Origin of the sequence: Pseudomonas sp. PWP3-1b2 (assembly GCF_049896045.1) — a bacterium.
GTDB lineage: Bacteria > Pseudomonadota > Gammaproteobacteria > Pseudomonadales > Pseudomonadaceae > Aquipseudomonas > Aquipseudomonas antarctica_B.
Window position 1 is genome coordinate 1 of sequence record NZ_JAFCTN010000026.1, and the last position, 92,325, is coordinate 92,325.

The window sequence follows — 92,325 nt, forward strand, 5'->3', positions numbered from 1 at the left end:
GGCCCATCGCGGCGGCCCACGGATTCAAGCCGGAGTGAGGGCACACCGAGCCTAAGCGAGGTGCCGAGTGGTGGGGCACAGACCTTTTGGTTACTTTTGGGGCGTTTGCCAAAAGTGACCCGCTGTAAGAGCGGAACCCATCTCAGCCATCACCCAAATAACGGATATACCCCCAAAAAAAACTGAACAAAGCCCCCCGCGACGTGTCCCCGCTTCCCATGTCACTCCCCACCCCGCAAATCCCTTAATTTCTCCCCACTACCGGAAGCCTCTCCAGGCCCACGGCTGCGTCGGCGTTTATCACCGGGCACCCAGCACATACCGATCCAAGCGGCAGCTGAAAACGGACTTTCTCCTAAACCGTGACTACCAGGCAGGTTACCCCCATGCAGTTCAGCGAATTATTGGCAGCGATTTCCACCCATGCGATCCGTCTGCAACTGGAAGAAGGCGACCTGATCATCCTCGGCGATGACGATGCACTGGACGACACCGTGTGGGACCAACTCATCGCCCACAAACCAAGGCTCCTCGAGCTGGTCGCCGACCATGGCGGTGACTGGCTCAGCCCGGCCTATCGCATCACCCCAAGCATGCTGCCGCTGGTCAACCTCGACCAACCCGCCATTGATCGCATCGTTGCGGCCATCCCCGGCGGGGCGGCGAATGTGCAGGACATCTACCCGCTGGCGCCGCTTCAGGAAGGCATGCTCTACCACCATCTGTCGGCAGAGCAGGGCGACCCCTACGTGCTGCACGCGCAGTTCGTGTTCGACAGCCGCGCGCGGCTTGAGTCGTTTGCCGAGGCGCTGCAATGGGTGATCGACCGCCACGACATCCTGCGCACCTCAATGGTGTGGGAGCGCCTCGACGAACCGCTGCAAGTGGTATGGCGCAAGGCAGCCCTGGCTTGTGAAGAGGCGCATTTTGACGGCGGCGATGTACTCGCTCAGTTGCTTGCCCGCTATGACGCCCGCGCCTACCGCATGGACCTGGGCCAGGCGCCGCTGCTGCGCCTGGTGTTCGCCAACGACCCGGCCCAGGAGCGGGTGGTGGCGATGCTGCTGTTCCATCACACCATTCTCGACCACACCGCCCTTGATGTTGTGCGCCATGAAATCCAGCTGTACCTGGCCGGGCAGCAAGCTCAGGCCGGTGAGCCGGTCGCGTTTCGCCGTTACATCGCCCAGGTGCGCCACGGCGTCAGCGAGCAGGCGCATGAAACATTCTTTCGCAGCATGCTCGCAGACATTGATGAGCCGACACTGCCATTCGGCCTGCAGGACGTGCAGGGCGATGGCCAGGGCATTGACGAAGCGCGCATCCCCGTCGACGCCGCGCTGAGCCGTCGCCTGCGTAGCCTGGCGCGTCCGTTGGGGGTGAGCGTGGCGAGCATGATGCACCTGGGCCTGGCCCGTGTGTTGGGCGTGGTCTCTGGCCGCGACGCCGTGGTCTTCGGCACCGTGATGCTCGGCCGCATGGGCGCGGGCGAGGGCGGTGAGCGCGCGTTGGGCATGTTCATCAACACCTTGCCGCTGCGCGTGGACGTGGGCGAGCAGGGCGTGCGCGCCGGGGTCAAGGCCACCCATGAGCGCTTGACGGCCTTGCTCAATCACGAACATGCGTCCCTGGCGCTGGCCCAGCGTTGCAGCGGTGTGGCCGCGCCAACGCCGTTGTTCAGCGCGATGCTCAACTACCGCCACAGCGCCGCCACCGACATGGCCGCGGTGATCGACGTGGCCGAAGGCATCAGGGTGCTCGGCGCCGAGGAACGCACCAATTACCCGCTGACGGTCAATGTCGATGACCTCGGTGAAGACTTCGCGCTGACCGTGATGGTCGACGCCGCCATCGGCGCGCACCGGGTGGCGGGCTACCTGCACACCGCGCTGGAAAGCCTGGCCGATGCGCTGGAGCAGCGACCGGATATGCCGCTCAGCGGCCTGAATATACTGCCCGACGCCGAACGCCACACACTGCTGCACGGCCTGAACCAAACCCCCACGCACTACGCCGATACCGCGCTGATCCATCAGCAGGTCGAAACCCACGCCGCCGCCCACCCCGATGCCATCGCCCTGCGCTTTAACGATCAGCGCCTGACCTACCGCCAACTCAACGAACGCGCCAACCAGGTCGCTCACCGCCTGCTTGCTCAAGGCGTGCGTCCCGATGACCGCGTGGCGATCTGCGTCGAGCGTGGCCCGGAAATGATCATTGGCCTGCTGGGCATTCTCAAAGCCGGCGCGGGTTACGTGCCCATCGACCCGGCGTATCCGCAGGAACGCATCGCTTACACCCTGGCCGACAGCGAGCCGCTCGCCGTGCTGGTGCAAGGCAACACCCGCCGCCTGGTGGGTGATCTGCCGCACATCGACCTGAACAGCCTGCGCCAGGAATCCATCGTCAACCCACGGCTGCAGTTGAGTCCGGCGAATCTCGCCTACGTGATTTACACCTCCGGCTCCACCGGCCTGCCCAAAGGCGTGATGATCGAACACCGCCAGGTGGCGCGGCTGTTCACCGCTACCGAGCCCTGGTTCGGCTTTAACAGCAACGATGTGTGGGCGCTGTTTCACTCCTTCGCCTTCGATTTCTCGGTGTGGGAAATCTGGGGCGCGCTGATGCACGGCGGCCAGTTGCTGATTGTGCCGCAACCCGTCAGCCGCTCGCCCGAGGCGTGTTACACGCTGCTGTGCGACGCCGGTGTGAGCATCCTCAACCAGACGCCAAGCGCATTCCGTCAGTTGATCGCCGCCCAGGCCCAGAGCCCGCAGGCGCACTCGTTGCGCCAGGTGATTTTCGGCGGCGAGGCGCTGGAGCCGGGCATGCTCAAGCCGTGGTACGCCCGCGCCATAAATGCCGGTACGCAGTTGGTGAACATGTACGGCATCACCGAAACCACCGTGCACGTGACCTATCGCGCGCTCGAAGCGGCGGATGCGCAGTTGGTGGGCGTGAGCCCGATTGGGGTGCGCATTCCCGACCTGCAACTGTATGTGCTGGATGCGCGCCGCGAGCCATTGCCCTTTGGCGTGGTGGGCGAGTTGTATGTGGGCGGCGCCGGTGTGGCGCGCGGTTACCTGAACCGGGACGCGCTGAACGCCGAACGCTTCCTGGCAGACCCGGCCACCGGTTTGCGCATGTACAAGACCGGCGACCTCGGCCGCCTGCTGGCCGATGGCAGCGTTGAATACCTGGGCCGTAACGACGACCAGGTGAAGATCCGTGGTTTCCGTATCGAACTCGGTGAAATCGAAGCGCGCCTGGCCACCGCCGATGGCGTGCGTGACGCGGTGGTGATTGCCCGTGAAGACCAGCCGGGCGACAAACGCCTGGTGGCCTATGTGATTGCCGAGCGCGAACTCAGCGCCGCCGAACTGCGCGATCACCTGCTGCTCAGCCTGGCCGATTACATGGTGCCCGCCGCCTTTGTAATGCTGGATAGATTGCCGCTGACCACCAACGGCAAACTCGACCGCAAGGCGTTGCCCGCGCCGGATGCAAATGCCTTGGTGCGCCGTGGCTACGAAGCCCCGCAAGGCGCAGTGGAAACCGCCATCGCCGGCCTCTGGCAAGACCTGCTCAAGCTCGACCGGGTGGGGCGCGATGACAACTTCTTCGAATTGGGCGGGCACTCGCTGCTGGCGGTGAAGTTGATCGAACGCATGCGCCAAGTGGACCTCAGCGCCGATGTGCGCGTGCTGTTCGGCCAGCCAACCCTGGCTGCACTGGCGGCGGCGGTGGGTGGGCAGCAAGAAGTGCAGGTGCCGGAAAACCTGATCAAACCAGACAGCCAGACCATCACCCCGGCCATGCTGCCGCTGATCGACCTGGACCAGGCGGCAATCGACCACATCCTGCACGCCGTGCCCGGCGGTATCGCCAATGTGCAAGACATTTACGGCCTCGCACCGTTGCAGGCCGGCATTCTTTATCACCACCTGGCCACAACCGAGGGCGACCCCTACGTGTTGCAGGTGCAGTTCAGCTTCGCCGATCAAGCGGCAGTGGACGCGTTTGTCCATGCGCTGCACAGCGTGATCGAGCGCAACGATATCCTGCGCACCGCCATCCTCTGGGAAGGCCTGGACGAGCCGGTGCAAGTGGTCCTGCGCCAGGCGCCGCTGGCCATTGAGCGTATTGAAGCCGCAGGCGTCGATGCCCTGGCACACCTGCAACAGCGCTTCGACCCGCGTCACTATCGCCTCGACCTGTCCCGTGCTTCGCTGATGCGGTTGGCGTATGCCGAACAGCAGGGCCGCTACGTCGGCATCCTGCTGCTGCACCATATCCTGCTCGACCACACCGCCCTGCAAGTGCTGGTGGAAGAAATGAGCGCCAGCCTGTCCGGCACCAGCGCGCAGTTGCCTGACGCCGTGCAGTACCGCAATTACGTGGCCCAGGCGCGCCTCGGCGTCACCCAGGCGCAACACGAAGCGTTCTTCAGCGAGATGCTCGGCGATATCGACGAGCCGACCCTGGCTTTCGGCTTGCAGGACGTAAACGGTGACGGCAGCGGCATCGTTGAGGCTCACGTGCCACTGGAACCGGCACTCAGCCACGGCCTGCGCGAACAGGCGCGCCAGCTCGGCGTGAGCACCGCCAGCCTGGTGCACCTGGCCTGGGCGCAGGTGTTGGGGCAGGTTTCAGGTCAGCAAGACGTGGTATTCGGCACCGTGTTGCTCGGCCGCATGCAGGGCGGTGAAGGCGCCGACCGCGCGCTGGGGATGTTCATCAACACCTTGCCGCTGCGGGTCAACGTGGGCGCCACCGGTGTGCAGGCCGGGGTGCGCGCCACCCATGCGCGCCTCGCGCAATTGCTCGGGCATGAACATGCCTCGCTGTCCCTGGCCCAGCGTTGCAGCGGCGTGTCGGGTTCGCTGCCGCTGTTCAGCACGCTGCTCAACTACCGTCACAGCGCGCCGGGTGAAGCGCCGGGAGACAGCCCGTTTGCCGCATCCGGCATCGAGATTCTCAGCTCCGAAGAGCGCAGCAACTACCCGCTGGTGCTCAACGTCGATGACCTCGGCACCGGCTTTTCGCTCACCGTACAAGGCGTGGCCGAGTTGAATGTGCAGCGCGTGGGCGACTACATGCTCACCGCGCTGCGCCACTTGGTCAGCGCGCTGCAACAGGCGCCGACCACGCCGTTGCAGGCTGTGTCGATCCTGCCGCCTGCCGAGCGTCACCTACTGCTGGTGGCGTTTAACGCCACCGGCCGCGAATACCCGTCGCAACTGGGCGTGCACCAGCTGTTCGAAGCCCAGGCGCTGGCGCGTCCCGAAGCTGTGGCGGCGGTGCATGGCCAGCTGTCGCTGAGCTACCGCGACCTCAACCGCCGCGCCAACCGCCTGGCCCATCACCTGATCAATCAGGGCGTGCAACCGGGCGAAAGCGTGGCCATCGCGCTGCCGCGCTCCCTGGATTTGCTGGTGTGCCAACTGGCAATCCTCAAGTGCGCGGCGGTGTATGTGCCGCTGGACGTCAACGCCCCGGTCGAGCGCCAGGCCTTTATGGTGCAGGACAGCGGCGCGCATCGCGTGCTCAGCAGCCTCGCCGACCTGAACCTGGACGCGCTGTCGCCACGCAACCCGGAGCTGGCGCAGTCTTCGGATGACGTCGCGTACATCATGTACACCTCAGGCTCCACCGGCGCCCCGAAAGGCGTGCAAGTGCCGCACCGCGCAATCTCGCGGCTGGTGCTGAACAACGGTTACGCCGACTTCAACGAGCGCGACCGCGTAGCCTTCGCCTCCAACCCGGCCTTCGACGCCAGCACCCTCGACGTGTGGGCGCCGCTGCTCAATGGCGGTTGCGTGGTGGTGGTCGAGCACGCAGCGCTGCTGTCCCAGGCGGCGTTTGCCTCGCTGTTGCAGGAGCAGGCCGTCAGCGTGTTGTGGTTGACCGCAGGCTTGTTTCATCAATACGCCGATGCCTTGCTGCCGGTGTTCCGCCAGCTGCGCTATTTGATTGTCGGCGGCGATGTCCTCGACCCGCTGGTGATCGGCCGCGTGCTCAAGCACGGCAAACCCCAACACCTGTTGAACGGCTATGGCCCGACCGAAGCCACGACGTTCTCGACCACGTTTGAGATCACCACGGCAGGCGAGGGCGCTATCCCGATTGGCCGGCCCATCTCCAATGCCCAGGCCTACGTGCTCGACGCGCGCCAGCAGCCCGTGCCGCTGGGCGTGGTCGGCGAGCTGTACATCGGCGGCGCGGGCGTCGCCAAAGGCTATTTGAACCAGCCGCAGCTGAGCGCCGAAAAATTCATCCCCAACCCCTTCGGCGACGGGCAGTTGTACCGCAGTGGCGACCTTGCCAGTTGGCAAGCCGACGGCACGCTGCTCTACCAGGGACGCAACGACCTGCAGGTGAAAATTCGCGGGTTCCGCATCGAACCCGGCGAAATCGAAACCTGCCTGGCGGCCTTCCCCGGCGTGAAAGACGCCGTGGTGCTGGCCCGCGAAGACGAGCCCGGCGACAAACGCCTGGTGGCCTACTACACCTCGCCCGCGCCGCTGGACATTGAAACCCTGCGCGCCCATCTGCAAGGCCAGTTGCCGGACTACATGGTGCCGTCGGCCTATGTGTGGCTGGAACTGTTGCCGCTTACCGCCAATGGCAAGCTCGACCGCAAAGGCCTGCCGGTGCCGGACCAGAGCGCGCTGCTCAGCCGTGGCTACGAGGCCCCGGAAGGCGAGGTGGAAACCCTGCTGGCGCAGATCTGGCAGGACGTGCTCAAGCTCGAACGTGTTGGCCGGCATGATCATTTCTTCGAACTGGGCGGGCATTCGCTGTTGGCGGTCAGCCTGATTGAACGCATGCGCCAGGTCGGCCTGAGCGCCGACGTGCGCGTGCTGTTCAGCCAGCCAAGCCTGGCGGCGCTGGCGGCAGCGGTGGGCAGTGGCCGCGAAATCGTGGTGCCGGCCAATGGCATTCCGTCAGGGTGCACGCAGATTACTCCGTCGATGCTGACCCTCGTTCAGCTCGACCAAACGGCGATTGATCGCATCGTCGCCACTGTTCCCGGTGGCGCGGCCAATGTGCAGGATATTTACCCGCTGGCGCCGTTGCAGGAAGGCATTCTTTACCACCATATCAGTGCCGAACACGGCGACCCGTACCTGCTGCAATCGCGCATGGCGTTCGACAGCCTCGAACGCTTGCAGGCGTTCATGGGCGCGCTGCAACAAGTGGTCGCGCGCCATGACATCCTGCGTACCGGCGTGGTCTGGGAAGGCCTGGACAGCCCGGTGCAAGTGGTCTGGCGTGATGCGCAACTGGCGGTGCAGGAGGTCAACCTGGCCCCGGCCGACGGCGGCATCATCGAGCAACTGCATGCGCGTTTCGACGCTCGTCACTATCGCCTGGACATCACCCAGGCGCCGCTGCTGCGCATGGTGTACGCCCACGACCCGGCGAATAACCGAGTGGCGGCCATCCTGCTGTTCCATCACCTGGCGCTGGACCATACCGCCATGGAAGTGGTCGGCCAGGAAATGCGCGCGTTTATGTTCAACCGGGCCGACGCGCTGCCCGAGGCGGCGCCGTTTCGCACCTACGTGGCCCAGGCGCGCCTGGGTGTGAGCGTGGCGGAGCATGAGCAGTTCTTCCGCGAGATGCTGGCCGAGGTCGATGAACCCACGTTGCCGTTCGGCATTCAGGATGTGCAGGGCGATGGCCGCGATATCGAAGAGGCCGAGCTGCACCTCGACGCGGCATTGGCGATGCGCGTGCGTGAACAGGCGCGTGCCTTGGGCGTCAGCGCGGCCAGCCTGATGCATGTGGCGTGGGCGCAGGTTCTGGGGCTGGTGTCGGGGCGCGACGATGTGGTGTTCGGCACCGTATTGATGGGCCGCATGCAGGCCGGCGACGGCGCTGACCGCGCATTGGGCATGTTCATCAATACCTTGCCCTTGCGCGTGAATGTGGCGGCGAGCGCCGGGGTGGCCGTCAAGGCAACCCATGCGCGCTTGAGCGGCTTGCTCGGCCACGAACACGCGTCCCTGGCGCTGGCCCAGCGCTGCAGCGGCGTGGCCACCTCGGTGCCGCTGTTCAGCGCCTTGCTCAATTACCGCCACAGCAGCCCCGGCGAAATGGCCCGCGATGGCCATGGCATCTGGGAAGGTGTGCAACTGCTTGGCGGTGAAGAACGCAGCAACTACCCGCTGACCCTCAGCGTCGACGACCTGGGTACCGCGTTTGGCCTGACCGTGCTGGCGCTGCCGCAGATCGGCGCCCGGCGTCTGTGCGGGTACATGCACTGCGCCATCGAACAGCTGGTCGGCACGTTGGACAGTGCAGCGAAAACCGCGCTGAACACCCTGCACATTCTGCCCGCCGCCGAACGCGACATGCTGCTGCGTGACTTCAACGCGACCGCCGCCGATTTCCCTAAGGGCCACACCGTGCACGGTGCCTTTGAGGCTCAGGCCGAGCGCCAGCCGCAGGCGATTGCCGTGACGCAGGACGGCGAGTCGCTGACCTATCAGCAACTCAATCAACGCGCCAATCAGTTGGCCCATCACCTGCTGGAACACGGCGTGCAGCCAGACGACCGTGTCGCCCTGTGCTGCCGCCGCGGCCCGCACATGCTGGTGGGCTTGCTGGGTATTCTCAAGGCCGGCGCCGGTTATGTACCGATCGACCCGGCGTACCCCGCCGAGCGTATCGCCTACCTGTTGCAGGACAGCGCACCGGTAGCCGTGGTGGCCGAGGCCAGCACCCGCGACCTGTTGGGCGACGTGGCGAGCATCGACCTGTTCGACCCGAACTTGCAGCACCACGCCAGCAGCAACCCGCACCTCGCCAACCTGACCCCGGCGCACCTGGCCTACGTGATCTACACCTCCGGTTCCACCGGCCAGCCCAAAGGCGTGATGGTGGAACACCGCACCGTGGAAAACCTGATGCACTGGCACTGCGACGCCTTCGGGCTGGACGCGCGCAGCCACACCAGCAGCGTCGCGGGCTTTGGTTTTGACGCCATGGCCTGGGAGGTCTGGCCGGCGCTGTGTGTGGGCGCAACCCTGCACCTGCCGCCTGCCAGGGTGGGCAATGAAAACATTGATGAACTGCTCGCCTGGTGGCTGGCGCAACCGCTGGACGTCAGCTTCCTGCCGACCCCGGTGGCCGAGTACGCCTTCAGCCAGAACCTGGCCCACCCCGGCTTGCGCATCCTGCTGATCGGCGGCGATCGCCTGCGCCAGTTCAGCCAGGAACGGCGCTTTGCAGTCATCAACAACTACGGCCCCACCGAAGCCACCGTGGTCGCCACGTCCGGCCGCGTGCGCGCCGGGCAGGCGTTGCATATCGGTCGCCCGGTGGCGAACGCCAGCGTCTACGTGCTCGATGAGCAATTGCGCCCGGTGCCGGTCGGCGTAGCGGGCGAGATGTTTGTGGGCGGCAGCGGCGTGGCGAGGGGTTACCTGAACCGGCCTGAAATGACCGCCGAGCGCTTCCTGCAAGACCCGTTCAACCCAGGCCGCATGTACCGCACCGGTGACCTGGTGCGCTGGTTGCCCGACGGCACAATCGACTACCTGGGCCGCAACGATGATCAGGTCAAGGTGCGCGGTGTGCGCGTTGAACTGGGCGAAATCGAAAGCCGCCTGGCCGCTCTCGAAGGCGTCCGGGAAGCCGTGGTGTTGGTGCGCGAGGGCCGCTTGATCGCCTGGTTCACCGAGTTTTACCCGCTGGCGATTGAAACCCTGCGCGCCCAATTGCAGGCGCAACTGCCCGACGCATTGGTGCCGGCGGCCTATGTAAAACTTGCCGCGTTGCCCCTGACTGCCAACGGCAAGCTGGACCGCAAGGCCTTGCCCGACCCCGATCAAAGCGCCTTGCTGACCCGCGACTATGAGGTACCGCAAGGCGAGGTCGAAACCACGTTGGCCGGCATCTGGGCCGAGGTGTTGCAGGTGGAGAAGGTCGGTCGCCACGACCACTTCTTCGAACTCGGCGGCCATTCGCTGCTGGCGGTCAGCCTGATCGAACGCATGCGCCAGGTCGGCCTCAGCGCCGATGTGCGCGTGTTGTTCAGCCAGCCAACCCTCGTCGCACTCGCGGCGGCCGTGGGCAGCGGCCGGGAAGTAAAGGTGCCGGCCAACCGTATCCCACGGGACTGTGCGCGGATCACGCCCGACCTGTTGCCGCTGGTTGACCTCGACCAATCGACGATTGATCACGTGGTTGCCGGCGTCCCCGGTGGCGCCGCCAATGTGCAGGATATCTACCCGCTGGCGCCGTTGCAGGAAGGCATTCTTTACCACTACATCACCGCCGAGCAGGGCGACCCGTACTTGCTGCAATCGCACCTGGCGTTTGACAGCATCGAGCGCGTGAACGCCTTCGCCGGGGCGCTGCAACAAGTGATCAACCGCCACGACATTCTGCGCACCGGCATCGTCTGGGAAGGCTTGGTACAACCCCTGCAAGTGGTGTGGCGCAAGGCTGAACTGAGCGTGCAGGCCTTGCAGTTGCAAGGCGATGTACTCGCGGCGCTGCACGAACGGTTTGATGCGCGGCGCTATCGCCTGGATATCGGCACGGCTCCGCTGATTCGCCTGATGTACGCCAATGACCCGGCCAATTCGCGGGTGGTGGTGGTGTTGCTCTATCACCATATCGTGCTCGACCACACCGCCTTCGACGTGGTGCTGCGCGAAATGCAGGGCCATTTGCTCGGCCACGCGGCCCCCACCGCAGCCCCCATGCCGTACCGCAATTACGTGGCCCAGGCCCGCCTGGGTGTGAGTGAAACAGAGCATGAGGCGTTCTTCCGCGACATGCTCGGCGATGTGGATGAGCCGACCTTGCCGTTCGGCCTGCAGGATGTGCGCGGTGACGGCAGCGCCATCGGCGAACACACCGTGCATCTTGGCGGCGACCTCAACCGCCGTCTGCGGGCCCAGGCCCGACTGCTGGGCGTGAGCACTGCGAGCCTGTTTCACCTGGCCTGGGGCCAGGTGCTGGCGGCGACGTCGGGTCGGCACAGCGTGGTGTTTGGCACGGTGTTGGTAGGTCGGCTGCAAGGCGGCGAGGGCGCTGATCGCGCGCTCGGGGTGTTTATCAATACCTTGCCGCTGCGTCTGGATATCGATGCACAGGGTGTGCGTGCGGCTGTACGTGCCACGCACGCCAGGCTCACCGCGTTGCTCGGGCATGAACACGCCTCCCTGGCGTTGGCGCAGCGCTGCAGCGGGGTCACGGCGCCGGCGCCACTGTTCAGTTCGATGCTCAACTATCGCCATCGCGGCGCAGCCACCCGTTCCGCCGACGCTGAGCAGGCATGGGAAGGCATGCAGACGCTGGTCAATGACGGGCGCACCAACTACCCGCTGACCTTGAACGTTGACGATCTGGGTGACGGTTATGACCTCACCGCACTGGCGCAAGTCGATGCGCAACGCGTGTGTGGCTACATGCAAACTGCGTTGTCCGGTTTGGTCGAAGCGCTGGAACAGGCGCCGGATCAGGCACTGAATCGGCTGGCGATTCTGGGTGCTGAGGAACGACACAAGCTGTTGGTTGAGTTCAACGCCACCGAAGTGAATTACAACCTCGACCAAACCCTGCACGGCATGTTCGAGGCCCAGGTTGAACGCACACCGCAGGCGGTGGCGGTCAAAGCCGGCGAACAACAGCTGACCTATAGCGAACTCAACGCACGCGCCAATCGTCTCGCTCACCATCTGCGTGAGCGTGGCGTACAACCGGATGCCCGCGTGGGGATCTGCGTCGAGCGCGGCCTGGACATGGTGATTGGCCTGTTCGCCATCCTCAAGGCCGGTGGCGGCTATGTACCGCTGGACCCGGCCTACCCGCAGGACCGCATCGCCTACATGCTGCAAGACAGTGCGCCGGTGGTGGTGCTGGCCCAGGGCGCGACCCGTGCATTGCTCGGCGATGTGCCGGTGATCGACCTCGACCACTGCACCTGGCAGCACCAGCCCGCGGGCAACCTGCAGGTCGCGGGGCTCACGCCTCAGCATCAGGCCTACGTGATCTACACCTCCGGCTCCACCGGCCAGCCCAAAGGCGTCATCAACGAACACGCCGGTGTGGTCAACCGCCTGCTGTGGATGCAGGACGCCTACGGCCTCAAGGCCGATGACGCGGTGCTGCAGAAAACCCCGTTCAGCTTCGACGTGTCGGTGTGGGAGTTCTTCTGGCCGCTGTTCACTGGCGCACGCCTGGTGATGGCGCGCCCGGGCGGTCACAAAGACCCGGCGTACCTGTGCCGGATCATCGAAGCCGAACAGATCACCACTCTGCACTTCGTGCCGTCGATGCTCGACGTATTTCTTGCCCATGGTGATGTGAGCCAGGCTGCCGGCCTGGTGCGCGTGATGTGCAGCGGTGAAGCCTTGCCGGGCAGCCTGGTGCGGCGCTTCAAACAGCAATTGCCACAGATCGGCCTGTACAACCTGTACGGCCCCACCGAAGCGGCGGTGGACGTGACCGCATGGAATTGCGCACGCCCCGAGGTGCCGGACAACACGCCAATCGGCAAGCCCATCGCCAACACCCGCCTGTACCTGCTCGACGCACAGTTGCAGCCGGTGCCGCTGGGGGTGGTCGGCGAGCTGTTTATCGGCGGTGTGCAAGTGGCGCGGGGTTACCTCAACCGGCCTGATTTGACCGCCGAGCGTTTCCTCCAGGACCCATTCACCCGCGGCCGGATGTATCGCACCGGTGACGTGGGGCGTTACTTGCCCGACGGCAATATCGAGTACCTGGGCCGCAACGATGACCAGGTAAAAATCCGTGGCCTGCGCATCGAACTGGGAGAGATCCAGGCGCGTTTGCTCGAGCATCCGCACGTCAACGAAGCGGCAGTTGTCGCCCGTGAAGAGCGGCTGGTCGCCTACTACACCGGTGTGCAAACCGAGGTTGAACGCCTGCGCACCCAGTTGTTGCAGCACTTGCCGGATTTCATGGTGCCCGCGCTGTTCGTGCACCTTGATGCACTGCCGCTGAGCCCCAACGGCAAGCTCGACCGCAAGGCCTTGCCGACACCGGGTGCTGAAGCGCTGATCGTGCGTGAGTACGCGGCGCCCGAGGGCGACACCGAAATCCTCCTCGCCCAGCTGTGGGCCGAGTTGCTCAAGGTGGAGCGGGTAGGGCGACATGACAATTTCTTTGAACTGGGTGGGCATTCGCTGCTCGCCGTGAGCTTGATCGGGCGCTTGCGCCAGGAAGGCATGGAAGCCGACGTGCGGGCGCTGTTCGAACAGCCGACCCTGGCCGGCTACGCCGCCATAACCGAACGAATGGAGATCGTCCTGTGAGCATCCTCGAACTGCTGGCGACGCTGAAAACCAGGGATGTGCAGCTTGCGCTCAAGGGCGAACAGCTGTCGGTGCAAGGCAACAAACACGCGTTGAGCGACCCCGCGATTCTCGCGGCGTTGCGTGAGCACAAACCGGCGTTGATCGAGCTGATCAAGGCCGGCGAATATTCGGCCACCAAGGCGGGCGAAGTCGAGGTGCCCGCCAATGGCATCCCGCTCGGCGCAGAGCGCATCACCCCGGCGATGTTGACACTGTCGAACCTGAGCCAGGACGAGGTCGACCGGATCGTCGCCACCGTCGACGGCGGCGTGGCAAACATCCAGGACATCTACCCGCTGGCGCCGTTGCAGGAAGGCATTCTGTTTCACCACGTCAGTGCCGAGCAGGGTGATCCGTATGTGATGCAGTCGCAGTTTGCCTTCGACAGCCTGGAGCGCTTCGACGCGTTTGCCCAGGCGTTGCAAACCGTGATGGACCGCCACGACATCCTGCGCACCGGGGTGGTTTGGGACGGTTTGCAGGAACCGTCGCAAGTGGTGTGGCGCCAGGCGCGGTTGCCCGTGCAAGCCCTCGAACTGGACCCGGCAGACGGCGATATCGCCGCGCAACTGCACGCGCTGTTTGACGCCCGTCACTATCGGCTCGACGTGACCCAGGCGCCGCTGCTGCGCCTGGTGCATGCGCAGGACTCGGCTCATCAACGCATCGTTGCCACCTTGCTGTTCCACCACATGGCGCTGGACCACAGCGCCCTGGAAGTGGTGTGCCATGAAATGCAGGCCTGCCTGTTGGGCCAGGGCACGGCGTTGGGCCAGGCGGTACCGTTTCGCAACTATGTGGCGCAGGCGCGGCTGGGCATCAGCGAGAAAGAGCATGAAAGTTTCTTCCGCCAGATGCTCGGCGATATCAGCGAGCCAACTTTGCCGTTTGGTTTGCAGGATGTTCAGGGCGATGCCCGCGGCATTGCCGAAGTCAGCCTGCCGCTGGCAGCGCAACTGGGCCAGCGCCTGCGCGCCCAGGCGCGGCAATTGGGCGTGAGCACCGCGAGCCTGTTCCATCTGGGCTGGGCGCAGGTATTGGGCGTGTTGGCCGGCAAACAACAGGTGGTATTCGGCACGGTATTGATGGGCCGTATGCAAGGCCGTCATGACACGGACCGCGCGCTGGGTATCTTCATTAACACGTTGCCGTTTCGGGTGGATGTGGACGGCCAGGACGTGCGCGCCGGGGTTAAAGCCACGCATGCGCGGCTGACCACCTTGCTGCGCCATGAACATGCGTCGCTGGCCCTGGCTCAGCGTTGCAGCGGCGTCGTGGCGCCGACGCCGCTGTTCAGCGCCTTGCTCAATTACCGCCACAGCGCGCCCGCCGCGAGTGCCGAGACCGTATCGGCCTGGCACGGCATCACGGCGCTCAGCGCCGAAGAACGCACCAATTACCCGTTGACCTTGAGTGTCGATGACCTGGGTGAAGGCTTTGGTTTGAGCCTGCTGGCAAGCACCCAGGTAGACCCGCAACGGGTTTGCGCCTACCTGCAAACTGCACTGGAAAACCTGGTGAGTGCCCTGGAACAGGCGCCCAACACCCCGCTCAAACAGGTGCCGGTTCTGCCTGCCGCCGAGCGCGAGCTGCTGTTGGAACAGTTCAATGCGACCCAGGCGGATTTCCCCCAGGGCACCACGCTGCACGGTCGCGTCGAAGCCCAGGCCGCGCTGACCCCCAGCGCCATCGCCGCCGTCTACCATGGCCGTCAACTGACCTACGCCGAACTGAACGGGCAAGCGAACCTGTTGGCCCATCACCTGTTGGCGCTGGGGGTCAAACCCGACGACCGCGTGGCCATCGTTGCCCGCCGTGGCCTGGATACCCTCGCCGGGTTGCTGGCGATCCTCAAGGCCGGCGCCTGTTATGTGCCCGTCGACCCTTCGCACCCGGCCGAGCGTTTGAACTACTTGCTGACCGACAGCGCGCCGGTGGCCGTGCTGACGCAACAGGTGTTGCATGACCGCTTGCCGGCGCTTGAGGTGCCGGTAATTCACCTCGATCGTTACACCTGGCAGCACCATTCTGCGAGCAACCCCAAGGTGGCGGTCACGCCGTCAAACCTCGCCTATGTGATCTACACCTCTGGCTCCACGGGCTTGCCCAAAGGCGTGATGGTGGAACACCACACCGTGGCTAACCTGGTGGATTGGCACTGCAACGCCTTTGACCTGCGCGCCGGGCGCCACACTGCCAGCGTCGCCGGTTTTGGGTTTGATGCGATGGCCTGGGAAGTGTGGCCGGCGCTGTGCGTCGGCGCGACCTTGCACCTGCCGCCCGCCAGTGACGGCGCCGAAGACATCGACGCGCTGCTCGCCTGGTGGTGCGCGCAGCCGCTGGACGTGTGCTTCCTGCCCACGCCGGTGGCCGAGTACGCGTTCAGCCAACAGATCGAACACCCGACGCTGCGCACCTTGCTGATCGGCGGCGATCGCCTGCGGCAGTTCTCGCGGGCCCAGCGTTTTGAGCTGATCAACAACTACGGCCCCACCGAAGCCACGGTGGTCGCCACCTCCGGCAAGGTCGAGGTGGGCCAGCCGTTGCATATCGGCAAACCCGTCGCCAACGCCACGGTGTACCTGCTGGATGAAGCGCAGCAGCCGGTGCCGCTGGGCGTGGCGGGCGAGTTGTATGTGGGCGGCAAAGGCGTGGCGCGTGGCTACCTGAACCGCCCGGAGCTGACGGCCGAACGCTTCCTGCAAGACCCGTTCAACGGCGGGCGCATGTACCGCACTGGCGACCTGGCGCGCTGGCTGCCGAACGGCACCCTTGAATATCTGGGGCGTAACGATGACCAGGTGAAGGTCCGTGGCGTGCGCATTGAGCTGGGCGAGATCGAAACTCAACTCAACGCAGTGCCCGGGATTCAGGAAACCGTGGTACTGGTGCGCGAAGACCGGCTGGTGGCGTATTTCACTGAAAACCCCCAGCTGGACCCGCTGGCCGTGGGCGATATTCGCGCCCATCTGGTGGCGCATTTGCCGGATTACATGGTGCCGGTGGCCTACGTAAAACTCGCCGCCTTGCCGCTGACGGCCAACGGCAAACTCGACCGCAAGGCATTGCCGGCGCCGGACAGGGCTGCCGTGTTTACCCGCGAGTACCAAGCGCCACAGGGTGAAATCGAAAGCGCGTTGGCGCAGATCTGGGGTGACGTGCTGCAGGTTGAACGCGTGGGGCGTCAGGATCATTTCTTTGAACTGGGCGGCCATTCATTGCTGGCAATGCGCATGGTTTCGCAGGTTCGTCAGCGCCTGGGCGTGGAGCTGTCGCTCGGCGATTTGTTCGCCAATGCCGAACTGGCGGCGGTTGCCGACGTGCTCGCCCAGGCCGGGCGCAGCACCTTGCCGAATATCCTCCCGGCCAATCGCGATGAGCCCATCCCGCTGTCTTTCGCCCAGCAGCGTCTGTGGTTTTTGGCGCTGATGGAAGGCGCCAACACGGCCTATAACATTCCGATTGGCTTGCGCTTGCGTGGGCAGTTGCACGTGGACGCCCTGCAGCGCGCGCTGGCGCGAATCGTCGCGCGGCATGAAACCCTGCGCAGCCGTTTCGCCCAGCAAGGCGACGAAGCCCAGGTGCTGATCATGCCCGCCGAAGACATGTTGCCCCTGCAAGTGCAGGACCTGCGTCGCCACCCGCAACCCCAGCAGGCGCTGGACGCGTTGATCCACGGCGAGGCGTCGGCGCCTTTCGACCTGGAGCGCGGCCCGTTGCTGCGTGGCCGCTTGGTGGTGATGGCCGACGATCACCATGTGCTGCTGCTGACTCTGCACCACATCGTCTCTGACGGTTGGTCGATGGGCGTGCTGACCCGCGAGCTGATGGCGCTGTATCGGGCGTTCAGCCATGGCCAGCCTGACCCGTTGCCAGCGTTGCCGATCCAGTACGGCGACTTTGCCGTGTGGCAGCGCCTGTGGTTGAGCGGTGAGGTCTTGCAGCGCCAAAGCAGCTTTTGGCAGCAGGCCCTGGCCGGTGCGCCGGCCTTGCTCACCTTGCCCACCGACCGCCCGCGCCCGGCGCAGCAGGACTACGCCGGCAGCAGCGTCGAGGTACGCCTGGACGAACGCCTCACCGCCGGGCTCAAGGCGTTGAGCCAACGCCATGGCACCACGCTGTACATGACCCTGATGACCGCCTGGGCCTCACTGCTGGCGCGGCTTTCCGGGCAGCAGGACCTGGTGATCGGCTCGCCGGTGGCTAACCGCACGCGGGGCGAGGTAGAAGGGCTGATCGGCCTGTTCGTCAACACCCTGGCGGTGCGCATCGACACCTCGGGCGAGCTGAGCACCGAGGCGTTGCTGGCTCGGGTCAAGGCTCTGACGCTGGCGGCCCAGGCCCATCAGGACCTGCCGTTCGAACAGGTGGTGGAAATCACCCGGCCGGTGCGCAGCCTGGCCCACAGCCCGGTGTTCCAGACCCTCTTGACCTGGCAGGACAGCAGCGCACCGACGTTGGCGTTGGGCGACCTGGCGCTGGAAGGCATTGTGGAGAACAGCCATTTTGCCAAGTTCGACCTGTCGCTGGATCTGGGCGAAGTGCAGGGCAGCATTCTCGGCGCGCTGGAGTATGCCGTGGCGCTGTTCGATGAGTCGACGGTGCAGCGTTATGTCGGCTACTTCATCCGCGTGTTGCAGGCTATGGTCGAAAACGATCAGGCAATCCTGGAGTTCGCGCCGCTGATGGATGAGCGCGAGCGTCAGCACTTGCTGGTCGACTTCAACGCCACGCAGGTGGTGTACAACCTCGACCAGACCCTGCACGGGATGTTCGAAGACCAGGTGCTGCGCACGCCCCATGCCGTTGCGGTGAAGGCGGGCGAGCGGCAACTGACCTACGCCGAGCTGAATGCGCGCGCCAACAGGCTCGCCCATCACCTGCTGGAACTGGGCGTGCAGCCCGATTCCCGCGTGGCCATTTGTGTGGAACGTGGCCTGGAAATGGTCATCGGCCTGTACGCGATCCTCAAGGCGGGCGCCGCCTATGTACCGCTGGACCCGGCGTACCCGCTGGAACGCATCGCCTACATGCTCGAAGACAGCGCGCCGCGTGTGGTGCTGACCCAGGGTGCCACCAGCGGGTTGCTCGGCGCGGTGCCGGTGGTCGATCTGGACCTGCCGACCTGGCAGCACCTGCCCGCCGAAAACCCTGATGTAGCGGGCGTCAGTGCTTACGTGATCTACACCTCCGGATCCACCGGCCAGCCCAAAGGTGTGATCAACGACCATGCCGGCGTGGTCAACCGCCTGCTGTGGATGCAAGACGAATATGGCCTCACGGCCAAAGACACCGTGCTGCAGAAAACCCCGTTCAGTTTCGACGTGTCGGTGTGGGAGTTCTTCTGGCCGCTGTTTACCGGTGCGCGCCTGGTGATGGCGCAGCCTGGCGGGCATAAAGACCCGGCGTACCTGTGCGATGTGATCGAGGCAGAAGCGGTGACCACCTTGCACTTTGTGCCCTCGATGCTGGACGTATTCCTCGCCCACGGCGATGTGAGCCAGGCGGCCGGGCTGGTGCGTGTGATGTGCAGCGGTGAAGCCCTGCCGGGCAGCCTGGTGCGGCGCTTCAAGCGGCAATTGCCGGGCAGCGAGTTGCATAACCTGTATGGGCCGACCGAAGCCGCCGTGGATGTGACGGCGTGGAACTGCGCAGGCGCGGTGACGCCGGACAACACGCCAATCGGCAAACCCATCGCGAACACGCGCATGTACCTGCTGGATGCGAGGTTGCAACCCGTGCCGCTGGGCGTGGTCGGCGAGCTGTTTATCGGTGGCGTGCAAGTGGCGCGGGGGTACCTGAACCGCCCAGAACTGAATGCCGAGCGCTTCCTCAACGACCCTTTTACTGACGGTCGCCTGTACCGCACGGGTGATGTGGGCCGGTATTTGCCCGACGGGAATATTGAATACCTGGGGCGCAATGACGATCAGGTGAAAATCCGTGGCTTGCGCATCGAACTGGGTGAGATTCAGGCGCGACTGACCGAGTACCCGCAGGTTAATGAGTCGGCGGTGATTGCCCGCGATAACCGGTTGTTGGCCTACTACACCGGCGCTGTGATCGAGATCGACTCACTGCGCGCGCACCTGTTGCAGCATCTGCCTGAGTTCATGGTGCCCGCGATTTTCGTCCACCTCGACGCGCTGCCTCTGAGCCCCAACGGCAAGCTTGACCGCAAGGCGCTGCCCGAACCGGACCTGGGTTCAGTGGTGGTACGCGAATACGAAGCGCCGCAGGGCGACACGGAAATCGCCCTGGCCAGCCTCTGGGCCGAGCTGCTCACTGTGGAACGCGTGGGGCGTCACGACAATTTCTTCGAACTCGGCGGCCACTCGTTGCTGGCGGTGAGCCTGATGGGGCGCATGCGTCGGCTCGGTTTGTCGGCGGACGTGAAGGCGCTGTTTGGCCAGCCGACCCTGGCCGGCCTGGCGGCGGCGCTGGGCGGTGGTCGAGAAGTGGCCGTGCCGGCCAATGGCATTGCCGCCGATTGCACGCACATCACCCCGGACATGTTGCCGCTGATCCAGCTGGACCCGTCGGCCATCGCGCGTATCGTCGCCAGCATCCCCGGCGGCGCGGCGAATGTGCAGGACATTTACCCACTGGCGCCGTTGCAGGCCGGCATGCTGTATCAGCATCGAGCGGTGCAGGGTGCCGATGCGTATGTGCTGCAGGCGCAGTTCGCCTTCGACAGCCAACTGCGTCTGGACGCCTTTGCACACGCATTACAGGCGGTGATTCAGCGGCACGATATTTTGCGGTCGTCGTTTCATTGGGACGGCCTCGAAGAGCCGGTACAAGTGGTGTGGCGTGAAGCCTCGTTGAGCGTCGAAACCGGGCCGGTGCCGCAACGCCTGGACGTCGCCCAGGCCCCGCTGATGCGCTTGATTCATACCCAGGAACCGCAGCGCGTGGTGGCCACCTTGCTGTTCCACCATTTGGTGATGGACCACATCGCTTTGGACATCCTGCAGCACGAGTTGCAGGCCTACCTGTTGGGCAGCGAGGACACCCTGGGCGCGGCGGTGCCGTATCGCAACTATGTGGCCCAGACTGTGGCCCAGACCCGCGTGGGCGTTGACGATCACGAGGCGTTTTTCCGCGAGATGCTCGGTGAAATCGATGAACCGACCGAGGTTGAAAATCTGGGCGCGGATGAAACCGCGCAACTGACGATTGACCTGTCGTTAAGCCAGCGCCTGCGCACCCAGGCGCGCCAGTCGGGCGTGAGTGCGGCCAGCCTGATGCATTTGGCCTGGGCCCATGTGCTGGGCAAGGTCAGCGGCCGTGAGCGCGTGGTGTTCGGCACCGTGATGCTCGGTCGCCTGCAAGGCGGCGAGGGCGCTGAGCGGGCGATGGGGGTGTTTATCAACACCTTGCCGCTGCGCGTTGACCTCGGTGAGCACTCGGTGCGCACGGCGCTGCGTGCCACCCATGCGCGCCTGACCCGGTTGCTCAGCCATGAACATGCACCGTTGGCGCTAGCTCAGCGATGCAGCGCTGTTCCGCCAGCAACGCCGTTGTTCAGCGTGCTGTTCAACTATCGCCACAGTGCGCCGCAGGCCGGCGGCGTGGCCGAGGCGTGGCACGGCATTCAGTTGCTCAAGGCCGAGGAACAGACCAATTACGCACTGTCGTTAAGTGTGGATGACCTGGGTGAAGGGTTCAGCCTCAAGGCCTTGGGGCCGGGCGCCCGGCGTGTGTGCGATTACGTGAACCGTACGCTGGAACAGCTGGTGGAGGCGCTGGAATACAACGCCGATATCGCCATCAGCCGCTTGCCGATTTTGCCCGACGCCGAGCTTCAGCAACTGGCGGCGTTCAATGCCACCACCCGCGTGTTCCCGCGCGAACACACGGTGCAACGGCTGTTCGAAGCCCAGGCCCAGGCGCGTCCTGAGGCGCTGGCTGCGCTGCATGGCGAGGCTGCTTTGAGCTACGGCGAATTGAACACCCGCGCCAACCGCCTGGCCCATCATTTGTTGGGTGCTGGCGTGCAGCCGGGTAACAACGTGGCGATCCTGCTGCCGCGCTCTCTCGATTTGCTGATCAGCCAACTGGCCGTGCTCAAATGCGCCGCCGCTTATGTGCCGCTGGACATCAACGCACCCGCCGAACGCCAAGGCTTTATGCTGCAAGACAGCGGCGCGGCGTGGCTGTTGACCCGCAGTGATGCGGCTGTCGACTACCCGGTTTCGCGCCTGGACCTGGACACGTTGGCCCTCGACCCGCAACCGAGCCACAACCCGGACCTGTCGCAGTCCTCGGAGGGCGTGGCGTACATCATGTACACCTCCGGCTCCACCGGCACGCCGAAAGGTGTGTTGGTGCCTCATCGCGGCATCACGCGGTTGGTGCTCAACAACGGCTATGCCGACTTCACTGCCAGCGACCGCGTGGCGTTCGCCTCCAACCCGGCGTTCGACGCCAGCACCATGGACGTCTGGGGCGCGTTGCTCAATGGCGGGCAAGTGCAGGTCATCGACCACGCCACCTTGCTCGACCCGGCTGCCTTTGGCGTCGCCTTGCAGGGCGCGACTGTGCTGTTCGTGACCACGGCGTTGTTCAACCAGTACGTGCAGATGATTCCTGAAGCGCTGGCCGGCTTGCGCATCCTGCTGTGTGGCGGTGAGCGTGCCGACCCGGCGGCCTTCCGCAGCCTGTTGGCGCGGGCGCCGGGCTTGCGCCTGGTGCATTGCTATGGGCCGACGGAAACCACCACCTACGCCACCACGTATGAAGTGCACACGATTGGCGATGGCGCCGAGAGCGTACCCATCGGTCGGCCGATTTCCAACACGCAGGTCCATGTGCTGGATGCGCAGCTGCTGCCGGTGCCGCTGGGTGTGAACGGTGAAATCTGCATCGGCGGGGACGGCGTGGCCAAAGGGTATTTGAACCGGCCTGAGCTGAGCGCCGAGAAGTTTGTGGCAGACCCGTTCAACGAGGGGCATTTGCTGTACCGCACCGGTGATCTGGGGCGCTGGACGGCCGACGGCCTGCTGGAATGCATCGGGCGTAACGACGATCAGGTGAAGATTCGCGGGTTCCGCATTGAGCTGGGTGAGATCGAAGCGCGCCTCGGGACGTTCGCCGAGATCCAGGACGTGGTGGTGCTGGCGCGTGAGGATGCACCGGGCGACAAGCGCTTGGTGGCTTATTTCACCTGGGCGAGCGAGCCCGTCGACATCGACAGCGTGCGTGCCCATCTGCAAGGCCAACTGCCGGACTACATGGTGCCGTCGGCCTATGTGCCGCTGGCGCAGCTGCCATTGACGGCCAATGGCAAGGTCGACCGCAAAGCCTTGCCGGCGCCTGCGCTGGAGGCCTTGCACAGCCGTGGCTTTGAAGCGCCGACGGATGCCCTGGAACACACCCTGGCGCAGCTGTGGGCTGAGGTACTGAAGCTTGAGCAAGTGGGGCGCCATGACAGTTTCTTCGAACTGGGCGGGCATTCGTTGCTGGCGATTCGGCTGGTTAACCTCATGGAGGAGGCCGGGTTGCAGGTGTCTTTGGCCGAGCTGTTCCAGCATGCCAGCGTGGCCTCTGTGGCGACGATGGTGCGTCAGCGCACCGCTGCGCCGGAACGCGACAGCACGGTAATCACCGTGCGCAGCCATGGCTCGCAGCCGCCGTTGTTTCTGGTTCACGAGTTCAGCGGCATGGACGTGTACTTCCCGGCGCTGGGCCAACACCTGCCGGGTGACTATCCCATTTATGGCCTGCCGGGCATGGCGCTCGGTGAGGCGCACCTGAACACCATGGAAGGCCTGGCGGCGCGATTGGTCGGCCTGATTCGCGGCATTCAGCCCCACGGGCCTTACCGTATCGCGGGCTGGTCGTTTGGCGGCGTGCTGGCCTATGAAGTTGCGCTGCAACTGTTGGGGCTGGATGAACCCGTGGAATTTCTGGGCTTGATCGACAGCTACGTGCCGCGCATGACCGACCAGGGGAAGGCGCGCTGGAGCGGGCCGGATGCACTTAAACGACACCTGCTGTTGCAGTGTTCGGCGTATTGGAAAGCACAGGGAGGTGTGGATGAGCTGGCAAACCTTGCAAGGCTGGAGGCGCGCGTTGGACAGCTGGACATTGCGGGCCTGCTGCAACGCTGTCGCGATGAAGGTTTGCTATACGCGCAAATGGCGGCGGCGACGGACGCGGATCTCTTGAGTTTTATCGCGCGTGAAGTGGGGCATGGGCATGCGCTGGCGCATTACAGCCTGTTCCCGCTGCCGATTCCGCTGCAGTTGTTCAGTGCCCAGGAGCGCCCCACCGAGTTGTCGCGGCGCAGTGAATCCCTGGGCTGGGGCGATGTTGTGGCGGCCGGGCAATTGCACCAGGTGCCGGTGCCGGGGGATCACCAGAGCATGATGCAGGCGCCGCATATTCAGGCGCTGGGCCGTGCGATGACTGAGGCCCTGGCGGGCGCTGTGCCCGTGACGCAGGCCGCGCATCAACCCTTGCTGCGCATTCAAAGTGGCCGGGCCGGGTATGCGCCGGTGTTCTGTGTGCCGGGGGCGGGCGACAGCGTGACCGGGTTTGTGGGCTTGAGCGAGGCGCTTGGGCGCGACTGGCCGCTGTTTGGTTTGCAGCCGCGTGGGTTGGACGGTGAGGCGGTGCCCCATAGCCAGGTTGAGGCGGCGGCGCGGTGTTATCTGGCGGCGCTGACGCAAGAGTGCCCGCAGGGGCCGGTGCATTTGGTTGGGCATTCGTTTGGCGGCTGGGTGGCGCTGGAGATGGCGCTGCGGTTGCAGGCGGCTGGGCGGCAGGTGGTGTCGTTGACGGTAATCGACAGTGAAGCGCCTGGGGGTGTGCGGCCGCCTTATACGACGACGGCGGCGCTGGTGCGGTTGATCGAGTCGATGCAGTTGTCGGCTGGCAAGTCGTTGGGGATTGATTTGGTGGCGTTTGCTGAGTGGGATGAGACGGCGCAGCGCCAGGCCTTGCATGCCGGGATGGTGGGGGTGGGGTTGTTGCCGGTGCGGGCTTCGGCGGACGCGATGGCGGGGCCGGCGCGCACGTATGCGGCGGCGTTGCGCACCGAGTATCGACCGGCCCGGCGGTTTGAGGGGGTGGTGCGGTTGGTGTTGGCGCAGGACCCTGCGCTGGATGCGGCGGGGAATCAGCGGGAGCAGGGGTTGATGGTTGAAGGGTGGGGGCGGCAGGGGCGTTCGTTGGAGGTTTGGTATGGGGGCGGGAATCATTTTACGTTGCTGAAGACGCCGAATGTGTTTGGGCTGGCTCGGTGGTGGTTGGAGGGGGTTGGGGTTAAGGAGGTGGTTTCGTGAGGTTGCTGATTGGGGGCATATCCGTTTTTTTTGTGACGGCTACTTGTGGTTCCGCTCTTACAGCGGGTCACTTTTGGAAGGACCCAAAAGTAACCAAAAGGTCCTCGCCCCACCACTCGGCACCTCGCTTAGGCTCGGTGTGCCAGAACGAAGGCTTGAATCCGTGGGCCGCCGCGATGGGCCATCCCTGGCCCAGCGCGGCTAACCCGGCGTCCTGCCGGGTTACCCACGGATTCAAGCCTGCGTTCGGCCAGCGTGGTTTTACGGGGCGATTGAGATCAAAGGCCAGTTCAAGAGCCAGATCAAAAGCGGTACTTGTGCCTGTCTCGCTTTTCTGTGGGAGCTGGCTTGCCTGCGATGCAGACACTTCGGTACATCAGGCACACCCGATTGAGGCCATCGCAGGCAAGCCAGCTCCCACAGTTGACCGAGTTTGGTTTCAGCTATCAGGTCGGCTGGCATGCCGAGCCTAAGCGAGGCACCGAGTGGTGGGGCGATAGCCTTTTGGTTACTTTTGGGCTCTTCCAAAAGTGACCCGCTGTAAGAGCGGAACCATAAGCCGCCGTTACCGAAAAAACGGATATGTACACGATTAAAAATTCCACCCAATCACCCGTCATGGTCATTTATGGAAAAGTCAAAGTTTCGCAAACTCGGAATGCTCGCCATCCTGGCAGTCGCCATCGGCCTAGTGGTCTACGCCGTCCAGGCCCCCGCCGACGCCCCCCAATACCTCACCGCCACCGCCGAACGCGGTGACATCGAAAACGCCGTCCTGGCCACCGGCCTGCTCGAAGGCATCAAACAGGTCGACGTCGGCGCCCAAGTCTCCGGCCAACTCAAATCCCTCAAGGTCAAAGTCGGCGACAAGGTGAAGAAGGGCCAGTGGCTCGCCGAAATCGACCCGCTGATCCTGCAAAACACCCTGCGCAAAGCCCAGGTCGACGAAGAAAACCTCCAGGCCCAACGTCGCGCCACGGCGGCGCAGCTCAGGCAAGCCAAGTCGGTGTATGAGCGCTACAAAGGTCTGCAAGTCGACGAGTCGGTCTCGCGTCAGGATTTTGAAGACGCTGAATCCACCTATCAGGTGCAGCAAGCCAACCTGTTGTCCCTGGACGCGCAAATCAAAAGTGCGCACATCCAGATCGACACCGCCAAGGTCAACCTGGACTACACCCGCATCAACGCGCCCATCGACGGCGACGTGGTGGGCATCGTCACCCAGGAAGGCCAGACCGTAATCGCCAGCCAGCTGGCGCCGGTACTGCTCAAGCTGGCCGACCTGGACACCATGACCGTCAAGGCCCAGGTCTCGGAAGCAGATGTGATCCACATCAGCCCCGGCCAGCAGGTGTATTTCACCATCCTCGGCGAGGCCGACAAACGCTATTACGCCAAGCTGCGCGGCACGGAGCCGGCGCCGCAGAACTTCCTTGAAACCCAGACCGCAGGCACCCCGAAACAGAACACCGCAGTGTTTTATAACGCGCTGTTCGACGTGCCCAACCCCGACCATCGCCTGCGTATCGCCATGACCGCCCAGGTGCGCATCGTGCTCGACACGGCTCAGGCGGCGTTGATGATCCCGGTGGCGGCACTGGGGGCGCGTAACAACGATGGCAGCTACCCGTTGCGCGTGCTGGATGCCAAAGGCAAAGCAGTGTCGCGGGATGTGAAAACCGGCATCAACAACAACGTCAAGGTGCAGGTCCTCGAAGGCCTGGCCGAGGGCGATAAAGTGGTGATCGGCGATGCAACCCCAGCCGTGGCAGGGAGCTGACGGATGACCCAGCCACTGTTGGAACTCAAGGGCATCACCCGCAGTTTCATGGCCGGCGAGCGCGAATTCATTGCGCTCAAAGGTATCGACTTGACGATTCATGCCGGGGAAATGGTCGCGATCATCGGCGCTTCGGGCTCGGGCAAGTCCACGCTGATGAACATCCTCGGCGGCCTGGATTACGCCACCGCCGGCAGCTACAAGATCAATGGCATCGAAACCCGCTCGTTGGGCGATGAACAGCTGGCGGAACTGCGCCGCGATTACTTCGGGTTTATCTTCCAGCGCTACCATTTATTGGCGCACCTGAGTGCCTTGCACAACGTGGAAATGCCGGCGATCTATGCCGGCACCCCGGAGACTCAGCGCCACAGCCGCGCGCGGGAATTGCTTGAGCGGCTGGGGTTGGCGGGGCACACGACGCACCGGCCGAGCCAGTTGTCTGGCGGGCAGCAGCAGCGGGTGAGTATTGCGCGGGCGTTGATGAACGGCGGCGAAGTGATCCTCGCCGACGAGCCCACTGGCGCCCTCGACACTCACAGCGGCAAGGAGGTGATGCGCATCCTCGCCGAGCTGCACGCGGCCGGGCACACGGTCATTATTGTCACCCACGACCCCAAGGTGGCAGCGAATGCCCAGCGCATTGTCGAGGTCAGCGATGGCGAGATTGTCAGCGACAAGGCCAACGCCAGTGTCGGCCTGGAACTGCCGAGCGATGCGCCCATCGAGCCCAAACGCAGCGGCGCACGGCGCTTGGTGGCGAGCCTCGGGCTGTTCAAGGAAGCGTTCAACATGGCCTGGGTGGCGCTGGTGTCGCACCGCATGCGCACCTTGCTGACCATGCTCGGCATTGTGATTGGCATCACCTCTGTGGTGTCGATCTCGGCCATCGGCGAAGGCGCCAAGCGGTATGTACTGAAGGACATTCAGGCGATAGGCAGCAACACCATCGACATCTTTTCCGGCACCAGTTTTGGCGACAGTCGCGCCTCGGCCATCGAGACCTTGATGCCTTCGGATGTGGAGGCGTTGAACCAGCTGTATTACGTCGACAGTGCCACGCCAGTGGTGGGGCGAAATCTGTTGCTGCGCTTTGGCAATATCGACCTGGATGCCCAGGTGAACGGTGTGAGTGATCGCTACTTCAAGGTCAAGGGCTTGAAACTCGAAGCCGGCATCGCCTTCAGTGAAAGCGACGCGCGGCGTCAGGCGCAGGTGGTGGTGATCGACCACAACACTCGGCATCGACTGTTCGGGCCAAATGTTGACCCGTTGGGCCAGGTGATCCTGATCGGCAACCTGCCGTGCACGGTGATCGGGGTGACGGCTGACAATAAAAACATGTTCGCCGCGAGCAAGGCACTCAACGTGTGGGTGCCGTATGAAACCGCGGCGGGGAGGCTTTTGGGCCAGCGCCACTTGGACAGCATCACCGTGCGCATCAAGGATGGCCAGCCTAGCAAAGTGGTGGAAGACAACGTCAACAAGCTGATGCTGCAACGCCATGGCACCAAGGATTTCTTCACTAATAACCTCGACAGCATCATGCAAACCGTGCAGAAAACCAGCCGCTCGCTGGCGCTGCTGTTGTCGCTGATCGCAGTGATTTCGTTGTTGGTGGGGGGCATCGGGGTGATGAATATCATGCTGGTGTCGGTCACCGAACGCACCCGCGAGATTGGTATTCGCATGGCGGTGGGCGCGCGGCAGTCGGATATTCGTCAGCAGTTCCTGGTGGAGGCGGTGATGGTGTGTTTGATCGGCGGGATCATCGGGATCTCGCTGTCCTATGCCATCGGCTACCTGTTTTCGTTGTTTGTGAAGGAGTGGGAAATGGTGTTTTCAGTCGGCTCGATTGTCACGGCCTTTGCGTGCTCGACGCTGATCGGAATTGTGTTCGGTTTTGTGCCCGCCCGGAACGCGGCGCGGCTGGACCCGATTGAAGCATTGGCAAGAGACTGAGCGGAGCAACTCTCACTGACAAAATGCAGATCAAATGTGGGAGCGGGCTTGCTCGCGAATACGGTGTGTCAGGACCAGATTTACTGGCTGACACTCCGCATTCGTGAGCAAGCCCGCTCCCACATTTTAGATCGGTGTTGGCTTAAAAACTGGCGCCTTCCTCAGTCGAATACATCCACCGCAACAACGAATGCCGCCCGCTGATCCCCAGCTTGATCGCCGCGCGCTTCAAGTAGCTTTCAATGGTGTTGACCTTCAGCGTCAGTTGTTCCGCCAGCTCCGGCGCAGTCCGCCCGGCCAGCAGCCCGACACACACTTCCAGTTCGCGGTTGGACAAGGTCAGCCCTGACTGCACCAGGCGTTCTTCAATACGCCTGCGCAGGCTTTCGATGCCCTGGTTTTCCGGCACTGCCGGCGCGCTGTTCGGGGGGCACGGCTGAATCGCGGCGATGTGCTTTTCTACCATCGGCAGCAGCAGGGTGGAGAACTCCTGCAGCATGCTGCGTTCCTGCGGCGAAAAGCTTTCGGACTGGTGCGAGCGGTACACCGACAGCACATAGCGCACATCGTCCTTGCGGCGCGTGAGGTGCAATTGTGCGGCGGGTTGCTCTTCGCCCAGGGCCACCACCGAATCGGTGTAGACCGGGCTGATCTTGCGACGGGTATTGCCTTCGGGGTTCACCCGCAGTTGGGTGATATGCGTGGCGTCCACTGCCAATTGAGTGAGGATCAGGTCATGCAGCATGCGTGGGAAATGGCGACTGCCGGTGCTTGCGATGACCTTGCCTATATGTGGGAACAGGTGTGAATTCATCAATTCATCCATGAGTTTCGAGTGTAGGAATTCAGCCTTATAGCGACGGGATTTAAGAAGGTAACGTATGTGAATAACCTACAGTGATAATGCTCCCGCGACTCGTATGCTAGTACAGCCTGGCAAAAGCAGGGGGATCCAATCTGCAAAAAATCAGATTAATGACGGATAACGGCGGTCGGACCGGTCCGACCAACGCGTGTAGGAGGGCATTACCACAAGCGTGGGCGTTATCTGACAGCGTGCGCCGCCATCATGGCCTTGAGCAACAGTGCTTCAAACACCCGCTGCGCCCGTGGCTCATCCGTGTGGGCCACGTTGAACCGCATCGAGTCGCGGTGCGCCGGGTCGTAGCCGAACAGCGCACCGGGGGCCAATACCATGCTGCGTTTCAGCGCTTCCTGAGCCAGCAGCTCGCCGTTCACGCCGGGCGGCAGGCGCGCCCAGATAAACATTCCGCCCTCATAGGCCATCGGCAGCTCGCAGCCGCAGCGTTTGAGCCATTGCTCGACGCGCCCGCCGGACTCCATCAGACGCTGCACCATGCGCTTGCGGTGCTTGGCGTAACTGCCCTCGCTGAGCATGCGGTAGACAATCTGCTCGAACAGCTCCGAGGTCACGCCGCCGCTCATCAGCTTCATATTGGTCAGGTTGGCCGCCAGCTGTGGCGCGGCCACCACGTAGCTGACGCGAGTATTGGCGCTGAGGATCTTCGAAAACCCCGACAGGTAAGTGACCTGGTCCAGCCCGGCGAGGGCGGCGAGGCGTGGCGGTGGGTTGGGGTGCAGGTCGCCGTAGAGGTCATCCTCGACGATATGGCAGTGGTATTGCTGAGTCAGTTGCAGCAGGCGAAACGCCTGGCTGGGGCTGAATGAGTGGCCGGTGGGGTTATGCAACACGCTGGTGGTCAGGTAGAGGCTGGGGCGATGCTCGGCCAGCAGGTGTTCGAGGGCGGTGAAGTCGAAGCCGTCGGGGCGGCGCTGGATGGTCACCACCTTGACCCCGTGCAACGCCAGGTTGGCGTGAAAGTTGAAATAGCACGGCGCGTCCAGCAGCACCGTGTCGCCGGGGCGGGCGAGCAGGCGCATCAGCATGTCCAGCCCCTGCACGGTATTGGGCGTGGTGATGATTTGCTCCAACGGCACCGACAGGCCTTCGGCGTGCAGCTTCTGTTGCAGGGCCTGGCGCAGCGGCAGCAGTCCGGCCGGCGTGCCCAGCCCGGCAATCCGCAACGACGGTGCGCGCACCACGCTTCGCATGGCTTGGCGGATGGCCTCAGCGTTCAGCCATTCTTCCGGCAAGTGGCCGCCGCCGGGGCGCAGCTCGCCGCCGGCGGCCACCAGCGGGCGGCGCAGGACGCTGAGCAGGTCCTGGGGCAGCAAATCTACCCAGGCCACCGAGGCGGGGCGTGCGGTGTCCATGGCCACAAAGTAGCCGCGGCCCTGGCTGGACGTCAGCAGGTTGCGCCCGCGCAGGCGGTCCAGCGCCTCATTAAGGGTGAACTTGCTGACGCTCAGGGTTTGGGTCAATTCACGCACCGACGGCAACTTGCTGCCGGGTGCCCATTCGCCATTTTCGATGGCCTGGCTGAACGCCTCGACAATCTGCTGGACCTTGGGCGTGCCTTCCACGAACGCGATGGCGGATACAAACATAAACCTTCCCTTTCTTTGCCGGTGTTTTTACCGGTGAAGTTAGGCGGGATTAGGCCTCACTTTACCTGCCTTGTGCAATGCAGCTCCCCTAGACTGCGCGCCATCTCGCCAGGAATTGGCGAAATTTCCTACAAGCGAGCAATGGATTTCGCATTCTCATGAAGACTTATATGTGCGCACCCTGCGGCTTTATGTACGTAGAAGAATTGGGCATTCCCGAAGACGGAATCCCGGCCGGCACCCCTTGGGAAGAGGTGCCGGAAGACTGGACATGCCCGGACTGCGGCGTGACCAAGGCCGATTTCATGGCCATCGAACTTTAAGCTCCATCAACGAAAGGAATCGCACCATGGAAAGCAAACTGATCAACCCTACCGTGCCGTTTTGTACCGGCGTGGCCCACCAGAAATACCTCGGCGCCGAAAAAGGCCTGCAAACCGCCATTGAAGGTGACTGCACCCACTGGTACATCGACGGCAGCCTGTTTGGCGAAATGGTCGACGACTGGACCGATGAGCGCATCGCCGATGTGCAGGCGCAGATCGCGGCGACCGGCGTGAAGCCGATTTTCCACGGTAACTTCAAGGCGCCGCTGGGCAGCGACGTCGAGGCGTTCCGGGCGGCAGCGGTGGACTACGTGAAGAAAGAGATCGACATCGCCAGCCGTCTGGGCGCGCCGTTGATCATCCACGGCGGCTGCATCGTCGAGCCGAAAATGGTGTTGATGGCCAAGAAGGTCGCCCTGGAGCACTACCTCAAGTCGGTACAGGAACTGGCGCGCTATGCCGAAGCCCGGGGCACCGATATCTACCTGGAAAACCTGTCCAACTACGTCAACTACCGGCCGTTCCACTACATCTTCACCCATGAAACTGAATACGCCTTTGTGTTTGAGCGGCTGCAGGAACACAGCAATGTGTACTTCTTCCTGGATGCGGGCCACGCCAATATCGAGAACGGCCTGCCCGCCGAAGTGGTGCGCAAGTATCACCACCTGATCAAGGGTATTTCCTTCAGCAACAACAACGGCGTGCAAGACCAGCACTTCGGTATTCACGATGGCAATTGTGACTACGCCGATGTGGTGCAGGCCATTGTCGAAACCAACTGGAAAGGCTTGGTGGCGTTCGAAACCCGCAACCAGACCGCCAAGGCCGCCCTGGCAGACCTGGCGCTGATGTACCGCGAATCCCTGACGACCGAAATCGCGGTTGCCTGATGGGCCATGGGGTGGGCGCTGCGGTGTCCACCCCGTTGCTGTTGTTTCTATAGACCCAAGGTCCCGGACCATGACAACTGCGTTAACGCTGTCTTCGTTTCTCTATTTTCTGTTGTTTTGCGCCACCATGACCTTCAGTCCCGGCCCCATGACATTGCTGCTGTTGAGCCTGGGTTTGAAGGACGGCCTGCGCAGTTCGATCCCGGCGCAAATTGGCGCCAGTGTGTCGTACCTGATTTCGATCCTGATTTTTGCCGTGGGTTTTTCGGAGCTGATCAAAGGCAACATCGCGATTACCCAGACCATCCAGTTTGTCGGCGTTGCCTACATTCTTTACCTGGCCTACAAGCAGTGGACCAGCAGCGGCGTGTCGCTCGGCAAGGCCGCTGCCGTTGAAGGCTCGCGCAGCCTGTTCGGCAAGGGCTTGCTGACCGGGTTTTCCAACCCCAAGACCATCATTATGTTCAGCGCCGTGTTCCCGCAGTTCGCAGGCTCAGGGGAGCACAGTTCAGCGGCGGATATCGCCATCCTCGGGCTGACATTTCTGACGCTGCAATTTGCCAGTGGTTGCCTGTACTGCTATTTCGGCCAGCGCATCAAGCACGTGCTGGAAGACCCAAAGCGCCGGGTGTTGTTGCAGCGAATCACGGCCGTGTTGTTGCTCGGCGTAGCCGTGATGCTGGCGCGGGGTTTTTCGCACTGAGCGGGGTCATGAGGGATAGTGGCTATTTGCCGTTCCCCTGATAGACTCCAGGCATTCATCCAGGATCACACGCCACCATGTCAGCCGCCGGAGGAAATGGACTTCCGCTCGCTTCACGGTTGTATAAATCGCGCACCCTGGGGCTCACGCTCGGCTTTGTGTGTGTGGTGTTTGGCATGTACCCGCTGCATCCGCCGGTTTGGGTGTGGGCCTGGATGCTGATCAACGCATTCGTCTGGCCGCATCTGGCTTATCAATCTTCCCTGCGTGCCACCAGTACCCTGCGCAGTGAGCGGCGCAACCTTTTGTTTGATTCGTTTTGCGGCGGCTTCTGGGTCGGCGCCATGCACTTCAACCCGCTGCCCAGCGTGACCACGCTGTCGATGATGACCATGAACAACGTCGCCATCGGCGGGCCGCGCTTCATGTTTGCCGGTTGGGTAGCGCAGGCCTTGGGTATCGGCGCGTCGTTGTTGATATTCGCGCCCGCGTTTATTGCGGTCACTACCCAGACCCAGCTGTATGCCTGCCTGCCCATTCTGATGCTCTATCCCCTGGCGCTGGGCTGGATTTGCTATCGCCAAGCCGTGACCCTGGCCCGACACAAGCGCGAATTGCTGGCCCTGAGCCGCACTGACAGCTTGTCCGGCCTGCTTAACCACGGCGCCTGGAAAGACCACCTCGAGATCGAGTTTCAACGTTGCCGCCGAAGCGGGGCTGGCGCCGCCATCGCACTGATCGACATCGACCACTTCAAGATCATCAACGACACCTACGGCCACGTCACCGGCGACATCGTCCTGCGCCAATTGAGCAAAGTGCTGCGCCAAAACCTGCGCGTCACCGACCTCGCCGGACGTTACGGCGGCGATGAATTCTGCGTGATCCTGCCGGACATGCCCCTCAACCGCGCCACCGAAGTGATGGATGCCCTGCGCGACCGCTTCAACGCGCTGGCCTACGCCCAGGACCCGACCTTGCGCGCCAGCTTGAGTATCGGCCTGGCGCCGTATCAACCGTCGCATCCCGATTCCACCCGTTGGCTCAACGACGCCGACCAAGCCTTGTATGAAGCCAAGAGCAGCGGGCGCAACCGCGTGAGTTCAGTGCAGGGCAGTTGGTTGCGGTCGGTTTAGTGGGGTAGGGTGTCGCAGCACCTCTCAACAATAAACAAGGATCGGTTCATGCTCTTCACCTTCTCCCGTACCCTCCTGGCTGCGACCCTGGCCTTGTCCTTCGCCGTGCCTGCCTACAGCGCCGAACCCCACACACAAATCCAGGCAGATGCCGAACAGTACAAGGCCGAGGCCCTGAAACTGCTGGAACGCCTGGTGAATATCGACTCCGGCTCCGGCTACGAGCCGGGCCTGACCCAAGTGCGCGACATCGCCGTGGACGAGCTGAAACAACTCGGCTTCTCGATTGAGCTGGTGCCGGACAAAGCCGCCAACAACAGCCACGTGATCGCTACCCTCAAGGGCACCGGCAAAGCCAAAATCCTGCTGATGGCCCACATGGACACCGTGTTCAAGGAAGGCTCGGCCGCCGAACGCCCGTTCCACATCAAGGACGGCCGCGCCTACGGCCCCGGCGTTATGGATGACAAGGGCGGCATCGTTGCCGGCATCTACGCGCTCAAAGTCCTGAAAAACCAGGGCTTCAAGGACTATGCGCAAATCACCTTCCTGCTCGACGCCAGCGAAGAAACCGGTTCCGAGACGGCTTCCGAGCTGATTCGCAAAACGGCCAAGGGCCACGACGTCACCCTCAACCTTGAGCCCGGCCGCCCCGCCGATGGGTTAGTGGTCTGGCGCAAAGGCAGCGCCACAGCGGTGGTTGAAGTCAAAGGCAAAGCCGCCCATGCAGGCGTTGCGCCAGAACTGGGGCGCAATGCGGCCATGGAAGCGGCCCACCAGATTTTGCAACTGGGCAAGTTGGGTGATGAAGAGAAGAAAACCACCATCAACTTCACAGTGATCAAGGCCGGTGACCGAACCAACGTCATCCCCGATCAGGCCACGGCCAAGGCCGATGTACGCGCGGCGTTGCCGGAAGAGTTTGATCGGATCGAGAAGGACTTGGCCCGTGTTTCGGCGAACAAGCTAATTCCGGATACCGAGGTGAAGACTACGTTGCTGCGCGGCCTGCCGCCGATGCCGCAGACGCCGGAGTCGGACAAGTTGGTGGCGATTGCCCAGGGGATTTATGGGGAGTTGGGGCGCACGTTGACGATTGAAGGCAGTGGCGGGGCAGCGGACGCGAGTTTGTCAGCCGGGGTAGGGACGCCTACGCTGGATGGGTTTGGGATTGTCGGTGGGAATATTCACACGCCGGAGGAGTATGCGGAGGTGGAGAGCGTGGTGCCGCGGGTTTATTTGTTGAGTCGGATGATTGTGGAGCTTTCGAAGCGGTGATTTGAGTGGGCGGCTCATTTGCTTTGGGTGAGCACGCCTTTCAGGTCGACGAGTTACTTGTGGCGAGCGAGCTTGCTCGCGTTGGGCTGCGTAGCAGCCCCATACCCGGCGATGCGAATCTGTCTGAATAGGTTCGTTGTCATTATTGGGGCCGCTGCGCAGCCCGGCGCGAGCAAGCCACAGGGGGACGTCTTATTCTTGCCAAGTGGATTGGTCCTCGAGGCTTGCTTTTTCAAGGTCGTCTCGCCAGCCCTCATTAGCGAGTCTGAAAATGTCTTCGAAGAAGCTTCTGGGGTTGTCCATACGGTCCCACCCGCAAGGTAGTGAGCAATGGGAGTTAAGGTCTTGGTGCAAAATTTTTGAAAAGTTGTATTCGTTATTATCAAGAGCTGCACTTAGAACGTCGATTAGGCTCTTTTTGTGCCTGTAGCTTAAGTCTGAGCTTCTGTCGATAATCAGATGTTTGATTAGATAGGCTCTATCTTCGGGTAGGTTTATGTCATAAGTTGCAATGGCGGCCCCCAGAGTATCCTCGCGGTCGTAAATATCGAACCCTCCCAGGAAATATTGCAATTTTGGCACGTACGGTATGTTAAGGAACGGGTGTTTCAACATTAGCGTTTACTCACGGGAAAGGCGGTGTAGAGTCGTTTTGTCTCACGATCGAATTTTGCAACGGCTCTGTTCATGTTTTCATTGAGTTCGGGGGACTCGAAACATTGTTCATTGGGTATGTAGCCCCGCCCGCACCCTTGCATTTCCATTTCAACAATAGGGTTTCCATATTCATCCTCTCCTGTAAAAATCTCTAGTTTGCGTACACTTCTTGAAGTGGATTCTTCAAGTACTGCAAGTTGTACTCTATAGTTTTTGAATTGAGCGCTTGGTTTTATTGCGCCTTTTTCTCCGGTGATAGGGTTAGTGCCGTCGATAGATCGCTGTTTTAGGGCTGTATCGGGTATTTCGGCGCTATGGTTTTTAACGATGCTCATGGGTTTTCCTTTTTTTGAGGGCGGAGATAACGCTTATGCCGTGGGTGACGCCTATGTTGATTCGTTTGCAGTAGCTTCAGCATCGTAACTTAATAAACAGCTAAGTAAGGTGTTCATGAATTTTCTTTTGTCCAGGATTTCATCTTCAAAGTACGTGTCAAAGAGGTAAAACACAGAGTCAAAGCTGTCTCCTACTGCTAGAAAATGCTGCAGCGTATCAATGTGCCACTGTCTTTCGTCATGCTTATATTTCATGAATTCTGGCTTTGTTAACTTTTCAAATAATTCTTTAAGGTCTTTTTCGAGATTTACATTCTTTGAGGAAATTAATTCCTCCCTTTCCGGATTGTACGAGTTTTCTATGCAGTAAGTGAATAGAAGGCCTTGGGTGATTGATAAGCATGGTTTAAATTTCATTAGAAATCTCCATAGGCTGTGATAGGTTGCCCAGCTTCATTCAGGATAACTTTGGCTTTTTTTGTTTTTCCGTATTTGTAGCCATCTTTTTTGTAGCCCTCGCCAATTATTTTCCCCATGTTCATAGGTTGTCTCGACGCGGACAAATTGACGTGCTTGAGTATGAACTGTGCACGGTAGATTGCATTTAGTTGATCTCTGTGGCTCAGGAAGTGGGTCGCAGCACTAGGCGTTCTGGGGGCTCCTGCGTGTGGGCCACTTGTGTACCTTTCTATCTCTCCAGTAGTGGGGTTTTTTGCTGTTTGTACCCGTTCCAATTGAGATTCCAGTGTCGTTTGTGCTCCGTGCTTTTCAAGAAAGTGCGCCCCAGGGTTTGATGCCTCCAGTTCTGTTAAGCGCCGATGAGCATTTGCTTCGCCAAGCTCATTGATACGTGCCTGTCTCTGCGCACGACTCAGTTGCGGTAAAACCGGCTCCCCTTGATTAACCCCTGCTGTAGGTTCTCGGAGTGTACTGTCTGACTTGCATCCGTTCCCGCCGGGGCAGGCATTCAACCCCAACGGATCTACCCATCCCGTAGGATTGGGCACGTATTGGTACGCATTGATCCCGCCAGCCAATTTCACCGGGTCCGGCGTCAGGTAACGACCAATATCCGGATTGTAGTAGCGATGGCGGTTGTAGTGCAGGCCGCTTTCCGGGTCGAAGTATTGGCCCTGAAAGCGCAGCGGGTTGTCGATTTTTCCGACATCCAACCGACTGATTTTGCCGTAGGCCTTGTAATGCGCGGACCAGACGATTTCGCCACTGGGACTGGTGAGTTCCTGCGGTGTACCTAGGTGGTCGAGTTGGTAGTGGAAGGGCTTGGTTTCTTTTGGGCCAAAGCCTTCCAGTAGCGCCAGCGGTCGGAAGCTATCAGGTTCGTAAATGTAGCTGCGGTGGCGATCGGCGTGGTGTTCGGCGATCAGCTTGTCGCCTTGCCAGAAGAACTCGGTCGTTATGTCGTCAACGGTTTTGCTGATGCGCCGACCGAACGGGTCGTAGCGGTAGCTGGCGGTTTGTCCGTCTGGTTGGGTAATGCCAATCAGCCGATGCTGGCAGTCGTAGCGGTATTCGGTGACTAACCGGTGTTCGCGCCCACGCCGTTCGCGGATCAGATTACCGAAGGCATCGTAGTCGTACTGATGATCGCCCTGAATCATCAACCGATTGCCAGCCACGATGTCCGGTCCGGGGCGATCCTGCATCAGCAGGTTGCCCGCCGGGTCGTGGCCGAAGCGTTCCTGCTCGTCTTGCGAGTGAGCGACGCGGGTCAGGCGGGCGAGGGGGTCGTACTGGTAATGGTGTTCGCCTTTGCGGGTGTCGAGGATGCGGCTGAGGTTCCCGGTTTTGTCGTAGTCGTAGTGGCGTTGGTAGAGATCGTGTTTCTGCTGAGTGACTACGTGGGCGTGCAGGCGGTTTTGCTCGTCGTACCCGTAGTGGCTGATCAGTTGGCCTTGCTGGCGTTGGCGTTCGCGGCCTGCCTTGAATAGGTGGGAGGTGAGGGGGGCGCCGTTCAACTCGACGGTGGCAAGATGGCCGCCTTTTTCATGATTGAAGGTGAGGCGGTTGTTGTCCGGCAGGCGCAGGTTTTTCAGATGACCGCAGGCGTCGTAGCCATAGCGCAATGTGCCCCAGCCTTGGTGTTCGGCGGTGAGGCGGTTTTGCTGGTCGTATTCGTAGGCCAGCGCCCAGTGGCCGTCGTTGACGCCGAGGAGATTGCCTTGACGGTCGTAGGTGTAATCGACGGTTTTGCCGTCGGGGAGGGTTTTTCTTACAAGGCGCCCGGCGTGGTCTCGCTCGTAGCATGTGATTAGCTGGCTGCCGTCGTCGCCGTACTCGGTCTTTTCCTGCAGGTTGCCGTTGAGGTCGTAGAGGTAGGCGGTGCGCTGGCCGTCAAAGCCAGTCTCTTGCTGGATCAGGCCGTTGGGATGGTATTGCAGCGCATAGGTCTCGCCGACCTCGTTCTCGATTTCGGTCAGCAATAACCGCGTGTTGTCGTAGCGGTATTTGACTTGGGTGCCGTCAGCATTGAGGCGGCGGCTGATGAGGTGCAGGCCGTCGCCGTATTCGTAACGGGTGACGTTCCCCAGCTCATCACGTTCAGCGGTGATTTTTCCGTAGGGGTTGTAGCTATATTCCCGCGTAGTGCCGCCCGGCAGAACCACGCGAGTCAGCCGACCAACATTGTCCAGCTGGTACTGAGTCAGGGCGCCAAATTCATCCTCGCGCGCAACCTGTCGGCCCAAGTCGTCATAGCGATAGCGCTTAACCCCGCCATTGGGTAGTTGTTCCTCAGTGAGCTGCCCTCGCTCATTCCACACCAGCCGATGACAGCTGTTGTCGGGATACCAAACCCCCGTCAGTTGCCCGTGTTTGTTGTAGCTGTAGTCGGTAACGCTGCCGGAAGGATCGGTCTTACGCGTGACATCGCCCTGATCATTGCGCTCATACTTCCAAATCGCGTCACCACGACGTACAACGCGTACGAAACCGTTGTCATGCTCGTAGGAAGTCGGTTCATCGTCCCCGGGAAATAGCGCCACCAACCGTCCGGCGTCGTCGTATTCATACGCCGTCACCGCACCCAGCGGGTCCTGCTCAACTGTCAGCCGGCCTTTGTCGTCGTAGGACTTGAGGTGCTGCGCGCCATCAGGGTCAACACGCTGCACCAGCCGCGCACGCTGATCGTGCACGTACACTTCCTGGCTACCATCGGCGTTGTGAACCGTGACATTGCCGTCATCACCCCACACATACCGCGTGTCCATCTGCGAAAAACTGGCCCAGTGCCGAACACACCGTGCCGCCTTGCCAGAGCGTTCCCACTCCCAAAAGAAACTCGCCCCACCGGCCAACTGGCGTTCAAGAATGACGTGCTGCTCGTCGTACCGATAAACCTCACTTTCGCCTACGGCATTGGTCGCCGAAGCCAGTCGTCCTGATTCGTCGTATGCGTAGGAAACGACGTTCTGCTCAGTAACCCAAACAAACGGCCCAGGCCCGTCAGCCCGATGAACCTGGTAATCCACCGCAACAATGTGGCCATGCTCATAGCGCAAAAGCAGCGAACGACCCACACCGTTATCGAGCCGCTCAACCCGTCCCAGCAGGTCCCGAAAAATCCGCAGCCTGTTGTCGTATGTGTCGCTGATCGCTGTTAGCGAACCATCGCGAAAGTGGTAGAACCGCGAGCCCTGAGCCAGCACTAACTCGTCAGGCAATGAACCCAAATAAATCGCAGCTTCAGCGAGGCTATTGGTGATCGCAGGCCGGGAAACAGTAGGCAACGGAAACTCGGTAATCCGATTCTCGTGGTCCGTCCAAACCACCAAATCACCCACCACCGCCAGCCGCTGAGCCAGCGAATGACTCCAGCCAAACCCCAACCCGCAGTCCACCTCCACCGCACTGGTGCGATATAACCGCGTCCACTCAAACGGCAAAATCCCGTCCAGCGTCCCGTCGGTCAGTGTCAGCAGTTCCTCCCCGGTCACCATCGACACCGGGCAACCGTTGGTAGCGGTCTTATCCGCAGAAGCCGCCGCATCTCCGTTCTGATTCTTCCCAGAGGAGGGCACATCGTCGACATGCTCTTTCTGCTTAAGCACCGCGTTCTGCCGCGCCCGCCAGCGCATCTGCATCGTGCCTTGCTTCAACCCGCCCACCACGCCGCGAACCGCCACTGCCTTGTAGCGATCCACCGCCTGCATGAACTTCGTCAGAATCCCGAGCAGGCTCCTGACAAAGCCCACTGCAGCATTCAGAATCTGCTTACCGTACTTGACCAGCCGCAACCCCAGATAAGCCACACCTGCCGCCGGCAACGCGATGGTCAGCACCGCGCCAATCACCAGATCAATCAGCAACGACACCACAAACCCAGCGGCCATTTCGGCCGTCTGGCTCGGTGGAAGCGCGGCCAGCCAGAGCATTGCCGTGCGCACCATCAGGTACAGCGCCGCCTCATCACTGGCGAGCAGCATGGCCTGTTCCATGACCTTCGGCGTGTCCGTAGCCAATTGCGCCAACTTGGCCGCCTGATCACCCAGTTGCTCGCCGAACTTCAACGGGTCTTCGAGAATCGCCTGCACCAGCTTGAGGCTGTCCCACACTTCCTTGATCGCCGCCCAACTGCCCGCCAGTACGCCGCTGCCGATTGCGCTGGCGGTCGACTGTTGCCAATACGGTTTGAATTCTTTCCATTGCTCGCGCAGCCACTGCTCCAGGTCCGCCGTCAGCCCGGCGTAGGAGGCAAACAGCGCATCCACTTGCTCCTCTGAAACGCCGCCTTGCACTCGCACCTGGTAGCGCCCGCCGGCCGCACAGTGGTGCGAGCCTTTGCCATGCTCATCGAGCATCACCACCGTGGAGCTGCCGTCATCCAGCCCGATCACTTCAACCGGGATATCGCCGATCGGCACGTCATACACCGACTCGAACTTACTTTCGATCTTCAGCTCGCCGCCCAGCTGGCACATCACGACAGTGCCTAAAACGTCCGGATCAGTCGTGCTCACCACGGTCTGTGAATTGCCCATCCGCAACACCCGCTCCATCCCCAGCAGCGAGGGCAAATCTGCGGCATGGCTGACCGAATCCAGTGCGCGCGAATACCAGGCGCCCATTTGCTGGCGATACTCCGCCAGGCTCTGATGAAAGCCATTGAGCTCGTGTTCGATTAAGGCAATGTGGGAGGTGTTGCTCATGCGTGACGTCTCCATGGGGGAGACGCGGCGGAGACAGCCCCAACAATCAGGGCACTAACGAAAAAAACCATCTGCAATCCCTCGCACTGTGTGATCAGGCGAAGGACTTTGCAGAGGTTTTCAGAGAAGGGATGTAGAGCTTATCTGGCCGTCACGTGGGACGTTTCAGCAGCTTTCGTGCTCTTCCGGTCGAGCACCAGGCTGCACAGCGCCGGCAGGAACAACAGTGTCAACAGCGTGCCCACCAACACCCCGCCAATCAGCACATAGGCCAGGGATGACCAGAACACCGACAGCGTCAGCGGGATAAAGGCCAATGCCGCCGCCAACGCGGTCAAAATCACCGGCCTTGCGCGTCGCACTGTGGCTTCGATGATGGCTTCGCGAATTGCCATGCCGTGTTCCGTGTTCTGGCGAATCTGGTCGGTAAAGATCAGCGTGTTGCGCATCAGGATGCCGCCAATGCCGATCAAGCCCAGAATCGCGTTGAACCCGAATGGCTGGTTGAACAGCAGCAAGGTCGGCACCGCGCCAATCAAGCCCAGCGGCGCGGTGGCGAAGACCATGAACATCACGGCGAAGGAGCGCACCTGGAACATGATTACGGTGAGGGTCAACAGGATCATGATCGGGAAGAGGGCGGCCAGCGCGACGTTGGCCTTGGCGCTTTCCTCCACCGGGCCGCCGATGTCGACTTGATAACCGGCGGGCAGCTTGGCGATCAGCGGTTGCAGGTCTTTGTAAACGGCCATTTCCACGTCAGGCGGTTGCACGCCGTCGATGATGTCGGCGCGCACTTCCACGGTGGTCGCGCGGTTGCGTCGCTTGAGGATAGGCTCTTCCATCACCGCCTGGAAATGCCCGACCTGGGCCAGTGGCACCGAGGTGCCGGCGCTGTTGGTCAGGGTCATGTTGTTGAGGTTGCCGAGGTTCTCGCGCTGGTTGCCCTGGGCGCGGGCGACCACGGACACCGTACGATTGCCTTCGCGCACTTCAGTGATCGGGTTGCCGCTGAGCAGGGCATTGAGCTGGGACTTGACCTCGTTGGGGGTAAAGCCCAGCAGGCGCAGGCGATCCTGATCGAGGACCAGGCGATAGCCGCTGGTGCGCTCGCCCCAATCGAGGAAGGCATCTTTGGTCAGCGTGTTCGCGGCGACGACTTTGCGCACGTCTTCGGACACACCACGCAGCACCTCCAGATTGGGGCCCGACACGCGAAACACTACGGGGAAGGGCACCGGCGGGCCAAACAGCAGTTGCGTCACGCGCACCCGCGCCGCTGGAAACTCACCGGCGGCAATGCGCTCACGCATGCGCAGCTTCAGGGCATCGCGGGCATGGGAATCAGGGGTTTGCACGATCAGCTTGGCGAACGCCGGGTCGGGCAGTTCGGGGTTCAGCGAGAGGAAAAAGCGTGGCGCACCGCCGCCTACATAAGTGTCGACGACACTGGTTTGTGGTTCTTGCATCAGCGCTTTTTCCACCTGCGCCGCCACCGCTTCAGTGGCTTTGAAGGCAGTGCCGGGCGGCATGTACACCTCAAGAATCAGCTCGGAACGGTCGGAGTTGGGGAAGAACTGCTTCTTCACCACGCCCATGCCCAGCCCGCACAATACAAACGCGCTGACCACCAGGCCGGTGACCAGCCAGCGCCTGCGCATGCAGGCCTCTACCAGGCTGCGCAGTTTCTGGTAGTAGCGCCCGGCATAAATCGCGTCATGGCCGCCGGGCACCGGTTTGATGTGCGGCAGCAGTTTAACGCCCAGATACGGAGTGAAGACCACCGCCACCAGCCAGGACGAGATCAGCGCAAAGCCGACGATCCAGAAGATATTGCCGGCGTATTCCCCGGCGGCCGAACGCGCAAACCCCACCGGCAGAAAACCGATGATCGTGACCAGCGTGCCAGTGAGCATCGGCGCGGCAGTGGAACTCCAGGCAAACGTGGCGGCGTGAATCCGATCGAAGCCTTCCTCCAGTTTCACCACCATCATTTCAATGGCGATGATGGCGTCGTCCACCAGCAAGCCGAGGGAGATGATCAGCGCGCCAAGGGTGATACGGTCGAACTCGCGCCCGGTCAGCAACATGATTACGAACACCACCGAAAGGGTCAGTGGCACCGCTGCGGCGACCACCAAACCGACGCGAAAACCCAGCGCCAGCAGGCTGATGACCATCACCACGGCCAGGGCGACGAAGAATTTCAGCATGAACTCGTTCACCGCCAGGCTGATGTTTTTTGCCTGGTCAGAAACCTTGGCGAAATTCACCCCCAGCGGCAGGTCGGCCTGGATTTTGGCTTCCTGGGCCTTAAGGCTCTTGTCGAGTTCCAGGCCGTTCCAGTGTTTTTCCATGATCACGCCAAGCATCAGCGCCGGGTCGCCCTGGTGGCGGATGCGGTAGCTGGGCGGGTCTTCATAACCTCGGCTGACCGTGGCTACATCGGCGATGCGCAACACTCGACCGTTGGCTTCCACGGGCACGTTTTCAATCAGCGCCAGGCTGTCGAAGGCGCCGTCGACACGGATATACGCGCGGGCCCCGGCAGTCTCGACGAACCCCGACGGTGCCACGGCGTTTTGTGCGGCCAACGCGGAAAAAATCTGCTCGGGCTTGATGCCCAGCGTCGCCAAACGCTCATAGGAAAACTCGACGAAGATTCGCTGCGCCTGCTCGCCCAGAATATTGACCTTCTTCACGCCCGGCAGGTTAAGGAAACCCTGGCGTAAATCCTCGGCCATCTGTACCTGCTGGCGATGGGGCAGGTGTTCGGCTTCCAGGGCGTACAGGGCGAAATACACGTCGGAATATTCATCGTTGAAGAACGGCCCGATCACACCTTTGGGCAGTTTTGCGGCTTCATCGCTGAGTTTTTTGCGCGTCTGGTAGAACAGGTCCTGGATCTCGCTGGCGCGCGTGGACTCCTTGTAGGTCATGCGCATCGAGACAAAGCCCGGCTGGGCGATGGTTTCGACGCGGTCGTAATAGTCCAGTTCCTGCAGGCGTTTTTCCAGGCGGTCAGCCACCTGTTCCTGCATTTCCTGAGCCGTTGCGCCGGGCCAGGCGGCGGTGATGGTCATCACCTTGACGGTAAACGACGGGTCTTCAGCGCGGCCCAGTTGGCCGAACGAGAAGACCCCGGCGGCGAGGATCGCAATGATCAGGAACAGCGTGACCGCACGGTGTTTTACCGCGAGTTCGGAGAGGTTGATGCCGCGCATGCTCAGTGGTCCTGTTTACGGTTGAGGGCCAGTTCCTGCGCGGGCAGCAGGCGTACCGCGTCGCCGCTGTGCAGCAGGTGCGCGCCGAGTGCGACGACGGTTTGGCCGGGGGCCACGCCGCTGTTGAGCAGGGCGTCTTCCTGGCCAAGGCTGGCGACGTTGACCGGCGCGAACGTGACCTTGTTGTCAGCGCCAATCAGCCACACACCGGTGCCTTGCCCCGCATCCTGCAGTGCGCCGATGGGCACGCGGGTTTGCTGGGGTTGGCCGTTCCCTTGCAGGCGCACGGTGATGGTCGAACCGAGGGCGAAACGGTCTACGGCGCCGTGCAATACATACCGCGCGCGGTAGGTGCGCGTGGTCGGGTCAGCGCTGGCGGACAGTTCGCGCAGGGTGGCGGTGACGGCTTGATCCGGCGCGCCGAAGGGGAAGGCCAGAGCCTTTTGCGAGGCTTGGTCGCGCTGGTTTTCCGGCAGGTTGACGATGGCTTCACGGGCGCCGTCGTGGGCCAGGCGCGCAACGATCTGGCCTTCTGCGACGACTTGGCCGCGGTCCACGCGCACGTCCGTGATGATGCCGTCGCCATCGGCATTGAGGATGGAGTAGGTGCGGCGGTTTTCGACCTGGCTGGCGTCGGATTGTGCCGAGGCCAGTTCAGCTTCGGCGACGCGCAGGTTGGTGGCCGACTGGTCGAAGATCTGCCGCGACACGGCGCCGGTACTGGCCAGGCGCTGGTAGCGATTTTCGTCATCGCGGCGTTGGCGCAGCTGTGCCTGGGCGGCGTTGACACGGTTTTTCGCCGAGCGCAGGGCCAGTTCGAAGTCGCCGATGTCCAGCACCAGCAAGGTGTCGCCTCGGGAGACGTGCTGGCCAGGGTCGACCTTGCGTTCGATGACCTTGCCACTGACGCGAAAGCCCAGGTCGCTTTCCGTGCGGGCCGCGACCACGCCGGTATAGGCGCTCTGCTGGGTGCCGGCAGCTTCCACTTTCGCGGCCAGGACGGGGCGGGGCACGGGCACTTCGGCGGTGGTGTTGGCCTCTCTGTTACAGCCGCTGAGGACGATCAACAGGGCCAGGGGCGTGAGAAGACGCAGGGGTAAAGGGTTCATGGCGGGCTCCGGGGGTAACGCTCGAGCGGAAAATTATGGACATAATTTTTTGCTCATATTATGGTCGAAATATAAATTAATCCAGCCCCGGATAATCCTCATGGCAAACGCCCCGGCACCTTCACGCAGCTTGTTGTTTTTATTGGTCGCCCTCACGGCGCTGGGTGAGGTGTCGACCCAATTGCTCATCCCCGGCCTGGGCATCATCGAGCAGGTGCTGGGGGCGCAACCGGGGTCGGCGTTGATGGCGCTGTCGGCATTTGTCGCCGCATTTGGCCTCGGCCAACTGCTGTTCGGGCCGCTGTCGGACCGCGTTGGACGTCGCCCGGTATTGATCGGCGGCCTGGTGCTGTACGTGCTGGCGACCCTGGCGATGCTGCTGGTCAGCGATATCCACCAATTCATCGCCGCCCGCGTGGTGCAAGGCCTGGGCGCCTGCGCCGCGTTGGTGCTGGCGCGCACCGTGGTGCGCGACGTATGGAAAGCCGAAGCGGGGCCGGCCCTGGCGCTGACCATGATCGGCATGCTTTACGCGATAGTTGTTGCGCCGATGGTCGGCGGTTTGCTGATCAAGTTGTTCGGCTGGCACGCGCCGATCATTCTGGCGCTGTTGATTGGCAGCGCAGTGCTGGTCATCGCGCTGCTGTTCTTTCGTGAAAGCAATCACCACCTCGACCCCAAGGCCGGCCACTGGCGCACCCTTGGCGGCCAGTACCTGGATGTGCTCAAAGGCCGCCAGTACCGCGCGTATGCCGTGGCGTTGGCCTGCACTTACGGCGCAATGTTCGCGGTAATCGCCGGTTCATCGGCGGTATTTATCAACCTGTTGGGGTTCAGCAGCCTGGAGTACGGCATCAATTTTGGCCTGATCGTGTCGATGCTCATCGTCGGTTCCACCTATGCCCGGCGCAACATCATGCGCCTGGGGCCCCAGCGTATTGTGGCGATTGGCGTGACGATGGTGGCCGTTGGCGGGGTTTCAGCCTTGGTGATTTATGAGCTGTTTGGGCTGTCTGTATGGGGCCTGGATATCCCGGTGGCGCTGGTCACCCTGGGCGGCGGCCTGGTGTTGCCCGGTTCGGTCACCGGCGGTGTGATGCCCAATGCTCACCGCGCGGGTTTGGCAGCGGGTCTGATGGGGTTTTCGCAGATGTTGGGTGCAACGTGCAGCGGCCTTTTATTGAGCCATCTGCGGGATGGCAGTGCCGCGCCGATGATCATCATCCAGGCGTGTTTTGCACTCACGGCCTTTGTCGCGTTCCATCTGCTTCGCGAGCGACGGGTGAAAGCACTGTCCTACACGTAGAACAATCCGGGCTGGTTTTGCCGGCTAGTGCACAGCGGCAGCTGGGCTTATGGTGTAGGCACTTTGGAGGTACACCATGAAAAAGCTTATCGGCATCTACACCAGCCCCCGCGCCCATTGGGTCGGCGACGGCTTTCCGGTGCGCACGCTGTTTTCCTACGACGCAATGGGAAAGCACATCAGCCCATTCCTGTTGCTGGACCACGCCGGCCCGGCGCACTTCACGCCGACCGACCAACGTCGTGGCGTCGGCCAACACCCGCATCGCGGCTTTGAAACAGTGACCATCGTCTACGACGGCGAGGTCGAGCACCGCGATTCCACGGGCGCTGGCGGCACAATCGGTCCTGGCGACGTGCAATGGATGACGGCGGCCAAGGGCATCCTCCACGAAGAGTTCCACTCCGAAGCCTTTGCCCGCAGCGGCGGTGCGCTGGAGATGGTGCAACTGTGGGTCAACCTGCCGGCCAGGGACAAAATGGCCGACGCGGGTTACCAGACCATCGTTGATGGCGATATTCCGGTGCTGCCACTGGCAAATGACGCCGGGCAATTGCGCCTGATTGCCGGTGAATTCGCCGGAGTGTCCGGGCCTGCGCGCACCTTCACTCCCATCGACGTATGGGACCTGCGCTTGAATGCCGCAAAAGCGCTGACGCTCGACCTGCACGCCGGGCGCAATACCGCTTTGGTGATCCTGCGCGGCACGCTGCTGATCAATGGCGAAGAAGTGGCGCGCCAGGGGCAGCTTGCGTTGTTTGAGCGTGATGGCAGCAGGCTCACCCTGCAAGCCAGCGAGGACGCCAAGGTGTTGCTGCTCAGCGGCGAACCGATCGACGAACCCATCGTCGGCCACGGCCCGTTCGTGATGAACACCGAGCAGGAAATCCACCAGGCGTTTGCCGACTTCCAGTCGGGTCGGTTCGGCCAGATGCAGGCTTGACAGCCCAGCGCAAACCCTTGTGGGAGCTGGCTTGCCTGCGATAGCACCGCCTCGGTGCGGCTGATACACCGAGGCGTCTGCATCGCAGGCAAGCCAGCTCCCACATTTTGTTTTCCAGCGTTATCAATTCATGCGATCTTCTGGGCATTCGCCCTGGAGTCGCCTGGATGCCCTCATTTATCACCGATCACCCGATGTTTTGCGCCATGGTGCTGATCTTGATCGACATCGCCGTGTGGCGCCTTATCTCCGCCGACCTCGCGAACTGGAAGCTTGCGGCGCGGCTGGTGATCTTCGCGGTCTTCAGCGCCGTGTTGTTCAACGACGGCATGAACCCCATGCAGGCCGCGCCCTATGTCGGCAACACAGCCTTGCACCTGGCGGCCACTGCGTTGCAGATCGGCTGGTGGCTGTTTGCTGCACGCACGCTCACGGTGTTGCTCGGCACGCTGATGATGCAGCGGGTCGGCCACACCGGGCGGCTGCTGCAGGATATCGTGGGCGCGATGATTTTCCTGGTTGCGATCATCGCCGCCATGGCTTACGTGCTCGACCTGCCGGTCAAGGGCGTACTGGCTACCTCGGGCGCCGTGGCGATCATCGTCGGCCTGGCGTTGCAGAGCACACTCAGCGACGTGTTTTCCGGGATCGTGCTCAACACCACCAAGCCGTACCAGATTGATGACTGGATCTCGATTGATGGAACCGAAGGCCGGGTGACTGATATCGACTGGCGCGCCACACGGTTGCAGACCTCCCAGGGCAGCATGGCGGTCATTCCCAATTCCCTGGCGGCCAAGGCCAAGATCATCAACTTTTCGCGCCCGGCAGATATGTTCGGGCTAGCGGTGAGCGTGCAAGTCAGCCCCCATGCGCGCCCGCAGGTGGTGATCGAGGCGCTGGAGCGGGCGATGCAAGGCTGCCGGCCACTGTTGGCCAACCCTGCGCCGAGTGTGGCGTTCAAGACGTCCGTCAGTGGTGGCGTGGACTATGAGATCAGTGGGTTTGTGCCCGCCATGGCGCTGAAACGCGAAGTGCGCAATCAGCTTTATGATTTGGCTTTTCGGCACTTGCAGGCGGCGGGTGTGGGGTTGTTGTCTGCGACCGAAAGCAGTACGCCGCCGGTGATGTCCGGCGCTCGGGCGCTTTTGGAGCGCTCGTCGATTTTCTCGACGTTGCGTCAGGAGGAGAAGGAGACGTTCAGCCAGAACATGACGCTGCACACTTACCGTACCGGGGAGATGATCTTGCCGGCGGGGGAGGTCAGTGATCATTTGTTCATTGTGGAATCCGGTGTGGTGTCTGTGATGTTGATCAAGGGCGGTCACAAGTTCGAGGCCGGGCGGATGGGGCCGGGAGAGGTGATTGGCGAGGCGGGGGTTTTGTCTGATCAGGCGACATTGGCCGACTTTACGGCGAAGACGTTCTGTACGTTGTATCGCATTGAGAAGGAGTATTTGAAGCCTTGTCTGGATGCGCGGCATGACATCAGTGAGGCCATGAAGGCATTGCTGGATTTCAGGGTGCATGCGGCGCAGGCGTTGACGCAGGATGCGCCGGTGGTGCCGGTCAAGAAGGGCTTTATTCAGTGGTTGAGGGACAGAGGGTTGTAAAACGATCTGTCGCTGCGTTCTGCCCCGTGGCCGGACGGGGCGCCTGAGATGCCGATGTAAGCCTTAGAAATTCACCGTCGCACTCAAGCGCGCCGTCAACGGCGCGCCCTGGAACAGGTAGTCATCGCCCATGTATTCGCCTGCGTCGCGCCAGTAGCGCTTGTCGAACAGGTTGTCGACGCTCAGGCGAAATACCGTCTCATAACCGTCGACTTTAGTGGTGTAACGGCTGCCGACATTGACCACTGCGTAGTCTCCCACCTCCACATTGCCGGTGCGATTGGCGTACTTTTTGGCGCTGTATTGCACACCGCCCAGCACGGCCAAACCGTTCACCCATGGCAGCGCGTAATCGGCGTACACACTGGCGCGAAGTGTTGGCACATTGATCGCCTGATGGCCTTCGTAATCCGGCGTGCCACTGCCCGCCACGCGCGCGCGAATTGCTGCGACGCTGGTTGCAATTTGCAGGCGCTCGGTCGCCCAGCCGTTGGCGGAGAGTTCCAGCCCGGTATTTTTCTGTTCGCCCTGTTGCACATAGGTGAACGCGCCAGTGCCGTCCGGCTTGGCGTATTGATAAGCCTGACGCGTCTGGAACACGGCCGCGGCGAAGCTGATGCGGCGCCAGTCGTATTTCACGCCGGCTTCAATTTGCCGAGACACGGTCGGCGCCAGTGTTTCGCTTGAGTTGGCGGCGAACCACGGCGCGGTGCCGCCCAGGGACAAACCCTTGCTGTAACTGGTGTACAGCGACACGTTTTCCACGGGTTTGTAGATCAATGAAGCTTGGGGCAGGAACACGTATTGCTGGGTGTGGCGCGTCTCAGTGCCGTTTTTGTCAAAAGCCTGCTCATCCAGGCGCACTTCGCGGCCGCCGATGAGGGTCTGCCACTGCTCATTGAAGCTGATACGGTCAGTGACAAACACCCCGTACTGGCGGCTGTCGAGGTTTCGATGGCTGTCGTTCAGCGGTTTGTCGGTTGGGGCAAATGTTGGCGCGTCTTCGTTGATAGTGCCGCTGCCGATGTACTCGTTCACGGCATCGCGCTTGTCGATCACCCGGCGAAACGCGCTGGTGCCGAAGGTCAGTTCATGGCCCAGTCCTGGGGTGTCGAACAGCCCGGTCATGGCCGCCTGCACTTCGTCGTCACGGCGCGTGTCATCGGGGCTGCGGTAGTCGTAGATGTCGTAGTCACCTTCCGGGCTGAAGGTGTTGGCGTTGCAGGTGCCCACGTAGTAACAGCCCCAAGCGAACGAGCTGTAATCGTCAATCACCACTTTGCTGCGCGCCGCGCTGACACTGCCTTTCCACTGATCGCTGAAACGGTACTCAAACTTGCCGTTCAAGTTCAACGAGTCAATGCCAACCTGATGCGAGCCGCTTTGATGCCCCAACAGTTTTTTCGGCGATGGGTCATGCGGCACTTCGGTGCCGCCCAGCAACTGATACCCCGGCACCGAGCGCTGCTGCTTGTTCTGGTATTCCGCATCCAGCTGCAACACCGCATCCGGGCTGATGTTCCAGTCGAATGCCAGGGACAGGAAGTCGCGCTGGCCATCGGCGTGTTCCACATAGGAATTGAGGTCTTCATGGGCGACGTTGGCGCGCACGCCGAACTGCTGCTCGCTGCCGAACCAGCCGCCGACATCCGTGGCGATATAGCCGCTGCCGCGATCATCGGTGGACACCGTGACCGAGCGCACATCCTCCGGGCGCTTGGTCACGTAGTTGATCACGCCGCTGGGCTCGGAGATCCCGCTTTGCAAACCGGCCAGGCCCTTGAGCACTTCGACCTGCTGTTTGTTTTCCAGGGCAACGTTCTGCTCGCCGGTGATGGTGCGCCCGTTGATTTTGTAGCTGCTCGCCGCGTTCAGTGAGAAGCCGCGCACCACGAAGTTTTCGTAGTAGCCGATGGGTGCGTAGCTGTCGCCGACCGAGGCGTCGTTGCGCAGCACGTCGCTGAGCAGGCGCGCTTGCTGGTCCTTGATCATGGCCGCGTTGATCACGGTGATTGAGGCCGGCGTGTCGAGCAGCGGGGCTTCATTGAAACCGCCGACCGAGGCGGTGTCAGTGCGATAGCCGGACTCGTCCTGGCCCTGAACCTTCACCGCAGGCAGTTCTATTTCAGCCGCGAAGCTATTGCCGATGCCACCGCTGAGCAGCAGGCCGAGGGCGAAACGTGAAGGTGGGAACGAGCGAAAACGCAAAACCATGGGGGCAAGGCCTTAGAGCGCAGGGCGGGAAGGGCGCATAAGCTAGGCATATCGGCAGGGTTTTACAAGCCATGGAGAAGGGATCTATCACGGCGCAGCATCAAATGTGGGAGCAGGCAAGCCAGCTCCCACAGTGAATCGCATTTCAGCAGGAGTGTTTGAGGGTTTCGCTGGGCAACTCTTTGAACAGCGCCCGATAGCTATTGGAAAACCGCCCCAAATGCCAAAACGACCAATTCATCGCCACCTCAGCCACGGTGGTGTCGGCGCCACTCAACAACTCCCGCCGCGCGCCGTTCAACCGGCGCAACCGCAGCCACTGCGCCGGGCTCATCCCGGTGTAGGTCTTGAAGCCTTGCTGCAACTGGCGCAACGGCACGCCGGCGATCTGCGCCAATTCCAGCAGGTTGACGGTCTCATCCGGCGCATCCGCCGCCCATTCGCCGATGCGCGCCATCAGTAGGCGCTCAGCACCACGGCGCTGCAAGGAACTGCGGTCCAGGCACACGCAGGCGTTGTCGAGGATAAACAGGCAGTCATCCAGCAGTTGCTGGGTGAGGGCGTCGCGGCTGATGGGGTCGATCACCGTGGACAAGCGCGTCAACGTCCCACTGAGCCAGCGGGTGAACAGTGCGTTCTGCTGGCACGTCAGCGGCGCGAGGAACAGCCCTTCAAGTTTCGCCACCTCCAGGCCGTGGCGCTGCACAAATTGCGGGCCGAAGACCACCGCCACTTCGCGGTAGTTTTCCGGGGTGATCCAGGTGTTGCGGCTTTCGCCATTGAGCACGTACAGCGCGTTGTCGCTGCCGTCAAAACAGAACGCCAATGACCCGGTGGGCGCATTGAAATGCTGTTCCACACGGGTGTTCATGCACTCTTCGTAAACCTCGACACCTTGCAGGTCGAGGTAACGGATCTGCCCGGCGAAACGCCCCGCAGACATCTGTTGGTATTGCTGCACCCAACCGGGTGTCGCACTGCATTGAGCGGCCACATCACCGGTGGTGAAGGCCTGTACGCGCAAAGCGTTTGCCTGTGTCATGAGAAGCCTGGGCGCACTCTTTTGGTGCGTTGTAGTGGGTGCAAAGTGGATAGATGCCGGCTGACGGCTGGCCCAAGATAGACCTCAATGCGCAGGGAGTACAAGCCGGCGCATGCACCCAACCCATGACGAGGTCCTTATGAACGTCCCCTTCGATCAGCTGCACGCCTGGCTGAAAGAACACAAGATTACCGAAGTCGAATGCGTGATCAGTGATTTGACTGGCATCGCACGCGGCAAGATTGCACCCACCAACAAGTTCCTGCATGAGCGAGGCATGCGCCTGCCGGAAAGTGTGTTGCTGCAAACGGTGACCGGGGACTTTGTCGACGACGATATCTACTATGACCTGCTCGACCCTGCCGACATCGACATGATCTGCCGCCCGGTGTCCAACGCCACCTACGTGGTGCCATGGGCCATCGAGCCGACTGCGATTGTGATCCACGACACCTTCGACAAACAGGGCAACCCCATCGAGTTGTCGCCCCGCAACATCTTGAAGAAAGTTCTGCAGCTCTACACCGACAAGGGCTGGCAGCCGATTGTCGCGCCGGAAATGGAGTTCTACCTGACCCAGCGTTGCGAAGACCCGGACCTGCCGTTGAAAACCCCGGTGGGCCGCTCCGGTCGCGCCGAAACCGGCCGCCAATCGTTTTCCATCGACGCCGCCAACGAATTCGACCCGCTATTTGAAGACGTCTATGACTGGTGCGAACTCCAGGGCCTGGACCTCGATACGCTGATCCACGAAGACGGCCCGGCGCAGATGGAAATCAACTTCCGCCACGGCGACGCGCTGGACCTGGCCGACCAGATCACCGTATTCAAACGCACCCTGCGCGAAGCCGCGCTCAAGCACAACGTGGCCGCGACCTTCATGGCCAAGCCGGTGGCCGACGAGCCGGGCAGCGCCATGCACCTGCACCAGAGCGTGGTCGACATTGCCACCGGCAAACCGGTGTTTGTCGACGCGGACGGCAAGATGAGCCAGCTGTTTTTGCACCACATCGGCGGCTTGCAAAAGTACATCCCCAAGCTGCTGCCGATGTTTGCGCCGAACGTGAACTCGTTCCGCCGCTTTCTGCCGGACACCTCGGCGCCGGTCAACGTCGAGTGGGGCGAAGAAAACCGCACCGTCGGCCTGCGCGTGCCCACTTCCAGCCCTGATGCGATGCGCGTGGAAAACCGCCTGCCGGGCGCCGACGCCAATCCGTACCTGGCAATTGCGGCTAGTCTGCTGTGTGGTTACCTGGGGATGATCGAACAGATCGACCCTGGCGCCCCGGTGGAAGGCCGCGCCTACGAACGCCGCAACCTGCGCCTGCCGTTCACCCTCGAAGATGCGCTGGCGCGCATGGAGGATTGCGACACGGTCAAGCATTACCTGGGCGACAAGTTTGTGCGCGGCTACGTCGCGGTCAAACGCGCCGAGCACGAGAATTTCAAGCGAGTGATCAGTTCCTGGGAGCGTGAGTTCCTGCTGTTGAGCGTCTAAAAAAACCAATAAAGGGGTGTCGATATGCGTCTTGTGAAAAAGCTTCTCCCGCTGGCGCTCGTTGCAGCGTTCAGCAGCACCAGCCACGCCGCGCAGACCGTCAGCGTCTACAACTGGACTGACTATATCGGCGAGACCACCCTGGCCGATTTTCAGGCCAAGACCGGGATTAAAGTGATCTATGACGTGTTCGACTCCAACGAAACCCTGGAGGGCAAGTTGCTGGCGGGCCGCACCGGCTATGACGTGGTGGTGCCGTCCAACCACTTCCTGGCACGCCAGGTAAAGGCCGGCGCGTTCCTCACGCTCGACCGCTCGCAGTTGCCGAACTTCAAGAACCTCGACCCCAAGCTGCTCAAGCTGCTGGAGAAAAACGACCCGGGCAATGCGCACTCGGTGCCGTACCTGTGGGGCACTAACGGCATCGGCTATAACGTCGACAAGGTCAAGCAAGTGCTTGGCATCGACCATATCGATTCGTGGGCGGTGCTGTTCGAACCGGAGAACATCAAGAAGCTGCACGAGTGCGGCGTAGCGTTCCTCGATTCGGCGGATGAACTGTTCCCGGCGATTCTCAACTACATGGGCAAGGACCCGCGCAGCGAGAATCCTGAAGATTACAAACAGGCCGAAGCCAAGCTGCTGACGCTGCGCCCGTACATCACGTATTTCCATTCATCCAAGTACATTTCGGACCTGGCCAACGGTGATATCTGTGTGGCGTTCGGTTATTCCGGCGACGTGTTCCAGGCCGCCAACCGTGCCAAGGAAGCCAAGAACGGCGTGAACATCGCTTATTCGATCCCGAAGGAAGGCTCCAATTTGTGGTTCGACCTGCTGGCCATTCCCGCCGACGCGAGCAACACGAAAGAGGCCCACGCCTTTATCAACTATTTGCTCGACCCGCAGGTTATCGCCAAGGTCAGCGCGTCGGTCGGTTATGCCAACGCCAACCCGGCCGCCAAGCCGTTCATGGCGCCTGAACTGGTGAACAATCCTGAGGTGTACCCGCCCCAGGAAGTGCTCGACAAACTCTATATTTCCACCACGCCGACCCCGGCGACCATGCGCCTGATGACCCGCGCCTGGAGCAAAGTGAAGACCAACAAATGATTCAATCAACTGACCACGCCCGGTCCTATTACCGGGCCTCGGCCAATGCCATGCCGGAGCGCCCGCCATTGGGCGCAAACCTGACGGCCGATGTGTGTGTGATCGGCGGCGGGTTCACCGGCGTCAACACCGCCATCGAACTGGCCCAGCGCGGGCTCTCGGTGATCCTGCTGGAGGCCCGGCGCATTGGCTGGGGCGCCAGTGGGCGAAATGGCGGGCAGTTGATTCGCGGTATCGGCCACGACGTGTCGGGCTTTGCCAGATACGTGGGCGAGGAGGGCGTGCGTTACCTGGAACGGGCCGGGATTGAGTCGGTGGCGTTGGTGGGCGAACGGATTCGCGAACACGGCATCGACTGCGATCTGCGCTGGGGCTTTTGCGAACTGGCGAATACCCCGGCGCAGTTTGCGGCGTTCAAGGGCGAGCAGGAGAGCCTGGCGGCCATGGGGTATGCCCATGAAACTCGGCTGGTTGAGGCCAGGGACATGCAGCAGGTCGTGGGTTCGACGCTGTATGCCGGTGGTTTGGTGGACATGGGCTCGGGGCATCTGCACCCGCTGAATCTGGTGCTGGGGGAAGCACAGCTCGCCGAGTCCCTCGGGGTGCAGATTTTTGAGCAGACCGACGTGCTGGAGTTGATTCACGGCGACACCGTTCAGGTGCGCTGCGCGGGTGGCACGGTGCGCGCCGCAAATCTGGTGCTGGCGTGCAATGCGCACCTTGAAGAGCTGGAGCCCCGGTTGAGCGGCAAGGTACTTCCGGCGGGCAGCTACATCATCGCCACTGAGCCGTTGTCAGAGGAAATGGCCCACCAATTGATCCCGCAAAACCTGGCGCTGTGTGACCAGAAAGTCGGGCTGGATTACTACCGGCTTTCGGCTGATCGTCGCGTATTGTTTGGCGGCGCCTGCCATTATTCGGGGCGTGATCCGGTGGACATTGCTGCGTATATGCAGCCGAAGCTGCTCAAGGTTTTCCCGCAGTTGGCTCATACCGCCATCGAGTTTCAGTGGGGCGGCAAGATTGGTATCACCGCCAATCGATTCCCTCAGGTGGGGCGACTGAGCCAGTACCCGAACGTGTTTTATGCGCAGGGCTATTCCGGTCATGGGCTCAACGTGACGCACTGGTGCGCAACGCTGCTGGCCGAAGGCATTCATGCCGGTCACAGCACAGGCCTGGATATCTTCAGCCAGGTGCCGCACATGACCTTCCCCGGCGGCAAGGCATTGCGCTCGCCATTGCTGGCGCTGGGGATGCTCTGGTATCGGCTGCGAGAAATGGTTGGCTGACCCACCTTAATCCAGCTGTGGGAGCGGGCTTGCCCGCGATAGCGGTGTATCAGTCACCCAATGCATTGACTGACACTGCGCATTCGCGAGCAAGCCCGCTCCCACATTTTGAACTTCATCAGCCCTTGGGTTCGGTGAGTACCTTGCGGAAGGTTTCGACCAGCGGGCGCAGGTTGATGCGATGCCATGCCGCCCACAGCGGGGTGGTGTAGGTCAGCCATGGCAGTTCGCGCAACACCACGCCGGGCGGTGCATTGCGGCTCAAGCCTTTTTGCACCATGGCCACGCCCAGCCCGGAGGCGACCAGGCCCAGCGCAGTAAACGGCTCACTGGCCTCCATCGGAATCTGCGGCGTAAAGCCCGCACGAATGCACGCCGCAACAAAGTCATCCGCCGGGCTGGCGCCGGGTTTGCGCTGCACGCCAATCCATTGCTGGTCCGCCAAATGGTCGGGCAGCAGTTTGCTCTGGCTCGCCAGGGGATGATGCTCGGGCAGGGCCAATAACATCGGATCATCCAGCACCTGCAATGCGGTCAAATCCGGGTCATCAAAAGCCGGTGGCTCCCCCACCAACGCAACGTCCAGGCTTCGCTGGCGCAAGCCTTCCAGCTGCTCCAGCGAAGGCAGGTTATACAGCTTGATATGCACCGTCGGCCGGTCGTCTCGCAGTACGCGCAGTGCATTGGGCAACACGCCTGCATGCATGGCGTTTTCGATATAGCCGATGCACAAGCCGCCTTCTTCACCCCGCCCCAGACGTTTACCCAACGACTCCAGGCGATTGGCGTGGGTCAGCAGCGCCTTGGTCTCCGCCAGGAACGTCTGCCCGTCGCGGGTCAGGCGAATCCGTTGCTGGCTGCGTTCGAACAGGGTCAGCCCCAGTCGCTCCTCAAGCTGGGCAATCTGCCGGCTCAGGGGCGACTGGGAGATGTGCAGGCGTTCAGCCGCCCGGCCAACGTGTTCTTCTTCTGCGACCACTTCGAAATAGCGCAGCTGGCGTAGATCAATCATGTAAGACCTGCAGGGACTCAAGTTGGTCGCAGTATGTCTTGGACGGTCCGATCTATGCAATCTACGATCTGCTCAACGGTCACAGCGACCTCGAACCCGATTGAGGATCCACCATGAGCTTGAAAGACAAATTGCCGGGCGTTCTGGGCTTCGGCACCGCGCCACTGGGCAACATGTTCCGCGCCATTCCTGAAGAAGAGGCGCAGGCCACCGTAGAGGCGGCCTGGAACGCTGGCGTGCGCTACTTCGACACCGCGCCGTTCTACGGCTCGGGCCTGTCTGAAATCCGTCTGGGCCAGGCCCTGTCGCAGTACAACCGCGACGACTTCGTGCTCAGCACCAAAGTCGGCCGGTTGATCCTCGATGAAGTCGAAGCCAGCGCCCGCGACCTCGGCGAAAAAAGCGGCGTGTTTGAACACGGCCGTCCGAACAAAATGGTTAACGACTACAGCGCCGACGCCACGTTGCGCTCCATCGAAGACAGCCTGCAACGCCTGCAAACCGATCGGCTGGACATCGTGTGGATTCACGACATCGCCCAGGACTTCTACGGCGACCAGTGGCTGGACTATTTCAACCAGGCGCGTACCGGCGCGTTCAAGGTGCTGACCCGCCTGCGTGAAGAAGGCGTGATCAAGGCCTGGGGCCTGGGCGTGAACCGCGTTGAACCGTGCGAGCTGACCCTGGACCTGACCGAAGCGCAGCCCGACGGCTTCTTGCTGGCGGGCCGCTACACGCTGCTGGACCACGACCGCGCCCTGCAACGCTTGATGGACGCAGCCGCAGCGCAACAGGTCGAGATCGTCGTCGGCGGCCCTTACAGCTCAGGCGTTTTGGCCGGCGGCGCGCATTTTGAATACCAGAAAGCCAGCCCGGCGATCATCAACAAGGTCGAGCAGGTCAAGGCAATTGCCCAGGCCTTCGGCGTCAGCGTCAAAGCCGCTGCGCTGCAGTTTTCATTGGCACATCCGGCCGTGGCTGCGGTGATTCCAGGTGCCAGTCGTCCGGGGCGAATTGCCGAAGACGTCGCGGCGTTGTCAGAGAAGATTCCGGCGGCCTTCTGGCAGGCCCTGCGCGATGCCCGATTGATTTCGGACCGTGCACCTCTGCCGCTTTAACTTCAGGAGTTCAACCGATGAAAATTGATGTAAGCGGCAAAGTAGCCATCGTCAGCGGCAGCACCGCCGGCATCGGCCTGGGCATCAGCCTGGCCCTGGCACAATCCGGCGCCACGGTGGTGGTGATCGGGCGTGAAGCGAGCAAGGTCGACGAGGCGTTGGCGAGCATTCGTCAGGCGGTGCCCGGTGCTGACTTGCGCGGCCTGGTGGCAGATCTTGGCACGGCAGAAGGCGCAGAGAAACTGTTTGCCGCCGAACCGCGCGCCGACATCCTGGTCAACAACCTGGGCATCTTCAACGACGTGGATTTTTTCGACGCGCCGGACAGTGAGTGGGCGCGCTTCTACGAGGTCAATGTGATTTCCGGCGTGCGCCTGTCGCGCCATTACGTGCCGGGCATGGTTGAGCAGGGCTGGGGCCGGGTGATCTTCGTGTCCTCGGAATCCGGCGTGGCAACGCCAGCGGACATGATCAACTATGGCGTGACCAAAAGCGCCAACCTGGCAGTGTCCCATGGCCTGGCCAAGCGCCTGGCGGGCACTGGCGTGACAGTCAACGCCATACTGCCGGGGCCGACCTTTACCGACGGCCTGGAGCAGATGCTCAAAGACGCCACGGCCAAGTCCGGGCGTAGTGCGCGGGAGGAGGCCGATGTGTTTGTGCGCAATGCGCGGCCTACGTCGATCATCCAGCGGGCGGCCAATGTGGATGAAGTCGCCAACCTGGTGGCGTACATTGCTTCACCCCTGTCGTCTGCCACCACCGGTGCCGCGTTGCGGGTCGACGGTGGTGTTGTCGACAGCATGGCTATCTGAATTCTTTTTTATTGTCAGGAGTATTTATTGTGGCAACAGCATCTTCAGTAATCGAAATCCCGGTATCGGCGGATCAGGTCTGGCAATTGGTTGGTGGCTTTAACTCGCTGCCGGACTGGCTGGCGTTTATCGTCAAGAGCGAAGCAAGCGACGGCGGGCGCGTGCGTCATCTGGAAACGGAAGATGGCGGCGTGGTGGTCGAGCGGCTGCAAAGCTTTGAAAACGTGGCGCGCACCTACAGCTACTCCATCGAGCACTCGCCGTTTCCGGTGAGTGCCTACCTGGCAACGTTGAAGGTTGAGGCGTTGACGGAATCGTCGGCAAAAGTGACCTGGTCCGGCGTGTTTACCCCGGCAGCGGGGACCACGGATGCAGAGGTCGAGGAGTTGTTTACCGGCGTATACAGCGGTGGGCTTGAGGCGTTGCGGGCTAATTTCTAACAGCCGCAGCGAGTCCAATGTGGGAGCTGGCTTGCCTGCGATGGCGGTGTATCAGGCAAACTGTTTATTGCCTGGACTACCGCTATCGCAGGCAAGCCAGCTCCCACAGGGTTTTGTGGTGTTTGGGCTCTCAGGGTTATTCGGGCATCAATTGCTGACGGCATTCCAGCACCAAACACGCACCGCCGCTGAGGCTGGAACCGACTTCCAGCTTGAACCCGTGCAAGTTGATAATCGCCGCCACGATCGACAAGCCCAGCCCGAACCCGCCTTGCTGGTCGCTTTCGTCCACGCGATAAAAGCGCTGGAACACCGCATCCCGTTCGGCCGTCGGAATACCCGGCCCCGAGTCATGCACTTCGATGCGTGTAACGCCGGCGTCATTCACTGCACGCAGGATCACTTCACCGCCCGCCGGGGAGAACTTGATCGAGTTGCTCAGCAGGTTGGCCAGGGCTTCAAACAACAGCGCCCGGTCACCGGTGATCCACGGCAGCGACTCCGGCACGTCCAGCACCAGTTGCAGCTCGCCTTCTTCGGCCAGGGGCAGGTAGAAGTCATGCAGTTCACGCAGCAGCGGCAACGGGTCCATCACCAGGAAGCCGGAGCGACGCTGGTGGTCTTCCAGTTCCGAAATCCGCAATAACCCGCGAAAACGCGCCATCAGGGTGTCGGTTTCAGCGATTGCATCGTCGAGTTTGACCGCGTGGGCGGAGTCTTCCTCGGCTTGCTGCTTGATGCGATACAACTGCGCGCGCAGGCGCGTGAGCGGGGTGCGCAGGTCGTGGGCGATGTTGTCGCACACGCCCTTGACCTCGTTCATCAGCTTTTCAATACGGTCGAGCATCGCGTTGACGATGGCCGCGAGCATGTCCAGCTCGTCACGCCGGTTGGACAGCGGCAAGCGGTGCGTCAGGTCGCCGGCGACGATGGCCTCGGCGCTGGCCTGGATGCCACGAATCCTGCGCAAGGGGCGTCGGCGTAACAGATGCCAGCCGGCAGCACCCGGAATGATCGTCAGGGACAGCGCCCACAACAGCGCATGCCAGATGATGCGGGTCACGCCGAACAGCGAACCGTTGGCGCGCACCAGTACCAGCCAGCGACCGTCTTCGGTGTGGGTAGCCACGGCGTCGCAGCTGTCTTTGGGCAGTTTGGGGTCGTCGGAATCGACGCAGTTGGCCAGTGCGTGGATCTTGCCGTCCAGCGGCAGGTCTGGCGGCACGGCACGGATCGGCCCGCTCAGGGGGCGAAATTGCTCGTCGAACAGGCCATAGGCGTCCACGCCCTTCATGTCGAAGGTCATGCTGGTGGTCAGGGCTTCCACCAGTTCTTCGCCGTCAAAACGTTGAAACAGGTGCTGGCGCTGCATCAGGGAGTGACGCGACAAATCGCCCAGGTACCCGGACACTTCGTAATACAGCACCCCCATGAGGATGCAGCTCCAGGCCACGAACAGTGAACTGTACAGCGCCAGCAAACGGCTGCTGGAAGAGCGCCAACCCTTAGAGGGGTTCAGCAATGACATAGCCGGAACCTCGTACCGTGCGAATCAGCGGCGTCAGGCCCGGTGGGTCGATCTTCTTGCGCAAGCGACCAATGTGCACGTCGATCAGGTTGGTGCCCGGGTCGAAGTGATAGCCCCAGACTTCCTCGAAGATCATCATCCGCGAGAGGATCTGCCCGGTGTTGCGCATCAGGAATTCGAGCAATTTGTATTCGGTGGGCAGCAGGCTCAGCGGCTGGTCGGCACGGCTGGCTTCGCGGCTGATCAGGTTGAGTTCCAAATCCGCCACGCGCAGGGCGGTTTCGAACTCTTTGACCGTGCTTTTGCGGCGCAGCAGCACTTCGACACGGGCAGCCATTTCGTCGGAGGCGAACGGCTTGGTCAGGTAATCATCGCCGCCGGCACGCAGGCCGCGAACCCGTTCGTCGACATCGGAGAGGGCGCTGATCATCAGGATAGGCGTCGAAACCCCGATGGTGCGCAAGGTGGTGACGATGGCGAGGCCATCCAGCTCCGGCAGCATGCGGTCGAGGGTGATCAGATCGTAATCACCACTCACAGCGCGGACCAGGCCTTCGCGGCCGTTGTCCACCCAATCTACGTCCAGTCCATGGCTACTCAGCTCAGCGACGATCTCGCGGGCCGTTACGGCGTCATCCTCGATGGTCAAAATACGGGTCATAGGATTACCTGGTGAGCGATTCACACTAGAAGTGCGGGTATTTTGCCAAGAAATACCTGAACGCTTCCTAAATTAAACTTCATGTTGGCAAAACTGACACAAATTTCATGAGCGCTGCTCACCTCTGTGGGAGCTGGCTTGCCTGTGATAGCGGTGTACCAATCGCACATTAATAGCCTGACACACCGCTATCGCAGGCGAGCCAGCTCCCACAGGTGCCGTGTTCAAGCAGGGAATGCATAACGCCCGCTTGAAACTGTCGATTCTTGCAAGTTGCATGGTTCATGTAAGTTCAATTTATCTAAGTTGTTGAAACCAAAGGCAATTAATTTTTTCGACGACTGGCATGGTGCCTGCACTGTCCCTTTTGAGACTTGTAACACCATTTTTCCTGCCGGGAGCTAAACAACAATGATCACATCCTCATCCACACTGCAAGAGTCGAGCGCCGTCTCCGGGGTTTCCTGGGGGGCGATTTTCGCCGGGGCCGCTGCGGCGGCGGCACTCTCCCTGATTCTGGTATTGCTGGGCTTCGGCCTGGGCTTTTCGGCGGTGTCGCCGTGGGCCGACAGCGGTATCAGCGCCAAGGGCCTTGGCATTTCCACGATCGTCTGGCTGGCATTTACCCAGATCATCGCATCGGGCCTGGGCGGCTACATCGCCGGCCGCCTGCGCGTCAAATGGGCCAACATGCACGGCGATGAGGTGTACTTTCGCGACACCGCTCACGGCTTCCTGGCCTGGGCAGTTGCCACCCTGGTCACCGCTGTACTGGTGGTCGGTTCGGTCAGCAGTGTCGTCAGCGGCGGCGTGAAAGCCGGTGCCAGCGTTGCTTCGGGCGCCGCCAGTGGCCTGACTCAAGCAGCCGGCGGTGCAGCCAAAGGCGCCAACAGCGGCGACTTCGACTACTACGTTGACAGCCTGTTTCGCGATGATCGCCCAGCCGCCGTCAGTGATGACGCCGTTCACGGTGTTGTTGCACGCATCTTCACCCGTACCCTGAGCAACGACGGCCAACTGGCTCCAGAAGACCGTACTTACCTGGCCCAGTTGATCAGCCAGCGCACCAACCTCAGCCAGGCTGACGCTGAAGCGCGTATAGAAAAAGTGTACGGCGATGCCCGTAAAGCGATTGAAGATGCCAAGGTCAAAGCCAAGCAAGCCGCTGATGCTGCTGCAAAAGCCGCTGCTTATGCGTCGCTGTGGACCTTTGTGTCGCTGTTGATCGGTGCGTTCTTCGCCAGCTTCGCAGCCACCTTTGGCGGTCGCCGTCGGGATGCTGTGGTGTATGTCGAAACTGAAAACTTTGTTCGTTAATTAAGGAAGACCCTCATGCGCTCATTACTTCTGTGGTTCCTCGGTGTGCCAATCCCGCTCATCATCCTGATCGCGATTTTCATGCACTAAAACTGAGCCAGGCTCGTTCCCCTGTGGGAGCGGGCTTGCCCGCGAAGGCGGTCTACCAGCTGATCATGAGCGGGTTGACACTGCGCTTTCGCGAGCAAGCCCGCTCCCACTTTTGTTTTTGTGCAGGGTCAGCCAGCCTGTGACCAGCAGGGCGCTGGCGACGCAGGTCATGATGACCAACGGTTGAGAAGTGCCGTCGGACAACAGCCCGGTCACCCAACTGCTAACCGCCGTCAGGAACATCTGGATAAAAAAGAACAAGCCCGACGCTGTTCCGGCAATCGCCCCGTACGGCTGCAACACCGACAGTTGGCACGCCGGAATCACCATCCCCACCGACACCATGATCACCACCATCGGCAGCACAATTGCCAGCCAGTGCTGCGGCAACGCCGTGGTTGCGAGGGCGAGCATCAGGCTGCCCAGCACGTTCAGGCCGATGCCGGCGTTGATCAGGCGGTCGGCTTCAAACCGCAGCACCAGGCGCCGAAACAGATTGGCGCCGAGTATGTAGCCGCTGATGGTCGCGGCAAATACCAGCGCATACGCCGTGGCAGACAGGTGAAAGCCGCGCTGCAGCAGCGCCGATGACTCGCTGATAAACGGGAAATAGGTGCTGTATACGCAGCCGATTGCCAAGGCGTAGCGCAGGAAGTAACGGTCGCGCAGTAGTTGGCCGTAGAGGCGCAGCAGGTTGGCCGGTGGTGCGCCGGCCACTTCAAGCGGGCGGGTTTCCGGGAGGCGGCGATAGACCACCAGGTACAGCACCGCGCCGATCACGCCGAGCACCACAAATAATCCACGCCAGTCGATAAAGGGCAGCATCAGGCTACCCAGCACCGGTGCAGCCATGGGCGATATGGCCATGGCCATGGAGATCAGGCCGAGCAGGCGCGCCTGTTCCGCGCGGTCGAAATAATCGCGCACGATCACGCGGCCGATCACGGTGGTGCAGCAACCGCCAAGGGCCTGGAACAGGCGAGCGACGATCAGCACGCCTAGGCTGTCGGCAAGGGCGCAGGTCACGGTCGCCAGCACATACAGGAACAGCCCGACCAGCAACACCGGCCGGCGGCCGAAACGGTCGGTCAACGGGCCGCTGACCAGCAAGGAGATCGCCGAGCCCAGGGTGTAAAGCGTGAGCACCAGCTGGAGCTGGCTGTCGCGGGTGTGAAAATAATCAGCCATGGCGGGCAGGGCCGGCAGGTGCAGGTCCAGGGTGATGCGCGGCAAGGCGATCAGCACGGTCAGCAGGGCCAGCCAGAACCCGGTGGAGAGGGCGCGTTGAGTCATGGGGAGCTTCTTCGCAAAGGGTAGAGCCCGAACTCTACCGGCGTTGTGGTTTAATCCTGTGAGCCACTTATGCCAGGGATGAATGGACCACTATGAGCCGAGGAAAAGCTGCAAATGCACTCGACCTGCCGCGCCCGGATGCACTGGACGCGGGCAAGCAGCAGGGCGCGTACGAGGCCTTGCGCGGGGCGATCCTGAGCCGGCAATTACCGGCGGGCAGTCGATTGCCGTCTACGCGCAGCCTGGCCGAACGCTGGCTGGTGTCCCGAGGTACGCTGGAAGCGGCGTTCGAGCGCCTGCATATCGAAGGTTATGTGCAGCGGGTGGCAGGCTCCGGCACACGGGTGTGCGCGGTGATTCCCGAGCAGTTTATTGCGGCCCCGGCGCCGAGTGGGGCTGCGCGCCGTGAGGTCGTCGCCGATCAGCCGGAGGCTGGCGTGCAAAGCCACGTACCGTTTGTGGCGCGGCGCCCGGACGCGAGTTTGTTTGACCTCAAAAGCTGGGCGCGGTGTATCTCCCGAGGCCTGCTTTCGGCGGGGCCTGGGGTGTTGGAAGCCGCGCACACCGCCGGGTTGCCAGCGTTGCGCGAACAAATCGCCGACTACCTGCGCAGCTATCGCGGCATGCGATGCGAGGCCGATGAGGTGATTGTCACCACCGGCATTCGGCATGCCCTCGACCTGATCGCCCGAACGCTGCTCAAACCCGGCGACACGGTCTGCGTTGAAGACCCCGGCTATAAACCGGCGCGACGCCTGTTCAGCCTGGCAGGCGCGCAGGTTCAGGCCATTGCGGTCACCGATGAAGGGCTGGATACCGCCAGGCTCCCCGACACTGCGCGCCTGGCCTACGTCACGCCCGCGCATCAGGCGCCGCTGGGCATGACCCTGTCGGTGTCGCGTCGCCTTGCTCTGCTGGACTGGGCCGCACGCGCCGACGCGTGGGTGATCGAGGACGATTACGACAGCGAGTACAACTACAACAGCGCGCCGCTGGCCGCGCTTAAATCCCTGGATGGCGCCGACCGGGTTATCTACTGCGGCAGCTTCAACAAAAACCTGTTTCCCGGCTTGCGCGTGGGATTCATGGTGGTGCCCAGGGCGCTGCGTCCGACGTTGCTGCGAACCTTGCAACTCACGGGGCATTCGGTAGGCGCCACGGATCAATTGGGCCTGCTCGAATTCATGCGCAGCGGGGCGTTTGTGCGCCACCTGCGTGCCTCGCGCCAGGCCTATCAGGCGCGACGCGACGCCTTGCTCGATTGTCTGCCGCCAGGCTGCACGGTCAGCGGTCAGCAAGCCGGGCTGCACTGTGTGCTGTGGTTGCCTTCAGGTGTCGAAGAAGCGGATTTCTGCACCCGCGCCGCTGCGGTCGGGCTGACATTGCAGCCGCTGGGCACTTTCTGCCGGGAGGCACGTTTGCCGCCGGCGGTGATTATCGGCTACACCGCGTTGACCCTCGCGCAGATCCGCTATCACGGCCGAATACTCACACAATTGTTAATAGCGGCTTAACCCCTGCTGGGTCGAGCGCTGAGCCTTGCCCAGCTCCCACAGCGAATGTTGAGGGCAGCAGGGTCAGTCATCAAACCCAACCTGCTCATGAATCTCATCCACCTTCAATTCCAACCGATACGCCACGGCAATAAACAGCGCCTGGCACAGGCACAACGTCGCACTCAACGAGCGAAACGCAAACGACGACCCTTCATTGACCAACAACACCGCGTTCGCCCGCTTGGCCAGGGGCGACAGGTTGCTGTCTGTGATGATCAGCGTTTTAGCCTGGTGATGCTGCGCAATGCGCAGGCAGTGTTGGGTCTCTTTGCCATACGGCGTAAAGCTGATCGCAATCACCAAATCGTTCGCGCGCACGCTGCGCATCTGCTCGCGGTAGTTGCCGCCCAGGCCTGAGATCAGGTGAATACGCTTGTTGGTATGTTGCAGGTTGTAGACCAGGTAATCCGCCACCGCGAAGGAACGGCGAACCCCGACGACATAGATGTTGTCGGCATTCACGACCAGATCCACCGCCTTCTCGAACGCCACATCATCCAGTTCCAACCCCAGCCGCTCGATGCCCGACAGCGTGGCATTCACGCACTCGCGCGCCAGGTCGCCGCCGCTGGCTTTCTGCGACTTGTTGGCGATCATGCTGCGAATGCGCTGCTGGTAGTTTTGCACCGGCGTGGTTTTGTGGGTGTAGGCCTCGCGAAACAGCGCCTGCATCTCGCTGAAACCACTGAAGCCGAAACGCTGGGAAAACCGCACGATGGCCGACGGGTGCACTTCGCACTCGCGGGCGATGTCGCTGATGCGGTCGACCATGATCCGGTCGCTCTGCTGGCTCATGTAGCTGGCGATGCGTTTGAGCTGGCGCGGCAGGCTTTCGTATTCGTCGGTGATCAGCTGCAACAGGCGCTCTGCATTGAGCGGGGGGCTGGCGAGAGCGTCTTCTGAAGGGGTCTCGGGCATGGGCAATCCTTCTGGCTTGTTCTTCTGGTGCGCTGATAGTTGGCGCAAGTCTACAGCGTAGGCGCAAAAAAATACCCCGGCATCACAGCGCACATGGCCTGCTGAAACGATGCACGCTCGGGGCAGAGCCTTTGTGTGTGCTTATTGGAAAAAATATTCCACTAAAAATAATTATGGAATAAATATTGATTGGCGTCGCTGAACGTTCTAGTCTGGCTTCACCAAGAGCGTTTGCCGTCGCCACGGCGGCACAACGCAGGCTGATAAAAATAACAGGAGCCAGCATGGGCCAGACTCGTTTTGCCAGTGGGCGTCAATTGGATCTGATTTGCCTCGGGCGCCTGGGCGTCGACCTCTATGCACAGCAAGTCGGTGCGCGGCTTGAGGATGTGTCCAGCTTTGCCAAGTACCTCGGTGGGTCCTCCGCCAATATTGCCTTCGGCACTGCAAGGCTGGGGCTCAAGTCGGCGATGCTGAGCCGGGTAGGGGACGACCATATGGGCCGCTTTCTGCTCGAATCCCTGGCCCGCGAAGGCTGCGATGTCAGCGGCATCAAGGTCGACCCGGAGCGCCTCACCGCCCTGGTGCTGCTCGGCCTCAAGGACCGCGAAACCTTCCCTCTGGTGTTCTACCGCGAGAACTGCGCCGACATGGCCCTGCGCGCCGAAGACATCAGCGAGGCATTCATTGCCTCCAGCAAGGCGCTGCTGATCACCGGCACGCATTTCTCCACTGACGGCGTGTACAAGGCGAGCATTCAGGCGCTGGACTATGCCGCCAGGCACAACGTCAAGCGCGTGCTGGATATCGACTACCGCCCCGTGCTGTGGGGCCTGGCGGGCAAGGCTGACGGCGAAACCCGTTTTGTCGCCGACCAGACCGTCAGCGCGCATGTGCAGAAAATCCTGCCGCGCTTTGACTTGATCGTCGGCACCGAAGAAGAATTTTTGATCGCCGGCGGCAGTGAGGATCTGCTCACCGCATTGCGCACCGTGCGTGAACTGACCCCGGCCACGTTGGTGGTCAAGCTCGGCCCCCAGGGCTGCACAGTGATCCACGGCGCAATTCCTGCGCGTCTGGACGACGGTGCAATTTACCCCGGCGTGCGGGTTGAAGTGCTTAACGTGCTCGGCGCCGGCGATGCCTTTATGTCGGGCTTTCTCAGTGGCTGGATCAACGACGCCAGCGATGAGCGTTGCAGCCAGTTGGCCAACGCCTGCGGTGGCCTCGTTGTTTCCCGTCACGCCTGCGCCCCGGCCATGCCGACCCCGGCCGAACTGGATTACCTGTTCAACAGCCCGGTGCCGATTACCCGGCCTGACCAGGACGTGACCCTGCAACGCCTGCACCGCGTCACGGTGCCGCGCAAATCCTGGAAGCAGCTGTTTGTGTTTGCGTTCGATCACCGGTGGCAGTTGGTGGACCTGGCGCAAAAAGGCGGCCAGGACCCGACCCGCATCAGCGACATCAAGCAGCTGTTTATCCAGGCCATCGAACGTGTGGAAACGAAGCTGGCCGAGCAGGGCGTCGAAGCCGACGTGGGCCTGCTGGCCGACCAACGCTTCGGCCAGGACGCGCTTAACGCCGCCAGCGGTCGTGGCTGGTGGATCGCGCGCCCGGTGGAAGTGCAGAACTCGCGCCCGCTGGCGTTTGAACACGGTCGCTCGATTGGCAGCAACCTGATCGCCTGGCCTCAAGAGCAGATCATCAAGTGCCTGGTGCAATACCACCCGGACGACGAACCGATGCTGCGCCTGGAACAGGAAGCGCAACTCAAGGCGGTGTATGAAGCGTCACTGGTCAGCGGCCATGAATTGCTGCTCGAAGTCATCCCGCCCAAGGATCACCCATCCACTTACCCGGATGTGCTCTATCGCAGCCTCAAGCGCCTGTACAACCTGGGTATCTACCCGGCGTGGTGGAAGATCGAGGCGCAGTCGGCCGAGGACTGGAAAAAGCTCGACGAACTGATTCAGGAGCGCGACCCGTACTGCCGTGGCGTGGTGCTGCTGGGCCTGAACGCCTCGGCCGAATGCCTCGCCGACGGCTTCAGGCAAGCCAGCCAGAGCAGCACATGCCGCGGCTTTGCCGTCGGCCGCACGATCTTCCAGGAACCGAGCCGTTTGTGGATGGCGGGGGAGATTGATGATGAGGTGTTGATTCAGCAAGTGCAGGCGACGTTCGAGCAACTGATCAATGCCTGGCGAAGTTCCCGAACCTAAACCCGCTTCTTGAATGTGGAATGCAATCGAATGTGGGAGCGGGCTTGCTCGCGAATGCGGTGGTTCAGTTACAGAAGTGTTGCCTGACACACCGCATTCGCGAGCAAGCCCGCTCCCACATAAAGCAGAACTCAGTGCTATCTGAACAATAACAATAGGTGCAGCCATGCCCGCAATCCGAATTGGCATCAACCCGATCTCCTGGAGCAACGACGACCTGCCGGCCCTGGGCGGTGAAACGCCCCTGAGCACCGCCCTGAGCGAAGGCAAGGACATCGGCTACGAAGGCTTCGAGCTCAACGGCAAATTCCCCAAAGACGCCAAAGGTGTCGGCGACGTGCTGCGCCCCTACGACCTGGCGCTGGTCTCCGGCTGGTACTCCAGCCGCCTGGCCCGCTGTTCGGTGGCGCAAGAAATCGAAGCCATCGCCGGCCATGTCGAGCTGCTCAAACACAATGGCGCCAAGGTGCTGGTGTACGGCGAAGTCGCCGATTCCATCCAGGGCTCCAAAGTCCGCCTGATCGAACGCCCGCGCTTTCACAGCGAACAGGCCTGGCAGGACTACGCCGATAAACTCACCGAACTCGCGCGTTTCACCCTCTCCCAGGGCGTGCGCCTGGCCTACCACCACCATATGGGCGCCTACGTCGAATCCCCGGAAGACATCGACCAACTGATGAGCCGCACCGGCCCGGAAGTCGGCCTGCTGTTCGATTCGGGCCACTGCTACATGGGCGGTGGCGAACCCCTTGAGGTGCTGCGCAAACACATCGACCGCGTCTGCCACGTGCACTTCAAGGACGTGCGCAAACCGGTGGTGCAACTGGCGCGCAACCAGATGTGGAGCTTCCCCGACTGCATCGTCAACGGCACCTTCACCGTGCCCGGCGACGGCGATATCAACTTTGCCGAATTGCTCGATGTGCTGCTCGCCGCCCGTTATGAAGGCTGGCTGGTGGTGGAGGCCGAGCAGGACCCGGCAGTGGCGCCCAGCTATATCTATGCGAAAAAAGGCTATGACACCTTGCGCGCGCTTCTCAACGAGAGGACTTGAGTGATGAGCTTGTTGGTCAAAAGCAACAAACGTGGGCAAACCATGGTCGCCCTCGAAGACGGACGCCTGGAGTACGTGGGCTTTGCCGCCTACCGCCTGAGCCTGGGCGAAACCCTGCCGGTCACCCCCGGCGATCAGGAGCTGTGCCTGGTGCTGCTCAGCGGTCGCGTGAACATCGAAGGCGAGGGCTTCAACTGGCAGAACCTCGGCGATCGCCAGTCGGTGTTTGACGACAAATCCCCGTTCGCCGCCTACCTGCCGCCGGGCACCGACGCCCAGGTCACCGCGTTGAGCGACGTGCAGATTGCCGTCTGCGCCGCGCCCGGTGCGCCTGGCTACGAACCCCGTCTGATTCGCCCGGAACAGTGCAAGCGCAGTGTGCGTGGTAAAGGCGCCAACACCCGTTACGTGTGCGACATCCTGCCCGACAGCGAGCCTGCCCATTCGCTGCTGGTGGTGGAAGTGCGCACGCCCTCCGGGCACTCCTCGAGCTACCCGCCGCACAAGCACGACACCGATGATTTTCCGCACCAGAGCTTTCTCGAAGAAACCTACTACCACCAGATCAACCCGCCCCAGGGCTACGTGTTTCAGCGCGTCTACACCGACGACCGCAGCATTGACCAGGCCATGGCCGTGGAAAACAGCGACCTCGTCGTCGTGCCCAAGGGTTACCATCCGGTCAGCGTGCCGTATGGCTACGAGTCTTATTACCTGAACGTGATGGCCGGGCCCAAGCGCGCCTGGCATTTCCATAACGACCCGCAGCACAGCTGGCTGCTGGACCTCTAATCGGTTTTGACGGAGAACAACAACAATGAAATCGCCTCTACGTTTTGCCCTTAACCGCATGGTCGCGCCTAACCTTTCCCTGCCGGATTTTATCCAGTTGGCGGCGGCACTGAAATGCGATGCCATCGAGATCCGCAACGACCTCAAGGGCCACGAAATCGAATTTGGCACCCCCGCCAGCCGCGTCCGTGAGTTGTGTGCGGTGCAGGGCATTACGGTGCTGTCGATCAACGCGCTGTACCCCTTTGATGTATGGAACGACGAGCGTCGCGCCCAGGCGATCAAGCTGGCGACCTATGCCCGTGAATGTGGTGCCCAGGGGTTGGTGATGTGCCCGCTCAATGAGCGTGGCGACACCCGCACTGAAGCCCAGCGTGCCGCCGGCCTGCGTACCGCGTTGAGCGAGCTGGCGCCGATCCTGCGTGAGTACGGCATTCTTGGTTTCATCGAGCCACTGGGCTTTGAAGAGTGCGCCCTGCGCCGCAAACGCGTGGCGGTGGACGCGATCCACTCCATCGGCGGCCTTGATGTGTTCCGCCTGGTGCACGACACCTTCCACCACCACCTGGCCAGCGAGCATGAGTTCTTCCCCGAACTGACTGGGCTGGTGCATATCTCCGGCGTGGAAGATGCCGAAGCGCCGCTCAATTCGATCCGCGACGGCCACCGCGTGCTCGTGGGCGAGGGCGATATCCTCGGCAATGCGGCGCAGATCGACACCTTGCTGAGTACCGGATACAGCGGGTACCTGTCGTTTGAGCCGTTCGCTGAAAGTGTGCATGAGCTTGCGGATATCCAGCAGGCGTTGGGGGCAAGCATCACTCACTTGCGAAATTCCCGAACCTGACGCCGATCAAACCTGTGGGAGCTGGCTTGCCTGCGATAGCGGTCTGTCAGTAGCAAATAAGGTGCCTGCCACGCCGCCATCGCAGGCAAGCCAGCTCCCACATTGGATCTCTGCTGATCAATGGAATTGCATTTACACAGGGTGCACGTGATGACCACAACACGATTGACCATGGCCCAGGCCCTGGTGAAGTTTCTGGACAACCAATACATCGAAGTCGATGGCGTGCAGAGCAAGTTCGTCGCCGGGATTTTCACGATTTTCGGCCACGGCAACGTACTGGGCCTGGGCCAGGCGCTGGAGCAGGACAGCGGCGACCTGATCGTGCATCAAGGCCGCAACGAGCAAGGCATGGCCCACGCCGCCATCGGCTTCGCCAAACAACACCTGCGCCGCAAAATCTACGCCTGCTCGTCCTCGGTAGGCCCCGGTGCGGCAAACATGCTCACCGCCGCCGCGACCGCAACGGCCAACCGTATCCCGCTGCTGCTGTTGCCCGGCGATGTCTACGCCAGCCGCCAGCCGGACCCGGTGTTGCAACAGATCGAGCAGTTCCACGACCTGAGCATCAGCACCAATGACGCGTTTCGCTCGGTGAGCAAATACTGGGACCGCATCAACCGCCCCGAGCAGTTGATGACCGCCGCCATTCACGCCATGCGTGTGCTTACCGACCCTGCCGAAACCGGCGCGGTGACCCTCGCGTTACCCCAGGATGTGCAGGCCGAAGCCTGGGACTATCCTGACTACTTCCTGCAAAAGCGCGTGCACCGTATCGAGCGTCGCCTGCCCACCGAAGCGATGCTTGGCGATGCGCTCGCGGCTTTTCGCGGCAAGCGCAAGCCGCTGATCATCTGCGGCGGCGGGGTCAAATACGCCGGTGCGAATGCCGCGTTGCAAGCGTTTGCCGAACGTTTTGATATTCCGTTCGCGGAAACCCAGGCCGGCAAGAGTGCGGTGGTGTCCAGCCACCCGCTGAACCTTGGCGGTATCGGCGAAACCGGTTGCCTCGCCGCGAACCTGCTGGCGCCGGAAGCTGACTTGATTATCGGCATCGGCACTCGATACACCGATTTCACCACGTCATCGAAGTCACTGTTCAAACACCCGCAGGTGACGTTCCTCAACCTCAATATCAGCCCGTGCGATGCACTGAAACTCGACGGCGTGCAGCTGCTGGCGGACGCCCGTGAGGGCCTCGAAGCCCTGGCTGAAGCGCTGGGTGACTACCGCTCCGACTGGGCTGACCAGCCTCGCGATGCCAAGGCGCAGCTGGATGCCGAGGTGGACCGTATTTACCAGGCTGATTACCAGAGCGAAAACTTCGTCCCGGAAATCAACGACCACATGGACCCGGCGGTGCTGCGCGAATTTATCGAGCTGACCGGTTCTTGCCTGACCCAAAGCCGCGTGCTTGGCGTGCTCAACGAAACCCTGGCCGACGACGCAATTATTGTCGCCGCCGCCGGCAGCCTGCCGGGTGATTTGCAACGCAGCTGGCGCAGCAAGGGCGTGAATACCTACCACGTCGAGTACGGTTATTCGTGCATGGGTTACGAGGTCAACGCGGCCCTGGGCGTGAAGCTCGCCGAGCCGCAGCGCGAGGTCTATGCGCTGGTGGGCGACGGCTCCTACATGATGCTGCACTCGGAGCTGGCCACCTCGATCCAGGAGCGTCGCAAGATCAACGTGGTGCTGCTCGACAACATGACCTTCGGCTGCATCAACAACTTGCAGATGGAACACGGCATGGACAGCTTCGGCACCGAGTTCCGCTTCCGTAACCCTGAAACCGGCAAGCTCGACGGTGGGTTTGTGCCGGTGGACTTTGCCATGAGCGCGGCGGCCTATGGTTGCAAGACCTACAAGGTCAACACCGTGGAGCAGTTGCAGGCGGCGCTGGCCGATGCGCGCACGCAAACGGTGTCGACGCTGATCGATATCAAGGTGCTGCCCAAAACCATGATCCACAAATACCTGTCTTGGTGGCGGGTAGGCGTGGCGCAAGTGTCCACCAGCGCGCGCACTGACGCGGTGGCCAAACAACTCAATGAACGCCTGGCCAAGGCCCGGCAGTACTAACAACAATAAGGAGTTTCCTATGTCTTTGAAGCTTGGAGTGATCGGTACGGGCGCCATCGGCCGTGACCATATTCGTCGTTGCAGCCAGACCTTGCTCAATAGCCAGGTGGTGGCGGTGACGGACATCAACCTTGAGCAAGCGGCCAAGGTGGTGGCTGACCTGAAGCTGAGTGCCGAGGTGTATGCCGACGGCCATGCGCTGATCAATTCGCCGCAGGTCGAGGCGATTCTCGTGACGTCCTGGGGCCCGAGCCACGAAGAGTTCGTGCTGGCTGCCATCGCCGCCGGCAAGCCGGTGTTCTGCGAAAAACCCCTGGCCGTGACCGCCGAAGGCTGCCGCAATATTGTTAACGCCGAAGTCGCCTACGGCAAACGCCTGGTGCAAGTCGGCTTCATGCGCCCCTACGATGAAGGTTATCGCGCCCTGAAAGCGGTGATCGACAGCGGCCAGATCGGCGAGCCGTTGATGCTGCACTGCGCGCACCGCAACCCAACGGTGGGCGAGAACTACAAGACTGACATGGCGATCACCGACACCCTGATCCACGAGCTGGACGTGTTGCGCTGGCTGCTCAACGACGACTACGTGTCGGTGCAGGTGGTGTTCCCGCGCAAGTCGAGCAAAGCCCTGGCCCACCTGCGCGACCCGCAGATCGTTTTGCTGGAAACCGCCAAAGGCACGCGCATCGACGTGGAAGTGTTTGTGAATTGCCAATACGGCTATGACATTCAGTGCGAAGTGGTGGGGGAGACCGGCATCGCCAAACTGCCGGAACCGTCGCAGGTGCAAATGCGCAGCGGTGCGAAGCTGTCGAATGCGATTCTGATGGACTGGAAAGACCGCTTTATCGGCGCGTACGACGTGGAATTGCAGGCGTTTATCGACAGCGTACGCGCCGGGCAGGTCGGCGGGCCGTCGGCGTGGGATGGTTATGCGGCAGCGGTGGCGGCGGATGCCTGCATCGAAGCGCAGAACAGCGAGCAGATCGTAAAAGTCGGCCTGCCACCACGGCCGCATTTTTACGGTTAACCCCCTCTTCCACAATTGGAATGCAATCAAATGTGGGAGCTGGTTTTTTGTGGCGAGGGAGCCAGCTCCCACATAAAGCAAAATCCGGGAGACTCTGAGTATGCGCATCGCACTAGACCCCTACATGTACCGCCATCTGCCCCTCGGCCAAATGGTCGACAAGGCCGCCGAGCTTGGCTACCAGCACATTGAGCTGTCCCCCCGCGAAGATTTCCTGCCCTTCTACAAAGCCGCCCGTGTCGACCGCGCGCGCATCAAGGAATTTCGCAAAGCCTTGAGCGACGCTGGCGTGCAATTGTCTTCGCTGTTGCCGATGTACCACTGGGCCGCCGCCGACGAAGACCTGCGCGTGGCCGCCGTGCGCAACTGGAAACGCGCGATTCAGATCGCCGTGGAAATGGACTGCGAGCTGGTCAACACCGAGTTCACCGGCCAGTCCGACAACCCGCTGGTGTGCGAAAACCAGTTCATGCGCTCAATGGACGAGCTGATGCCGGAGTTCGAGCGCGAAGGCGTCAAGCTGGATATCCAGGCGCACCCCTACGATTTCTGCGAGCGCAACAACGAGTCGGTGGACATCATTCGCGGCCTCGACCGCGACTGGATCAACTACCTCTACGCTGCGCCGCACACCTTCTTCTATGACGATGGCAAAGGCGACATCGCCGCGATGCTCAAGTACGCCAGTTCCAAACTCAGCCACGTGATCATCGCCGACACCTACAACCACCGCGCATCCTCCAACCTGCGCTATATCGTCAACCCGCCGGGCGTGACCGCCACCGTGCACCAGCACCTGGACATCGGCCAGGGCGAAGTGAACTGGGAGGCGTTTTTCGGCACCCTGCGCGAGATCAAGTTCGACGGCATCGCCACGGTCTCGGTGTTTGCCTGGGAAGACCGGCCGGACGCGTCCAACCGGATGATGCTGGAGCGGGTGACCCGTGAACTCTGTCAATAAAGGAATCGACCCATGCGAATCGGATTGGTTGGCTACGGCCACGGTGGCCGCTTTTTTCACGCACCGCTGATAGCAACCCTGCCAGGCGCAACCTTTGTTGGTGTGGTCACGCGTTCACCCGAGCGGCGCCAGCAACTGGCGGTCGACCACCCCGGGCTCAAGGTCTTTGACTCCATCGGCCAGATCGTCGAGGCGGGTGTCGATGCCCTGGTGATTTCCACCACCCTCAAAGGTCGCCCGGCCCTGGTGCTGGAAGCCATCGAACACGGCGTGGCAGTGGTCAGCGACAAACCATTCGCGAGCAACGCGGAACAGGCCCAGGCCTTGATTACCGCAGCCGAACGCCAGGGCGTGTTGCTCAGCGTTTATCAGAACCGGCGCTGGGATTCGGATTTCCTGACCTTGCGCAAGCTGATCGACGCCGGCGCCCTGGGCGACATCACCCGTTTTGAATCCCGCGTGGAGCGCTACAGCCCGCAAGCCGTGGGCAACCCCAGTGGCGGCGGTTGGCTGCGCGACCTGGGCAGCCATCTGGTGGACCAGGCGATGCAACTGTTTGGCCCGGTGGACCGGGTATTTGCTCAACTCCAGTTCAGCCCGCAGCACCCGACCCTCGACCACGGCTTCTTTGTGTCCCTGACCCACGCCAACGGTGTGATCTCGCACCTGTGGGGCAGTGCGCTGCAAAACAGCCAGGCGCCGCGTTTCAGAGTCAGTGGCACGCTGGGGTGTTACACCGTCGATGGCCTGGATGGTCAGGAGGAATTGTTGTTGGCCGGCAAATCGCCGAAAACCGAAGGTGAACACTGGGGCGCCGAGGAACACCGGCGCTGGGGCTGGTTTGAGCAAGGCGAGGAGCGCGAGCGGGTGCCGTCGGAAAAAGGCTGCTGGACGCAGTTTTATCACCAGTTGCACAGGGCTGTGCAAGGGCAGGGGCCGCTGCCGGTCGACGCCTATGACGCGCTGGAAACCACCCGTATATTGGACGCTGCACGCCTCAGTCACGAGCTCCAGCAGGTGGTTGAAACCTCGGTGCTGTAGGGCTTTTTTAGAAAAATAGAACAAAATTCCAAATAGTGTTGATATGGAATTAATTTTCCAATAAAGTCATTTCCAGGTTGCATAAAGTACGTTCGGACTCGATCCGTACGGCTCAACAAAAACAAGATCAAAAACAACCAGGTACCGTCAGATGAAAATCTTTAACGCTGTACTGCGAGTTTTACGCCCTGCCAATACGCCACGCGGTCTGCCCCGCGCCCGGCCGTTTTATTTCTCCTTCCTTAATGTGCTGTGCGTCGAAAACAAAGGCGCGCTGGTCTGCTGTATTCCAGGCGCACCGGTTGTTCGACTGCCGTCTTCCCAAGCCCCGTTCTGATAAACGCCACGTCCAAAAAACCAACAAGAAATTGGAGACAGACCGTTCATGAAGACCCCGATCCGTTTTACCGCACTGGCGCTGTCACTGTTGCTGGCCAGTGGCGTTGCCACTGCCGCCGACCTCAAGGTAGGCGTGAGCATGTCCGCGTTCGATGACACCTTCCTGACCTACCTGCGCGAAGACATGGACAAACAAGCCAAGTCCTATCCCAAGGGCGACGGTGTGCAGCTGCAGTTCGAAGACGCCCGCGCCGACGTGGTGAAGCAACTGAGCCAGGTCGAAAACTTTATCAGCCAGAAGGTCGACGCGATCATCGTTAACCCGGTGGACACGGCCTCGACGGCGCGCATCATCAAGTCCGCCACCGACGCGGGTATCCCGCTGGTGTTCGTCAATCGCCGTCCGGACCAGAAAGACTTGCCCAAAGATGTAGTCGCGGTGGTTTCCGACGATCTGGAGGCGGGCCGCCTGCAGATGCAATACCTGGCCGATAAAATGGGCGGCAAGGGCAAGGTGGTGATCCTGCTGGGTGACCTTGCAAACAACGCCACTACCAATCGCACCAAAGGCGTGAAGGAAGTCCTGGCCAAGTACCCGAACATCAAGATCGAGCAGGAACAGAGCGGCATCTGGTTGCGTGACAAGGGCATGACCCTGGTCAATGACTGGCTGACCCAAGGCCGTGAGTTCGACGCGGTGGTCGCCAACAACGACGAAATGGCCATTGGTGCGGCCATGGCGCTGAAGGCGGCCGGCACCAAGGCGGGCAGTGTACTGATCGGCGGTGTCGACGGTACGCCAGACGGCTTGAACGCAATCGCCAAGGGCGAGTTGGCAGTCTCGGTGTTCCAGGATGCCAATGGCCAGGCGGTGGGTTCGGTGGAAGCTGCGCGCAAGATGGCCAGGCACGAGTCGGTCGAGCAGAACGTGATCATTCCGTTCAAGCTGATCACCCCGGACAACGTCAAAGACTTCAAATAGCTCTGACATAACAACAATAAGCCGGCAGGGCGGCCACGGTCGCCCTGCAGATGGAGTACCTCCTTATGCTCGCTCAAGCGACTGTCTCGCAGCCTCCCGGTATCCAGCCTGCGCTGCTCGAAGAACCCTACCTGCTGGAAATCGTCAATATCAGCAAAGGCTTTCCCGGCGTCGTGGCCCTGGCCGATGTGCAACTGCGGGTGCGCCCGGGCTCGGTGCTGGCGCTGATGGGCGAGAACGGTGCCGGCAAGTCGACGCTGATGAAAATCATCGCCGGTATTTATCAGCCCGACGCGGGGGAAATCCGTCTGCGCGGCAAGCCCGTCGTGTTTGAAACACCGCTGGCGGCGCAGAAGGCGGGGATTGCGATGATCCATCAGGAACTCAACCTGATGCCGCACATGAGCATCGCCGAGAACATCTGGATTGGCCGTGAACAGCTCAACAGCCTGCACATGGTCAACCACCGCGAAATGCACCGCTGCACCGCCGAACTGCTCGCCCGCTTGCGCATCAACCTGGACCCCGAGGAGCAGGTGGGCAACCTGAGCATCGCCGAACGGCAGATGGTCGAGATTGCCAAGGCGGTGTCCTACGACTCCGACATTCTGATCATGGATGAGCCGACGTCGGCCATTACCGATAAAGAAGTGGCCCACCTGTTTTCGATCATTGCCGACCTGAAATCCCAGGGCAAAGGCATCGTCTACATCACCCATAAAATGAACGAGGTGTTTGCCATCGCCGACGAAGTCGCGGTGTTCCGCGACGGCCACTACATTGGCCTGCAACGCGCCGACAGCATGAACAGCGACAGCCTGATCTCGATGATGGTCGGCCGCGAGCTGAGCCAGCTGTTCCCGGTGCGCGAAAACCCGGTGGGTGAACTGCTGATGACGGTGCGCGACCTGCGCCTGGACGGTGTGTTCAAAGGCGTGTCGTTCGACCTGCACGCCGGTGAAATCCTCGGCATTGCCGGGTTGATGGGCTCGGGCCGTACCAACGTGGCGGAAACCATTTTTGGCATCACCCCAAGCAGCGGCGGGCAAATAACCCTCGACGGCAAGCCGGTGCGTATCACCGACCCGCACATGGCCATCGAGAAAGGCTTCGCGCTGTTGACCGAGGACCGCAAGCTCAGCGGTTTGTTTCCGTGCCTGTCGGTGCTGGAAAACATGGAGATGGCCGTGCTGCCGCACTATTCGGGCAACGGTTTTATCCAGCAGAAAGCCCTGCGCGCGCTGTGCGAAGACATGTGCAAGAAGCTGCGGGTGAAAACGCCATCCCTTGAACAGTGCATCGACACGCTGTCCGGCGGCAACCAGCAAAAGGCCTTGCTGGCGCGCTGGTTGATGACCAACCCACGCCTGCTGATTCTCGATGAGCCTACACGCGGCATCGACGTCGGCGCCAAGGCCGAGATTTACCGTTTGATCTCCTTCCTCGCCAGCGAAGGCATGGCGGTGATCATGATTTCCTCGGAGCTGCCTGAAGTGCTGGGCATGAGTGACCGGGTGATGGTGATGCACGAAGGCGACCTGATGGGCACTCTGGATCGCAGCGAGGCGACCCAGGAAAAAGTCATGCAGCTGGCTTCCGGGATGACCGCAGTCCACTGAATACAGAATAAGAAGGTGATCGGCTATGAACGCAATTACAGACAACAAGCCTGCCACGGCACCGGTCAAGCACCGTCGCCGCTTGCCGACCGAGCTGAGCATCTTTCTGGTGCTGATCGGCATCGGCCTGGTGTTTGAACTGTTTGGCTGGATCGTGCGCGACCAGAGCTTCCTGCTGAACTCTCAGCGTTTGGTGCTGATGATTCTGCAAGTGTCGATCATCGGCCTGCTGGCGATCGGTGTGACCCAGGTGATCATCACTACCGGTATCGACTTGTCGTCCGGCTCAGTGCTGGCGCTGTCGGCGATGATCGCCGCGAGCCTGGCGCAAACCTCGGACTTTTCCCGGGCAGTGTTTCCCAGCCTGACTGACTTGCCGGTGTGGATCCCGGTGGCGATGGGGCTTGGCGTGGGACTGCTGGCGGGAGCGATCAACGGCAGCATTATTGCGGTGACGGGTATTCCGCCGTTTATCGCGACCCTGGGCATGATGGTCTCGGCCCGTGGCTTGGCGCGGTATTACACCGAAGGCCAGCCGGTGAGCATGCTGTCGGATTCGTACACGGCGATCGGCCATGGGGCGATGCCGGTGATTATTTTTCTGGTGGTGGCGGTGATCTTTCATATCGCCCTGCGGTACACCAAGTATGGCAAGTACACCTACGCCATTGGCGGCAACATGCAGGCGGCGCGCACGTCGGGGATTAACGTCAAGCGCCATTTGATTATTGTCTACAGCATCGCCGGGTTGCTGGCGGGGTTGGCGGGTGTGGTGGCTTCGGCACGGGCTGCTACCGGGCAGGCCGGGATGGGCATGTCGTATGAGTTGGATGCGATTGCGGCGGCGGTGATTGGCGGGACCAGCCTGGCGGGCGGGGTAGGGCGGATTACCGGGACTGTGATTGGGGCGCTGATCCTTGGGGTGATGGCCAGCGGGTTTACCTTTGTTGGGGTGGATGCGTATATCCAGGACATTATCAAGGGGTTGATTATTGTGGTGGCGGTGGTGATTGACCAGTATCGGAATAAGCGCAAGCTGAAGCGCTAGGTGTGGTTTGGGTTGAGGCTTTAACCCGTTATTTTGAGGATGGCTGGTATAGGGTCCGCTCTTACAGCGGGTCACTTTTTGAAGAGCGCAAGCACGGCGGCCTGCGTGGTGTGGATCAAAAGCGCTGCTCAGTGTGGGAGCTGGCTTGCCTGCGATGGCATCAACTCGGTGTGCCTGATGGACTGAGGTGTCTGCATCGCAGGCAAGCCAGCTCCCACTGAGAAGCTCACCAGTGCATGAAGATGGTGAAGTCTTACTCGGTCAAAACTGTGGGAGCGGGCTTGCTCGCGAATGCGGTGGGTCAGTGATGAATTTGGCGGCTGATACACCGCATTCGCGAGCAAGCCCCCAACCCACATTTAATCTTTATCCGACAGTTCTAACCGTTTGTCTTCTATATACCTCCATACCACTGAATTTCTTGCTATAAACGCACTCCGATAACCATTCACCGAGCCCGTCCTGGTGCTTTTGGGGGTTATCTCGGAAAAATTGCCTGTCTTTTCAGTTGCTGCGCCCTCAAGTCGGCCTTAGACTGCCGCCCCTCGTAAATTGAGTGCCGGGTGGCGCTTGGAATGGATGGCGCCTTTCCGAGACCTGCAGAGGTCGACCGGAACGCTCCCTTATTCGCCTTAATGCACGTATTTTTTATAGAGAAATCAATGACAAAGGAAAAGTTGCTGGCCATGCCGGCGGATGACTACATGAATGCCGAACAGCACGCTTTTTTCGAGAAGTTGCTGCAAGACATGAAAGTGGAACACCACGCGCGCATCGAGCAGAACCGCATCGCCATCGAAAGCCTGGACACCCCGGCTGACCCGGCTGACGCCGCTTCCGTTGAAGAAGAGCGCACCTGGCTGGTGAATGCCATCGACCGCGACCAGCGCATGCTGCCGCAGCTTGAGCGTGCCCTGGAGCGCATCAAGGAAGACTCCTTTGGCTGGTGTGATGACAGCGGCGAGCCTATTGGCCTCAAGCGCCTGCTGATCAGCCCGACCACCAAGTACTGCATCGAAGCGCAAGAGCGCCACGAGCAGATCGACAAGCACCAGCGTCAAGCCTGATGCGGTGAACGGGGGGGCCGTGCTATCGGTCTCCCCCCAAAGCACTCCCCGTTACCCCCACGTCTATTGATCTGCTGCAACCCCCCACCAAAGGCCCATAGATAATGGCCCAATAGTGGCGTCTAATGCAGAAACAATAACGACAAGCAGCGGGGTGACAACGATGGCTGGAGACGGATCTCTGATGGGCGCAGCAGTGCCACCGCAAACGGTGGCGCGCGCGCTGCCCGGCTGGTTGACGCCGCTTTTGCAGAGCATCGCCCTGGTGCTGGTACTGCTGGGCCTCGCGTTTGCCGGCTTGCCGATCTACCTGTGCCTGCCCTTGGCCTTGCTGGTGATCTGGCTGCCATCCCTTAAAGCGCGCACGCCGCGCAGCGTGCCCTGCGAAGCCGCTGATACGATGGGTGAGCTGACCCGCGATCTTTCCTACACCACCAGCCATAACGCATTGTCTGCGGCCGGCGTGGCCTATTCGGTCAAGCAACTGGCGGCACGCTTGCAGTCGCAATTAAGCGCGGCCAAGCAGATTGTCAGCAGCGCCGAGGTGATGATCGGCACCGAACAGGTCACGTCCCAACTCAGCCGCCAAGCCTTGGGAGCCGCGAGCCAGGCCCATCAACGCAGCACCGAAGGGCGTGAAGTGCTGGCCCAGTCGATCACCCGCATGCACCAGCTCAGCCAGCGCGCGAATGCCAGCCGTGAGTTGATCGAGGCGTTGAGCCAGCGCAGTGAAGAGATTCAGCGTGTCACCCTGGTGATCCAGTCCATCGCAAGCCAGACCAACCTGCTGGCGTTGAATGCGGCCATTGAAGCGGCGCGCGCCGGTGAGCACGGGCGCGGGTTCGCCGTGGTTGCTGACGAAGTGCGCGGCTTGGCGGGGCGCACGGCCACGGCTACCGACGAAGTGGGCGTGATGGTGGCGGATATCCAGCAACGCACTGCGCAGGTCGTGGAGCAGATTCGCCAGCTGTCGTCAGACCTGCACATCGGCGTCGAGCAGGTCGAACATGCCGGTGAACACCTGCAAAGCATCGCCAGCCTGGCGGCGGACGTAGAAGGGCAGGTCAATGCGATTGCCCAGGGCTCCGACACCAACCGCGCGCAACTCGACAGCCTGTTCCATGCCGTAGAGCAGATGCGCAGCGATTTGTCGGTGAGCGACCAGCAAACCCGCCAGCTTGCGGAGGCGGCCATACAAATGGAAGGGCAGGCGGAGACCATCAGCGAACGCTTGGCGCAAGTGGGGCTGGATGACTATCACCAGCGCATCTACGACCTGGCCCGCGAAGGCGCCAGCCGCATTGCCGAGCAGTTCGAGGCCGACGTAGTGAGTCGCCGTATCAGCCTGGAACATCTGTTTGACCGCAGCTACACGCCGATCCCGAATACCCGCCCGAGCAAATACCACACGCGTTTCGATGGCTACACCGACCAGGTGTTGCCGGCGATTCAGGAGGCGCTGCTGCCGCGCCATGAAGGGCTGGTGTTCGCGATTGCCTGCACGCCTCAGGGTTACGTGCCGACGCACAACAAGGCGTTTTCCCATGCCCTCACCGGTGATGCCGAGGTTGACGCGGTGCAGAACCGCACCAAGCGCAAGTTCGACGACCGCACCGGCGTTCGTTGCGGCAGCCATCAACAAGCGGTTTTGTTGCAGACCTACACCCGCGATACGGGTGAATTGATGCATGACCTGTCCGTGCCCATCATGGTCAACGGACGGCATTGGGGCGGGTTGCGTTTGGGCTATAAACCGGAAAGCGCGAAGGCCAAACAGTAGGGATTATTGCTGTTTATGCAATGCAGCTATACCGCAGATAGCTTTTTCCAACTGGCAGAAAACCGTAGCATGACCAACATTGTTAGCAAGCTAACTAATGCAGCGGAGAAGCACCATGCAAAACAAAGTCGATGTCGCCGTGATGATTGGCAGTGGCGTTCCCGAAGCCTTGCGTGCGGTGGGTCAAAAGGCGTGCTGGGTAGTGTTGCTCAATGGTGAGCAGCGCGGCACGGCGTTCGCCAGTCGCGCTGAGGCGCAAGAATGCAGGGCTGCCTGGCAATCGCTGATGCTGCTGGAGCAGTCAGACAGCCTGCATTGAGGGGTGTCAGTGCGGTTGATGCAAACGTTGATTCAGCTCGTCCACCGGGATCGCCCATTCGGCATCGTCACGCAGTTCTTCCTTCAGAAACTGCGCCTGTTGTGGCGTCCAGAACGGCGCGTCGATCAATTTCACGTCTTCAGGCAACGGGTGCGCGACGATAAAGGCGTCGATAGCTTCGGGGGCTGAATCCAGGCCGAGTTGTTCAAACAGGGTTTCAAGCGTAGGAATTGGCGCGTCCATAAATCATTCTCCATGCAAAGTGAAGGTCGTTGTGCATGTGAGGGTTGGGGCGCGACAGAGTTCTATCGGATTGTCAGGAATTGAGTGCACCTGAATCCACGGCGGTTTTCAGGGCCTTGGCGGCGTCTCTACCGGCGGCGGCGGCAGCTTCAACAGTTTTGAACCAACGATCTTTTTCGACCTGGTGCGTGGTGATGGTTTTCAGCGGTGGTTTGGCACGCATGATGATGACCGCTTGAAACTCACCGTCTATTTCCCTGGCATCGCCATGGATGAAAAATTCGCCAATATCAAATTCCGTCACGTATCGCCTTCCCTTCAAGTTAACTGCATCAAGCTACCTGCGCTGATGAAACCTGACCCGCAAGGGGCAAATTTCAATGGACGGGCCAGTATGGCAGTTGTTGGGCAAAGGCGGCGCGGTAAAGTCATCCAGGTGACGAAACGATGCTGCCGTGAAGAGCGTACAAGCTTGCCTCCAGCTCTTTGGCCAGCGCGCAGGCCTGAGTGTGGTTGCTGCGAAAGCCTTTGATCCTGCCGCTGGTCACTTCCAGGATATGAAAGAAATTGCGTCCGGCAGGTACAACTTGGTAAAGAACAGAATTGGAGTACCCGCTCTCGCTATCCAGGCAGTAGTATTGACGCTCGTCTTGGTGGGATGAACGAGTACGGGAAGACGTAGCGGCGTATTGGCGTGGTTGCATGGTCAGCTCCTGTCGATCGATCGTATTGAGTCCCGCGCTGTGTTTCGGGTGGTTTTAACCCGTGTTGCTGTTTTAGTATTGTCGTCGGCAGTCGATGCTTGGTTCCACGCCAGGTATTTTGTTATGTGTGAGCTGTCGGAAACTACGTTTTTAGTTGGGCTATTCTCTGAAGCTGGTCGGCACGTATTCTCGTGCCGTTGAACCTGTGATTTCCTGTGACGCCTGATGACCTCTCGCAAGGTCCATCGTGCACGCCTGTACTAGTCTCACGGCGCAGCAGGGGCTTTTCTTCAGTTTTAAAGCAGGTGTGTGATCGTGCCTACGGGCCGTTTTTTGTGCTGCCCGCGCTTGGCGGACAGTGCCTTTTTTGATGTGGGGGCGTTTCCTTGGCAGTCAGTAATCTGGATATGCACGCGTTATTCGTGCTGGGTGATTTGCGCGCAAAGTTGGTCAAGCAGTTTCAATCCCGTTTTGTTTACATCACTGAACAGACGCCCGAGGGCATCTATATCGCCGAGATCGATACCGAATCGGCACTGGTGGTGGACGACAAACAGCGCCTGGAACTCAAGGTAGGCGACCACTTCCGTGCAGCGGTGTTGCCAAGCCGTGAAGGCGGCAAGTTCGAGTTGAAGTTTCGCGATATCAAGTTGACGGTGTATGGCTTGGGCGATTACGCCTTTGTTTCCTCGGCTGAAGGCCAGGGCATCGTGTTCAAGGAAGGCCACAGCGTGATGCTGGTGTTTGCTGCCAACGAGCAGTTGCAGGAAGGTTTGACCAAAACCCTCAAGGCCGTCACCGGCAAGGCTGCCAAATGGCGCAAGGGTGAATTGGTGACGTTCAAGGCCAGCGAGTAATTCATAAACTACCGGTGCATGCGTCCTCTCCCGGAACCTCTACTACAGTTGAGTTGACTTAACTATTCAGAGGCTTCGCGCATAAGCAGCAAAGCCCTCCGTTATGGCTGCGAACACGCGAGGTGCAAGAGCATGAAAGGATTGAAATCCCTGTTGGCGGCGTCCCTGACGACCTTGAGTCTGTCGGTGGCTTCGTTGCCGGTATCTGCGGCCCAGGCACCGGTGCATTTCGCCGACTTGAATTGGGAAAGCGGCAGCCTGATCACTGAGGTGCTGCGGTTTATTGTCGAGAAAGGCTATGACCTGCCTACTGACACGTTGCCCGGCACCACAATTACCCTGGAAACCGCACTGGCGAAAAATGATATCCAGGTGATCGGCGAAGAGTGGGCGGGCCGCAGCCCGGTGTGGATCAAGGCCGAGGCCGAAGGCAAAGTGGTGGGCCTGGGCGACACGGTCAAAGGCGCTACTGAAGGCTGGTGGGTGCCGGAATACGTGGTCAAGGGCGACCCGTCCAAAGGCCTCAAGCCTCTGGCGCTAGACCTCAAGACGGTGCAGGACCTGGCGCGCTACAAAGACGTGTTCAAGGACCCGGAGTCCCCCGGTAAGGGGCGCTTTCTGAACAGCCCGATCGGCTGGACTTCGGAAGTGGTCAACGCGCAGAAGCTCAAGGCTTATGGCCTCAACGACAGCTACGTGAATTTCCGCAGTGGCTCGGGTGCAGCGCTGGATGCCGAGATCGCCTCGTCGATCCGTCGTGGCAAGCCGGTGCTGTTCTACTACTGGTCGCCGACGCCATTGATGGGGCGTTACAAATTGATTCAGCTGGAAGAACCGCCGTTTGACGCCGATGCGTGGAAGACGCTGACTGATGCAGACAACCCCAACCCAAGGCCGACGCGCTCGCTGGCGTCCAAGTTGAGCATTGGTGTGTCGACGCCGTTCCAGAAGGAGCATCCGCAGATTGCCGAGTTCTTCACCAAAGTGCAGTTTCCCATCGAACCGCTGAATAAAGCGTTGGCCGCGATGAGCGAGAACCACACCGCGCCCCGTGAAGTGGCGCAGGTGTTTCTCAAGGAACACCCGCAGGTGTGGAAAGCGTGGTTGACGGATGATGTGGCGCAGAAGGTGGAGGCGAGTCTCAAGTAAAGCCTGTCGCTCTATGGGATACAGAACTCAATGTGGGAGCTGGCTTGCCTGCGATGGCGGTACGCCAGCCAGCAAATGACTGGCCTGACACACCGCTATCGCGGGCAAGCCCGGCTCCCACATTGACTGTGTTTTACATTTCAGAATTTAGTCTGAACGGCCACCTCAAACGTCCTCGGCGATCCCAGGTAATACGCCGGCGACACATGCGCAAACTCCGCATACACCTCATTCGTCAAGTTACGCACTCGCCCGGTCACTGAGGTGTGCGAATCCACCTTGTAGCGCAGGAACGTTCCGAACAACGTGTAGGCTGGCACCGTCTGGGTGTTGGCATTATCCGCATACACTTGCGCCACATACCGCGCGTCCACACCGCCTTGCCAGTCTTCGGAAAAATCATAGGTCAGCCACAGGTTGCCCACGCGCTTGGGCACGTTGGTCGGCGTGTTGCCTTTGCGCGAGACCACCGCACCACTGGCAATTTTTTCGTTGAAGTCGTCGTACTCGGCGTCTACCCACGCAAAATTGCCTTCGGCCAACAGCCTTGGGGTGATGCGCAACGAGCTGGCCAATTCAATTCCTTTTGACGTCTGCGCGCCCACCGGAATGCTGTTGTCAGGGGCCAGCGGGTCGGTGACGGCGAAATCCTTGCGCTCAATTTTATAGGCGGCGACGGTGGCCGAGCCGCGACCGTCCAGGTAGTCGAACTTGCTGCCCACTTCCCACTGCTTGCCCGTGGACACGTCAAACACTTGAGTGGTGGTGGAGGGCTGCTCGGCGGCGGTGCTGTATTGCACATACACATTGGCCGATGGAATGAACTGGTAAGTCAGACCCACACGCCCGGTGACCGGCTCCCAACTGCGTTTGAAGTGGCGTGGGTTAGTGGCCGTCACCTGGCGGTGGTTGGTGACATCCAGGTCGATGGCGTCGTAGCGCAAACCGGTCAGCAGCGAGAGCTTGTCGGTCAGCCCCAAGCGGTTTTCCACGAACAGCGCTTTAGTGGTGACCGCGTTGGTCTTGTCCTTGACGAAGCCCGGCTTCGTGCCGGGAATGTCGTAGAAGTGCCCAGGGTCGTAGTTGTTTGGGTCCACCGTGCTCTTGCCCGGCACATTCAATGGGTTGTTGGTGGTGCTGTTGACCTTGTATTCAAAGCCCCCTGACCAGGTTGTCGAGAGACCGAACACACTGTCGTCATGGCGCAATTCGAACTGATTGCCGCTCTGTTCGCCCTGATGACGTACCTGATAAGCAGTGGAGCGGTTCAACGCGCTGTTGTCAGCGTTGTACTGGTAGGTTTCCAGGTTGCGGTAATCGCGCTGGCTATCCAGGTGGTAAAGGGTATTTTTCAACGTGGTGCTGTCGTTGATCCGGAAATCGATGATCGAGCGCGCCCAGAGGGTGCGCTGTTCGTAACGGCCATCGGCGACGTTGTAGTTGTTGAAACGGTTGTGCGTGTCGATTTTCAACTCGCCGGCCTTGGGGTTGAGCACTGGCGTGCCCCAGTACGGGCTGTCCTCATGTTCATCCTGATATTCCAGCGCCAGGGTGTGGGACAGGTCTGGCGTCAGGTCGCTGAGCAAGGAAAACGCCACGCTCCAGGCATCGCGCTGATCGCGGTCGATGTAGCTGTGATTGGTGTTGCGGCTCACATCCAAACGCGCGTAGTGCTGCACATCGGCACCCGGTTCGGTCAGCGCGTGGTTCAGGCCGAAGGCCATTCCCGCCGTGTCGTAACTGCCATAGGTCAGTTGGCCTTCGGCGGCTTGTTCTTCGCGGGTCGCCAGTTTGGTCACGTAGTTCAGCGAGCCGCCCACGGAGCCTGCGCCGTTGATCAGGGAGGAGGGGCCGCCGACCAGCTCGACCCGGTCATAGATCCACGCATCCACCGGGCGCGCCAGGCCCGTGGCGACGTTGATGCCGTTGAACATCTGAGTAATTTGACTGCTGGTAAAGCCGCGATAAGACACAAATCCGCCAAACCCCGGCGGTGCACTCGCGTTAACGCCCGGCAGGGTGTTGGCCGCATCACGGAAGGTCTTGGCGCCATGGCGCTCGATATCGTTACGGTTGGCGATGGCCACTGACGCCGGCGTTTCCCGCACGCTCAGCCCGAGCCGCGACGCCACGCCGCTGGACTGGTCCAGGGTCAGTCCGGGTTCGGCAGTTCGCTCGCCATCAATGGTGGTGGGGGCCAGCTCAATCGCAGAGGCACCAACAGGCACGCAGCCGAACAGGCCCGCCAATAGGGGTAAATATTTCATGGTTGAATCCTGAAAAACTCAGCTTGAAAACAACGCACGGCCGCGCGCATTCCCCCGTGGGAACGGTGGCCAGTGCAGCTCAGACAGCGAAGGGATCAGGCGAAAGCAGGAGGCGCGCGCGGGTTGGCCGTGGGCCAGGTGAAACGGGCAGGAATGTCAGCAGCAAGCACCACGGCCGGAGGTGGCGCGTGGGGTTGTGGCAGCACGGCCACATTCAGGCTGGAGCTGAGCGCCGGGCCCATGCCGCCGGTGGAACACAGCGGGCAACCGAAGGCCTTGGACAGCGTCGGCAGGTTTTCATCGGAGGTGTCTTTCGACGCGGGCGCCTGGGTGCGCGGGTCGACGGTACAGAATTGACCGCCGATGCCATTGAGCTGCATCCCCTGCATCTGCCCATGCCCAATACTGCACGCGAACACATTGAACAGGACGCAGCAATAAAGCATCCAGGCAATGAGCGAGCGATCGGCACGGGTGATTTTCATGGGGAGGCACTTTACCATCAGCCGCCGACGAAATGCCTACAAAAAATCTCAGGGCGACTATCCTCATTCGCACATTTCAGGGAGAGCCTGCCATGAGCTTTTTCGTCGCACGCTGGATGGTCGCCATCTTTACCTGCATCAGTATGGTGCACCTGTACTGGGCCGCCGGCGGCAAGCTCGGCAGCCTCGCCGCCATCCCGCAATTGCCCGGCGAATTCGCCAAGGGGCCAAAGCCCGCGTTCAAACCTTCGGCATTGGGCACCTTTTTAGTGGCGATGGGGCTGGTGGCGATAGCGTTACTCGTGTGCTTGCGTGCCGGCTTGTATTTCTCGCCGGTGTCCCACGGCGCGTTGCAATGGGGCATCAGTGCAATTGCCATGTTGATGTTTGCCAGGGCCATCGGCGACTCGGAATTGGTTGGTTTTTTCAAGAAGGTTTGCGGGTCGCGTTTTGCGCGTCTGGATACCTGGGTCTACTCGCCGTTATGTCTGGTGTTGGGTGCGGGGTTATTGGTCGTGGCGTGGACCTGAAAGCGAAACACACAACCAACAAATCCAACTTTGATTATTCAACTGGTCGCGCCAGTGTTATTTGGCATTTTCAGCTGTCGGGGGAATAACCACGGCGTAATCTGTGGGGTGTTGTGTTTGCTGGGATAGTGGTCGCGATTGCGCTGAGTATGCTGTACCCGGATGATATTCCGGCGCTGGGTTCGCTGACCGACGGGGTTGTGGGAGGAGGTCCATTTTTTGCTTGCTTTCTCGTGATTTGATAATCCACGGTATTTATTAAGGATTCTTATCTTAATGCGTTTGAATTATATGCGTTCGACGAGATAGCTACTTGCGATAACTTCAAAAATTACTTTCCCGCTGTCACTTGCTTTAAAGAAGTAACTTTTCTTTGTTTGCGGGGAGCGTTGTTCCGTTGGCGGAAGGTTGAAAGCTTTGTCTTCTCCTATTTCACATATTTCGCCCAGCGCACTCATGCCTTTAAATTCGCTTGGGTCGTAAAACGTGACTAATGACATGACATTTTGCTCATCGGTGAAAACTACCAACAGCTCATTTTGCTTACAGGTTACCTGGTGGATGGTACCTTTTGAAATATTGATTTGGTCTGTGTTTTGGTTTGTTTGATTCAGTGGTTGGTCGGGTTTCCAGGTTTTTAAATCGGAGACATATCTTTCTATGTCATCCATGTCATCATCGCCGAGCGACTCGTCAAAGTGCTGAGAAATTATTTTGCGGACTTTTGCCAAACGTTGCGTAACAGCACAGTTATCAATGAAGTCAGTAGTTACTCTCCGGTATTCCTCCAGAGCACCGGGTTTTTCCGCATAATAACTGCCCATCTTGTGTAGGGATATCAATATGAATTCGATTTCCTTAAGGACGTCAAGAGCTTCTTCTCCGGGAATTAATATTTTTTCATTTTGCTTCAGCATTATTTTCTTCTCGTAAATTTAGGGTCATTTAATTTCAGGTTCCCTCGTACGGTTAGCTCCATGGTGTTATATCTAGGGTTTTTTACCAGTTCGAGCCGTGACTCAGGTACATCCATTTCAATGTAATCTCGGCCCTTGCTTTTGTCGATTTGATATTTGTCTCGTGCTTCTGCTGGGCTCAGTACTTTGCTTTTTGCAGGCTCAAGATAAACTCTGTTGTTGTCTTGAGCCAATATTACTCCTTCTTTTTCAATGCCTTTTGAGCCTGCCCTGCTTGTGTAATGCCTAACCCTAACGATGTTTTCTTGCTTTGACGCGGGAGCGGGCAGCGATGGCTCCCCATCGTTCGTTTGTGCGAGCTTAGTTGGGCTCTTAGCATTTCGTTCTGGTTTACATCCATCGCCGCCTGGGCAGGTGTTCAAACCCAGTGGATCCACCCACCCGGTAGGATTGGGAACGTACTGGTACGCATTGACCCCACCCGCCAGCTTCACCGGGTCCGGCGTCAGGTAGCGACCAATATCCGGATTGTAGTACCGATGGCGGTTGTAGT

59 protein-coding genes and 1 pseudogene are annotated in these 92,325 nt (G+C 61.1%); 39 read left to right on the top strand and 21 right to left on the bottom strand.

Annotation, left to right across the window (positions count from 1 at the left end):
- Nucleotides 1-386 precede the first annotated feature (386 nt).
- The 4 genes from ACP7A2_RS17390 (at nt 387) to ACP7A2_RS17405 (ending at nt 28,373) form a co-directional block, all read left to right on the top strand.
- Complete coding sequence (locus ACP7A2_RS17390; protein ID WP_426135211.1) at nt 387-13,298, top strand: amino acid adenylation domain-containing protein; 12,912 nt, start codon at nt 387-389, stop codon at nt 13,296-13,298.
- Nucleotides 13,295-24,631: an amino acid adenylation domain-containing protein gene (locus ACP7A2_RS17395; protein WP_426135212.1), complete on the top strand. Its 11,337-nt coding sequence runs from the start codon at nt 13,295-13,297 to the stop codon at nt 24,629-24,631. Before ACP7A2_RS17390 ends, ACP7A2_RS17395 begins: the two co-directional genes overlap by 4 nt.
- Nucleotides 24,632-25,259: 628 nt before the next feature.
- On the top strand, nt 25,260-26,411 hold the full coding sequence (gene macA, locus ACP7A2_RS17400) for a macrolide transporter subunit MacA (protein WP_348062361.1): 1,152 nt from the start codon (nt 25,260-25,262) through the stop codon (nt 26,409-26,411).
- Nucleotides 26,412-26,414: 3 nt separating this feature from the next.
- Nucleotides 26,415-28,373, top strand: coding sequence for a MacB family efflux pump subunit (locus tag ACP7A2_RS17405; protein WP_426135213.1), 1,959 nt, complete (start codon nt 26,415-26,417; stop codon nt 28,371-28,373).
- Nucleotides 28,374-28,515: 142 nt separating this feature from the next.
- On the opposite strand, the gene ACP7A2_RS17410 is transcribed toward ACP7A2_RS17405, so the two are convergent.
- Nucleotides 28,516-29,187 (bottom strand): helix-turn-helix transcriptional regulator, encoded by a 672-nt coding sequence (locus tag ACP7A2_RS17410; RefSeq protein WP_426135214.1) that lies wholly within the window; start codon nt 29,185-29,187, stop codon nt 28,516-28,518.
- 230 nt (nt 29,188-29,417) lie between these two features.
- Nucleotides 29,418-30,842 (bottom strand): PLP-dependent aminotransferase family protein, encoded by a 1,425-nt coding sequence (locus ACP7A2_RS17415; RefSeq protein WP_426135215.1) that lies wholly within the window; start codon nt 30,840-30,842, stop codon nt 29,418-29,420.
- Nucleotides 30,843-31,000: 158 nt separating this feature from the next.
- Between ACP7A2_RS17415 and ACP7A2_RS17420 the strand changes: the two genes are divergently transcribed.
- The 5 genes from ACP7A2_RS17420 (at nt 31,001) to ACP7A2_RS17440 (ending at nt 35,178) form a co-directional block, all read left to right on the top strand.
- Nucleotides 31,001-31,165, top strand: coding sequence for a rubredoxin (locus tag ACP7A2_RS17420; RefSeq protein ID WP_016968943.1), 165 nt, complete (start codon nt 31,001-31,003; stop codon nt 31,163-31,165).
- Nucleotides 31,166-31,191: 26 nt separating this feature from the next.
- Nucleotides 31,192-32,061, top strand: coding sequence for a sugar phosphate isomerase/epimerase family protein (locus ACP7A2_RS17425; RefSeq protein ID WP_426135216.1), 870 nt, complete (start codon nt 31,192-31,194; stop codon nt 32,059-32,061).
- A 70-nt stretch (nt 32,062-32,131) separates the two neighbouring features.
- Nucleotides 32,132-32,764: a LysE family translocator gene (locus ACP7A2_RS17430; RefSeq protein WP_426135217.1), complete on the top strand. Its 633-nt coding sequence runs from the start codon at nt 32,132-32,134 to the stop codon at nt 32,762-32,764.
- A gap of 77 nt (nt 32,765-32,841) precedes the next feature.
- Nucleotides 32,842-33,900: a diguanylate cyclase gene (locus ACP7A2_RS17435; RefSeq protein WP_426135218.1), complete on the top strand. Its 1,059-nt coding sequence runs from the start codon at nt 32,842-32,844 to the stop codon at nt 33,898-33,900.
- 48 nt (nt 33,901-33,948) lie between these two features.
- Entirely contained in the window at nt 33,949-35,178 is a 1,230-nt protein-coding gene (locus tag ACP7A2_RS17440) for a M20/M25/M40 family metallo-hydrolase (protein ID WP_426135219.1), read from the top strand.
- Between the two features lie 614 nt (nt 35,179-35,792).
- On the opposite strand, the gene ACP7A2_RS17445 is transcribed toward ACP7A2_RS17440, so the two are convergent.
- From ACP7A2_RS17445 to ACP7A2_RS17465, 5 genes are all read right to left on the bottom strand, one after another.
- Nucleotides 35,793-36,170 carry a hypothetical protein gene (locus ACP7A2_RS17445; protein WP_426135220.1) on the bottom strand — a complete coding sequence of 126 codons (378 nt, stop codon included), beginning with the start codon at nt 36,168-36,170 and terminating at the stop codon, nt 35,793-35,795.
- A gap of 51 nt (nt 36,171-36,221) precedes the next feature.
- The gene (locus ACP7A2_RS17450; protein ID WP_426135221.1) at nt 36,222-36,587 is read right to left on the bottom strand and encodes a hypothetical protein; all 366 of its coding nucleotides are present in this window, start codon (nt 36,585-36,587) and stop codon (nt 36,222-36,224) included.
- Nucleotides 36,587-41,335, bottom strand: coding sequence for an RHS repeat-associated core domain-containing protein (locus ACP7A2_RS17455; RefSeq protein ID WP_426135222.1), 4,749 nt, complete (start codon nt 41,333-41,335; stop codon nt 36,587-36,589). Before ACP7A2_RS17455 ends, ACP7A2_RS17450 begins: the two co-directional genes overlap by 1 nt.
- A gap of 140 nt (nt 41,336-41,475) precedes the next feature.
- Nucleotides 41,476-44,559 carry an efflux RND transporter permease subunit gene (locus tag ACP7A2_RS17460; protein WP_426135223.1) on the bottom strand — a complete coding sequence of 1,028 codons (3,084 nt, stop codon included), beginning with the start codon at nt 44,557-44,559 and terminating at the stop codon, nt 41,476-41,478.
- 2 nt (nt 44,560-44,561) lie between these two features.
- On the bottom strand, nt 44,562-45,668 hold the full coding sequence (locus tag ACP7A2_RS17465; RefSeq protein WP_426135224.1) for an efflux RND transporter periplasmic adaptor subunit: 1,107 nt from the start codon (nt 45,666-45,668) through the stop codon (nt 44,562-44,564).
- Nucleotides 45,669-45,768: 100 nt separating this feature from the next.
- Here ACP7A2_RS17465 and ACP7A2_RS17470 point away from each other — a divergent pair, with 100 nt between their 5' ends.
- The 3 genes from ACP7A2_RS17470 (at nt 45,769) to ACP7A2_RS17480 (ending at nt 49,530) form a co-directional block, all read left to right on the top strand.
- The gene (locus tag ACP7A2_RS17470) at nt 45,769-46,974 is read left to right on the top strand and encodes a multidrug effflux MFS transporter (protein ID WP_426135225.1); all 1,206 of its coding nucleotides are present in this window, start codon (nt 45,769-45,771) and stop codon (nt 46,972-46,974) included.
- Between the two features lie 76 nt (nt 46,975-47,050).
- Nucleotides 47,051-47,917: a pirin family protein gene (locus ACP7A2_RS17475; protein WP_426135226.1), complete on the top strand. Its 867-nt coding sequence runs from the start codon at nt 47,051-47,053 to the stop codon at nt 47,915-47,917.
- A 167-nt stretch (nt 47,918-48,084) separates the two neighbouring features.
- A complete protein-coding gene (locus ACP7A2_RS17480; protein WP_426135227.1) occupies nt 48,085-49,530 on the top strand; it encodes a mechanosensitive ion channel domain-containing protein in 1,446 nt (481 codons plus the stop codon).
- Nucleotides 49,531-49,593: 63 nt separating this feature from the next.
- Here ACP7A2_RS17480 and ACP7A2_RS17485 read toward each other — a convergent pair whose 3' ends face one another.
- Nucleotides 49,594-51,744, bottom strand: coding sequence for a TonB-dependent siderophore receptor (locus ACP7A2_RS17485; RefSeq protein ID WP_426135228.1), 2,151 nt, complete (start codon nt 51,742-51,744; stop codon nt 49,594-49,596).
- Between the two features lie 145 nt (nt 51,745-51,889).
- Nucleotides 51,890-52,786, bottom strand: a complete 897-nt coding sequence (locus ACP7A2_RS17490; protein WP_426135229.1) for a helix-turn-helix domain-containing protein — start codon at nt 52,784-52,786, stop codon at nt 51,890-51,892.
- 139 nt (nt 52,787-52,925) lie between these two features.
- On the opposite strand from ACP7A2_RS17490, the gene ACP7A2_RS17495 reads away from it, so the two are divergent.
- Genes ACP7A2_RS17495 through ACP7A2_RS17505 form a run of 3 tightly spaced genes read left to right on the top strand, consistent with a single transcriptional unit; the run spans nt 52,926 to nt 56,689 of the window.
- The gene (locus tag ACP7A2_RS17495) at nt 52,926-54,284 is read left to right on the top strand and encodes a glutamine synthetase family protein (protein ID WP_426135230.1); all 1,359 of its coding nucleotides are present in this window, start codon (nt 52,926-52,928) and stop codon (nt 54,282-54,284) included.
- 24 nt (nt 54,285-54,308) lie between these two features.
- On the top strand, nt 54,309-55,397 hold the full coding sequence (locus tag ACP7A2_RS17500) for a polyamine ABC transporter substrate-binding protein (RefSeq protein ID WP_426135231.1): 1,089 nt from the start codon (nt 54,309-54,311) through the stop codon (nt 55,395-55,397).
- On the top strand, nt 55,394-56,689 hold the full coding sequence (locus tag ACP7A2_RS17505; RefSeq protein WP_426135232.1) for an NAD(P)/FAD-dependent oxidoreductase: 1,296 nt from the start codon (nt 55,394-55,396) through the stop codon (nt 56,687-56,689). The genes ACP7A2_RS17500 and ACP7A2_RS17505 overlap by 4 nt, the downstream gene beginning before the upstream one ends.
- Before the next feature lie 118 nt (nt 56,690-56,807).
- On the opposite strand, the gene ACP7A2_RS17510 is transcribed toward ACP7A2_RS17505, so the two are convergent.
- Entirely contained in the window at nt 56,808-57,701 is an 894-nt protein-coding gene (locus ACP7A2_RS17510; RefSeq protein WP_426135233.1) for a LysR substrate-binding domain-containing protein, read from the bottom strand.
- 113 nt (nt 57,702-57,814) lie between these two features.
- Here ACP7A2_RS17510 and ACP7A2_RS17515 point away from each other — a divergent pair, with 113 nt between their 5' ends.
- Genes ACP7A2_RS17515 through ACP7A2_RS17525 form a run of 3 tightly spaced genes read left to right on the top strand, consistent with a single transcriptional unit; the run spans nt 57,815 to nt 60,074 of the window.
- Nucleotides 57,815-58,819, top strand: coding sequence for an aldo/keto reductase (locus tag ACP7A2_RS17515; protein ID WP_426135234.1), 1,005 nt, complete (start codon nt 57,815-57,817; stop codon nt 58,817-58,819).
- Nucleotides 58,820-58,836: 17 nt separating this feature from the next.
- Nucleotides 58,837-59,634 carry an SDR family NAD(P)-dependent oxidoreductase gene (locus tag ACP7A2_RS17520; RefSeq protein ID WP_426135235.1) on the top strand — a complete coding sequence of 266 codons (798 nt, stop codon included), beginning with the start codon at nt 58,837-58,839 and terminating at the stop codon, nt 59,632-59,634.
- Nucleotides 59,635-59,663: 29 nt separating this feature from the next.
- Nucleotides 59,664-60,074 (top strand): SRPBCC family protein, encoded by a 411-nt coding sequence (locus ACP7A2_RS17525; RefSeq protein WP_426135236.1) that lies wholly within the window; start codon nt 59,664-59,666, stop codon nt 60,072-60,074.
- A gap of 136 nt (nt 60,075-60,210) precedes the next feature.
- Here the strand turns inward: ACP7A2_RS17525 and ACP7A2_RS17530 are convergent, their stop codons facing one another.
- Nucleotides 60,211-61,602, bottom strand: coding sequence for a sensor histidine kinase (locus tag ACP7A2_RS17530; RefSeq protein ID WP_426135237.1), 1,392 nt, complete (start codon nt 61,600-61,602; stop codon nt 60,211-60,213).
- A complete protein-coding gene (locus tag ACP7A2_RS17535) occupies nt 61,580-62,263 on the bottom strand; it encodes a response regulator transcription factor (RefSeq protein WP_010564812.1) in 684 nt (227 codons plus the stop codon). The genes ACP7A2_RS17530 and ACP7A2_RS17535 overlap by 23 nt, the downstream gene beginning before the upstream one ends.
- Before the next feature lie 411 nt (nt 62,264-62,674).
- Between ACP7A2_RS17535 and ACP7A2_RS17540 the strand changes: the two genes are divergently transcribed.
- A complete protein-coding gene (locus ACP7A2_RS17540; protein ID WP_426135238.1) occupies nt 62,675-63,580 on the top strand; it encodes a hypothetical protein in 906 nt (301 codons plus the stop codon).
- A gap of 153 nt (nt 63,581-63,733) precedes the next feature.
- On the opposite strand, the gene ACP7A2_RS17545 is transcribed toward ACP7A2_RS17540, so the two are convergent.
- Nucleotides 63,734-64,963, bottom strand: a complete 1,230-nt coding sequence (locus tag ACP7A2_RS17545) for a multidrug effflux MFS transporter (RefSeq protein WP_426135239.1) — start codon at nt 64,961-64,963, stop codon at nt 63,734-63,736.
- A 92-nt stretch (nt 64,964-65,055) separates the two neighbouring features.
- On the opposite strand from ACP7A2_RS17545, the gene ACP7A2_RS17550 reads away from it, so the two are divergent.
- Entirely contained in the window at nt 65,056-66,477 is a 1,422-nt protein-coding gene (locus tag ACP7A2_RS17550) for a PLP-dependent aminotransferase family protein (protein ID WP_426135240.1), read from the top strand.
- Nucleotides 66,478-66,540: 63 nt separating this feature from the next.
- On the opposite strand, the gene ACP7A2_RS17555 is transcribed toward ACP7A2_RS17550, so the two are convergent.
- The gene (locus ACP7A2_RS17555; RefSeq protein WP_426135241.1) at nt 66,541-67,437 is read right to left on the bottom strand and encodes a MurR/RpiR family transcriptional regulator; all 897 of its coding nucleotides are present in this window, start codon (nt 67,435-67,437) and stop codon (nt 66,541-66,543) included.
- A 284-nt stretch (nt 67,438-67,721) separates the two neighbouring features.
- On the opposite strand from ACP7A2_RS17555, the gene ACP7A2_RS17560 reads away from it, so the two are divergent.
- From ACP7A2_RS17560 to ACP7A2_RS17630, 15 genes are all read left to right on the top strand, one after another.
- The gene (locus ACP7A2_RS17560; RefSeq protein ID WP_426135242.1) at nt 67,722-69,659 is read left to right on the top strand and encodes a bifunctional 5-dehydro-2-deoxygluconokinase/5-dehydro-2-deoxyphosphogluconate aldolase; all 1,938 of its coding nucleotides are present in this window, start codon (nt 67,722-67,724) and stop codon (nt 69,657-69,659) included.
- A 166-nt stretch (nt 69,660-69,825) separates the two neighbouring features.
- A complete protein-coding gene (iolE, locus tag ACP7A2_RS17565) occupies nt 69,826-70,713 on the top strand; it encodes a myo-inosose-2 dehydratase (RefSeq protein ID WP_375070387.1) in 888 nt (295 codons plus the stop codon).
- A 3-nt stretch (nt 70,714-70,716) separates the two neighbouring features.
- Nucleotides 70,717-71,505, top strand: coding sequence for a 5-deoxy-glucuronate isomerase (iolB, locus tag ACP7A2_RS17570; protein ID WP_426135243.1), 789 nt, complete (start codon nt 70,717-70,719; stop codon nt 71,503-71,505).
- 25 nt (nt 71,506-71,530) lie between these two features.
- A complete protein-coding gene (locus ACP7A2_RS17575; protein WP_426135244.1) occupies nt 71,531-72,352 on the top strand; it encodes a TIM barrel protein in 822 nt (273 codons plus the stop codon).
- 150 nt (nt 72,353-72,502) lie between these two features.
- A complete protein-coding gene (gene iolD / locus ACP7A2_RS17580) occupies nt 72,503-74,434 on the top strand; it encodes a 3D-(3,5/4)-trihydroxycyclohexane-1,2-dione acylhydrolase (decyclizing) (RefSeq protein ID WP_426135245.1) in 1,932 nt (643 codons plus the stop codon).
- Nucleotides 74,435-74,453: 19 nt separating this feature from the next.
- Nucleotides 74,454-75,464 (top strand): Gfo/Idh/MocA family protein, encoded by a 1,011-nt coding sequence (locus ACP7A2_RS17585; RefSeq protein WP_426135246.1) that lies wholly within the window; start codon nt 74,454-74,456, stop codon nt 75,462-75,464.
- 100 nt (nt 75,465-75,564) lie between these two features.
- A complete protein-coding gene (locus tag ACP7A2_RS17590) occupies nt 75,565-76,425 on the top strand; it encodes a sugar phosphate isomerase/epimerase family protein (RefSeq protein ID WP_426135247.1) in 861 nt (286 codons plus the stop codon).
- Nucleotides 76,426-76,437: 12 nt separating this feature from the next.
- A complete protein-coding gene (locus ACP7A2_RS17595) occupies nt 76,438-77,466 on the top strand; it encodes a Gfo/Idh/MocA family protein (protein ID WP_426135248.1) in 1,029 nt (342 codons plus the stop codon).
- A gap of 151 nt (nt 77,467-77,617) precedes the next feature.
- Nucleotides 77,618-77,803, top strand: coding sequence for a hypothetical protein (locus tag ACP7A2_RS17600; RefSeq protein ID WP_348059233.1), 186 nt, complete (start codon nt 77,618-77,620; stop codon nt 77,801-77,803).
- A 48-nt stretch (nt 77,804-77,851) separates the two neighbouring features.
- On the top strand, nt 77,852-78,787 hold the full coding sequence (locus tag ACP7A2_RS17605) for a sugar ABC transporter substrate-binding protein (protein WP_426135249.1): 936 nt from the start codon (nt 77,852-77,854) through the stop codon (nt 78,785-78,787).
- Between the two features lie 65 nt (nt 78,788-78,852).
- The gene (locus ACP7A2_RS17610; protein ID WP_426135250.1) at nt 78,853-80,406 is read left to right on the top strand and encodes a sugar ABC transporter ATP-binding protein; all 1,554 of its coding nucleotides are present in this window, start codon (nt 78,853-78,855) and stop codon (nt 80,404-80,406) included.
- Nucleotides 80,407-80,431: 25 nt separating this feature from the next.
- Nucleotides 80,432-81,454, top strand: a complete 1,023-nt coding sequence (locus ACP7A2_RS17615) for an ABC transporter permease (protein WP_348062685.1) — start codon at nt 80,432-80,434, stop codon at nt 81,452-81,454.
- A gap of 662 nt (nt 81,455-82,116) precedes the next feature.
- Nucleotides 82,117-82,521, top strand: coding sequence for a TraR/DksA family transcriptional regulator (locus tag ACP7A2_RS17620; RefSeq protein ID WP_123718138.1), 405 nt, complete (start codon nt 82,117-82,119; stop codon nt 82,519-82,521).
- A gap of 547 nt (nt 82,522-83,068) precedes the next feature.
- Nucleotides 83,069-84,301, top strand: a complete 1,233-nt coding sequence (locus ACP7A2_RS17625; RefSeq protein ID WP_426135262.1) for a methyl-accepting chemotaxis protein — start codon at nt 83,069-83,071, stop codon at nt 84,299-84,301.
- A gap of 115 nt (nt 84,302-84,416) precedes the next feature.
- Nucleotides 84,417-84,620 (top strand): hypothetical protein, encoded by a 204-nt coding sequence (locus tag ACP7A2_RS17630; protein ID WP_426135251.1) that lies wholly within the window; start codon nt 84,417-84,419, stop codon nt 84,618-84,620.
- Nucleotides 84,621-84,626: 6 nt separating this feature from the next.
- Here ACP7A2_RS17630 and ACP7A2_RS17635 read toward each other — a convergent pair whose 3' ends face one another.
- The 3 genes from ACP7A2_RS17635 to ACP7A2_RS17645 form a co-directional block, all read right to left on the bottom strand.
- Nucleotides 84,627-84,863, bottom strand: a complete 237-nt coding sequence (locus ACP7A2_RS17635; protein ID WP_426135252.1) for a DUF2789 domain-containing protein — start codon at nt 84,861-84,863, stop codon at nt 84,627-84,629.
- Nucleotides 84,864-84,936: 73 nt separating this feature from the next.
- On the bottom strand, nt 84,937-85,167 hold the full coding sequence (locus tag ACP7A2_RS17640; RefSeq protein WP_426135253.1) for a hypothetical protein: 231 nt from the start codon (nt 85,165-85,167) through the stop codon (nt 84,937-84,939).
- 124 nt (nt 85,168-85,291) lie between these two features.
- Nucleotides 85,292-85,567, bottom strand: coding sequence for a hypothetical protein (locus ACP7A2_RS17645; RefSeq protein WP_426135254.1), 276 nt, complete (start codon nt 85,565-85,567; stop codon nt 85,292-85,294).
- Nucleotides 85,568-85,974: 407 nt separating this feature from the next.
- On the opposite strand from ACP7A2_RS17645, the gene ACP7A2_RS17650 reads away from it, so the two are divergent.
- Together ACP7A2_RS17650 and ACP7A2_RS17655 are read left to right on the top strand one after the other, a co-directional pair.
- On the top strand, nt 85,975-86,424 hold the full coding sequence (locus tag ACP7A2_RS17650) for a hypothetical protein (protein WP_017846547.1): 450 nt from the start codon (nt 85,975-85,977) through the stop codon (nt 86,422-86,424).
- A 132-nt stretch (nt 86,425-86,556) separates the two neighbouring features.
- On the top strand, nt 86,557-87,573 hold the full coding sequence (locus tag ACP7A2_RS17655) for an ABC transporter substrate-binding protein (protein ID WP_426135255.1): 1,017 nt from the start codon (nt 86,557-86,559) through the stop codon (nt 87,571-87,573).
- Nucleotides 87,574-87,713: 140 nt separating this feature from the next.
- Here ACP7A2_RS17655 and ACP7A2_RS17660 read toward each other — a convergent pair whose 3' ends face one another.
- Both ACP7A2_RS17660 and ACP7A2_RS17665 read right to left on the bottom strand, forming a co-directional pair.
- Complete coding sequence (locus ACP7A2_RS17660) at nt 87,714-89,840, bottom strand: TonB-dependent receptor (RefSeq protein WP_426135256.1); 2,127 nt, start codon at nt 89,838-89,840, stop codon at nt 87,714-87,716.
- Between the two features lie 95 nt (nt 89,841-89,935).
- Nucleotides 89,936-90,325: a DUF2946 domain-containing protein gene (locus ACP7A2_RS17665; RefSeq protein ID WP_426135257.1), complete on the bottom strand. Its 390-nt coding sequence runs from the start codon at nt 90,323-90,325 to the stop codon at nt 89,936-89,938.
- Nucleotides 90,326-90,417: 92 nt separating this feature from the next.
- On the opposite strand from ACP7A2_RS17665, the gene ACP7A2_RS17670 reads away from it, so the two are divergent.
- A complete protein-coding gene (locus ACP7A2_RS17670; RefSeq protein ID WP_426135258.1) occupies nt 90,418-90,855 on the top strand; it encodes a DUF3995 domain-containing protein in 438 nt (145 codons plus the stop codon).
- A gap of 33 nt (nt 90,856-90,888) precedes the next feature.
- Nucleotides 90,889-91,094, top strand: a pseudogene (locus ACP7A2_RS17675) (sodium:solute symporter family protein); the annotation flags it as partial.
- A gap of 48 nt (nt 91,095-91,142) precedes the next feature.
- On the opposite strand, the gene ACP7A2_RS17680 reads toward ACP7A2_RS17675, so the two are convergent.
- On the bottom strand, nt 91,143-91,772 hold the full coding sequence (locus tag ACP7A2_RS17680; RefSeq protein ID WP_426135259.1) for a hypothetical protein: 630 nt from the start codon (nt 91,770-91,772) through the stop codon (nt 91,143-91,145).
- Nucleotides 91,772-92,325: RHS repeat-associated core domain-containing protein (locus tag ACP7A2_RS17685; RefSeq protein ID WP_426135260.1), on the bottom strand; the 554-nt coding region annotated here is incomplete at its 5' end. The genes ACP7A2_RS17680 and ACP7A2_RS17685, both read right to left, overlap by 1 nt.

Bases quoted from the DNA above. Each gene is read 5' to 3' on its own strand.
- ACP7A2_RS17390 (WP_426135211.1), top strand. From the start codon at position 387: ATGCAGTTCAGCGAATTATTGGCAGCGATTTCCACCCATGCGATCCGT.
- macA (WP_348062361.1), top strand. From the start codon at position 25,260: ATGGAAAAGTCAAAGTTTCGCAAACTCGGAATGCTCGCCATCCTGGCA.
- ACP7A2_RS17405 (WP_426135213.1), top strand. From the start codon at position 26,415: ATGACCCAGCCACTGTTGGAACTCAAGGGCATCACCCGCAGTTTCATG.
- ACP7A2_RS17410 (WP_426135214.1), bottom strand. From the start codon at position 29,187: ATGAATTCACACCTGTTCCCACATATAGGCAAGGTCATCGCAAGCACC.
- ACP7A2_RS17415 (WP_426135215.1), bottom strand. From the start codon at position 30,842: ATGTTTGTATCCGCCATCGCGTTCGTGGAAGGCACGCCCAAGGTCCAG.
- ACP7A2_RS17420 (WP_016968943.1), top strand. From the start codon at position 31,001: ATGAAGACTTATATGTGCGCACCCTGCGGCTTTATGTACGTAGAAGAA.
- ACP7A2_RS17425 (WP_426135216.1), top strand. From the start codon at position 31,192: ATGGAAAGCAAACTGATCAACCCTACCGTGCCGTTTTGTACCGGCGTG.
- ACP7A2_RS17430 (WP_426135217.1), top strand. From the start codon at position 32,132: ATGACAACTGCGTTAACGCTGTCTTCGTTTCTCTATTTTCTGTTGTTT.
- ACP7A2_RS17435 (WP_426135218.1), top strand. From the start codon at position 32,842: ATGTCAGCCGCCGGAGGAAATGGACTTCCGCTCGCTTCACGGTTGTAT.
- ACP7A2_RS17440 (WP_426135219.1), top strand. From the start codon at position 33,949: ATGCTCTTCACCTTCTCCCGTACCCTCCTGGCTGCGACCCTGGCCTTG.
- ACP7A2_RS17445 (WP_426135220.1), bottom strand. From the start codon at position 36,170: ATGAGCATCGTTAAAAACCATAGCGCCGAAATACCCGATACAGCCCTA.
- ACP7A2_RS17450 (WP_426135221.1), bottom strand. From the start codon at position 36,587: ATGAAATTTAAACCATGCTTATCAATCACCCAAGGCCTTCTATTCACT.
- ACP7A2_RS17455 (WP_426135222.1), bottom strand. From the start codon at position 41,335: ATGAGCAACACCTCCCACATTGCCTTAATCGAACACGAGCTCAATGGC.
- ACP7A2_RS17460 (WP_426135223.1), bottom strand. From the start codon at position 44,559: ATGCGCGGCATCAACCTCTCCGAACTCGCGGTAAAACACCGTGCGGTC.
- ACP7A2_RS17465 (WP_426135224.1), bottom strand. From the start codon at position 45,668: ATGAACCCTTTACCCCTGCGTCTTCTCACGCCCCTGGCCCTGTTGATC.
- ACP7A2_RS17470 (WP_426135225.1), top strand. From the start codon at position 45,769: ATGGCAAACGCCCCGGCACCTTCACGCAGCTTGTTGTTTTTATTGGTC.
- ACP7A2_RS17475 (WP_426135226.1), top strand. From the start codon at position 47,051: ATGAAAAAGCTTATCGGCATCTACACCAGCCCCCGCGCCCATTGGGTC.
- ACP7A2_RS17480 (WP_426135227.1), top strand. From the start codon at position 48,085: ATGCCCTCATTTATCACCGATCACCCGATGTTTTGCGCCATGGTGCTG.
- ACP7A2_RS17485 (WP_426135228.1), bottom strand. From the start codon at position 51,744: ATGGTTTTGCGTTTTCGCTCGTTCCCACCTTCACGTTTCGCCCTCGGC.
- ACP7A2_RS17490 (WP_426135229.1), bottom strand. From the start codon at position 52,786: ATGACACAGGCAAACGCTTTGCGCGTACAGGCCTTCACCACCGGTGAT.
- ACP7A2_RS17495 (WP_426135230.1), top strand. From the start codon at position 52,926: ATGAACGTCCCCTTCGATCAGCTGCACGCCTGGCTGAAAGAACACAAG.
- ACP7A2_RS17500 (WP_426135231.1), top strand. From the start codon at position 54,309: ATGCGTCTTGTGAAAAAGCTTCTCCCGCTGGCGCTCGTTGCAGCGTTC.
- ACP7A2_RS17505 (WP_426135232.1), top strand. From the start codon at position 55,394: ATGATTCAATCAACTGACCACGCCCGGTCCTATTACCGGGCCTCGGCC.
- ACP7A2_RS17510 (WP_426135233.1), bottom strand. From the start codon at position 57,701: ATGATTGATCTACGCCAGCTGCGCTATTTCGAAGTGGTCGCAGAAGAA.
- ACP7A2_RS17515 (WP_426135234.1), top strand. From the start codon at position 57,815: ATGAGCTTGAAAGACAAATTGCCGGGCGTTCTGGGCTTCGGCACCGCG.
- ACP7A2_RS17520 (WP_426135235.1), top strand. From the start codon at position 58,837: ATGAAAATTGATGTAAGCGGCAAAGTAGCCATCGTCAGCGGCAGCACC.
- ACP7A2_RS17530 (WP_426135237.1), bottom strand. From the start codon at position 61,602: ATGTCATTGCTGAACCCCTCTAAGGGTTGGCGCTCTTCCAGCAGCCGT.
- ACP7A2_RS17535 (WP_010564812.1), bottom strand. From the start codon at position 62,263: ATGACCCGTATTTTGACCATCGAGGATGACGCCGTAACGGCCCGCGAG.
- ACP7A2_RS17540 (WP_426135238.1), top strand. From the start codon at position 62,675: ATGATCACATCCTCATCCACACTGCAAGAGTCGAGCGCCGTCTCCGGG.
- ACP7A2_RS17545 (WP_426135239.1), bottom strand. From the start codon at position 64,963: ATGACTCAACGCGCCCTCTCCACCGGGTTCTGGCTGGCCCTGCTGACC.
- ACP7A2_RS17550 (WP_426135240.1), top strand. From the start codon at position 65,056: ATGAGCCGAGGAAAAGCTGCAAATGCACTCGACCTGCCGCGCCCGGAT.
- ACP7A2_RS17555 (WP_426135241.1), bottom strand. From the start codon at position 67,437: ATGCCCGAGACCCCTTCAGAAGACGCTCTCGCCAGCCCCCCGCTCAAT.
- ACP7A2_RS17560 (WP_426135242.1), top strand. From the start codon at position 67,722: ATGGGCCAGACTCGTTTTGCCAGTGGGCGTCAATTGGATCTGATTTGC.
- iolE (WP_375070387.1), top strand. From the start codon at position 69,826: ATGCCCGCAATCCGAATTGGCATCAACCCGATCTCCTGGAGCAACGAC.
- iolB (WP_426135243.1), top strand. From the start codon at position 70,717: ATGAGCTTGTTGGTCAAAAGCAACAAACGTGGGCAAACCATGGTCGCC.
- ACP7A2_RS17575 (WP_426135244.1), top strand. From the start codon at position 71,531: ATGAAATCGCCTCTACGTTTTGCCCTTAACCGCATGGTCGCGCCTAAC.
- iolD (WP_426135245.1), top strand. From the start codon at position 72,503: ATGACCACAACACGATTGACCATGGCCCAGGCCCTGGTGAAGTTTCTG.
- ACP7A2_RS17585 (WP_426135246.1), top strand. From the start codon at position 74,454: ATGTCTTTGAAGCTTGGAGTGATCGGTACGGGCGCCATCGGCCGTGAC.
- ACP7A2_RS17590 (WP_426135247.1), top strand. From the start codon at position 75,565: ATGCGCATCGCACTAGACCCCTACATGTACCGCCATCTGCCCCTCGGC.
- ACP7A2_RS17595 (WP_426135248.1), top strand. From the start codon at position 76,438: ATGCGAATCGGATTGGTTGGCTACGGCCACGGTGGCCGCTTTTTTCAC.
- ACP7A2_RS17600 (WP_348059233.1), top strand. From the start codon at position 77,618: ATGAAAATCTTTAACGCTGTACTGCGAGTTTTACGCCCTGCCAATACG.
- ACP7A2_RS17605 (WP_426135249.1), top strand. From the start codon at position 77,852: ATGAAGACCCCGATCCGTTTTACCGCACTGGCGCTGTCACTGTTGCTG.
- ACP7A2_RS17610 (WP_426135250.1), top strand. From the start codon at position 78,853: ATGCTCGCTCAAGCGACTGTCTCGCAGCCTCCCGGTATCCAGCCTGCG.
- ACP7A2_RS17615 (WP_348062685.1), top strand. From the start codon at position 80,432: ATGAACGCAATTACAGACAACAAGCCTGCCACGGCACCGGTCAAGCAC.
- ACP7A2_RS17620 (WP_123718138.1), top strand. From the start codon at position 82,117: ATGACAAAGGAAAAGTTGCTGGCCATGCCGGCGGATGACTACATGAAT.
- ACP7A2_RS17625 (WP_426135262.1), top strand. From the start codon at position 83,069: ATGATCGGCACCGAACAGGTCACGTCCCAACTCAGCCGCCAAGCCTTG.
- ACP7A2_RS17630 (WP_426135251.1), top strand. From the start codon at position 84,417: ATGCAAAACAAAGTCGATGTCGCCGTGATGATTGGCAGTGGCGTTCCC.
- ACP7A2_RS17635 (WP_426135252.1), bottom strand. From the start codon at position 84,863: ATGGACGCGCCAATTCCTACGCTTGAAACCCTGTTTGAACAACTCGGC.
- ACP7A2_RS17645 (WP_426135254.1), bottom strand. From the start codon at position 85,567: ATGCAACCACGCCAATACGCCGCTACGTCTTCCCGTACTCGTTCATCC.
- ACP7A2_RS17650 (WP_017846547.1), top strand. From the start codon at position 85,975: ATGCACGCGTTATTCGTGCTGGGTGATTTGCGCGCAAAGTTGGTCAAG.
- ACP7A2_RS17655 (WP_426135255.1), top strand. From the start codon at position 86,557: ATGAAAGGATTGAAATCCCTGTTGGCGGCGTCCCTGACGACCTTGAGT.
- ACP7A2_RS17660 (WP_426135256.1), bottom strand. From the start codon at position 89,840: ATGAAATATTTACCCCTATTGGCGGGCCTGTTCGGCTGCGTGCCTGTT.
- ACP7A2_RS17665 (WP_426135257.1), bottom strand. From the start codon at position 90,325: ATGAAAATCACCCGTGCCGATCGCTCGCTCATTGCCTGGATGCTTTAT.
- ACP7A2_RS17670 (WP_426135258.1), top strand. From the start codon at position 90,418: ATGAGCTTTTTCGTCGCACGCTGGATGGTCGCCATCTTTACCTGCATC.
- ACP7A2_RS17680 (WP_426135259.1), bottom strand. From the start codon at position 91,772: ATGCTGAAGCAAAATGAAAAAATATTAATTCCCGGAGAAGAAGCTCTT.